The 107,681-nt window shown below is 72.3% G+C and carries 116 protein-coding genes, 1 tRNA gene, 1 pseudogene and 1 riboswitch (1 of these 119 running past the window's edge); of the genes and pseudogenes, 66 read left to right on the top strand and 52 right to left on the bottom strand.

The annotated features are described in order from the left end of the window. Positions 1–33 precede the first annotated feature (33 nt). From ACWEEU_RS02095 to ACWEEU_RS02050, 10 genes are all read right to left on the bottom strand, one after another. On the bottom strand, positions 34–459 hold the full coding sequence (locus tag ACWEEU_RS02095; protein ID WP_451727492.1) for an NUDIX hydrolase: 426 nt from the start codon (positions 457–459) through the stop codon (positions 34–36). 17 nt (positions 460–476) lie between these two features. Next, positions 477–1,520, bottom strand: a complete 1,044-nt coding sequence (locus ACWEEU_RS02090) for a CHAD domain-containing protein (protein WP_451727489.1) — start codon at positions 1,518–1,520, stop codon at positions 477–479. After that, entirely contained in the window at positions 1,501–3,798 is a 2,298-nt protein-coding gene (locus ACWEEU_RS02085; RefSeq protein WP_385742553.1) for an RNA degradosome polyphosphate kinase, read from the bottom strand. Before ACWEEU_RS02085 ends, ACWEEU_RS02090 begins: the two co-directional genes overlap by 20 nt. Positions 3,799–4,281: 483 nt before the next feature. Continuing rightward, a complete protein-coding gene (mshD, locus tag ACWEEU_RS02080) occupies positions 4,282–5,208 on the bottom strand; it encodes a mycothiol synthase (protein ID WP_451727486.1) in 927 nt (308 codons plus the stop codon). A 387-nt stretch (positions 5,209–5,595) separates the two neighbouring features. After that, the gene (locus ACWEEU_RS02075; RefSeq protein WP_385742631.1) at positions 5,596–6,993 is read right to left on the bottom strand and encodes a sensor histidine kinase; all 1,398 of its coding nucleotides are present in this window, start codon (positions 6,991–6,993) and stop codon (positions 5,596–5,598) included. Positions 6,994–7,043: 50 nt separating this feature from the next. Further along, complete coding sequence (locus ACWEEU_RS02070) at positions 7,044–7,778, bottom strand: response regulator transcription factor (protein ID WP_199586688.1); 735 nt, start codon at positions 7,776–7,778, stop codon at positions 7,044–7,046. A gap of 83 nt (positions 7,779–7,861) precedes the next feature. Beyond that, positions 7,862–8,095: a hypothetical protein gene (locus ACWEEU_RS02065; RefSeq protein ID WP_385742548.1), complete on the bottom strand. Its 234-nt coding sequence runs from the start codon at positions 8,093–8,095 to the stop codon at positions 7,862–7,864. Between the two features lie 68 nt (positions 8,096–8,163). Then, positions 8,164–9,228, bottom strand: coding sequence for a S1C family serine protease (locus tag ACWEEU_RS02060; protein ID WP_451727481.1), 1,065 nt, complete (start codon positions 9,226–9,228; stop codon positions 8,164–8,166). A gap of 152 nt (positions 9,229–9,380) precedes the next feature. Beyond that, positions 9,381–10,415, bottom strand: a complete 1,035-nt coding sequence (locus ACWEEU_RS02055; RefSeq protein ID WP_385742544.1) for a LacI family DNA-binding transcriptional regulator — start codon at positions 10,413–10,415, stop codon at positions 9,381–9,383. A 546-nt stretch (positions 10,416–10,961) separates the two neighbouring features. Then, positions 10,962–11,726 (bottom strand): response regulator transcription factor, encoded by a 765-nt coding sequence (locus tag ACWEEU_RS02050; protein WP_385742542.1) that lies wholly within the window; start codon positions 11,724–11,726, stop codon positions 10,962–10,964. Between the two features lie 171 nt (positions 11,727–11,897). Between ACWEEU_RS02050 and ACWEEU_RS02045 the strand changes: the two genes are divergently transcribed. Genes ACWEEU_RS02045 through ACWEEU_RS02035 form a run of 3 tightly spaced genes read left to right on the top strand, consistent with a single transcriptional unit; the run spans position 11,898 to position 14,241 of the window. Continuing rightward, on the top strand, positions 11,898–12,767 hold the full coding sequence (locus ACWEEU_RS02045; protein WP_451727476.1) for an alpha/beta hydrolase family protein: 870 nt from the start codon (positions 11,898–11,900) through the stop codon (positions 12,765–12,767). A gap of 54 nt (positions 12,768–12,821) precedes the next feature. Further along, entirely contained in the window at positions 12,822–13,076 is a 255-nt protein-coding gene (locus ACWEEU_RS02040) for a MoaD/ThiS family protein (RefSeq protein ID WP_451727473.1), read from the top strand. A 4-nt stretch (positions 13,077–13,080) separates the two neighbouring features. After that, positions 13,081–14,241, top strand: a complete 1,161-nt coding sequence (locus tag ACWEEU_RS02035; RefSeq protein WP_451727470.1) for a hypothetical protein — start codon at positions 13,081–13,083, stop codon at positions 14,239–14,241. 76 nt (positions 14,242–14,317) lie between these two features. Here the strand turns inward: ACWEEU_RS02035 and ACWEEU_RS02030 are convergent, their stop codons facing one another. Further along, positions 14,318–15,196, bottom strand: coding sequence for a hypothetical protein (locus tag ACWEEU_RS02030; protein WP_451727467.1), 879 nt, complete (start codon positions 15,194–15,196; stop codon positions 14,318–14,320). A 370-nt stretch (positions 15,197–15,566) separates the two neighbouring features. Here ACWEEU_RS02030 and ACWEEU_RS02025 point away from each other — a divergent pair, with 370 nt between their 5' ends. The 5 genes from ACWEEU_RS02025 to ACWEEU_RS02005 all read left to right on the top strand — a co-directional run bounded on the left by ACWEEU_RS02025 (position 15,567) and on the right by ACWEEU_RS02005 (position 18,314). Then, positions 15,567–16,304, top strand: a complete 738-nt coding sequence (locus ACWEEU_RS02025; protein ID WP_385742629.1) for an LmeA family phospholipid-binding protein — start codon at positions 15,567–15,569, stop codon at positions 16,302–16,304. Positions 16,305–16,545: 241 nt separating this feature from the next. Further along, positions 16,546–16,626 (top strand): Ms5788A family Cys-rich leader peptide, encoded by an 81-nt coding sequence (locus tag ACWEEU_RS02020; RefSeq protein ID WP_350751515.1) that lies wholly within the window; start codon positions 16,546–16,548, stop codon positions 16,624–16,626. Between the two features lie 128 nt (positions 16,627–16,754). Further along, the gene (locus ACWEEU_RS02015; protein WP_451727464.1) at positions 16,755–17,600 is read left to right on the top strand and encodes a sulfurtransferase; all 846 of its coding nucleotides are present in this window, start codon (positions 16,755–16,757) and stop codon (positions 17,598–17,600) included. A gap of 71 nt (positions 17,601–17,671) precedes the next feature. Continuing rightward, a complete protein-coding gene (locus tag ACWEEU_RS02010; RefSeq protein ID WP_031183962.1) occupies positions 17,672–17,959 on the top strand; it encodes a DUF1416 domain-containing protein in 288 nt (95 codons plus the stop codon). 88 nt (positions 17,960–18,047) lie between these two features. Next, the gene (locus ACWEEU_RS02005; RefSeq protein ID WP_385742531.1) at positions 18,048–18,314 is read left to right on the top strand and encodes a DUF3099 domain-containing protein; all 267 of its coding nucleotides are present in this window, start codon (positions 18,048–18,050) and stop codon (positions 18,312–18,314) included. 46 nt (positions 18,315–18,360) lie between these two features. Here ACWEEU_RS02005 and ACWEEU_RS02000 read toward each other — a convergent pair whose 3' ends face one another. Together ACWEEU_RS02000 and ACWEEU_RS01995 are read right to left on the bottom strand one after the other, a co-directional pair. Next, positions 18,361–18,744, bottom strand: coding sequence for a VOC family protein (locus ACWEEU_RS02000; RefSeq protein ID WP_451727460.1), 384 nt, complete (start codon positions 18,742–18,744; stop codon positions 18,361–18,363). Between the two features lie 24 nt (positions 18,745–18,768). Then, the gene (locus ACWEEU_RS01995) at positions 18,769–19,131 is read right to left on the bottom strand and encodes a DsrE family protein (protein ID WP_385742527.1); all 363 of its coding nucleotides are present in this window, start codon (positions 19,129–19,131) and stop codon (positions 18,769–18,771) included. Between the two features lie 536 nt (positions 19,132–19,667). Between ACWEEU_RS01995 and ACWEEU_RS01990 the strand changes: the two genes are divergently transcribed. From ACWEEU_RS01990 to ACWEEU_RS01975, 4 genes are all read left to right on the top strand, one after another. Further along, positions 19,668–20,243, top strand: a complete 576-nt coding sequence (locus ACWEEU_RS01990; protein WP_356099760.1) for an FABP family protein — start codon at positions 19,668–19,670, stop codon at positions 20,241–20,243. A gap of 72 nt (positions 20,244–20,315) precedes the next feature. Next, complete coding sequence (locus tag ACWEEU_RS01985; protein ID WP_385742524.1) at positions 20,316–20,753, top strand: Fur family transcriptional regulator; 438 nt, start codon at positions 20,316–20,318, stop codon at positions 20,751–20,753. A 10-nt stretch (positions 20,754–20,763) separates the two neighbouring features. Further along, on the top strand, positions 20,764–21,729 hold the full coding sequence (gene ygfZ / locus ACWEEU_RS01980) for a CAF17-like 4Fe-4S cluster assembly/insertion protein YgfZ (RefSeq protein WP_385742523.1): 966 nt from the start codon (positions 20,764–20,766) through the stop codon (positions 21,727–21,729). Next, positions 21,726–21,869 carry a hypothetical protein gene (locus tag ACWEEU_RS01975; protein ID WP_451727454.1) on the top strand — a complete coding sequence of 48 codons (144 nt, stop codon included), beginning with the start codon at positions 21,726–21,728 and terminating at the stop codon, positions 21,867–21,869. Before ygfZ ends, ACWEEU_RS01975 begins: the two co-directional genes overlap by 4 nt. Here ACWEEU_RS01975 and dtd read toward each other — a convergent pair. Beyond that, positions 21,866–22,291, bottom strand: coding sequence for a D-aminoacyl-tRNA deacylase (dtd, locus tag ACWEEU_RS01970; protein ID WP_385742522.1), 426 nt, complete (start codon positions 22,289–22,291; stop codon positions 21,866–21,868). The two genes, ACWEEU_RS01975 and dtd, sit on opposite strands and share 4 nt — an antisense overlap. Positions 22,292–22,450: 159 nt before the next feature. Between dtd and ACWEEU_RS01965 the strand changes: the two genes are divergently transcribed. From ACWEEU_RS01965 to ACWEEU_RS01935, 7 genes and pseudogenes are all read left to right on the top strand, one after another. Next, positions 22,451–23,044: an RsiG family protein gene (locus ACWEEU_RS01965; protein WP_451727450.1), complete on the top strand. Its 594-nt coding sequence runs from the start codon at positions 22,451–22,453 to the stop codon at positions 23,042–23,044. 73 nt (positions 23,045–23,117) lie between these two features. Further along, on the top strand, positions 23,118–24,359 hold the full coding sequence (locus tag ACWEEU_RS01960) for a GNAT family N-acetyltransferase (protein WP_385742518.1): 1,242 nt from the start codon (positions 23,118–23,120) through the stop codon (positions 24,357–24,359). A 419-nt stretch (positions 24,360–24,778) separates the two neighbouring features. Further along, positions 24,779–25,423, top strand: a pseudogene (locus tag ACWEEU_RS01955) (hypothetical protein); the annotation flags it as partial. Between the two features lie 130 nt (positions 25,424–25,553). Further along, on the top strand, positions 25,554–26,459 hold the full coding sequence (locus ACWEEU_RS01950) for a FadR/GntR family transcriptional regulator (RefSeq protein ID WP_451727447.1): 906 nt from the start codon (positions 25,554–25,556) through the stop codon (positions 26,457–26,459). A gap of 29 nt (positions 26,460–26,488) precedes the next feature. Further along, complete coding sequence (locus ACWEEU_RS01945) at positions 26,489–27,214, top strand: HAD family hydrolase (RefSeq protein WP_385742514.1); 726 nt, start codon at positions 26,489–26,491, stop codon at positions 27,212–27,214. Between the two features lie 250 nt (positions 27,215–27,464). After that, complete coding sequence (locus tag ACWEEU_RS01940) at positions 27,465–28,523, top strand: phosphotransferase family protein (protein WP_451727443.1); 1,059 nt, start codon at positions 27,465–27,467, stop codon at positions 28,521–28,523. Positions 28,524–28,538: 15 nt separating this feature from the next. After that, on the top strand, positions 28,539–29,030 hold the full coding sequence (locus ACWEEU_RS01935; protein ID WP_451727440.1) for an HAD domain-containing protein: 492 nt from the start codon (positions 28,539–28,541) through the stop codon (positions 29,028–29,030). Positions 29,031–29,043: 13 nt separating this feature from the next. On the opposite strand, the gene ACWEEU_RS01930 is transcribed toward ACWEEU_RS01935, so the two are convergent. Continuing rightward, positions 29,044–30,093, bottom strand: a complete 1,050-nt coding sequence (locus ACWEEU_RS01930) for an aldo/keto reductase (RefSeq protein ID WP_451727437.1) — start codon at positions 30,091–30,093, stop codon at positions 29,044–29,046. 96 nt (positions 30,094–30,189) lie between these two features. On the opposite strand from ACWEEU_RS01930, the gene ACWEEU_RS01925 reads away from it, so the two are divergent. Further along, entirely contained in the window at positions 30,190–30,798 is a 609-nt protein-coding gene (locus ACWEEU_RS01925; protein WP_385742506.1) for a TetR/AcrR family transcriptional regulator, read from the top strand. Positions 30,799–30,856: 58 nt separating this feature from the next. After that, positions 30,857–31,582, top strand: coding sequence for a class I SAM-dependent methyltransferase (locus ACWEEU_RS01920; RefSeq protein ID WP_451727433.1), 726 nt, complete (start codon positions 30,857–30,859; stop codon positions 31,580–31,582). A gap of 179 nt (positions 31,583–31,761) precedes the next feature. On the opposite strand, the gene ACWEEU_RS01915 is transcribed toward ACWEEU_RS01920, so the two are convergent. Continuing rightward, positions 31,762–32,103, bottom strand: coding sequence for a hypothetical protein (locus ACWEEU_RS01915; protein WP_385742502.1), 342 nt, complete (start codon positions 32,101–32,103; stop codon positions 31,762–31,764). 107 nt (positions 32,104–32,210) lie between these two features. Between ACWEEU_RS01915 and ACWEEU_RS01910 the strand changes: the two genes are divergently transcribed. The 3 genes from ACWEEU_RS01910 to ACWEEU_RS01900 all read left to right on the top strand — a co-directional run bounded on the left by ACWEEU_RS01910 (position 32,211) and on the right by ACWEEU_RS01900 (position 33,851). Further along, a complete protein-coding gene (locus ACWEEU_RS01910) occupies positions 32,211–32,699 on the top strand; it encodes a helix-turn-helix domain-containing protein (protein ID WP_451727430.1) in 489 nt (162 codons plus the stop codon). 80 nt (positions 32,700–32,779) lie between these two features. After that, positions 32,780–33,403, top strand: coding sequence for a hypothetical protein (locus ACWEEU_RS01905; RefSeq protein ID WP_451727427.1), 624 nt, complete (start codon positions 32,780–32,782; stop codon positions 33,401–33,403). 103 nt (positions 33,404–33,506) lie between these two features. Further along, the gene (locus tag ACWEEU_RS01900) at positions 33,507–33,851 is read left to right on the top strand and encodes a DUF2516 family protein (protein ID WP_385750265.1); all 345 of its coding nucleotides are present in this window, start codon (positions 33,507–33,509) and stop codon (positions 33,849–33,851) included. A gap of 267 nt (positions 33,852–34,118) precedes the next feature. On the opposite strand, the gene ACWEEU_RS01895 is transcribed toward ACWEEU_RS01900, so the two are convergent. The 3 genes from ACWEEU_RS01895 to ACWEEU_RS01885 form a co-directional block, all read right to left on the bottom strand. Then, the gene (locus ACWEEU_RS01895; protein ID WP_385750266.1) at positions 34,119–35,426 is read right to left on the bottom strand and encodes a PP2C family protein-serine/threonine phosphatase; all 1,308 of its coding nucleotides are present in this window, start codon (positions 35,424–35,426) and stop codon (positions 34,119–34,121) included. 298 nt (positions 35,427–35,724) lie between these two features. Continuing rightward, positions 35,725–36,852: an NlpC/P60 family protein gene (locus ACWEEU_RS01890; RefSeq protein WP_451727422.1), complete on the bottom strand. Its 1,128-nt coding sequence runs from the start codon at positions 36,850–36,852 to the stop codon at positions 35,725–35,727. Between the two features lie 248 nt (positions 36,853–37,100). Then, complete coding sequence (locus ACWEEU_RS01885) at positions 37,101–37,916, bottom strand: class I SAM-dependent methyltransferase (RefSeq protein ID WP_451727420.1); 816 nt, start codon at positions 37,914–37,916, stop codon at positions 37,101–37,103. A gap of 327 nt (positions 37,917–38,243) precedes the next feature. Here ACWEEU_RS01885 and mshA point away from each other — a divergent pair, with 327 nt between their 5' ends. Then, positions 38,244–39,581, top strand: a complete 1,338-nt coding sequence (gene mshA, locus ACWEEU_RS01880; protein ID WP_451727417.1) for a D-inositol-3-phosphate glycosyltransferase — start codon at positions 38,244–38,246, stop codon at positions 39,579–39,581. 242 nt (positions 39,582–39,823) lie between these two features. Continuing rightward, the gene (locus tag ACWEEU_RS01875; RefSeq protein WP_451727589.1) at positions 39,824–40,324 is read left to right on the top strand and encodes a YbjN domain-containing protein; all 501 of its coding nucleotides are present in this window, start codon (positions 39,824–39,826) and stop codon (positions 40,322–40,324) included. A 7-nt stretch (positions 40,325–40,331) separates the two neighbouring features. Here the strand turns inward: ACWEEU_RS01875 and ACWEEU_RS01870 are convergent, their stop codons facing one another. Then, positions 40,332–41,129 carry an AraC family transcriptional regulator gene (locus ACWEEU_RS01870; RefSeq protein ID WP_451727414.1) on the bottom strand — a complete coding sequence of 266 codons (798 nt, stop codon included), beginning with the start codon at positions 41,127–41,129 and terminating at the stop codon, positions 40,332–40,334. Between the two features lie 50 nt (positions 41,130–41,179). Here ACWEEU_RS01870 and ACWEEU_RS01865 point away from each other — a divergent pair, with 50 nt between their 5' ends. Next, a complete protein-coding gene (locus ACWEEU_RS01865; protein ID WP_385750272.1) occupies positions 41,180–41,626 on the top strand; it encodes a DUF2000 family protein in 447 nt (148 codons plus the stop codon). 57 nt (positions 41,627–41,683) lie between these two features. On the opposite strand, the gene ACWEEU_RS01860 is transcribed toward ACWEEU_RS01865, so the two are convergent. Continuing rightward, the gene (locus ACWEEU_RS01860; RefSeq protein ID WP_451727410.1) at positions 41,684–43,000 is read right to left on the bottom strand and encodes an MDR family MFS transporter; all 1,317 of its coding nucleotides are present in this window, start codon (positions 42,998–43,000) and stop codon (positions 41,684–41,686) included. A gap of 175 nt (positions 43,001–43,175) precedes the next feature. Between ACWEEU_RS01860 and ACWEEU_RS01855 the strand changes: the two genes are divergently transcribed. Together ACWEEU_RS01855 and ACWEEU_RS01850 are read left to right on the top strand one after the other, a co-directional pair. Then, positions 43,176–43,937 (top strand): phosphoglyceromutase, encoded by a 762-nt coding sequence (locus ACWEEU_RS01855; protein WP_385750275.1) that lies wholly within the window; start codon positions 43,176–43,178, stop codon positions 43,935–43,937. Between the two features lie 78 nt (positions 43,938–44,015). Further along, positions 44,016–44,501, top strand: a complete 486-nt coding sequence (locus ACWEEU_RS01850; RefSeq protein WP_451727407.1) for a DUF4265 domain-containing protein — start codon at positions 44,016–44,018, stop codon at positions 44,499–44,501. 132 nt (positions 44,502–44,633) lie between these two features. On the opposite strand, the gene ACWEEU_RS01845 is transcribed toward ACWEEU_RS01850, so the two are convergent. Both ACWEEU_RS01845 and phoU read right to left on the bottom strand, forming a co-directional pair. After that, positions 44,634–44,786, bottom strand: a complete 153-nt coding sequence (locus ACWEEU_RS01845; RefSeq protein ID WP_385750280.1) for a hypothetical protein — start codon at positions 44,784–44,786, stop codon at positions 44,634–44,636. 274 nt (positions 44,787–45,060) lie between these two features. Continuing rightward, positions 45,061–45,759, bottom strand: coding sequence for a phosphate signaling complex protein PhoU (phoU, locus tag ACWEEU_RS01840; RefSeq protein WP_451727403.1), 699 nt, complete (start codon positions 45,757–45,759; stop codon positions 45,061–45,063). A gap of 221 nt (positions 45,760–45,980) precedes the next feature. Between phoU and ACWEEU_RS01835 the strand changes: the two genes are divergently transcribed. Both ACWEEU_RS01835 and ACWEEU_RS01830 read left to right on the top strand, forming a co-directional pair. After that, complete coding sequence (locus ACWEEU_RS01835; protein WP_385750286.1) at positions 45,981–47,276, top strand: sensor histidine kinase; 1,296 nt, start codon at positions 45,981–45,983, stop codon at positions 47,274–47,276. Then, positions 47,273–47,953 carry a response regulator transcription factor gene (locus ACWEEU_RS01830; protein ID WP_018548425.1) on the top strand — a complete coding sequence of 227 codons (681 nt, stop codon included), beginning with the start codon at positions 47,273–47,275 and terminating at the stop codon, positions 47,951–47,953. The genes ACWEEU_RS01835 and ACWEEU_RS01830 overlap by 4 nt, the downstream gene beginning before the upstream one ends. Positions 47,954–48,062: 109 nt before the next feature. Here the strand turns inward: ACWEEU_RS01830 and ACWEEU_RS01825 are convergent, their stop codons facing one another. After that, positions 48,063–48,758: a DUF461 domain-containing protein gene (locus ACWEEU_RS01825; RefSeq protein WP_451727399.1), complete on the bottom strand. Its 696-nt coding sequence runs from the start codon at positions 48,756–48,758 to the stop codon at positions 48,063–48,065. 782 nt (positions 48,759–49,540) lie between these two features. Between ACWEEU_RS01825 and ACWEEU_RS01820 the strand changes: the two genes are divergently transcribed. The 7 genes from ACWEEU_RS01820 (at position 49,541) to ACWEEU_RS01790 (ending at position 56,378) form a co-directional block, all read left to right on the top strand. Further along, positions 49,541–50,023 (top strand): CarD family transcriptional regulator, encoded by a 483-nt coding sequence (locus tag ACWEEU_RS01820; protein ID WP_003953493.1) that lies wholly within the window; start codon positions 49,541–49,543, stop codon positions 50,021–50,023. A gap of 322 nt (positions 50,024–50,345) precedes the next feature. Continuing rightward, complete coding sequence (gene ispD / locus ACWEEU_RS01815) at positions 50,346–51,110, top strand: 2-C-methyl-D-erythritol 4-phosphate cytidylyltransferase (protein WP_385751270.1); 765 nt, start codon at positions 50,346–50,348, stop codon at positions 51,108–51,110. After that, on the top strand, positions 51,100–51,594 hold the full coding sequence (ispF, locus tag ACWEEU_RS01810; RefSeq protein ID WP_385751268.1) for a 2-C-methyl-D-erythritol 2,4-cyclodiphosphate synthase: 495 nt from the start codon (positions 51,100–51,102) through the stop codon (positions 51,592–51,594). Before ispD ends, ispF begins: the two co-directional genes overlap by 11 nt. A 96-nt stretch (positions 51,595–51,690) precedes the next feature. After that, positions 51,691–52,095 (top strand): PPOX class F420-dependent oxidoreductase, encoded by a 405-nt coding sequence (locus tag ACWEEU_RS01805; protein ID WP_385751266.1) that lies wholly within the window; start codon positions 51,691–51,693, stop codon positions 52,093–52,095. Between the two features lie 67 nt (positions 52,096–52,162). Next, on the top strand, positions 52,163–53,566 hold the full coding sequence (gene cysS, locus ACWEEU_RS01800) for a cysteine--tRNA ligase (protein WP_385751264.1): 1,404 nt from the start codon (positions 52,163–52,165) through the stop codon (positions 53,564–53,566). Between the two features lie 85 nt (positions 53,567–53,651). Continuing rightward, positions 53,652–54,593 (top strand): 23S rRNA (guanosine(2251)-2'-O)-methyltransferase RlmB, encoded by a 942-nt coding sequence (rlmB, locus tag ACWEEU_RS01795; protein WP_385742120.1) that lies wholly within the window; start codon positions 53,652–53,654, stop codon positions 54,591–54,593. 129 nt (positions 54,594–54,722) lie between these two features. Further along, positions 54,723–56,378, top strand: coding sequence for a DoxX family membrane protein (locus ACWEEU_RS01790; RefSeq protein WP_451727392.1), 1,656 nt, complete (start codon positions 54,723–54,725; stop codon positions 56,376–56,378). A 96-nt stretch (positions 56,379–56,474) separates the two neighbouring features. On the opposite strand, the gene ACWEEU_RS01785 is transcribed toward ACWEEU_RS01790, so the two are convergent. The 3 genes from ACWEEU_RS01785 to ACWEEU_RS01775 form a co-directional block, all read right to left on the bottom strand. Further along, positions 56,475–57,209 (bottom strand): nucleotidyltransferase family protein, encoded by a 735-nt coding sequence (locus tag ACWEEU_RS01785; protein ID WP_385742116.1) that lies wholly within the window; start codon positions 57,207–57,209, stop codon positions 56,475–56,477. A gap of 32 nt (positions 57,210–57,241) precedes the next feature. Continuing rightward, entirely contained in the window at positions 57,242–57,727 is a 486-nt protein-coding gene (locus tag ACWEEU_RS01780) for a hypothetical protein (RefSeq protein WP_385742114.1), read from the bottom strand. Between the two features lie 231 nt (positions 57,728–57,958). Continuing rightward, positions 57,959–59,098: an ABC transporter ATP-binding protein gene (locus ACWEEU_RS01775; RefSeq protein ID WP_385742112.1), complete on the bottom strand. Its 1,140-nt coding sequence runs from the start codon at positions 59,096–59,098 to the stop codon at positions 57,959–57,961. A gap of 217 nt (positions 59,099–59,315) precedes the next feature. Here ACWEEU_RS01775 and ACWEEU_RS01770 point away from each other — a divergent pair. From ACWEEU_RS01770 to ACWEEU_RS01760, 3 genes are all read left to right on the top strand, one after another. Next, positions 59,316–59,389 (top strand) — tRNA-Thr (locus ACWEEU_RS01770). Positions 59,390–59,466: 77 nt separating this feature from the next. Continuing rightward, positions 59,467–60,240 carry a glycosyltransferase family 2 protein gene (locus ACWEEU_RS01765; RefSeq protein ID WP_451727387.1) on the top strand — a complete coding sequence of 258 codons (774 nt, stop codon included), beginning with the start codon at positions 59,467–59,469 and terminating at the stop codon, positions 60,238–60,240. A gap of 46 nt (positions 60,241–60,286) precedes the next feature. Beyond that, a complete protein-coding gene (locus tag ACWEEU_RS01760) occupies positions 60,287–61,195 on the top strand; it encodes a helix-turn-helix domain-containing protein (RefSeq protein ID WP_451727384.1) in 909 nt (302 codons plus the stop codon). On the opposite strand, the gene ACWEEU_RS01755 is transcribed toward ACWEEU_RS01760, so the two are convergent. Further along, positions 61,100–61,468: a nuclear transport factor 2 family protein gene (locus ACWEEU_RS01755; protein ID WP_385742107.1), complete on the bottom strand. Its 369-nt coding sequence runs from the start codon at positions 61,466–61,468 to the stop codon at positions 61,100–61,102. The genes ACWEEU_RS01760 and ACWEEU_RS01755 overlap by 96 nt on opposite strands. Positions 61,469–61,613: 145 nt before the next feature. After that, positions 61,614–63,263: an FAD-dependent oxidoreductase gene (locus ACWEEU_RS01750; RefSeq protein WP_451727380.1), complete on the bottom strand. Its 1,650-nt coding sequence runs from the start codon at positions 63,261–63,263 to the stop codon at positions 61,614–61,616. A gap of 197 nt (positions 63,264–63,460) precedes the next feature. Between ACWEEU_RS01750 and ACWEEU_RS01745 the strand changes: the two genes are divergently transcribed. From ACWEEU_RS01745 to ACWEEU_RS01715, 7 genes are read left to right on the top strand one after another with little or no spacing between them, the layout of a single operon-like run. Continuing rightward, the gene (locus ACWEEU_RS01745) at positions 63,461–64,549 is read left to right on the top strand and encodes a SchA/CurD-like domain-containing protein (RefSeq protein WP_385742103.1); all 1,089 of its coding nucleotides are present in this window, start codon (positions 63,461–63,463) and stop codon (positions 64,547–64,549) included. Positions 64,550–64,606: 57 nt separating this feature from the next. Then, positions 64,607–65,065 carry a cupin domain-containing protein gene (locus tag ACWEEU_RS01740; protein ID WP_385742101.1) on the top strand — a complete coding sequence of 153 codons (459 nt, stop codon included), beginning with the start codon at positions 64,607–64,609 and terminating at the stop codon, positions 65,063–65,065. Continuing rightward, positions 65,062–66,321, top strand: a complete 1,260-nt coding sequence (locus tag ACWEEU_RS01735; protein ID WP_385742099.1) for a beta-ketoacyl-[acyl-carrier-protein] synthase family protein — start codon at positions 65,062–65,064, stop codon at positions 66,319–66,321. The genes ACWEEU_RS01740 and ACWEEU_RS01735 overlap by 4 nt, the downstream gene beginning before the upstream one ends. Positions 66,322–66,328: 7 nt before the next feature. Continuing rightward, on the top strand, positions 66,329–67,567 hold the full coding sequence (locus ACWEEU_RS01730) for a ketosynthase chain-length factor (protein ID WP_385742097.1): 1,239 nt from the start codon (positions 66,329–66,331) through the stop codon (positions 67,565–67,567). 23 nt (positions 67,568–67,590) lie between these two features. Continuing rightward, positions 67,591–67,848: a phosphopantetheine-binding protein gene (locus ACWEEU_RS01725; RefSeq protein WP_385742095.1), complete on the top strand. Its 258-nt coding sequence runs from the start codon at positions 67,591–67,593 to the stop codon at positions 67,846–67,848. A gap of 1 nt (position 67,849) precedes the next feature. Then, positions 67,850–68,329: an SRPBCC family protein gene (locus ACWEEU_RS01720; protein ID WP_385742093.1), complete on the top strand. Its 480-nt coding sequence runs from the start codon at positions 67,850–67,852 to the stop codon at positions 68,327–68,329. Between the two features lie 32 nt (positions 68,330–68,361). Continuing rightward, on the top strand, positions 68,362–68,685 hold the full coding sequence (locus ACWEEU_RS01715; protein WP_385742091.1) for a TcmI family type II polyketide cyclase: 324 nt from the start codon (positions 68,362–68,364) through the stop codon (positions 68,683–68,685). 126 nt (positions 68,686–68,811) lie between these two features. On the opposite strand, the gene ACWEEU_RS01710 is transcribed toward ACWEEU_RS01715, so the two are convergent. From ACWEEU_RS01710 to ACWEEU_RS01700, 3 genes are all read right to left on the bottom strand, one after another. Continuing rightward, positions 68,812–69,840, bottom strand: coding sequence for a methyltransferase (locus ACWEEU_RS01710; RefSeq protein WP_385744416.1), 1,029 nt, complete (start codon positions 69,838–69,840; stop codon positions 68,812–68,814). A 46-nt stretch (positions 69,841–69,886) separates the two neighbouring features. Further along, positions 69,887–70,957 (bottom strand): right-handed parallel beta-helix repeat-containing protein, encoded by a 1,071-nt coding sequence (locus tag ACWEEU_RS01705; RefSeq protein ID WP_451727369.1) that lies wholly within the window; start codon positions 70,955–70,957, stop codon positions 69,887–69,889. 132 nt (positions 70,958–71,089) lie between these two features. After that, complete coding sequence (locus ACWEEU_RS01700; RefSeq protein ID WP_451727366.1) at positions 71,090–71,953, bottom strand: aminoglycoside phosphotransferase family protein; 864 nt, start codon at positions 71,951–71,953, stop codon at positions 71,090–71,092. A 19-nt stretch (positions 71,954–71,972) separates the two neighbouring features. Between ACWEEU_RS01700 and ACWEEU_RS01695 the strand changes: the two genes are divergently transcribed. Beyond that, a complete protein-coding gene (locus tag ACWEEU_RS01695) occupies positions 71,973–72,629 on the top strand; it encodes a rhomboid-like protein (RefSeq protein ID WP_451727586.1) in 657 nt (218 codons plus the stop codon). A 43-nt stretch (positions 72,630–72,672) separates the two neighbouring features. Beyond that, positions 72,673–73,155 carry a GNAT family N-acetyltransferase gene (locus ACWEEU_RS01690; RefSeq protein WP_385744422.1) on the top strand — a complete coding sequence of 161 codons (483 nt, stop codon included), beginning with the start codon at positions 72,673–72,675 and terminating at the stop codon, positions 73,153–73,155. Here the strand turns inward: ACWEEU_RS01690 and ACWEEU_RS01685 are convergent. Further along, entirely contained in the window at positions 73,144–74,658 is a 1,515-nt protein-coding gene (locus tag ACWEEU_RS01685) for an MFS transporter (protein ID WP_451727362.1), read from the bottom strand. The genes ACWEEU_RS01690 and ACWEEU_RS01685 overlap by 12 nt on opposite strands. A 77-nt stretch (positions 74,659–74,735) precedes the next feature. Beyond that, positions 74,736–75,710: a zinc-binding dehydrogenase gene (locus tag ACWEEU_RS01680; RefSeq protein ID WP_451727359.1), complete on the bottom strand. Its 975-nt coding sequence runs from the start codon at positions 75,708–75,710 to the stop codon at positions 74,736–74,738. Positions 75,711–75,839: 129 nt separating this feature from the next. Between ACWEEU_RS01680 and ACWEEU_RS01675 the strand changes: the two genes are divergently transcribed. Further along, the gene (locus ACWEEU_RS01675) at positions 75,840–76,538 is read left to right on the top strand and encodes a pentapeptide repeat-containing protein (RefSeq protein ID WP_451727356.1); all 699 of its coding nucleotides are present in this window, start codon (positions 75,840–75,842) and stop codon (positions 76,536–76,538) included. 13 nt (positions 76,539–76,551) lie between these two features. On the opposite strand, the gene ACWEEU_RS01670 is transcribed toward ACWEEU_RS01675, so the two are convergent. Next, a complete protein-coding gene (locus tag ACWEEU_RS01670; RefSeq protein WP_385744431.1) occupies positions 76,552–77,052 on the bottom strand; it encodes a hypothetical protein in 501 nt (166 codons plus the stop codon). 137 nt (positions 77,053–77,189) lie between these two features. Then, entirely contained in the window at positions 77,190–77,765 is a 576-nt protein-coding gene (locus tag ACWEEU_RS01665; protein ID WP_385744433.1) for a TerD family protein, read from the bottom strand. Positions 77,766–77,951: 186 nt separating this feature from the next. Here ACWEEU_RS01665 and arfB point away from each other — a divergent pair, with 186 nt between their 5' ends. Continuing rightward, on the top strand, positions 77,952–78,380 hold the full coding sequence (gene arfB / locus ACWEEU_RS01660; protein WP_385744435.1) for an alternative ribosome rescue aminoacyl-tRNA hydrolase ArfB: 429 nt from the start codon (positions 77,952–77,954) through the stop codon (positions 78,378–78,380). Between the two features lie 114 nt (positions 78,381–78,494). On the opposite strand, the gene ACWEEU_RS01655 is transcribed toward arfB, so the two are convergent. Further along, positions 78,495–79,079 (bottom strand): flavin reductase family protein, encoded by a 585-nt coding sequence (locus tag ACWEEU_RS01655; protein ID WP_451727351.1) that lies wholly within the window; start codon positions 79,077–79,079, stop codon positions 78,495–78,497. A gap of 352 nt (positions 79,080–79,431) precedes the next feature. Here ACWEEU_RS01655 and cdgB point away from each other — a divergent pair, with 352 nt between their 5' ends. Both cdgB and ACWEEU_RS01645 read left to right on the top strand, forming a co-directional pair. Next, complete coding sequence (gene cdgB, locus ACWEEU_RS01650; RefSeq protein WP_385744438.1) at positions 79,432–81,087, top strand: diguanylate cyclase CdgB; 1,656 nt, start codon at positions 79,432–79,434, stop codon at positions 81,085–81,087. A 152-nt stretch (positions 81,088–81,239) separates the two neighbouring features. Then, the gene (locus ACWEEU_RS01645) at positions 81,240–82,151 is read left to right on the top strand and encodes a carbohydrate-binding protein (RefSeq protein ID WP_451727346.1); all 912 of its coding nucleotides are present in this window, start codon (positions 81,240–81,242) and stop codon (positions 82,149–82,151) included. Between the two features lie 42 nt (positions 82,152–82,193). On the opposite strand, the gene ACWEEU_RS01640 is transcribed toward ACWEEU_RS01645, so the two are convergent. The 4 genes from ACWEEU_RS01640 to ACWEEU_RS01625 all read right to left on the bottom strand — a co-directional run bounded on the left by ACWEEU_RS01640 (position 82,194) and on the right by ACWEEU_RS01625 (position 86,205). Continuing rightward, a complete protein-coding gene (locus ACWEEU_RS01640) occupies positions 82,194–82,478 on the bottom strand; it encodes a hypothetical protein (protein WP_451727343.1) in 285 nt (94 codons plus the stop codon). Positions 82,479–83,006: 528 nt separating this feature from the next. Next, the gene (locus ACWEEU_RS01635; RefSeq protein WP_451727340.1) at positions 83,007–83,936 is read right to left on the bottom strand and encodes a 1-phosphofructokinase family hexose kinase; all 930 of its coding nucleotides are present in this window, start codon (positions 83,934–83,936) and stop codon (positions 83,007–83,009) included. Positions 83,937–84,055: 119 nt separating this feature from the next. Beyond that, positions 84,056–85,225, bottom strand: coding sequence for an N-acetylglucosamine-6-phosphate deacetylase (nagA, locus tag ACWEEU_RS01630; protein ID WP_451727337.1), 1,170 nt, complete (start codon positions 85,223–85,225; stop codon positions 84,056–84,058). Next, a complete protein-coding gene (locus ACWEEU_RS01625; RefSeq protein WP_451727334.1) occupies positions 85,225–86,205 on the bottom strand; it encodes an ROK family protein in 981 nt (326 codons plus the stop codon). The genes nagA and ACWEEU_RS01625 overlap by 1 nt, the downstream gene beginning before the upstream one ends. Positions 86,206–86,262: 57 nt before the next feature. Between ACWEEU_RS01625 and ACWEEU_RS01620 the strand changes: the two genes are divergently transcribed. The 3 genes from ACWEEU_RS01620 (at position 86,263) to otsB (ending at position 89,063) form a co-directional block, all read left to right on the top strand. Continuing rightward, the gene (locus ACWEEU_RS01620; protein WP_451727331.1) at positions 86,263–87,591 is read left to right on the top strand and encodes an ABC transporter substrate-binding protein; all 1,329 of its coding nucleotides are present in this window, start codon (positions 86,263–86,265) and stop codon (positions 87,589–87,591) included. 93 nt (positions 87,592–87,684) lie between these two features. Continuing rightward, a complete protein-coding gene (locus ACWEEU_RS01615) occupies positions 87,685–87,909 on the top strand; it encodes a DUF3263 domain-containing protein (protein WP_385750428.1) in 225 nt (74 codons plus the stop codon). 290 nt (positions 87,910–88,199) lie between these two features. Continuing rightward, a complete protein-coding gene (gene otsB, locus ACWEEU_RS01610) occupies positions 88,200–89,063 on the top strand; it encodes a trehalose-phosphatase (RefSeq protein WP_451727326.1) in 864 nt (287 codons plus the stop codon). Between the two features lie 194 nt (positions 89,064–89,257). Here otsB and ACWEEU_RS01605 read toward each other — a convergent pair whose 3' ends face one another. After that, positions 89,258–90,676: an alpha,alpha-trehalose-phosphate synthase (UDP-forming) gene (locus ACWEEU_RS01605; RefSeq protein ID WP_451727323.1), complete on the bottom strand. Its 1,419-nt coding sequence runs from the start codon at positions 90,674–90,676 to the stop codon at positions 89,258–89,260. A 231-nt stretch (positions 90,677–90,907) separates the two neighbouring features. Then, entirely contained in the window at positions 90,908–91,852 is a 945-nt protein-coding gene (locus ACWEEU_RS01600; protein ID WP_385744689.1) for a glucosyl-3-phosphoglycerate synthase, read from the bottom strand. A 168-nt stretch (positions 91,853–92,020) separates the two neighbouring features. Next, a riboswitch (SAM riboswitch) is annotated at positions 92,021–92,176 on the top strand. A gap of 17 nt (positions 92,177–92,193) precedes the next feature. On the opposite strand from ACWEEU_RS01600, the gene thrC reads away from it, so the two are divergent. From thrC to groL, 4 genes are all read left to right on the top strand, one after another. Then, the gene (gene thrC / locus ACWEEU_RS01595; RefSeq protein ID WP_451727319.1) at positions 92,194–93,468 is read left to right on the top strand and encodes a threonine synthase; all 1,275 of its coding nucleotides are present in this window, start codon (positions 92,194–92,196) and stop codon (positions 93,466–93,468) included. Between the two features lie 178 nt (positions 93,469–93,646). Then, positions 93,647–93,922 carry a MoaD/ThiS family protein gene (locus ACWEEU_RS01590; RefSeq protein ID WP_385744685.1) on the top strand — a complete coding sequence of 92 codons (276 nt, stop codon included), beginning with the start codon at positions 93,647–93,649 and terminating at the stop codon, positions 93,920–93,922. Between the two features lie 431 nt (positions 93,923–94,353). Then, positions 94,354–94,557, top strand: a complete 204-nt coding sequence (locus tag ACWEEU_RS01585) for a cold-shock protein (RefSeq protein ID WP_004929928.1) — start codon at positions 94,354–94,356, stop codon at positions 94,555–94,557. A 342-nt stretch (positions 94,558–94,899) separates the two neighbouring features. Beyond that, positions 94,900–96,522 carry a chaperonin GroEL gene (gene groL, locus ACWEEU_RS01580; protein ID WP_018548368.1) on the top strand — a complete coding sequence of 541 codons (1,623 nt, stop codon included), beginning with the start codon at positions 94,900–94,902 and terminating at the stop codon, positions 96,520–96,522. Between the two features lie 12 nt (positions 96,523–96,534). Here the strand turns inward: groL and ACWEEU_RS01575 are convergent, their stop codons facing one another. Further along, positions 96,535–96,789 (bottom strand): hypothetical protein, encoded by a 255-nt coding sequence (locus ACWEEU_RS01575; protein WP_451727314.1) that lies wholly within the window; start codon positions 96,787–96,789, stop codon positions 96,535–96,537. Positions 96,790–97,211: 422 nt separating this feature from the next. Here ACWEEU_RS01575 and ACWEEU_RS01570 point away from each other — a divergent pair, with 422 nt between their 5' ends. Further along, entirely contained in the window at positions 97,212–98,339 is a 1,128-nt protein-coding gene (locus tag ACWEEU_RS01570; protein WP_451727311.1) for an NADH:flavin oxidoreductase, read from the top strand. Between the two features lie 226 nt (positions 98,340–98,565). Here the strand turns inward: ACWEEU_RS01570 and ACWEEU_RS01565 are convergent, their stop codons facing one another. Beyond that, positions 98,566–99,138 (bottom strand): hypothetical protein, encoded by a 573-nt coding sequence (locus tag ACWEEU_RS01565; RefSeq protein WP_385744680.1) that lies wholly within the window; start codon positions 99,136–99,138, stop codon positions 98,566–98,568. Between the two features lie 106 nt (positions 99,139–99,244). Between ACWEEU_RS01565 and ACWEEU_RS01560 the strand changes: the two genes are divergently transcribed. After that, a complete protein-coding gene (locus tag ACWEEU_RS01560) occupies positions 99,245–99,643 on the top strand; it encodes a VOC family protein (RefSeq protein WP_451727307.1) in 399 nt (132 codons plus the stop codon). 13 nt (positions 99,644–99,656) lie between these two features. Here the strand turns inward: ACWEEU_RS01560 and ACWEEU_RS01555 are convergent, their stop codons facing one another. The 4 genes from ACWEEU_RS01555 to ACWEEU_RS01540 all read right to left on the bottom strand — a co-directional run bounded on the left by ACWEEU_RS01555 (position 99,657) and on the right by ACWEEU_RS01540 (position 103,511). Then, entirely contained in the window at positions 99,657–99,893 is a 237-nt protein-coding gene (locus ACWEEU_RS01555) for a hypothetical protein (RefSeq protein ID WP_385744675.1), read from the bottom strand. Between the two features lie 93 nt (positions 99,894–99,986). After that, positions 99,987–101,372: a PTS transporter subunit EIIC gene (locus tag ACWEEU_RS01550; RefSeq protein WP_385744673.1), complete on the bottom strand. Its 1,386-nt coding sequence runs from the start codon at positions 101,370–101,372 to the stop codon at positions 99,987–99,989. A 249-nt stretch (positions 101,373–101,621) separates the two neighbouring features. Continuing rightward, a complete protein-coding gene (gene murQ, locus ACWEEU_RS01545; protein ID WP_385744671.1) occupies positions 101,622–102,542 on the bottom strand; it encodes an N-acetylmuramic acid 6-phosphate etherase in 921 nt (306 codons plus the stop codon). Between the two features lie 63 nt (positions 102,543–102,605). Beyond that, positions 102,606–103,511: a MurR/RpiR family transcriptional regulator gene (locus ACWEEU_RS01540; RefSeq protein ID WP_026249017.1), complete on the bottom strand. Its 906-nt coding sequence runs from the start codon at positions 103,509–103,511 to the stop codon at positions 102,606–102,608. Between the two features lie 277 nt (positions 103,512–103,788). Here ACWEEU_RS01540 and ACWEEU_RS01535 point away from each other — a divergent pair, with 277 nt between their 5' ends. Both ACWEEU_RS01535 and ACWEEU_RS01530 read left to right on the top strand, forming a co-directional pair. Then, the gene (locus tag ACWEEU_RS01535; RefSeq protein ID WP_385744693.1) at positions 103,789–104,184 is read left to right on the top strand and encodes a hypothetical protein; all 396 of its coding nucleotides are present in this window, start codon (positions 103,789–103,791) and stop codon (positions 104,182–104,184) included. 166 nt (positions 104,185–104,350) lie between these two features. Further along, entirely contained in the window at positions 104,351–104,626 is a 276-nt protein-coding gene (locus ACWEEU_RS01530; RefSeq protein ID WP_451727301.1) for a DUF4031 domain-containing protein, read from the top strand. Positions 104,627–104,684: 58 nt separating this feature from the next. Here ACWEEU_RS01530 and ACWEEU_RS01525 read toward each other — a convergent pair whose 3' ends face one another. After that, positions 104,685–105,788, bottom strand: a complete 1,104-nt coding sequence (locus ACWEEU_RS01525; protein ID WP_385744667.1) for a GNAT family N-acetyltransferase — start codon at positions 105,786–105,788, stop codon at positions 104,685–104,687. 27 nt (positions 105,789–105,815) lie between these two features. Continuing rightward, positions 105,816–106,460: an HD domain-containing protein gene (locus ACWEEU_RS01520; protein ID WP_451727298.1), complete on the bottom strand. Its 645-nt coding sequence runs from the start codon at positions 106,458–106,460 to the stop codon at positions 105,816–105,818. Between the two features lie 172 nt (positions 106,461–106,632). Between ACWEEU_RS01520 and ACWEEU_RS01515 the strand changes: the two genes are divergently transcribed. Further along, positions 106,633–107,364 carry a copper homeostasis protein CutC gene (locus tag ACWEEU_RS01515; RefSeq protein ID WP_451727295.1) on the top strand — a complete coding sequence of 244 codons (732 nt, stop codon included), beginning with the start codon at positions 106,633–106,635 and terminating at the stop codon, positions 107,362–107,364. 22 nt (positions 107,365–107,386) lie between these two features. On the opposite strand, the gene ACWEEU_RS01510 is transcribed toward ACWEEU_RS01515, so the two are convergent. After that, on the bottom strand, positions 107,387–107,681 hold the 3' end of the coding sequence (locus tag ACWEEU_RS01510) for an LppU/SCO3897 family protein (protein ID WP_451727292.1). It continues 434 nt past the right edge of the window; only the last 295 of its 729 coding nucleotides appear in the window; the start codon falls outside the window, past its right edge; it ends in the stop codon at positions 107,387–107,389.

Below are 107,681 nucleotides of genomic sequence, written 5' to 3'. Positions count from 1 at the left end.
TCGGCGCCGCCGCGGTGTCTCGGCGGCGTCGCCTCAGTGCCGTTCGAAGGCGCGGGCCAGGGTGTCCAGCAGCTCGCGGTCGCGGGGCTGGGTCAGCCGCTCGCGGGCGGCGGCGGGGGCGAGCCAGACGATCTCGTCCACCTCGGAGCCCGGGGTGAAGTGCCCGTGCAGTGCCTCGGCGGCCCAGTAGCGGACCTCTTTGGGGCGTCCGGCCACCGGATAGCGCAGGGTCGGCAGCTCGGTGCCCGGCTCGGCGGCGTACCCGGTCTCCTCGGCGACCTCGCGCAGCGCGGCCGCGAGCGCGTCCTCGCCCCGCTTGAGCTTGCCCTTGGGGTGGGACCAGTCGTCGTACTTCGGCCGGTGGACCAGGCAGACCTCCAGGGTGCCGGAGGGGCCGCGGCGCCAGAGCACGCAGCCCGCGGCGAGGACCGGCGGGGCGGCGGGCACGTCGTCGCTCATGGCGTCTCCTCGCTCCGTCACCGCGCCGGGACCGTCCGCCGCTGCCACGCCTGCTGGAAGGCGAAGCGGGCCGCCTCCACCTCGTGCCGCTGGTCGGCGTGGAGGACGCCGAGCGCGTAGGCCGTCGCGGGCGCGATCCGGGCCGTACGCGCCGCCTGCGCGGCCGCGACCGCCGCCTCCGCCGCGTCCCGGTGCCGGTTCAGGGCCTGTCCGGCCGCGCGCAGCCGGGGGTCCTCGGCCGAAGTGGCGGCGCCGTGGGGCACCTCGCGGGCGTAGCGGTGCAGCCGAAGCAGCAGACGGACCTGGTGCCAGGGGCCGTCCTGGGGGTGCGGGGCCGGGTCGGGGTTGAGTCCGTCGGCCAGGGCCTGCGCGTTGTACGGGTGCCCGGCGGTGACCAGGGGCAGCGCGGCGACCGCGCTGCCCAGCCGGTCCTCCGCGGCCGCCGCGTACGGGCCGAGGTCCGCCTCGGCCGCGCCGGGGGCGAGGGGGACGTCGCTGGCGAGTACGGCGATGCGGTCGGCCAGCGCGTGGAAGCGGGCGGAGCCGAGCGCCTCCAGGGCGGTGGAGTGGGCGCGGGCGCGGGCCAGGGTGAGCCTGCGGTCGAGCAGGGCGGCGGCGCGGGCGGCGCCGACGGTGAGGGGAGCGGCGGGGGGTGCCGCGGTGGTCGCTTTCGTGGGCGCGGGCACCGTGCCGGGTGCCGGGGTGGTCCCCGAGAGCCGGTGCAGGGCGAACAGCAGCCGGTCCAGGCGGGCCGCGCAGGCGTGTTCCAGGCCGAGGGTGCCCGAGACCCAGGCCAGTTCGGCCCGGGTCTCGTCGGCCCAGTCGGGCTCCAGGAGCCCGCGGAAGGTGTACAGGCCCGCGCTGACGCGGCGGGCCGAGCGGCGCAGCGCGCGCGCCGCCTCGGCCGACCCGTCCGAGCCCGAGGCGCCGTTCCCGGTCTCCCGGTGCAGGCGCAGGGCGCGGAGGAACTCCGTGGACCGGGCGCGCAGGTGGGCCGCGAGGGCCTCACCGGTCGCCTCCCCGGGCTCGGAGTCCGCCGGGTCAGGGTGTCGCGGTGCCACGCCGGCGCCTCCGGGCGTCTATGAGCATCTCCTGGATGTTGCGCAGGGGCTGGCCCTCGGCGTCGGTCGCGTGCCGGGTCCATTCGCCGTCGGGACCGAGGTGCCAGGAGGCGGTGGTGTCGGACATGCCGGTGTCGAGCAGCCGGTTCAGGGCCGCCCGGTGGCCGGGGTCGGTGACCCGGACCAGGGCCTCGATCCGGCGGTCGAGGTTGCGGTGCATCATGTCGGCGCTGCCGAACCACACCTCGGGCTCGCCGCCGTTGCCGAAGGCGAAGACGCGGGAGTGCTCCAGGAAGCGGCCGAGGATCGAACGGACCCGGACGTTCTCGGACAGGCCGGGGACGCCGGGGCGGATCGCGCAGATGCCGCGCACCCAGATGTCCACCGGCACGCCCGCCTGGGAGGCCCGGTAGCAGGCGTCGATGATCGCCTCGTCGACCATGGAGTTGACCTTGATCTTGACGAAGGCCGGGCGGCCCGCGCGGTGGTGCTGGATCTCCTTGTCGATCCGCGATATCAGTCCGTCCCGCAGGGACTTGGGGGCGACCAGCAGGCGGCGGTAGGTCTCGCGCCGGGAGTAGCCGGAGAGCCGGTTGAACAGGTCCGAGAGGTCCGCGCCGACCTGCGGGTCCGCGGTGAGCAGCCCGAGGTCCTCGTAGAGGCGGGCCGTCTTCGGGTGGTAGTTGCCGGTGCCGACGTGGCTGTAGCGGCGCAGGGTCTCGCCCTCCTGGCGGACCACGAGCGACAGCTTGCAGTGCGTCTTCAGCCCGACCAGGCCGTAGACGACGTGGCAGCCCGCCTCCTCCAGCTTGCGCGCCCACTTGATGTTGGCGTGCTCGTCGAAGCGGGCCTTGATCTCGACCAGGACGAGGACCTGCTTGCCGGACTCGGCGGCGTCGATCAGCGCGTCCACTATGGGCGAGTCGCCGGAGGTGCGGTACAGCGTCTGCTTGATCGCCAGCACGTCCGGGTCCTGCGCGGCCTGCTCCAGGAACGCCTGCACGGAGGTGGAGAAGGAGTCGTACGGGTGGTGCAGCAGCACGTCCCGCTGGCGCAGGGCGGCGAAGATGTCGGGCGCGGAGGCGGTCTCCACCTCGGAGAGGTCGCGGTGGGTGCCGGCGACGAACTTGCGGTACTTCAGCTCGGGGCGGTCGAGGCTGTGGATGCGGAAGAGACCGGTGAGGTCGAGCGGGCCGGGCAGCGGATAGACCTCGGCCTCGGAGATCTTCAGCTCGCGCACCAGGAGGTCGAGCACCTCGCGGTCGATGTCCTCCTCGACCTCCAGGCGCACCGGCGGCCCGAAGCGGCGCCGCATGAGTTCCTTCTCCAGGGCCTGGAGCAGGTTCTCCGCGTCGTCCTCCTCGACCTCCAGGTCCTCGTTGCGGGTGAGGCGGAAGGCGTGGTGCTCCAGCACCTCCATGCCCGGGAACAGCTCCTCCAGGTGCGCGCCGATCACGTCCTCGATGGGGACGTACCGGCCGGGGCTGCTCTCCAGGAAGCGGGACAGCAGCGGGGGCACCTTGACGCGGGCGAAGTGCTTGTGGCCGCTGACCGGGTTGCGTACGACGACGGCCAGGTTCAGCGAGAGGCCCGAGATGTACGGGAAGGGGTGCGCGGGGTCCACGGCGAGCGGGGTGAGCACCGGGAAGATCTGGTGCCGGAACAGCGTGAACAGGCGGGCCTGCTCCTTGTCGGTCAGCTCGCTCCAGCGGACCAGGTGGATGCCCTCCTCCGCGAGCGCGGGGGCGACGTCCTCGTGGTAGCAGGCGGCATGCCGCGCCATCAGCTCGCGGGAGCGGGCCCAGATCATCTCCAGCACCTCGCGGGGCTGGAGCCCGGAGGCGGAGCGGGTGGCGACGCCGGTGGCGATACGGCGCTTCAGACCGGCCACCCGGACCATGAAGAACTCGTCCAGGTTGCTGGCGAAGATCGCGAGGAAGTTGGCCCGCTCCAGGAGCGGGGTGTTCGGGTCCTCGGCCAGCTCCAGCACGCGCTCGTTGAACGCGAGCCAGCTGCGCTCCCGGTCCAGGAAGCGGCCCTGCGGGAGCGGTGCGCCGTCGGCCTCGGTCTCCTCGTAGGCGTCGAGATCGGCGTCGAGATCCGGGTCCAGGTCGGAGACGGCCGCAGCGACCGTGTGCGGGCGGTGCGCGGCGATGGAGCCCACGGGGGGCTGCGGCTGCGGCCGGCCGGGGACCTCGGACCCGAGGCCCGCGGTATCGGCGCCGAAGGCCGCGCTGGAGGAGGACTGGGCCGGTGCCTGGGCTTCTCGCTGACTCATGAACCCATTCTTCCGTGTCAGAGGCGTCACGGCAGCGTCGAATTTCGCGGAGGGAAGCCTGATGACCTTCCGCCCCGCCTCCCCCTCGGACTCCGCCGAAGCCCCACTGCCGACGTGCGCCATTCCCCGAGCCTCGCAAGCGCTTCTGAATGGGCGGTTACGGGGACATGACGTGGGGGACAGCGGAGGGCGGCTCCCGGGGGAACCACCCTCCTCCTCTGCCGCAGGCGGCCAGCCGGTGCGGCGGCGGAGCACCGCGAAAGTCGCGGCGGTGAGCAGCGCGGTCAGGAGCAGCAGCCGGGCGGTGGTGGTGAGCTGGAGGGGCCAGTAGGGGGAGGCGGGGTGGTACCCGAGAAGAACGTGACACCCCCGCGCGGCGCGTACAGCCGCTCGCACGCCGCCACCCTGTCCGCCGTGGTGATGTGGAAGAGGGGCGCCCGTCAAGCGTGGGCGCCCCTCAACTCATCGCGGATACAGCCTGCTTCACGTCTCCGTGCGGTACATCAGGTCCGTCTCGTGGGTCGTGAAGCCCAGGCGTTCGTAGACCGAGACCGCCGCCTTGTTGTCCGCGTCGACGTAGAGCATCGCGGTGGGCAGGCCCTGGGCGGCGAGGTGGCGGAGGCCGATCGTGGTGAGGGACTTGCCGAGGCCGCCGCCCTGGTGGCCGGGGCGGACGCCGAGGACGTAGACCTCGCCGAGACCCTCGTCGGGGTGGGGCTTGGTCCAGTGGAAGCCGATCAGCTCGCCGCCCTGCTCGGCGAGGAAGAAGCCGGCGGGGTCGAACCACGGCTCGGCCTCGCGGTCGGCCAGGTCGCGCTCGGTCAGCGAGCCCTGTTCGGGGTGGTGGGCGAAGGCTGCCGCGTTGACCGCGAGCCAGGCCGTCTCGTCCTGGCCGGGGACGAAGGCGCGGACCGTCACGCCCTCCGGCAGTACCGGATCGGGGAGTTCGAGTCCGGTCAACGGGCGGCGCATCTGCCGCAGTTCGCGGAACAGGGTCAGACCGAGCACCTGGGCGAGATGGCGGGCGGCCGGGTGGCCGCCGTGCGCCCACACCCGCAGCCGCTTGCCCGAGGCGCCGAGCAGCGCGGTGCCGAGCGCGCGGCCGTGGCCGTGGCCCCGGTGGGCGGGGTGGACGACCAGTTCGGCGGCCGGGGCCTCCACCGGGTCGGTGTCCTCGAGCTGTGCGTAGCCAACGAGTTCGCCGCCGTAGCTCAGCAGCAGATGCGAGACGCCCTCCCGCGCCCCGCCGCGCAACTGGAGCCGCCCCTGCTCGGACACCGGCTGCTGCCCGTCCACGGCGGCAGCCGCCGCGAGCAGATCGAGCACGGCCCGGGTCTGCTCCGGGGTGAGTTCGGCGTGGGTCTCGATGGAACGGCCGTGCACGGCCCGCTCGGAGGCGTCGCTGCTCATGCGTATGAGGGTACGGGGGTCGCGCCGCGGGGTGCGGGGGAACCGGGCGGGGTCGCGCCGCGGGGTGCGGGGAACGGGAAGGGAGTGTGCGGCGCCGCGTTCATGGGCCGGGTCTGAGCGGGGGCGCCCTGCGGCTCACGGCTGGGCGGGACGGCGGCGGCCCCGGCCGCGCGGTGTCGGGGCGTCTCGGACCGGCGGGCGGTCCGCCGACCGCGCGGCGTCACGGTGACCGGCGCCCTGAGGCGGCAGTCTCCCGCCGTATCGCGTCACGGTGGGAGCGGCGGTCCGGGGCCTCGCCCCGTCACGGCCGGGCGGCGTCACGGCGCCACCGCGCGACGACGGCCCGGTCGCCCGTCGTCGCGGGCGCCCCGCGCCCCGGCGGCAGCGTCACGCCGTGTCCGGTGGTGGCACCGGCGCCCCCGGTAGCCGTACCGTCACCAGGGTGCCGCCGCCCGGGGCGCGGGAGAGGGTGACCTCGCCGCCCGCCTGGCGGATGGTGCGGGCGACGATGGAGAGGCCGAGGCCGGAGCCGGGGAGGGCGCGGGCGCTGGGGGAGCGCCAGAAGCGGTCGAAGACGTGCGGGAGTTCCTCGGCCGCGATGCCGGGGCCGTGGTCGCGCACGGTCAGTGTGCCGTCGGTCAGCCGGACCTCGACCGTGCCGCCCTCGGGGCTGAACTTCACCGCGTTGTCGAGGATGTTGACCAGTGCCCGCTCCAGAGCCGAAGGCTCCGCGCGGACGTACCACGGCTCCAGGTCCGCGGTGATGGTCAGTTCGGGACCGCGCAGCCGGGCCCGGCGCAGCGCGGCCTCGGCCGTCTCCTGGAGGGAGACCACCTGGACGCGCTCGCCGTGCTGTCCCTCGGAGCGGGACAGCTCCTGCAAGTCGCCGATCAGTGCGCCGAGTTCGGTCATCTGTGCCTTGACGGAGGCGAGCAGCGCCTTGCGGTCCTCGGCGGGCAGCGGGCGTCCGGTCTCCTCGCTGCGGCTGAGCAGCTCGATGTTGGTGCGCAGGGAGGTGAGCGGGGTGCGCAGTTCGTGCCCGGCGTCGGCGATCAGCTGCTGCTGGAGGTCGCGGGAACTGGCCAGCGCGGTGGTCATGGAGTTGAAGGAGCGGGAGAGCCGGGCCACCTCGTCGTCGCTCTCGTCCACCACCGGGATGCGGATCGCGAGGTCCTCGGTGCGGGCCACGTGTTCGACCGCCTCGGTCAGCTTGTCCACGGGGCGCAGCCCCGCGCGGGCCACGGCGAGCCCCGCCGCCCCCGCCCCGACCACCCCGATGCCGGAGACCAGCAGCAGGATCAGCGCGAGGTCGTCCAGGGTGCGCTCGGTGTCCTTCAGGGAGATGCCCACCATGACGGCCACATCGGGGTAGGTCGCCACGCCGGGCCCGCCGCCCACCAGGACGGCGCCGGTCATCACCCGTACGTCGTTGCCCTTGGAGTCGGTGCCGTCGCGCACCCAGCGGGTGTGCGGGTCGTGATCGCGCGCGATCGCCAGGTCCCCGGCGGTCACCTTCACGGTGCCCTCGGAGTAGGGCGGGACGCAGGTCTTGCCGTCGGAGGTGATGATCTGGAGGTAGAGGTAGCTGGGCGGTCCTTCGCCGACGGTGTCGTTCGGGGACTGCGGGCAGGTCAGCAGCAGTGTGGCGACCTGGTCGGCGCTGAGCGGCCGGCCGAGGCTCGTGAGCCGGTGGTTCAGCTCGTCCTCCAGCTTGCGCTGGACGATGAACCAGCAGGTCACCGACACCGCCGCCACCGCGAACGCCACCGCCGCCGCGACCAGCATCGCGAGCCGCGCCCGGATCGGCAGCGCCTGGTAGCGGCGCACCAGCCTCCTCACTCGCCGCCGCCCTGTCGCAGTACGTACCCCACGCCCCGGACGGTGTGCACGAGCCGGGGCTCGCCGCCCGCCTCGGTCTTGCGGCGCAGGTACATCACGTAGACGTCGAGGGAGTTGGAGGAGGGCTCGAAGTCGAAGCCCCAGACCGCCTTCAGGATCTGCTCCCGGGTGAGGACCTGGCGCGGGTGGGCCATGAACATCTCCAGGAGCGTGAACTCCGTGCGGGTCAGTTCCACCGGCCGCCCGCCCCGGGTGACCTCCCGGGTCGCGAGGTCCATCCGCAGGTCCCCGAAGGTCAGCGCCTCGTCCTCCTGGGCCTCGGCGGACACGGTCGCCGCGTAGGTGCTGCGCCGCAGCAGGGCCCTGATGCGGGCGAACAGCTCGTCCAGCTCGAACGGCTTGACCAGGTAGTCGTCGGCCCCGGCGTCGAGGCCGGTGACCCGGTCGCCGACCGTGTCGCGGGCGGTGAGCATCAGTATCGGGGTGGTGTCCCCGGTGCCCCGGATGCGCCGGGCCGCCGTCAGACCGTCCATGCGGGGCATCTGGATGTCCAGCACCAGCAGGTCCGGGCGGCAGGCGGCGGCCTTCTCCAGCGCGTCCGCGCCGTCGACCGCGACCTCCGTGTCGTACCCCTCGAAGGCGAGGCTGCGCTGGAGTGCCTCGCGTACGGCCGGTTCGTCGTCGACGATCAGGATGCGCTGGGGGTCACGGTCGCCTTCGGCGGGGCTCATCGCTCGCGGTTCCTCGGGATGGTGTTGTCGGGTGGGGGCGTCTCAGCCTCGCACGTTTCGGGCTCCCGGCGTGGATGCCGGCGTCAGACGCCGGCCGGGGTCAGCCGGTTGAGGGCGGTCAGGCGGTTCAGCGGCACCTTGCGGCGGTGCGGGCGGGCGGCGGAGGTGCGCAGCCCCATGAGCTGGGGGGCCGGGCTGGGCAGCTCGGGGAGCCGGGGGGCCGGGGCGGGGGCGTGCAGTTCGCGCGCGACCTCCAGGGCCAGGGTGACGTCGGCGGGGCCGGTGACAGGGGTCTGGTGCGTGGTGTACGTGATCATGACGTGCTCCCTGCTGTTCGGTGGTGCGCTTGCCCAGGACCGTGCCGGAGGAATCCGGAAGGGGGGTCCTAGTCCGTCGAGCCCGCCCGCAGCTTGGCGAGGTCGGACTTGACGGTGTTCACCGGGATCGCGAAGCCGAGGCCGATGCTGCCCGCGTCCGAGGACGAGGACGCCTGCGAACCCGAGGAGTACATCGCGGAGTTGATGCCGATGACACGGCCGGAGGCGTCGAAGAGGGCGCCGCCGGAGTTGCCGGGGTTGAGTGAGGCGTCCGTCTGGATCGCCTTGTAGGTGGTGGTGGACGAGCCGGTGTCGCCGTTGAACTCACGGCCGCCGAACTGGAACGGCCAGTCGCCGTCCCCGTCCTGCTGCCCGCCCTGTCCCTGGCTCTGTTCCTCGTCGGTCGAGACGGTCACGTCACGGTTGAGGGCCGAGACGATGCCGCTGGTCACAGTGCCGCTCAGCCCCTCGGGGGAGCCGATGGCGACGACCGTGTCGCCGACGCGGACGCCGGAGGAGTCGCCGAGCGTGGCGGCCTGGAGACCGGAGGCGCCGGAGACCTTCAGGAGTGCCAGGTCCTTGGAGCTGTCGGTGCCGACCACGTCGGCGGTGTGACTCGTGCCGTCGCTGGTGCGGACCCTGACCGAGGAGGCGCCGGAGACCACGTGGTTGTTGGTCACGATCTCGCCGCCACTGGTGACGACGACGCCGGAGCCGATGGAGGAGCCGTCCTGGAGGGTGGCGTCCACCTGGACCACGCTGGGGCCGACGGCCGCCGCGACGGCTGCCACGGTGCCGGTGCCCTTCTTGCCCGCGGTCACCACGGGGGTGCCCGCCTGGGCGGCGGTGGAGCCGGAGTGGTTCGCCAGCTCCTGGAAGGCGTAGGCGGTGCCTCCGCCGACCGCGGCCGCGACCAGCGCGACCGCCGCGAGGAGCGGGATCGGGCCCCGCGTCCGCTTCCGCTCCGGAGCCGGACCCGGCGCGTAAGGCGGCGGGGACGGCCACGGGTCGGCAGCGGCGTGGGCGGCCGGCGGGGTGTGGGACCCGTAGGGGTCGCCGTACCCGTAGGGGCGGAGTCCCTCGGGGCTTTCGTACCCGTCGGCGCCGCTGCGGCGCGTGCTCTCGTCGGTCATACGAAGAGCATGTCCCGCGACCATGAGAGCATCCTGAGCCCACCCTGAGAACCCCGGCAGAAGCGGGGGCCCGCTTCATGAGAGGCCCGCTCAGCCGGGGATGAGAGCCCGATAAGAGTGCTGGTGGGGGCGGGCGGACAGCGGGGGAGCGGTCAGAGCTCCTGGCGCGCGCAGCCGCAGCTCTCGCGGATCTGGAGACGGGAGGGGAAGGTCTTCAGACGTTCGCGGCGCGAGCCGGCCAGCCGCAGCCCGTCGTCCAGGACCAGGTCGACGGCCATGCGGGCCATCGCGGGCCGGTCGGAGGCGACCGTGGTCAGCGGCGGGTCGGCGAGCGCCGCCTCCTTGATGTCGTCGAACCCGGCCACCGCCAGCTCGCCGGGCACGTCGAGCCGCAGCTCGCGCGCGGCGCGCAGCACGCCGATGGCCTGGTCGTCGGTGGAGCAGAAGATCGCGGGCGGACGCTCGGGTCCGGAGAGGATGCCGAGGGCCACGCGGTAGGCGTCGTAGCGGTTGTACGGCGCCTCGAACAGGCGGCCCTCGGTGGGCAGGCCCGCCTCATCCATGGCGCGCTTCCAGCCCTCGACGTGGTCGGAGACCGGGTCGCCGACGGCCGGGGTGTCGGCCGTGCCGCCCATGCAGGCCACGTACTCGTACCCGTGCTCCAGGAGGTGGCGCACGGCGAGCTGGGCGCCACCGAGGTCGTCCGTCACCACGGCCACGTCGTCGATGGCCTCGGGGCGCTCGTGCAGCAGGACCACGCGGGCGTCCCAGGCGTCGATCTCGGCCGCCGCCTGGTCGTTGAGCGCGTGGGAGACGAGGATCAGGCCGGAGACCCGCATACCGAGGAAGGCCCGCAGATAGTGGACCTCGCGCTCGGCGATGTAGTCGGTGTTGCCGACCAGGACCATCTTTCCGCGCTCGGAGGCGGCCTGTTCGACCGCGTGCGCCATCTCCCCGAAGAAGGGCTGGCGGGCGTCCGGGATGATCAGCCCTATGAGGTCGGTACGGCGCGAGGCCATCGCCTGGGCGACCCGGTCGGGCCGGTACCCCAGCTCCTTGATCGCCGCGAGAACACGCTCGCGCGTGGCCGGGGCGACCGGCCGGGGTCCGTTGTTGATGACATAACTGACGACGGCCGTCGAGGTCCCCGCCAGCCGTGCCACATCATCCCGAGTCACCTTCGCCACGCGCGGAGTCTACGCGGATTGACCCGCTCTGGGCAGGGCGAAAACGCGCTGGATACGCGGCGTCCGAAGGGGCGTGGTGCCGGGCCTGGACGTGCGGGGGGTCTACCCGGTGGGGGGCGGCTTCATGCATGGCCATGCGGGCGTGTGCATGAGGGCATCGCGTGGTGCCGCCGGCGGGAGCAGGGGGTGTGGGCGCGCGGGGGCACGAGGAGCCGGTCCGCCCGGGCGGGGGTGCGGGCACGCGGGAGCCATGGGCCGGCCTCGCACGGGCCGTGCGGCGGGACGCGCGCGTGGCCCCGGCTCGGCTCGCGCTCCGGCTCGCGCCGCCACCGGGAGACCGGGGATCACGGACCCGGACCGGCCCCGGGCGCGCGGTGACCGGCGAGGCGGCGCGCGGGGCGCATGGCCGCGTTCGCGGTCCCCTGCGCGCGGGCCCGCAAGGGATTCCGGGCCGGCCCGCAGGGGACCGCGCCCCGCTCGCGGTGCCGCTCACGCGCGGCGACCGGCGCGGCTCGCGGCCAGGGCGACGTGCGCCGTGCCGGGTGCTCAGGCGTCGGCCGGGATCTCCGCCGGGCTCTCCGCGTCGGCCGGCGCGCCGCGCTCCCGCTTGGCCTTGGTCTCCTCGGTGCCCCGCTCGCCCTTCTCCGGGGTCACGAAGCGGTAGCCCACGTTGCGCACGGTGCCGATCAGCGACTCGTGCTCGACGCCGAGCTTGGCCCGCAGCCGCCGTACGTGCACGTCCACGGTGCGGGTGCCGCCGAAGTAGTCGTAGCCCCAGACCTCCTGGAGCAGCTGGGCGCGGGTGAAGACGCGGCCTGGATGCTGCGCGAGGTACTTGAGCAGCTCGAACTCCTTGAAGGTCAGGTCCAGGACCCGGCCCTTGAGCTTGGCGGAGTACGTGGCCTCGTCCACGGAGAGGTCGCCGTTGCGGATCTCCATGGGGGAGTCGTCGTGGACGAGCTGCTGGCGGCCCATGGCGAGGCGGATACGCGCCTCGACCTCGGCGGGGCCCGCCGTGTCGAGCAGGACGTCGTCGATGCCCCAGTCGGCGGTGACGGCGGCGAGGCCGCCCTCGGTGACGACCAGGACGAGCGGACAGCCGGGGCCGGTGGAGCGCAGAAGCTGGCACAGGCTGCGCACCTGGGGCAGGTCGCGCCGGCCGTCGACGAGGATGACGTCGGCGCCCGGCGTGTCGACCAGGGCGGGGCCCTCCGCGGGGGCCACGCGCACGTTGTGCAGCAGCAGGCCGAGGGCGGGGAGCACCTCCGTCGACGGCTGAAGGGCGTTGGTCAGGAGCAGCAGAGAACTCATACGTCTGGTTCCTCCTCGGTCCCTGCGAGGACGTGTGCGGTGCGGCACTGCTCTGCGATCCCGGGGCCCCGTACACCCGGCGGTCTCCCGCTTCGTATACAACGCTACCGAAAGCACAAAAGGACCCGGGGGCTGCGCTGCCCGAGTCCTCTGCACAGCAGAATAGCCCACATGAGCAACCGTCCGGCAGGTCATGCGGCACGTTCCACCGTTCGTCCGAATTCCGAGACAGGCAGACGTGCCCCTATCCGGACGTTTCTGCGCACGACCGACGGAATTCCGATCGATTCCGTATACGAACCGGGCGCGGCCGTATACGAAATGCCCTCGGACGGCGGGCCGGCGGCGGAATCCACCGGACACGACGCCACCGACGTGGTCTTCGTCGTCGCCCACGGCTTCACCGGCGACGCCGACCGCCCGCACGTGCGCCGGATCGCGCGGGCGCTCGCCGCGTATGGCGCCGTCGTCACCTTCTCCTTCCGCGGTCACGGCGGCTCCGGGGGCCGCTCCACCGTCGGCGACAAGGAGGTCCTGGACCTCGCGGAGGCCGTGGCGTGGGCGCGCGGCTTCGGGCACGCGCGCGTGGTGACCGTCGGCTTCTCCATGGGCGGCTCGGTGGTGCTGCGGCACGCGGCCCTGAACCCCGGCACGGTGGACGCGGTGGTCTCGGTCAGCGCGCCCGCCCGCTGGTACTACCGGGGGACCGCCCCCATGCGCCGCCTGCACTGGATGGTCACCCGGCCCGCAGGCCGTCTGGTCGGGCGCTACGGCTTCCACACCCGCATCCACCACCGCGACTGGAGCCCGGTGCCGCTCTCCCCGGTCGAGGCGGCCGCCCGGATCGCCCCCGTCCCGCTGCTGGTCGTGCACGGCGACAGCGACGCCTACTTCCCGCTCGACCACCCCCGGATGCTCGCCGAGGCGGCCGGTGACCACGGCGAACTCTGGCTGGAGCCGGGCATGGGCCACGCCGAGCACGCGGCGGACGACGCCCTGCTCGCCCGGATCGGGGAGTGGGTCCGCGCCCGGACGCACTAGCCTGAGCATCACCGTCTTTGATTTTTCTTTCCTGACCGTCGATTGAGGAACGAGATGCCCAAGGTCACGGTGCGCTACTGGGCGGCCGCCAAGGCCGCGGCAGGCGTCGCCGACGAGCGGTACGACGCGGCCACCCTCGCCGAGGCGCTGACCGCCGTACGCGAGCGCCACCCCGGTGAGCTGGCGACCGTACTGCGCCGGTGCGCCTTCCTCGTCGACGGCGATCCCGTCGGGACGCGCGCGCATGAGACGGTACGGCTGGCCGAGGGCGGCACGGTCGAGGTGCTCCCGCCGTTCGCAGGAGGATGAGGCGTTGAGCAGCGATCAGTACGACCCCTACGCCGGGTACGACCCCGAGCAGACCCAGCAGTGGGAGGGGCACACCTGGGACACCCAGAACCACGCGCGGCTCCCCGACGCCGGGGCGGGATACCCGCAGCAGCAGCCGTACCAGGGGTACGAGCCCGCGCAGCAGCAGGCGTATCCGCAGCAGCAGCACCCGCAGCAGCAGCACCCGCAGCAGCAGCAACCGCAGCAGCAGTACCCGCAGCAGCAGTACCCGCAGGCGCAGGCTCCGCAGCAGCCGTACCAGCCGATGGCGACCGGGGTGCGCCCGCAGCCGATGCCCGAGCCGCAGCAGGCCGCGCAGGCTCCCCGGGCCGACGCCCCCGAGGCCGGCGCCGGTTACGGCCCCGCCACCCTCGCCGGCAACGCCCGCATCACCGACGCGCAGCGCGCCCGTCTGGAGGGCCGCTCCCCGATCATCGAGCCCGGGATGCAGCCCGCGCTGCTCACCGCCGTGCTCGGGGCGCTGCTCGCGGTCGCCGCGCCGCTCGGCTCGTACGCCCTGGTCGTGCCGCTGGTGGCGCTTCAGGCGGTGACGGCGGCGGGCTGGTTCCGGCTCAACGGCATGTGGCCCGCCCGCCAGGGCATCGCGCTGGCGTTCCTCGGCGGGCTCGTCGCGGACGTGGCGGTGCTGGCGGCCGGGCGGGACCACGCGCCCGCCGCGATCCTCGGCCCCCTCGGCGCCTGGGTCGTGCTCTCGCTGGTCCTCCAGCTGCGCTCGCACGCCTCGCCGGACGAGCGGATGTACGGCCTGATGGCGACCGTGGCCTCCTCGGCCCTCGCCATCCTCGCCACCGGCTACCTCGGCGCCACCGCCGACGCGGTCTCGGTCGGCGCGGCGGCCGTGGCGGTCGCCGCCGTGGTCCGGGCGCTGCCGCTGCCCACGCCGGTCTCCGTGGTGGTCTCCCTGCTCGCCGCCGCGGGCGCGGGTCTTGCCGTCGGCGGCATGAACGGTCTCGGCACCCATGGCGCCCTCCTCGGCGCCGCGGCCGCGGTCTGCGGTCTCATCGGCCACCGCGCGGCCAGCTACGACTACCCCTCCCGCTTCGTCCACCTCACGGCGGGCGTCGCCCTGCCGCTCGCGGCCGCCGGTCCGGTGGTCTGGGTGCTCGGGCGGGCGCTGGGCTGACCGGTGCCCGGGCGGGCGGTGCCCGGGCGGGTGGTGCCGCCCGGGACTGCTCCGCCCAGGACTGCTCCGCGGACGGTCAGTCGTCCGCGTCCGGCGGGAGGCCGTCGTCGAGCGTGATGCGGATCGTGCCGCCCCGGGCGACGGCCCGGCCGAGACCTGCCGCCAGGCGGTGGTACGCGGTCGTGGCCAGCGCCCACTCGGCGCCCACCTCGGCGGTGGTGCGGACGTTCCACAGCTCGATCAGGAGCGCGATGAGCGAGCGTCCCGACACCACGGTCCGCACCTGGCCGCCGTGGATGGCCTCGACGGCGGGCGGGACGCGGAAGTGCCCGTGCCCGACCGCGAGGGTGATCAGCCACTCCCAGGTGTCGCGGTGCGCGATCAGCTCGGCCGAGGCCACACCGGCGGCCTTCAGCAGCAGGACCCCGTGGGCGACCTGGGGGTCCTCGGGCGGGGCGGCGGACGGTTCCCGCGCGGTGTTCTCCTCGCCCCGGTACGCCGCCTCGATGGCGCTCTTGAGGTCGGCTCCGGGCCGGGGACCGGGCTCCGTGTTCTCCATGTGCTCTTCCCGCTGGTCTTCCTGCGTGTCGGTGCCGGGGTTCTCCCCGCGCTCGTCGGTGCCGGGCTCGTCCGGCTCCGCCTCGTACTCCGGGCCGCTCTCCTCGTCCGGCGCGGCGGCCCGCAGCGTCTCCAGACGTTCGAGCAGATGCCGGATCTCGCGCCGGGCCTCGCCGAGTTCGCCGGCCGTACGGTCCTGGAGCCGGTGTGTCCCGAGGGTCTCCTCGCGTATCTCCGTCACGCCGTTGCGGACGGACTCCTGTATCTCCACCCGGCTGCGCGCGACCTCACCGCGCAGCGCGGCCAGCCCGATTCGGGGGTCCTCGATGCTTTCGAGCTTTTTACGCGTCGCCTCCAGCTCGTTCATCGCCTCGCCGAATGCCCGTCTCCACCGCACGTCGCTCCTTGATCACCGCGTACCGACAACTGCTGCAATCTCCCCACGCGACCGGCGCACGACGCGGCTGTTTCCAGCCCTTCGGCGGCTGGGAACAGACGGTGCCGGGACCCGGCGTCTCCCGGGTCGGACCAGGTCAGGGGCGTGCCGTCCGGTTCCAGGACGGTTTCCGCAAGCCGGTCACGCATCGCGCGCCGCATCCCCTGCGGCGATTTCCGGACCGCGTTTCCGAAAAGGGACCGCGGGAACCACGCGAAATACCGCACTCTTCCGCCGCCCTGTCACAGGTGATCCACAATGCGCCTGGCGCGGGGTCGCGCGGGCTACGGTGAAGGGCGCCGGAAGCCGTTCGCCGACCCCTGGGGAAATGATGCGTGCCCTGCGAATAATCGTCGTTCTCGTCGTGATTCTGGGCGGACTGTTCGTGATCGCGGACCGGGTGGCGGTGCACTTCGCCGAGGGCGAGGTCGCGGACCGGGTGAAGGCGCGGGAGAACCTGCCGTCCACGCCGGACGTGGACATCAAGGGCTTCCCGTTCCTGACCCAGGTGGCCGGGGGCACGCTGGACGAGGTGGACCTGGGCATCCGCTCCTACCCGGTACCCACCGGCACCAAGGACGGCACGATCCGCATCGACGACCTCGAGGCCGACCTCAGGGACGTGAAGTTCTCCGGCGACTACTCCTCGGCCACCGCCGCGAGCGGCACCGGCTCCGCGACCATCGCCTACGACCAGCTCATGAAGGCAGCCAAGACCGAGCCGGCCGAGCTGGCGCCCGGCGTCACCGCCCAGGTCACCGGCCTCGGCAACGGCGGCGACGGCAAGATCAAGCTCTCGGTGAAGGTCGGCGTCCCCGCGCTCGGCATCAACCCGACCATCTCGGTGCTCAGCTCGGTCGACGTCAAGGGCGGCAAGGTCTCCCTGCACGCCGACGCGCTCCCGGCCATAGCGGGCGCCAACCTCGCCGACGGCGCCCTGCGGAAGGTCACCGACTTCCAGCAGGCCCTCGACCAGTTGCCCGGCGGGATCGCCCTGGACCGGGTGCGGGCCACTCCGGACGGCCTCCGCATCACGGTGAAGGGGACCGACCTCAAGCTGGCCGGATAGGGGAACGGGGAGCCTGGGTAGGAAGCCCCCGTCGGCGTCGGCGCGCTGTCCGACTGGCGAGACGCCGCCGTCCGTACCGTAGATATGACGAACGCCGTCGCGCGCGTCCCTGCCCGGAATCGGCTCCCGCCGGGCGCCCGGCGCTTCACCGCTCCTCCACGCTTCCGGCATGTGGACGATCGCGTCTCACCATCCGACACGGCGGTGACATGCCCGCCCGGACCTCCTTACGATCGACGGCATGAAGCGACAGGCGGATCTCACCAAGCGGCGGGCAGTTGACCTGTGCCGCGTTGCCGCCATGCTCTGTCGCCCCTTCTGAGCGGTAGTCCACGCACTTCCGCATCTCTCGGCCGCCCTGCTGGTAGGGCATCCGTGCGCCGTCGTACCCCGAGCGCGCGCACCCTTCTCACCGCACGCCCACCGTGACTGCCCCGGAGGAGAAAGAGCATGAGCCGCAGCGACGTACTGGTCGACGCCGACTGGGTGCAGGAGCACCTGGACGACCCGTCCATCGCCATCGTCGAGGTGGACGAGGACACGTCCGCGTACGACAAGAACCACATCAAGAACGCGATCCGCATCGACTGGACCAAGGACCTCCAGGACCCGGTCCGCCGCGACTTCATCGACCAGGAGGGCTTCGAGAAGCTCCTGTCGGAGAAGGGCATCGCCAACGACACCACGGTGATCCTCTACGGCGGCAACAACAACTGGTTCGCCTCGTACGCCTACTGGTACTTCAAGCTCTACGGCCACGACGACGTCAAGCTCCTCGACGGCGGCCGCAAGAAGTGGGAGCTGGACGCCCGCGAGCTGGTCGCCGGCGAAGAGGTGCCCGAGCGCGCCAAGACGGAGTACCAGGCCAAGCCGCAGAACCTCGCGCTGCGCGCCTTCCGCGACGACGTGGTGGCGGCCATCGGCTCGCAGAACCTCGTCGACGTGCGCTCGCCCGACGAGTTCTCCGGCAAGCTGCTCGCCCCGGCCCACCTGCCGCAGGAGCAGTCGCAGCGCCCGGGCCACGTGCCCAGCGCGCGCAACATCCCGTGGTCCAAGAACGCCAACGACGACGGCACCTTCAAGTCCGACGAGGAGCTGAAGGAGCTGTACGCGGCCGAGGACGTGGACCTCGCGAAGGACACGATCGCCTACTGCCGCATCGGTGAGCGCTCGGCGCTGACCTGGTTCGTGCTGCACGAGCTGCTCGGCGTGGAGAACGTCAAGAACTACGACGGTTCCTGGACCGAGTACGGCTCGCTGGTCGGCGTGCCGATCGAGCTGGGCGCGAACAAGTAGGTCCCCCGGGACACCGACAGACCAAGTCCGACCCGACCGGCCTTCCGGTCAGACCCCTTACGGAGAAAGACATGTGCGGAGCGAAGGCCGGCGGCCCGGACGCCTCGACGATCAAGCCCGGTGAGACCACGATCCAGGGGCAGGTGACGCGGGACGGCGAGCCGGTGACGGGCTACGTCCGCCTGCTGGACTCGACGGGCGAGTTCACCGCGGAGGTCCCCACCTCCGCCACGGGGCAGTTCCGCTTCTACGCGGCCGAGGGCACCTGGACCGTCCGCGCCCTGGTCCCCGGCGGCACCGCCGACCGCACGGTCGTCGCGCAGCCGGGCGGGCTCGCGGAGGTCGCGATCGCGGTCTGAGCGCCACCTGACGGCTTCGAGGGCCGCGCCCACCGGGTTGGACACCTGGGGCGCGGCCCTTCGGGCGTTCCGGTCCTACTCTGGACTCATGTACGCACGGCGGCGGCGCTGGTACTTCGTGATGATGGGAGTCTGCGTCGTCATCTTCGTCCTCGCCTGGGCGGTCGTCCGCATCTGGTCCGTCCCGGCGGCCGTCGGCATGTGCCTGTTCGCCATGGTGATCCCGCCGGTGGCCGCGATGGTCGCCAACCGGCGCGGCCCCGAGGACCGCTGGTGGGACGCACCCTCCGGCGACCCCCAGTCCGACGAGTGGTGGGACGAACTGGACGGCAAGAAGAAAGGGCCGAAGTCCTAGGCGGTGTCCGCGACCCGGGCCGGACCCGGTCTGGGGGGCGCCTGTCCTACGCGTCCTGGCCGTGGGCCGTGTCGATGACGCAGAAGCGGTTGCCCTCGGGGTCGGCGAGCACCACGAAGTCGGGGTCCTCGGGGTAGAGGTCCCAGTCGACGCGCTCCGCGCCGAGAGAGACCAACCGTGTCACCTCCGCCCGCTGTTCGGCGGCGTCGGCGGCGTAGAGGTCGAGGTGGACCCGCGGGTGGTCCTGCACCGGGGTGGTGCCGAGCCCGAGCGCGATGCCCGGGCCGGAGCCGCCGTCCGCCGGGACCAGGACCGTCCACTCCTCGGACACGGCACCGTCGCGCGGGACGTATCCCAGCGCGCTGCCCCAGAAGTCCGCGGCCCGCCGTACGTCGGCGGCCCCCATCACGATCGTCCCCAGCCTCAGCATGGGCCGATTCTGGCAGGGGAGTGATCAGTAGACGAGGGCCTGCGTGTCCTCCGCCATGATCTCCTGCACGAAGACCTGCGCGCCCGCGATGCGTACGCCCTCCAGCACGTCCTTCTCCGTGATGCCCCGGCGCGCGGCGCACTGCGTGCACAGGGTGACCCGGCCCGCCGCGAGCACCCCGTTCAGCAGCTCCTCCAGCGGGGCGGCGTGCGGCAGCTCGAACTCGGCGGCCCGCCCCGGCAGCGCGAACCACGCCGACTCCCCGGTGAGCCACACCGACACCTCGACCCCGCTGGCCACGGCCACGGCCGCCACGGTGAAGGCCTGGGAGCAGCGCTCGGGGGCGTCGGCCCCCGCGGTCACCTTGATCACGAGTTTCTTCGCCATGCCCGAATCGTAATCCGGTCGCCCGGCACGCCCATCGACATGCCCTGCGAGGCGCGGGCCCCGCCCGGGCCGGGACTACCCGGAGCCGGTGAAGCCTCCGCTGCCGCCGGGCAGTCCGGGCTGATGGGCGCCGCGAACGCGGATGGGCGCCGCGAACAAGGCGGGCGCGCACCCCCACCCGGGCGCCTGCCCGCTCCGGTACGCCGCGGTCGCCGCGGCACCCGCGCGATGATCACGCAGTCCCGTGAGGGCGTCGCCGGGGCCGTGCCGTTCCGGCAGACCCTGCCGCTCCAGAGCGAGCTGCTCGGCTGAGAACCCACCTCGCCAGGAGAGCCGGGGCCCGGCCGCGTAAGCTGGCCCCGGCTCTGTCGTACGCCTACTTCCGCTTCAAGGAGCACATTCCGTGGAGATCTTCTTCGAACTGCTGCTGGTCCTGGTCTGCGTCGGTGTTCTCGCCTTCGCCGGGCTGACCGTGAAGAAGCTGTACCAGGGCCAGCGCTGACCCACCGCAAGGAATCGACCAGGAACGGCCGCTCATGATCGAGATCCCGTCTGACCTGCACAAGGACCTCGTCCCCCTCGCCTTTCTGCTGGGCAACTGGGTGGGGGCCGGCGTCCACGACTTCCCCGGTTCGGAGAAGTGCAACTTCGGCCAGGAGGTGAGCTTCACCCACGACGGCCGGGACTTCCTGGAGTACCAGTCCCGCACCTGGGTCCTCGACAAGGAGGGCAACAAGGTGCGCCCGCTGGAGTCCGAGGCCGGCTTCTGGCGCATCGACTCCGACCGCAAGGTCACCGTCACGATGACCCGTGACGACGGTGTGGTCGAGATCTGGTACGGCGAGATGGCCGACAAGAAGCCCCAGATCGAGCTGGCCACCGACGCCGTGGCCCGTACCCCCGAGGCACCGCCGTACTCCGGCGGCAAGCGCCTCTACGGCTACGTCAAGAGCGACCTCATGTGGGTCGGCGAGAAGCAGACCCCCGAGGTCGAGCTGCGCCCCTACATGTCGGCCCAGCTCAAGAAGGCCGTCACCCCGGAAGAGGTCGAGCGCTGGGCCAAGGCCCTCCCGGACGACATGCCGGACGACGGCATCGCGTTCTTCAAGTAGGCCGCACGCACACGGTCGTACGGCGCCCCGTTCACCCGGGGCGCCCCGGCCCGCAGGCCCTAGACTTCCAGTGTGGTGAGCACCGACTGGAAGAGCGACCTCAGGCAGCGCGGCTACCGGCTGACGCCGCAACGGCAACTCGTGCTCGAAGCCGTGGACACCCTGGAGCACGCGACCCCGGACGACATCCTCGTCGAGGTCCGCAAGACCGCTTCGGGGGTCAACATCTCCACGGTGTACCGCACCCTGGAGCTGCTGGAGGAGCTGGGCCTGGTCAGCCATGCCCACCTCGGCCACGGGGCGCCCACATACCACCTCGCCGACCGTCATCACCATCTCCATCTGGTGTGCCGGGACTGCGAGAACGTGATCGAGGCGGACGTCGAGGTGGCCGCCGACTTCACCGCCAAGCTGCGGCAGCAGTTCGGGTTCGACACCGACATGAAGCACTTCGCGATCTTCGGCCGCTGCCGGGACTGCGCCCGGAAGACTCCGACCGCCGCGTCGTAGGCTGGCCCGTATGAAGAGCCCCCTGCTGTCCCTGCCCGGCGCCGTTGCCGCCGAGGGTGTGGACGAAGGCGTCGCCGCCCACTACGGCGACCTGTTCCGCGAGCAGCGCGCCCTCGCCGACGGTACCGGTTTCGTCGACCTCTCCCACCGGGGCGTCGTCACCGTCACCGGCGAGGACCGGCTGAGCTGGCTGCATCTGCTGCTCACGCAAGCCGTCAGCGACCTCCCCGTGGGCGAGGCCACCGAGGCGCTGATCCTCTCCGCCAACGGGCACATCGAGCACGCGCTGTACCTGGTGGACGACGGCACGACCGTCTGGGCGCACGTGGAGCCGGGAACCCAGGAGGCGCTGATCGCCTACCTGGAGTCGATGAAGTTCTTCTACCGCGTCGAGGTCGCCGACCGCACCGCCGACTACGCGGTGGTCCACCTCCCCGCCGGTTCCATCGCCGAGGTCCCCGAGGACGCGGTGGTCCGCGAGACCCCTTACGGGCGCGACCTCTTCCTGCCGCGCGCCGACCTGGAGGACTTCGCCGCCCGCTCAGGACCCGCCGCCGGCCTCCTCGCCCACGAGGCGCTCCGTGTCGAACAGCACCGCCCCCGCCTCGGCTTCGAGACCGACCACCGCACGATCCCGCACGAGCTGGGCTGGATCGGCACCGCCGTCCACCTCCAGAAGGGCTGCTACCGCGGCCAGGAAACCGTCGCCCGAGTCCAGAACCTCGGCAAGCCCCCCCGCCGCCTGGTCTTCCTCCACCTGGACGGCAGCGACGTCCACCTGCCGCCTCCCGGCACCGAACTCCGCCTGGCCTCCGACGGCCCCGAAGGCCGCAAACTCGGCACGGTGACCACCTCGGTACGCCACCACGAACTCGGCCCGGTGGCTCTGGCGTTGGTGAAGCGCAACACCCCGGTGGACGCGCCCCTCCTGGCCGGAGACACGGCAGCCTCCCAGGAGACGATCGTCGAGCCGTGACCAGCCGTAGCGCGGGCACCCGTGCCGCCGAGGCGGCACGGGTGGGCTCGGGGCACCCCCTGCTCGAAGAGCTCGGGGGCGGCACCCCGCAGGCGTGGCGAGCGAACTTCCTCGCTCGGTCACGGCCCGGCGGCGCCTAGATTTCGAGCAGCACCGTGAACGGCCCGTCGTTGGTGAGGGACACCCGCATCTGCGCTCCGAACCGCCCCGTGGCGACGGTGGCGCCAAGCGCCCGGAGCTGCGAGACCACCTCGTCCACCAACGGCTCCGCCACAGCCCCCGGCGCCGCCGCATTCCACGTGGGGCGCCGCCCCTTCCGCGCGTCCCCGTACAACGTGAACTGACTGATCACCAGCAACGGCGCGTCCACATCACTGCACGACTTCTCGTCGGACAGCATCCGAAGAGACCACAGCTTCCGGGCCAGCTGCGCCGCCTTCTCCTTGGTGTCCTCGTGGGTCACCCCCACGAGGACGCACAACCCCTCCCCGTCGAGAGAACCCACCGTCTCGCCGTCCACGACGACACTCGCCCCGTCCACCCGCTGCACCACCGCTCGCATCCCCCCATCATGCCTGGTGGAGAGAAATGCGCCGCCAGAGTGCCCCGGACCCGTCATTACCGCCCATCCAGGGCCGTTCGGGGGCAGTCGGTCACATAGCGGCCACGCGGGGTGGCACGATGCTTCCCACACGCCGGTCGAGGGGACGGTCACCACCACATGAGCACACCGAGCACCAGCGGCAGGCTGGAGACGCGCCGGCCGCCCGCGCAGCGCGCGGACAGTCCGCCCGGCCCGTCGCTTCCCGTGGAGCCGCCGGAGCACGACCTGACCCGGCTCAGCCTGCCGGAGCTGCGCGCCCTGTGGCGCGACGCCCAGCGCGACGAGGCGGACCTGAGTTACGTACGGCGTCTGCTGCAGGGCCGTATCGACATCCTGCGCGCGGAGTCTGCCCGGCGCGGCGGATCGTCCGTGCCCGCCCCGGCGGACGCCTCCGTGGTCGAGCGGCTCCCGGAGATCCTGACCGACGCCCCGGCCCGGCACCGCTCCTCCGCTCGCCATGTCACGCTCGGCACCCCGCACAGCGAGGAGTACGGGAAGCTGGCCGCCGAGATGCTCGGGGAGGTCGAGCTGTCCGACCTCACGGCCCGCACCGACGCCGAACTCGACGTCGCCATGGCCCGGTTGACCGGGTACGAGCAGGAGATCTCGCGCCGCCGCCAGCGCCTCCAGCACACGGCCGACGGATGCAGCGGCGAGATCGCGCGCCGCTACCGGGTGGGCGAGGCGCAGGTGGACGACCTGCTGGCCTGAGCAGTGCAGACCAGGCCGCGGCGGGCGGAAATGCGGGCGACATGCCACCGTTCCCGCGCCTACCGTGACCCTCATGATCGAGATCCGACCCGTCGAAGAGGGCGAGTTCGAAGAGTGGCAGCGCGCCATGTACACCGGCTTCCTGATGGGGCCTGCCCCCACTGCTGAGCAAATGGAGGCGCACAGAAGGCAGTTCGTGAACAGCCGCTCGCTCGGCGCCTTCGACGGAGGCCGCTGTGTGGGCACCTTCCGCTCCTTCTCGCAGGAGGTCACGGCGGTCGGCGGCGCGCCGGTCCGGTCGAACGCCGTCACCAACGTCACCGTCAGTCCCACCCACCGCCGCCGCGGACTGCTCACCGAGATGATGCGCCGCGACCTCGCGGCGGCCGAGGAGCGCGGCGACGCCCTCGCGACCCTGATCGCCGCCGAGTACCCGATCTACGGCCGCTACGGCTTCGGACCCGCGACCCACGCCACCGCCTGGAGCGTGGACGTCACCCGCTCCGGGCTCGACTCGCGCCCGCCCCTCCCGGCCGACGGCGCCCGGATCGACCTGGTGGACGGCGCCGAGGTGCGCAAGCTGGGCCCCGCCTTCTACGAGAGGCTGCGCCCCGCCCTGCCCGGCGCGCTGAACCGGAGCGAGGTGTGGTGGGAGGCCCGCACCGGCGCTCTCCGCTTCGCCCACGACTGGACCGAGCCGTACCACGCGGTGCTGCGCTCGGCCTCCGGCGAGGTCGAGGGCCTGGCGACGTACCGCTGCGAGGTCGACTCGCGCGACGGTGAGCAGCCCCAGTACGCCGTGGTCGTGGACGGGCTGCTCGGTGCCACCCCGGCGGCCGAGGCGGACCTGTGGCGGTTCCTGTGCTCGATCGACTGGGTGACCAGGGTGAAGTCCGGCCGCCGCTCCCCGGACGACGTGCTGCCCCACCTGCTGCCCGACCCGCGCGCGGCCCGGATCGAGCGGCACTCCGACTGGCTGTGGGTGCGCATCCTGGACGTCGTGCGGGCCCTGGAGGCGCGGACGTACGAGCGGACCGGCGCGCTCGTCCTCGACGTGCTGGACGAGGGCGGCCCGGCCGGGGGCCGTTACCGCCTGGAGGTGTCCCCCGAGGGCGCCTCCTGCACCCCTGCGCCCGGTGCGAGCGCCGATCTCACCCTGTCCGCCGCGGAGTTGGCGACCGTGTGGCTCGGTGACGGCTCACTGACGCGGCTCGCCGGACTCGGCGGCATCCGGGAAGAGCGAACGGGCGCCGCCCGGGAGGCCGACGCCCTGTTCCGTACGTCCGGGCGGCCGTGGTGCCCCGACATCTTCTGAGGTGGTCCCTTCTCCCGGTGACGGTGCCTGAACATCCGTAGCGAACGAACGGTGCGCGTGGGCGGGGCCGGGACCTGATCCCGACCCGCCACGCGCTCTTCGGTTGTGGCTGTGCGCTGCCGTGTTCTGTTGTGGCTGTGCGGATTCAGTTGTGACTGTGCACTCCGGTGGCCGTCCCCTGTCCGGACTCCCGGCTCCCCTCCGGAAGGGAGCCCGGCGGCCAACCACTGGAAACCTGGGCCATGTTGGCCGAGTTGGCTACCAACTCTCTCTTCTTATAGCCGCCTGGAAGCGGCTCATAACCACCTTTCGGTGAACTGCCGCAAGATGGCGGGAAGTTGTACCGTTTTATCGTGGACCCGGAACACACCTCGACCACTGGCCGGAAGAGGTCACGGCGGTCACAGCACGACGTGGCCACCGGGCCCGGCGCGTCTGCGCCTCCGCAGCCCACCGTGGCGGCCCTCGTGCCGCGCGTCACGGCAGCCTTCGCCGCCCCGCACGTCGAGATCGACGCGCTCTGTCTCACCTCCGTCTCCCTCACCCTGGCCGTCGGCGAGCCGCTGCGGCAGATCCACGCCGGGCGGCTCGAACCGGCCAAGATCGACGTACGGGTGCTGCTGCCCTCCCGGGACATCGACCTCGCCTTCCCCGCCCCGGCCGACGACCGCGCCGCCGGTCACGACGCCCCGGTGCTGCGCCGCCGCTGGCTGGCGCTGCGCAACGCCCAGGCGCAGGTGCTCCGCGAGAACCTGCTGGCCCTGCGCACCACACACGGCGTGGACGTCCATGTCCGCTTCCGCGCCCTGCCGTTCACCCCGCCCGTCCAGCTCTATCTGCTCGGCCGCTCCGAGGCGCTGTTCGCGTACTACACGCTCGCCCGGCTGGAGCGCGAGGTCGGTGACGAGCATCTGGTGGTGTACGACGCGGAGGGCACCCGGGCGATGCTGTTCGCCTTCGAGCGGGGGGCCGGGCCGCGCGACACGGCGTTCGTGGACCAGTCCCGCAAGTGGTTCGAGGCGCTGTGGGGGACGATCAGCTCGGAGCTGGTGCTGACGTCGTAGACCCGAGCCGGACGTCGCGGACCTGAGTCGTACCGGACCGCCCCGAGTTGGCAGCCAACTCCTCTGGCCATGGCTTCCACTTGGTTCCTTCTCGGAACAACTCCCGCAAGATGAAGGTAAGTTGTACCGTTTGGTCGTGACCCAGGAGAACGTGGCCGTGAACGGCGGGCGGCGTACCGCGCAGGAGATCGCCGACACCCTCCGGGAACGCATACGCAGCGGCGACCTCAGAGCGGGCCAACGCCTGCCCACTCAGGCGGAGTTGGCCGAGGAGTTCGGCGTGGAACGCGGGGCCGTGCGCCAGGCGCTGCGCGTCCTGCACGGCGCGGGGCTGCTCAGCGGTGTCAGCAAGGGCAGCCCGCCGAGGATCGCGGAGCCCGCTCCCGCCCTCGACGAGCCGCAGCCCACGATGGTGGGCCTCGCCCCGCGCCTGGCCGAGGCGTTCACCGCGCCGCACGTCCGCGTGGACGCGGTGTGCCTGACCGCGCAGAGCCTGACCCCGGCTCTCGGCGAGCCGCTGCGCCTGATCCACGAGGGCAAGGTCCGCCCCGAGCGCATCGACGTCCGCGTGCTGCTGCCCTCCCGGGACATCGACCTCGCCTTCCCGGTCTCGGCCGCCCCCCGCGCGCGGGACGAGGACCCCGCCCGCGACCGCGACGACGACCCGGTGCACCGGCGCTGGCTGGCCATACGCAACGCCCAGGGCCAGGTCCTCCAGTACAACCTGGAGGCCCTGCGTTCCACCCACGGCGTCGAGGTGAACGTGACCTTCCGCGCCCTGCCGTTCACCCCGCCCGCCAAGCTCTACCTGCTCAACGGCACCGAGGCGCTGTACGCGTACTACATGGTCACGCGCCGCGAGGAGCCCACCGACAGCGGCACCCTGGAGATGTACGACACGCTCGGCTCCGAGTCCCTGCTGTTCTCCTTCGACCAACGGGCGGGCCGACGGGACGCCGCGTTCGTGGAACAGTCGCAGAACTGGTTCGACGCCCTCTGGGAAACCATCGCATCGGACCTGACACTCTCCTGGTGACTTCTGAGACGACGACGCAGACTGAACCGGTGGCGACCGAATCGGCTGAGAAACCGACCGCGTACGAGATCGAGAAGCTACGGGAACTGATCGGCACCCGGATCGTCCTCTGGGACTTCGACGGGCCGATCTGCCGGCTGTTCGCCGGGCACACGGCGGAGAGTGTGGCCGTCGGGCTGGTGGACTGGCTGGCGGCGCGCGGGCTGACCGGCCTGCTCACCCCCGCCGAGCGGGGCACCCTGGACCCCCAGGTGGTGCTGCGCGCGGTGGACCGCGCCCATCCCGGCAGCGAGCTGGTGGCGGAGCTGGAACAACTCCTGACCGAGGAGGAGCTGCGGGCCGCCGCCTCCGCGATGCCCACCGCCTACGCCGACCCGCTGATCCGCACCTGGACGGCCGTGGGCTCCCGCCTCGCCATCACCACCAACAACTCCCCGCTCGTGGTCCACGCCTATCTGGCAGGACGGGGTCTGACCGGCTGTTTCGGCCCGCACGTCTACGGCCGCACCTCCGATCTGCACCGCCTCAAGCCCGACCCCGACTGCCTCGACCGCGCCCTGGAGGCCCTGGGCGCGGAGCCCTCCGCCGCCCTGATGATCGGTGACTCCCCGGCCGACGTCGCCGCCGCCCGAGCGGCGGGCGTCCGCTTCGTCGGCTACGCCCGCGACGAGCGCCGCGCCAAGCTCCTGGGCGACTCCGGCGCGCGCACGGTCCTGCCCTCCCTGGAACCCCTGCTGGTGGCGCTGCGCGGCTAGGGCCTGTCTGACACTTCTCGTCTGCCGCCCTCCGGGCGACGACGGGAATGGTCAGACAGGCCCTGGCGGACGCCCGGATTCCGTGGCCCTGCGGCCGCGCCGCTGGTACGTGTGTACGTCCGCTCGCCGGTCAGGGCGATCGGGTGCGGAGCGGCGCGGCCGTAACGGCCGCCACCCGGCCGGAAAACCGGTACCTTGCTGCCACTTCGCGCCCCCCGGGCAGGGCGCGCACGGCGAGAGATGCGGGCGCATGTCCCACGGAACGACTTCCCCCGCTCGGCAGCGCGCTGCCGAGATGAGCGGCGACGACAGCGTGATCGAAGGTCCGCTGCACGGCTATCACCACGAGACGTATGTGTTCCCCCTGCCGGGCGAGGCGGGCGAGGACAGGCCGGGGCGGTGGAAGTGCCGCGAGCCGAGGGAGGGGCTGCTCTGGTTCGACCGGCGCTGCTTCGCCTCGGAGGAGCGGCTGCTGGCGGCGCTCGACGGCAGGGTGCGGGGCGTACCGGAGATCGTGGAGGTCGGCGGGCTGCGGCTGATGCGGTTCGTGGAGGGCCGTACGCTCGGCTCGCTGCACGCCTCCGGCGGCCAGGTGCCCGAGCTGCTCGCCCGCCAGATCGTCCGGCTGTTCGGCAGGCTGGCCCGGGTCGATCCCTGGGGCCTCGCGGTCGAGCGGCGCTGCCAGGAACAGGACCGCCCGGCCGACGGCGACACCGACGGCTTCCTGGAACGTCTGGTCCACTTCACCGAACACCAGGTGTACCGGGCCAACCTCGACCGGTTCGGGGAGCTGTTCGCGGAGCTGGGCCTGGAGGAGGAGTCCTTCACCCATCTCCGCAAGCAGGTCTCGGGGCTGGCCCGCCGTCCCTTCCGGCTGCTCCACGCGGACCTGCACCGGGAGAACCTGATCGTCGATCCGGACGGCGTCCTCTGGGTCATCGACTGGGAGCTGGCGATGGTCGGCGACCCCCTCTACGACCTGGCGACCCACCTCCACCTCATGCGCTACCCGGCCCCGCAGGCGCGGGACATGGCCGAGCGGTGGAGCGCGGTGTCCGAGGCCGTACGGCCCGGTGCCACGCGCGGCTGGCGGCACGACCTGGAGCGGCTGCTCGCCTACAAGCGCGCGCAGTCCGTCTTCACCGACGTGATCCGCACGGCCCTCTCCCTGCCGCCCGCCCCGGTCCCGGTGACCGAGGCGGCCCGCAGGCTCGCCGCCGTCCTGGCCGAGGCCGCGGGTCCGCTCGGTCTCACCCCGCCGGACGCCCGGGCCGTCGCGGACGCGCTGCGGCGGTGGCGGCGGGGATAGGACATCCTGCCGGACATGCTGTTCTTCCTCGACGTCGACGGAACCCTCATCCCCTTCGGGGCGCCTGACGAGGCGTACCCGGTGTACGAGCGGGGCGTGGCCGGCCGGTTTGACGGGCATCCGCTGCTCTGGCGGGTCGACCCCGCCCTGGGCGCGCGGCTGACCGCGCTGGGCTGCGAGCTGGTGTGGGCCTCCACCTGGATGGACGAGGCCAACGAGGTCATCGCCCCCTGGCTGGGCCTGCCCCCGCTGCCGGTCGTCGAGTGGCCGGACGAGGACGAGCCGCCGGGGCTGCTCCACTGGAAGACACGGCCGCTCGTGGCGTGGGCGGCGGGACGCCCTTTCGTCTGGGTGGACGACGAGCTGACGGAAGCCGACCGCGCGTGGGTCGCCGTGCATCACCGGGGACCGGCGCTGCTGCACCGGGTGAACCATGTGTACGGGCTGGCGGAGGCGGACTTCCGGGCGCTCCGCGGGTGGCTGGGGGAGCGGGGGATCTCCGCTTGAGGCACCCCTGGGGTCAGGCCGCCGGGCGCTCCTCCGGGACGCGGCGGCGCAGCCGGGGGCGCTCCAGGGCGGGCGGGGCGTAGTCCATGTCGAGGCGGCCGACGTCCGTGCCGGGCGGGACGATCGCGTCGATACGGTCCAGGGTCTCGTCCGTGAGGACGGCCTTGGTGCCCGCGAGCAGGTCGTCGAGCTGCTCCATCGTGCGCGGGCCGATGATCGCGGAGGTGACGCCGGGGTGGGCGATCACGAAGGCGAGGGCGAGGTGGGTGAGGGAGAGTCCGGCCTCCTCGGCCACCGGGATCAGCCGCTCGGCCGTGTCCAGCCGCCGCTCGTCGGTGAGGTGCCGGAAGCCGAACTGCGCGCGATGCGTGTCGGCCTGCCGCCCCTTGCGGTAGCGGCCGGTGAGCAGGCCGCCCGCGAGCGGGCTGTAGATCAGCGTGCCCATGCCGTACCGTTCGCAGACGGGCAGCACCTCGCGCTCGATGCCCCGGTTGAGCAGGGAGTACGTCGGCTGCTCGGTGCGGAAACGCTGGAGCCCGCGCCGCTCGGCGACCCACTGCGCCTCGACGATGTCGGAGGCGGGGTAGCCGGAGGTGCCGATCGCGCGAATCTTGCCCGCGCGCACCAGGTCGGTCAGGACGGAGAGGGTCTCCTCGATGTCGGTGTCCGGGTCGGGCCGGTGGATCTGGAAGAGGTCCACGTGGTCCGTGCCGAGCCGCCGCAGCGAGTCGTCCAGCGCCCGGGTCAGCCAACGCCGTGACGCGCCCTGCGCGTTGGGGTCGGCGGGCACGTTCCCCGTCTCCGCCCCCATCGGCAGCCGTGCCTTGGTCGCCAGGACGACGGAGTCCCGGCGGCCCTTGAGCGCCTTGCCGACGATCTCCTCGGACTCGCCGCGCGAGTACATGTCAGCGGTGTCCACGAAGTTGATCCCCGCGTCCAGCGCCTTGTGGATCATCCGTACGGACGCGTCGTGATCCGGGTTGCCGACGGCGCCGAACATCATCGCGCCGAGACAGTACGGGCTGACCTTGATACCGGTGCGGCCCAGGGTGCGGTACTGCATGGCTCTCCTCCTCGCGCTAGGCTCATCAAAGCGGAACGGTGTTCCGCAATCGACAATACGGAACGTTGTTCCGCTTAGCAAGGGGAGTCAGGGAACGTGGGCATCCAGGACGGTCCGACCGGCCCTGCCGGCACCGAGCGGCGCCGCCGGGCCGACGCGCAGCGCAGCGTCGACACCCTGCTCGCCGCGGCAGCCGAGGTGTTCGCCGCCTTCGGCGTCGACGCGCCCGTACGGCAGATCACCGCGAAGGCGGGCGTGGGCGCGGGCACCCTCTACCGCCACTTCCCGCAGCGCGCCGACCTCATCGCCGCCGTCTTCCGTCACGAGGTCGACGCCTGCGCCGACGCGGCCCCCGCGCTGGCGGCCGCGCACGCGCCTCTCGACGCCCTCACCCTCTGGCTGCGCCGCTTCGCCGAATTCATCGCCACCAAGCGGGGGCTGAGTGCCGCCCTGCACTCCGGCGACCCCGCCTACGACAGCCTCCCCGCCTACTTCCGGCAACGCTTCGTGCCGGTCCTCTCCGACCTGCTCACCCGCGCCGCCGCCGCGGGCGCCATCCGCTCCGGCACCGACCCCGACGACCTCCTCCGCGCCGTCGCCAACCTCACCCTCCCGGTCCACGACGACACCGACGGCCACACCCACCGCATGATCGCCCTGCTGGTGGACGGGCTGCGGTACGGGGCGCCGGAGGGCCGGGGCTGAGCCGCCCCCGGCCGTCATTTCAAGTCGCCTGTCCCGAGACCGCGTTACGTTCTCCGCCATGGCCGACGAATGCTTCGCGCACCCCCGCCTCGCCGCGATTTACGACGCCCTCGATCCCGACCGGAGCGATCTCGACGCGTACGTGCGGATGGCGGAGGAGTTCGGGGCACGCCGGGTGGTGGACGTCGGTTGCGGGACCGGGGTGTTCGCGCTGCTGCTGGCCCGCCGGGGGGTGGAGGTGACCGGGGTCGATCCCGCCGGGGCGTCCGTCGCGGTGGCCCGGACGAAACCCGGTGCGGACGCGGTGCGTTGGATCTGCGGTGACGCCACCGCGCTGCCGCCGTCACGAGCCGACCTCGCGACGATGACGGCGAACGTCGCCCAGGCCGTTGCCGATCCGGGCGGCTGGTACGAGACCCTGCGCGGCGTCCACGCCGCCCTGCGTCCCGGCGGCCGGCTGGTCTTCGAGACCCGTGATCCGGCCCGGCAGGTGTGGCAGGAGTGGACCCGCGAGCACTCGTACGCCGTCACGGAGGTTCCCGGCGTGGGGGCGGTCGAGAGCTGGGTCGAACTCATCCGTGTGGACGGCCCGTTGGTGTCGTTCCGCTGGACGTACGTCTTCGCGGCGGACGGCGCCGTGCTGACTTCGGACTCCACCCTCCGCTTCCGTGGGCGGGCGGAGGTGGCGGCGGACCTGTCGGCGTGCGGGTACGCCCTGCAGGATGTCCGCGACGCCCCCGACCGCCCGGGCCGGGAGCTGGTCTTCGTGGCCCGGCGTCCGTAGCGCGCGCCGGGGCTTCCGGCCGGATTCCGCGCGGAGCGCCACTGCCTGCACCCTCGGCGGTGCCGCCCTCCCGCACCCCGGCACCGACCCGGCCTGGACGGCGTCCCCCTCTCCTCCCGGAAAAGGCGTACACGGAAGGCGACTTCAGCGCGGCGAGCGAGCGTCCGCTGCTGCTGACCTCACCCGACGACTTCCCGCACCGGCCCGCCCCTCTCGTCGCACAGCTCCAGCCGGAAGCTCACCCCGAACCAGGTGAGCAGTGCCGCGAGGGCGTCGAGTCCGTCCGGGTCGACGACACCGTTCAGCAGGGTCTCCCTCTTGCCGACGGGATCGAGCTCCACCTCGCACCAGTCCGTCCCGACCTCGTACCCCTCCCACGACGACGACCGGGACCGCCACCCGGCCCCGACGAACCGCGAGGCCACGGACGAGGTGGCGCGCCCCCGCAGGGTGCCGGACAGGTTGTTGCCGGCGTGGTGGAGGTGGGGCGCCAACTCCGGTCCGTCGTGGGAGATGTCCATGGCCCGGATCATGGATGTCCGCGGGGGCGGCCCGCCATCCCTGCCACCGGCACACTTTTGCTAGCGGATGCTTGCAATAGTTAGCAAGGGTGAGGCATGGTGGAGGCATGGCATCGCTCAACGTCGGCAATCTCGGTGAGTATCTGCGCGAGCAGCGGCGCAACGCTCAGCTCTCGCTGCGGCAGCTCGCCGATGCCGCCGGGGTGTCCAATCCGTACCTGAGCCAGATCGAGCGCGGGCTGCGCAAGCCGAGCGCGGAGGTGTTGCAGCAGGTCGCCAAGGCGCTGCGCATCTCCGCCGAGACGCTGTACGTCCGCGCCGGAATCCTCGACGCCGAACGGGACCGTAACGAGGTCGAGACGCGCGCCGTCCTCCTCGCCGATCCCTCGCTGAACGAGCGGCAGAAGCAGGTGCTGCTCCAGATCTACGAGTCCTTCCGCAAGGAGAACGGATTCGGGACCGGCGGTTCGGAGCAGGAGGCGACGGAGAAGGAGCGGCCCGGCAGCGCCGAGGACGACACGGGCGACACCACCGCACGCGGCACCCGCACGGCCGGCGGCAGCGATGCCGGTCCGCGGCGGACGGCCGGACAGTAGCCGGACCAGGGCTCCGGTCGCCGCACGCGGACCAGCACAACCTCAGCCGAACGCGAATCGAATCCGGGAGGACCCTCACCATGGCCATCACCGACGACCTGCGCAAGACCTTCAGCGACCCGACCCCGCTCTACTTCGCCGCCGGAACCGCCGATCTCGCTCTCCAGCAGGCCAAGAAGGTGCCCGCGCTGGTCGAGCAGCTCCGCTCCGAGGCCCCGGCCCGGATCGAGAAGGTGCGCGCCACCGACCCCAAGGAGGTCCAGGCCAAGGCCACCGCCCGCGCCAAGGAGGCGCAGGAGGGCCTGCAGTCCCGGATCAACCAGCTCCTCGGCACCCTCGACGTGGACATCAAGAAGCTCGGCGAGTCCGCCCAGGACTTCGCCCTGCGCGGTGTCGGCGTCGCCGCCGAGTACGCCGTCAAGGCCCGCGAGACCTACGAGAAGGTCGCCGAGCACGGCGAGCAGGCCGTGAAGACCTGGCGCGGTGACGCGGCCGAGGAGATCGAGGACCTCGCCATCGCCGTCGAGGGCGCGCCCGACCCGGCCCCGGCCCCCGCCGCGACCCCGCTCACGGCTCAGCCCACGCCGGTCACCACCCCCGAGTCGGCCGCCGCCGCGAAGAAGCCGGTCCCCCCGAAGAAGTCCCCGACGGTCGTCCGCAAGGCGCCGCCGACCGGGAAGAAGACCACGCCGCCCGCCAAGTGACACCGGCGGACACCACCGGGAACGGGCCGGGCACCTTCGGGGTGCCCGGCCCGTTCTCTGGGTACGGTGGCTGTACCGACGATTCGAACCGGGTGGTGGCACTGTGCTGATGACGGCGTTCGGTGACGTGATGTGGCTGATCTTCACCGCCATGCTCGTCCTGGCCGTGGTGGCCTTCGCCATGGCGCTGCTGTTCCGCGAGGACGCCTACCGTGCGGCCGACAAGCAGAACAAGGGCTTCTGGCTGATCATCCTCGGGGTCGCAGTCGCGGTGAACCTGCTCGTCCCGATGCTGTTCCTCCAGCTCGCCGGCCTGGTCGCCACGATCGTCTTCTTCGTGGACGTCCGCCCCGCCCTCGTCCGCGTCTCCGGCGGCCGCATGTGGAACCGCACCCGCCGCCGAGGCGGCGGCGACGGCCCGTACGGCCCGTTCAACGGCCGCCGCTGAGCCCTGCGGGGCTTCAGCGGGTCCAGGGGGCCGTGCCCCCTACCCGAGCCTGCCTCCAGGTCCCGGGCCGCGGGGCGCCGCCGACGGGCGGCCTCCCGCCGGGCACGTGCCACGGCCCGGAGACGATCGTTCCGGCCCCGCCGCCTCAAGGGCCTGACACCCGACACCGCTCAGCCGCCCGGCGGAGACCGGTTCCGGTCCGTCGCCCCGAGGCAAAACGCCCCCGCAGCCCTGCCCAGCCCCTGCCCGGTCCAGCCCAGGGGACCGTTACCGCTGGCGCTCCAGCAGCACGACCGCCACGTCGTCCGTGAGGTCGCCCCCGTTGAGGTCGCGGGCCTCGTTGACCGCCGCGCGCAGCAGTTCCTCGCCGCGCAGGCCCTCGGAGAGCTGGCGGTGGATCATGGCGGTCATGCCGTCCTGGCCGAGACGGTCGCCGTCGGTGCCGACACGGCCCTCGATCAGGCCGTCGGTGTAGAGCATCAGGCTCCACTCGGCACCCAGCTCGACCTGCATCCGAGGCCAGCGGGCGCCGGGCAGCAGCCCGAGCGCGGGACCGTTGTTCTCGTACGGCAGCAGGCGCGGTACGGGCGTGCCCGCGCCGGGGCGTACCAGCAGCGGGGACGGATGACCGGCCAGGCACAGGCCGGCCCGGCGGCCGTCCGGGGAGATGTCCACGGTGCAGAGGGTCGCGAAGATCTCCTCGTGGGCGCGCTCGTGGATCAGTACCTCCTGGAGGGTGTCCAGGAGCTGGTCCCCGCACAGCCCGGCCAGGGTCAGCGCCCGCCAGGCGATGCGCAGCTCCACGCCGAGCGCCGCCTCGTCCGGGCCGTGGCCGCAGACGTCGCCGATCATGGCGTGCACGGTCCCGTCGGGGGTGCGTACCGCGTCGTAGAAGTCGCCGCCGAGCAGCGCTCGGGAGCGGCCGGGGCGGTAGCGGGCGGCGAAGCGCAGCCCCGAGCCCTCGAGCAGCGGGGTCGGCAGCAGACCGCGCTCAAGGCGCCGGTTCTCCTGCGCGCGCAGCTTGCCCTCGGCCAGGCGCCGCTCGGCGGTGTCGGAGCGCTTGCGCTCGACGGCGTAGCGGATGGCGCGGTTGAGCAGCCTGCTGTCCAGCTCGTCGCGGAACAGATAGTCCTGGGCGCCCACGCGCACGGCCTCGGCACCGCGCTCGGCGTCGCCGGAGGCGGTCAGCGCGATCACCGCCTGCCGGGGGGCCAGCTCCAGCACCTGGCGCAGTACGGCCAGCTCGTCGGGGTCCTCGGGGCGGCCGGAGGCGGGCAGGGCGAGGTCCAGCAGGATGCAGTGGACGTCGTCGGTGAGCAGCCGTCCCGCCTCGGTGAGGTTGCGGGCGGTGCGCACGCGGATGGGCTTGCCGGAGGCGTCCAGCAGCTCGGGCACGATCGGCCCGGCCGGGTCGTCCTCGATCAGCAGCAGGGTGAGCGGTCCGGCGGTGGCGCCGTGGGGCGTGGTGTCGTGGCCGGCCTCCTGTTCGAGGGGGCCGCCGAACACGGTGGCGGCCCGCGCCTGACCACTTTCCACGGCCGGGATCGCCCTCTGCCGCGGTATGGGTACGGGCATCTTCCTGGGTTCCTTCGCTCCCCCCGAGGGTGGTGGTGTCGAGGGGTCTCGATCCACCGTCGGGTGACCATAGCGGTTGGGGCGGTTCCGGCGGAATGGTGTGAGCCGCGTCGCTCGGGTGCGGACGGTCGCCATGTGCCGTGCGGCGCAAGGGGGTTCGGGGTGCGCCGGGCGGCGCCGGGATGACGAAGCTCACTCGGCGGACGGGGTCCGGGGTGGAGTCGGTCACACAGGCGCGGGGGCGCCGGGGGTGGCACGGGTCACGCCGGGCGGTGTACGACGGCGCCCGGCGCGGCGGTCAGCCGTTCGGCCGTACGACGCCCAGGATCGGCATCGTCCCCGCGCCGGTCACCGTCACCGTGCGCCCGGGACGCGGCGCGTGGATGATCTTGCCGTCCCCGGCGTACATCGCGACGTGCGTGGCGTCGTCGAAGTAGATGATCAGGTCCCCGGGGCGCATGTCCTTCACCGCCACGTGGGGGAGCCGGCGCCACTGCTCCTGCGAGGTGCGCGGGATGGGACGGCCCGCCGCGGCCCACGCCTGCGAGGTGAGCCCGGAGCAGTCGAAGGAGTCGGGTCCCTCGGCGCCCCAGACGTACGGCTTGCCGAGCTGGGCGGTGGCGAACGCGACCGCCTTCCTTCCCTCGGCGGAGGTCTTGTCGCTGATGCCGTCGAGGACACCGGTGTCGACCCAGGCGGTCTGCGCCGCGTGGGCGGCCTTCCGCTCCAGCTCGGCCAGCCGCTCCTTCTCCTTCTTCTCCAGCCCCGACTCGACCAGTTCGGCGTCCGCGATCCGCTTCTTGATCTTCTTCTTCGCGGCGGCCTTGTCCTCGCGGTCGGCCTCCAGCTTCTTCATCCGGGCGGCGGCGTCGTCCGAGTCGGCCTGCAACTCCTTCTGGGTGCGGGCCATTTCGGTGAGCAGTTTCCTGGTCGCCCGCTCGCCGTTGAGGATCGTCGCCGCCGAGTCCGCGAACTGCTGCGGGTCGTCGCTGAGCAGGAACCGCGCCGTGGGCGGCAGTCCGCCGTTGCGGTACTGGGCGCGGGCGGCCGCGCCCGCCTGGTCCTTGAGCCGCTTCAGCTTCCGCCTGCCCTCCGCGATCCGCTCGTTGAGGTCGTCGACCCGCGCGGACTGCTTCTCGGCCTTCTCCTCGGCCGCGTTGTAGGCGTCGGTGGCGACGGCGGCCTCGTGGTACAGCCGGTCGAGCCGCTTGCGGATCTTCTGCAGGTCCTTGTCGGGGGCGGGCGTCGGCGTCGTGCTCGGCGCGGGGCTCCCGGGGAGCGTGGGCGAGGGCGAGCCGGACGCGGGCGGCGGCGCGGAGGGTTCGGACGGCACCGAGGCGAACGCCGTACCGGCACCTGCCAGCACGGTCACCGCGCAGACCACGGTCACGGCGGTGGCGAGCAGGCCGCGCTTGCCCGAACCCATACGTCCCCCCAAACTGATTTACCGTCAGTAACCTGTGCCGTCCGAGGGATCGTGCCACGAATGGGCCCGAAGTGACAGAGGTCGTACGAAGTCGTACTCCCGGTTGCCTCTTTCGGACCGCTGCGACACTCGCTCCTCCCGCACTTCCCCCCGGAGGGAGCCGTTACGACGATCTTCCGCGGGTGTGACGTACGGCGCACGGAGATCGTTCCCCCGTGGTTCCCGGGGCGTTGGGGCTCAGTACCCGCTCAGTAGCCGCGGGGCGCCAACGCGGCCCAGTCCACGGTGACTTCGCCCTGGCGCCAGCGCGCGGGACCGTCCGTCACGGGCCAGTCGGCCGTCAGGTCCCGCACCGTGCGCAGCCAGCGCTGGCGGGCGCCGTAGGAGGCGAAGGGCGCGGCGGCGGCCCACGCGCGGTCGAAGTCGCGCAGGAAGGCGTGCACCGGTTCGCCCGGCACGTTGCGGTGGATCAGCGCCTTCGGCAGCCGCTCGGCGAGGTCGGAGGGACGCTCAAGGGAGCCGAGCCGGGTCGCGAAGGTCACCGTGCGCGGGCCCTCGGGACCGAGCGCGACCCACACGTGCCGTCGCCCGACCTCGTCGCACGTCCCCTCGACCAGCAGCCCGCCGCGCGAGGCGCCGTCCGCCGGGGCGAGCCGCGCGCACAGTCGCTCCCACACGGCGGCGACCTGCTCCTCGTCGTACTGCCGCAGCACGTTCGCCGCGCGGATCAGCATCGGCCGCCCGGGCACCGGGATCTCGAACCCGCCGTGCCGGAAGGTCAGCCCCTCGCGCTCGTACGGCCGCGCGGCCGCGACCCGTTCGGGTTCGATCTCGACGCCGACCACCCGGGTGCCGGGTGCGGCGGTGCGCAGGCGGCCCAGCAGTTCCACGGCGGTCCAGGGCGCGGCGCCGTAGCCGAGGTCGACGGCCACCGGCGCGTCCGCGCGGCGCAGCTCGGCGCCGTGCGTGGCCGCGATCCAGCGGTCCATGCGGCGCAGCCGGTTGGGGTTGGTGGTGCCGCGCGTCACCGTGCCTACGGGTCGTGAGGTCGCGCGGTTCGCCATGGATACGAGGGTAAGCGGGGGCGGAGGGGCTTTGGCCGGGCGTGTGCCGGTGCGGGGCGCGTGGCCGGCCGGGAAGCGTGCTGGTGCGGACCGGCGTGCCGGTCCCGGAGGCGTGCCGGTCCCGGAGGCGCGCCGGGGGCCGGGCTCTTGGCGGTCTTGGACTCGCGCCGGGTCCGAACGGTTGAGCGAATCATGGTCATGATTGGGTAAAGCCGCTTGATCGGGCCGGTCATCGGAAATGGGCGGACACCCGTCGGGTGTTCACGTCCGGGAGGGCTGGGTCGGTCCTCCGGTCGTCATGGCCGCGCCCAGGAGGAGGAACGCCACGTGAGCCAGTACGTCAGCAGGCTCGGGCGTCGCTCCCCGGCGGCTCCGCCCCGGCTGAGGCTGCACCGCAGGCCGCGCCGGGTCGCCATGCTCTCCGTGCACACCTCGCCGCTCCACCAGCCCGGCACCGGCGACGCGGGCGGCATGAACGTCTACATCGTGGAGCTGGCCCAGCGCCTGGCCGCGATCAACATCGAGGTCGAGATCTTCACCCGGGCCACCTCCGGCGACCTCGCCCCCACCGTCCAGCTCGCCCCCGGCGTCCTGGTCCGGCACGTGGACGCGGGCCCCTACGAGGGCCTGGCCAAGGAGGACCTGCCCGCGCAGCTCTGCGCCTTCACCCACGGCGTCATGCAGGCGTGGGCCGGACACCGCCCCGGCCACTACGACCTCGTCCACTCCCACTACTGGCTCTCCGGGCACGTCGGCTGGCTCGCCGCCCAGCGCTGGGGCGTCCCGCTGGTCCACGCCATGCACACCATGGCCAAGGTCAAGAACGCCAGCCTGGCCGCGGGCGACACTCCCGAGCCCGCCGCGCGGGTGATCGGTGAGACCCAGATCGTGCACGCCGCCGGGCGGCTCATCGCCAACACCGCCGAGGAGGCCGCCGAACTCGTCCGGCACTACGAGGCCGACCCCGCCAAGGTCGCCGTCGTCCACCCCGGCGTGAACCTCGGCCGCTTCCGCGTCGCCGACGGCCGCGCCGCCGCCCGCGCCCGGCTCGGGCTGCCGCAGGACGCCCTGATCCCCCTCTTCGCCGGCCGGATACAGCCCCTCAAGGCCCCCGACGTGCTGCTCCGCGCCGTCGCCCATCTCCTGGACGAGCGCCCCGAGCTGCGGCAGAGGATCGTCGTGCCCGTCGTGGGCGGACCCAGCGGCAGCGGCCTCGCCAAGCCCGAGGGGCTGCAGAAGCTCGCCGCACGGCTGGGCATCGCGGACGTCGTACGGTTCCGGCCGCCGGTCGGACAGGAACAGCTCGCGGACTGGTTCCGGGCCGCGTCCGTCCTGGTCATGCCGTCCTACAGCGAGTCCTTCGGTCTCGTCGCCATCGAGGCGCAGGCCACCGGTACACCGGTGATCGCCGCCTCGGTCGGCGGCCTCCCGGTCGCCGTCCGCGACGGCGAGACCGGCTTCCTCGTCGACGGCCACGACCCGGCCGCCTACGCCCGCGTCCTGCGCCGCTTCGCCGACGACCCCACCCTCTCCGCCCGCATGGGCGCCGCCGCCGCCCGCCACGCCCTCGGCTTCGGCTGGGACGCCTCGGCGGCGGCCACGGCGGACGTGTACACGGCCGCGATGTCGACGCACCGGCGTCGCGTACGCTCGCCGCATGGGTGAGACGGGGGCCATGGGCGGTGCTCACCTGGGTGGCGCCCTCCTGGGGGAGGCCGGCCTGGGCGGTGCGCACATGGACGCGCCCACCATGGGTGGTCCGGGAGGCTTGGGCCGTTGCCCACATGGGGTCCGACGACATGGGCGAGGCGAACATGGGTAGCGGGGCGAACATGGGTGAAGCGCACACGGACAACGCGCACACGGACGACGCGCACATGGGCGAGGCGCACACGGACGACGCGCACATGGACGACACCAACAGGGCCGCGCGCGTGATCGAGGACGCCCTCAAGGAAGCCGAGCTGGAGTGGGAGAGCCCCGAGCCCGGGTCCTACGTCGTCAAGCTCCCCGGCACCCACAAGCTCTCCACCACCGTGTCGTTCCTCGTCGGCCGCCACACCCTCTCCGTGAACGCCTTCGTCATCCGGCACCCCGACGAGAACGAGGCAGGCGTCCACCGCTGGCTCCTGGAGCGCAACCTCAAGCTGTACGGCGTGAGTTACGCCGTCGACCGCCTCGGCGACGTCTACGTCACCGCCCGCCTCCCCCTCGCCGCCGTCACCCCCGACGAGATCGACCGCCTCCTCGGCCAGGTCCTCGAAGCGGCCGACGGCGCCTTCAACACCCTCCTGGAACTCGGCTTCGCCACCGCCATCCGCAAGGAACACGCCTGGCGCGTCTCCCGCGGCGAGTCCACTCGCAACCTGGACGCCTTCGCCCACCTGCTCCGCCGCGAAGAGAGCTGACGCGACGTCAGGCGCGACCGCCCCGGTAGCGCCCCGGAGTCACCCCCACCAACCGCTTGAAGTGCCGGGTGAGATGGGCCTGGTCGCAGAATCCGGTGGCCGTCGCGACCTCGCTCGGCGGCAGACCGTCGAGCAGAAGACGACGGGCGCGGCCCACGCGGCGGGAGGTCAGGTACTGGTGGGGCGGGATGCCGTAGGCGGTGCTGAACGTCCGCACCAGATGGGCGGGATGGGCGTGCAGGAGCCGACCGGCGTCCGCGAGGGTGAGGCGCCCGGCGACCTGCTCGTCCAGCAACTCCCGCAGCCGACGTGCCAGTACGGGATCAGGGCGCCCCGGCTGCCTTTCCCGCCGCCCGAGATGGTCCCGCAACAGCTCCCCGACCAGGGCGAGACGGCTCTCCGCCTCCAGTTCGTCCCCCGCCCGGAGCAGCGCCCCGTGCAGTCGCCCCACCCGCTCGCGCAGCACCGTGTCCACCAGGTCGGGGCCGTCGACGGCGGCACCGATCAACTCCTCGCCGAGCAGGCTCTCGTCGAGGTACAGCACCCGCTTGCGGAAGCCGTCCGGGGTCGCGGCGGCGCCGTTGTGCGGCACATGCGGGGGCAGCAGGGTGACCGTGTCGCGCGGGGTGCCGTGCTCGTGCCGCCCGAGGTCGTACCGCACCACGCCGTCGTCCACGATCAGCAGCGTCCAGGCGTCGTGGACGTGCATCGGATACGCGTACTCCGTGAAACGGGCGTGAAACACCTCCACGACACCCGGCACACGCGGGCGCCAGGCGGAGACGTCACGCTGATCGGCGGCCACGCATAAAACGTACAAGACGCCGCCCCGCCCCGGTCGGCAGTCTCGGCGACATGAACGAACAGCCCCTTCTCCCCGACGCCCCCGTCACCCGGTTCGACACCAAGATCGCCGTGCTGCTCCGGGACGACCTGGAGACCTGGCAGCGGCTCAACGTCACCGCGTTCCTGGTCAGCGGCCTGGGCAGCCAGGTCCCCGAGGTGGTGGGCGCGCCGTACGAAGACGCCGACGGTGTGGGTTACCTGCCCATGTTCCGGCAGCCCGTGATGGTCTTCGAGGGCTCCAAGGAGACCCTGTGTGCGGCCCACACACGTGCGCTCGCCCGCGCCCTGCCCCGCGCCCTCTTCACCGCCGACCTCTTCGCCACCGGCAACGACCACGACAACCGGGCAGCCGTACGGGCCGTACCCACGGCGGAACTCGACCTGGTCGGTCTCGCGGTGTACGGCCCGAGGAACGGGGTGGACAAGGTGGTGAAGGGGGCGCGGATGCACCCCTAGGGCCGGTCTGACACTTCTCGTCTGCCGCGCGACGCCATGCACGCACTCTCGGCGGAGTCAGGCGGTACGCAGCTCGGCGGGGGTGTCCGAGACCTCGGCACCGTCGTCCGCCGAGGCGGGTGCTGCCTGGACGGGGTCGGTCTGGGCGGCGGCCACCGTCTCCTCCTTCGGCAGCCCCCGCATCAGCACCCCGTACCCGAGCCCCGCCACCGTGCCGATCACCGCGCACCCGCCCCACAGCCACGCCGCACCGAAGCGGTCGATCACCGCGCCGGCGACCAGCGGGGCGACCAGGGCGGCGGCGGACCAGGACAGGCCGTAGACGCCCTGGTAGCGGCCGCGCCCGTGGACGGGGGAGAGGCGGACGACGAGGCTGGTCTGGGTCGGCGCGTTGACGATCTCGGCGAGGGTCCACACCACGACCGTCAGCGCGAACAGCCCGACCGACCCGGCGAAGGCGGTGAGCCCGAAGCCGTAGCCCGCGAGCAGCGAGGAGACGACGAGCAGCGTGCGGGCGTCGCGGTGCTCGATGAAGCGGGTGACCGGGATCTGCAGGACGACGATGAGGATGCCGTTCACGGCGATGGCCAGGCCGTAGTCCGCCGGGGAGAACCCGGCGCGCCCCATGGCCACCGGCAGTCCGACCGAACCCTGCTGGAAGATCAGCGCGATGAGGAAGGACAGTCCGACGACCGCCATGTACCGCCGGTCGCGCAGCACGGTGCCGAGACCGACCTGGTCCCCCGTCTCCTTGGCGGCGGGCGCCGGGCGGGACTCGGGCAGCTTGAGGAAGACGACGACCGCGCAGATCAGCGTCATGCCCGCCTCGATGAGGAATCCGGCGCGGTAGCTGTAGCGGGCGATGAAGCCGGCGCCCATGGAGGAGACGGCGAAACCGAGGTTGATCGCCCAGTAGTTGAGCGAGAAGGCGCGGACGCGGTCCTCGGGGCGCACGATGTCGGCCATCATGGCCTGCACGGCGGGACGCGAGGCGTTCGAGGCGGCGCCGACCAGGAAGGCGACGGCCGCGATGGCGACCGGGTCGCGCACGAAGCCGAGCAGGGCGACCGCGGCGGCGGTGGACAACTGCGCGACCAGCAGCGTCGGCCGCCTGCCGAACCGGTCCGCCATCACCCCGCCGCCCAGCGAGGAGACGACCCCGCCGAGTCCGTGCAGGGAGGCGACGAGACCGGCGTAGGAGGCGGAGTAGCCGCGGTCGAGCGTCAGATACAGCGCCATGAAGGTGGCGACGAACGCGCCGAGCCGGTTGATCAGGGTGCTGGTCCACAGCCACCAGAAGGCGCGGGGCATACCGGAGACGGAGGCGCGGACGGCCGATGCGAGACGGCCGACGGGCGCGGCGAGCGCGGACATGTGGACAAGACCCCCGGGTAAGTGGTGCTGGCGGTGAGCGCAACTTACTCTGGCAGCGTTGTCGGAGGCCACTCAATTAACAGATGCCGTCAACTGTGGGTGCGGCCGCGGGCGCCGTCGTCGGCGCCGTGGGCGGCCGGACCGGTCGTCCGGGAGGTGGATTACGCTCTGACCCATGGCCGACGCACCGTACAAGCTGATCCTCCTCCGCCACGGCGAGAGCGAGTGGAACGCGAAGAACCTGTTCACCGGCTGGGTGGACGTCAACCTCAACGAGAAGGGCGAGAAGGAGGCGGTCCGCGGCGGTGAGCTGCTGAAGGACGCCGGCCTGCTGCCCGACGTGGTCCACACGTCGCTCCAGAAGCGCGCGATCCGCACGGCCCAGCTCTCGCTGGAGGCCGCGGACCGCCACTGGATCCCGGTCCACCGCAGCTGGCGCCTGAACGAGCGGCACTACGGCGCGCTCCAGGGGAAGAACAAGGCGGAGACGCTGGCCGAGTTCGGCGAGGAGCAGTTCATGCTCTGGCGCCGCTCCTACGACACCCCGCCGCCGCCGCTCCCGCGCGACGCGGAGTACTCCCAGTTCAACGACGCCCGCTACGCGGACCTCCCCCCGGAGCTGCGCCCCCAGACGGAGTGCCTCAAGGACGTCGTCGTCCGTATGCTCCCCTACTGGTACGACAACATCGTCCCCGACCTCCTCGACGGCAACACCGTCCTGGTCGCCGCCCACGGCAACAGCCTCCGCGCCCTGGTCAAGCACCTGGACGGCATCTCCGACGAGGACATCGCGGGCCTGAACATCCCGACCGGCATCCCGCTCTACTACGAGCTCGACGCCGACTTCAAGCCGGTCACCCCCGGCGGCAAGTACCTGGACCCCGAGGCGGCGAAGGCCGCGATCGAGGCCGTGAAGAACCAGGGCAAGAAGAAGTAACGCCGCCCTCGGCTTTTCCGGAGGCCCCCTTTCTGCGGGAAGGGGGCCTTCAGTGTTTCCGGGTATGGAGAGGACAGCATGACCAACCCCGAAATCCCCTACGTGAAGGTCCACTTCCGGATGGAGGTCGAGGACGACTGGCCTCCGGTCTCCGTGGAGAGTCTGTGGGCCGTCGATCTGGGGGACGGCACCGTGCGGCTCGACAACGTGCCCTGGTTCGTGCGGGGTGTCGCCTGCGGGGACGTCGTGACCACCGCGGCCGACGAGGAGGGCGTGCGGTGGGGCGGTGCGGTGGTCCGGCATTCGGAGAACTGCACCGTGCGCCTGATCGTGCTGCGGGACGGCGGCTCGGGGGCGGCGCGGCAGAGCGTGCTCAACGCGTTCCGGGAGCTCGGTGTCGAGGGGGAGGGCATCGAGCGGTTCGGCATGGTCGCCCTGGACGTCCCGCCCACCGCCGACCTCGTCAGAGTGCGGCGGCTGCTTCGGCATGGCGTCGACAAGGAGTGGTGGGACATGGAGGAGGCCTGCGTCACCACGCGATGGCGGGCGGTCTCCGCAGGCTGACGCGGCACGGGACGGACCTCCGTAGCGCTCGCTCCGTTCTCCGGGCGGCGCAGCCGCATTCTCCTCGTCGTACAGGCAGATGAGGGGGCCCCGCCCCCAGAAGGCGCCGGCCCCCTCACCGCCCGTACACCCTCAGCCGCACTGGCAGGGCGCCCCCGACTGGCAGCCGCAGCCGCAGCCCGAGCCGCAGCCGCACGCCGCGATCAGGGGGAGGGAAAGGGGGCTGGCGGGCTGGTCGGTCCGCTCGGGCTGGGTGGGGTCGGGTTGGGTGGGGGATTCGGGCATGGGTCCTCCTCGACACGGGGGCCAGGTGGCCCCGACCGTTCCATGCCCAATTCCAGGGCCGTGCCTACGGGGTATCAACGGCGCATTCAGGGCGCATGGGGGCGTCCGCACGCCCCCGGACAAGTCCGGGCGCGGGCAGAGTGGTTCGGTGTGCCTCGCCCGTCCCGCACGCAACTCCCGTGGCACATGGGGGAGGTTCCGCACGGCTCGCCCGCCTTGCCGGCAAGCGTCGGCACATCGGTGACTCCCACCCCACCGGCAACCCCCGGCACCCTCAGCCCTGTTCCGTGCCGCCCACCGCCGGAGGCACCTCCTGCTGCTGCTGGAGTTCGTCCGCGTGCTCGCCCGTCACCAGGTAGACGACCCGCTTGGCGACGGCCACCGCGTGGTCCGCGTAGCGCTCGTAGTAGCGGCCGAGGAGGGTGACGTCGACCGCGGTCTCGATGCCGTGCTTCCAGCGGTCGTCGATCAGGTGCTGGAAGAGGGTGCGGTGGAGGAGGTCCATCTCGTCGTCGTCCTGCTCCAGCTGGAGGGCGAGGTCGACGTCCTTGGTGATGATGACCTCCGCCGCCTTCGCCATGAGCCGCTGCGCGAGCTGGCCCATCTCCAGGATGGTGGCGTGCAGGTACTGCGGGACCGCCCGGTCGGGGAAGCGCAGCCGGGCCAGCTTGGCCACGTGCTGGGCGAGGTCGCCCGAGCGCTCCAGATCGGCGGACATGCGCAGCGACGTCACGACGATGCGCAGATCGGTGGCCACCGGCTGCTGGCGGGCCAGCAGGGCTATGGCCCGGGCCTCCAGGTCGTGCTGGAGCTCGTCGACCTTCTGGTCGGCCTCGATCACGCTCTCGGCCAGCTTGAGATCGGCGTCCAGGATGGCGGTGGTGGCGCGCCCGATCGCCGAGCCGACCAGCCGGGCCATCTCCACCAGACCGTCGCCGATCGAGTCCAGTTCCTCGTGGTACGCGTCCCGCATCAGTTCCCTCTCCTACGTACAGTCCTACGTACGGCCGGGGCCCACCCGTGCGGACCCCGTGTCCACACCGCCCCACGCTCCCACGTTCCGCCCCGTACGCGTCCGTTTCCGCCACCCGGCGTGAACGCCCACTGGCCTGAAGGTGAACTCTGGGCGACGAGTGTCCGAGGTCGCACTCCGGTGGCTGTGGGCAGGTCGTACCCCGTGCCTAACCTGGTCACATGGACGTGAACGCGGCGGTCGCCGCAGCGGCGGCGATCGCCGGGGTGCTCACCGGCGTGATCGCCGTGCTGGCGTTCCGCTGGAGCGAGCGCGACCAGAAGCGGCCCACCCGGACCTCGCTGCACACCGACGCGGTGCTGCCGCCCGGCGTGGACACCGTGCTGTCGGTGCTGCGCTCCTCGGCGGTCGTACTGGACGAGGCGGACGCCGTGGTCAAGGCCAGCTCCGCCGCGTACGCCCTCGGTCTGGTCCGGGGCGGCAAGCTCGCGGTCGAGCCGATGCTCCAGATGGCCCGGGACACCCGGCGCGACGGCGAGATACGCCAGGTGGAGCTGGACCTGCCCCGGCGCGGCACCGGACGCGGCGAGGCCCTCGCGGTCTCGGCGCGCGTCGCCCCGCTGGGCTCCCGCCTGGTGCTGCTGCTGGTCGAGGACCTGACCGAGGCCCGCCGTATCGAGGCGGTACGACGCGACTTCGTGGCCAACGTGAGCCACGAGCTGAAGACCCCGACCGGCGCCCTCTCCCTGCTCTCCGAGGCCGTCATGGACGCCTCCGACGACCCCGAGGCCGTCCAGCGCTTCGCGGGCCGCATGCAGATCGAGGCGACCCGGCTGACCAACCTGGTCCAGGAGCTGATCGACCTCTCCCGGGTGCAGAACGACGACCCGCTGGAGGACGCCGAGCCGGTCCGCGTGGACGAGCTGGTCGCCGAGGCCGTGGACCGCTGCCGTCACCAGGCCGGTGCGAAGCAGATCACCATGGCCGCCGCGATCCAGGGCCCCGAGCGCCCCGCCTCCGAGGGCGGCGGCCGTCGCGCCGGCACCGAACTGCGCGTCTGGGGCAACCGTGGCCAGCTCGCCGCAGCGCTCGGCAACCTGGTCGAGAACGCCGTCAACTACTCCCCGGCCCGCACCCGCGTCGGCATAGCCGCCCGGCGGGTCGCCGCGCCCGGCGGCGACCTCATCGAGCTGGCCGTCACCGACCAGGGCATCGGCATCTCCGACAAGGACAAGGAGCGCATCTTCGAGCGCTTCTACCGCGTCGACCCGGCCCGCTCGCGCGCCACCGGAGGCACCGGCCTCGGGCTCGCGATCGTCAAGCACGTCGTCGCCTCGCACGGCGGCGAGGTCTCGGTCTGGAGCGCCGAGGGCCAGGGCTCCACCTTCACTCTGCGACTGCCGGAGGCGGGCGCCGCCCGCGCCCGCGCGGCACAGCTCCCCGGCCTCGACGACGAGGACGGGGCCGGCGACCCATCCCCTTACGAACCGCTTCCCGCCCCGGAGGTCCTTCCGTGACCCGAGTGCTCGTCGTCGAGGACGAGGAGTCCTTCTCCGACGCCCTGTCGTACATGCTCCGCAAGGAGGGCTTCGAGGTCGCCGTGGCGGCGACCGGCCCCGACGGACTGGAAGAGTTCGAGCGCAACGGCGCCGATCTCGTGCTCCTCGACCTGATGCTGCCGGGGCTGCCCGGCACGGAGGTGTGCCGTCAGTTGCGCGGCCGCTCCAACGTCCCGGTGATCATGGTGACCGCCAAGGACAGCGAGATCGACAAGGTCGTCGGCCTGGAGATAGGGGCCGACGACTACGTGACCAAGCCCTTCTCCTCGCGCGAGCTGGTCGCCCGCATCCGCGCGGTGCTGCGCCGGCGCGGCGAGCCGGAGGAGGTCACCCCGGCCGCGCTGGAGGCGGGACCGGTCCGTATGGACGTGGACCGCCATGTGGTGACCGTCGGCGGTGCCAAGGTCGATCTCCCGCTGAAGGAGTTCGACCTGCTGGAGATGCTGCTGCGCAACGCGGGCCGGGTGCTGACCCGGATGCAGCTCATCGACCGGGTGTGGGGCGCGGACTACGTGGGCGACACGAAGACCCTCGACGTCCACGTCAAGCGCCTGCGCGCCAAGATCGAGCCGGACCCGGGCGCGCCGCGCTTCCTGGTCACCGTGCGCGGGCTCGGCTACAAGTTCGAGCCGTAGGCCGTCCGGCCGCCCACCGCTGCAAACCGGTTCGGCGGACTGCCGGTGCAAGCGGTGAAGGGCGGCACCCCGGGGAACCGGGGTGCCGCCCTTCACCGTTCGCGGAGGCTCAGTGACCGGCGGCCGACTGCGAGGCGGAGTCGGACGGCGTCGCCTTCTCGCCGGCCTTGTGCGAGGCGCCCGCGGCGGGGGCGGATGCCTTGCCGTCCGCGGAGGCGCTGCTGCCCGGCTGCGGAGAGGCCGAGGAGGAGGCAGAGGAGGACGGCGACGCCGAGGTGGACGGCGCCGACGGGATCTCGCTCGGGCCCCACTTGGTGAAGTAGCTGGTGGCCGGGACCACGAAGGCGCGCAGGCTGACCGCGCCGGTCTTGCTGAAGGTGAAGGTGACCTTCTGGGCGTTGCCGTTGCGGACGATCTCGCTGCCGCTCGCGAGCATGGCGGAGGCGTTGCCCTTGCCGCCGAGGATCAGGGAGCCGTGCGGCGGGACGGTCAGGCTCTGGCCCTTGGCGGGCTTGAGCTCGACTTTCTCGTTCACACCCGGGACGGTGATCGACTGGAGGGTCTGGGCGTCCTTGCCCGAGTTGAAGAGCGTCGCGGAGATCGCGAGGGGGCCCGTGGCCTTGGGGTCGGGCTGCGTGATCACCAGGGCGTTCTGGACCTTGATGGTGCCCACGCTGGTCGCCGCGTTGTCGGGCTTGATCTCCAGGGTCTGGGCGTCGTTGCCGGCACCGCAGGCGGCGAGCATGGCCAGCGGGAGGGCGATGGCGGAGGCGGCGAGGGCGCCGCGTCGAAGGCTGCTGCTCACGGCGGCGGCAACTCCTTGAACGCACGGACGGCCTTCTTTGTAAAGCCGCCCTAAGTATCAGTCAGCGGGCTTAGGCTACCGAGCCGTTCCAGGACGACCGCACCCGACCCTCCCCAAGACCCTGCCGTCCCTCCGGGTGGGCGAGCGGAGAACCCGCCACGACACGCCGGTACGGCACACCGGACGACCGGTGCACACCTTGCGACACACCGCGTGACACGCCGCGCGAATTTCCGGTGAAGGAATGCGGTGCCCGGGATTTCCGCCGCCCGATTGACCCACGTGATTGAGCAGGATTGAGCCACCTGATTGAGCCACTCGATTGACCGGCCGCTATTGACGCGCCGTATTGCCGGTCCGCAATGAGCGTTCCGGGTGATCCTTCGGATCACGGGAGTGACCCATCCGTCTCTTCATCCGCTTCATCATCATCGGCAACATCCGTCACTGATCCACCGCCCGCCGGACCCCCTGTGATCAATTCCGGATTCGTCTCGTACCGGCCCCCGGTCATCGAACGAAGCACCGGAAGTCGTACGCTTGGCGGTAGGCAAACCGGGACATTCGTCCGCTCGGAGTGGGTCTGAGGAGCGTGTGACGTACGCGTTTCACGCCGCCCGCAGAGCCGCTCCGACCTGCGAATACCCGGTTCCGTAGGCGGCCCGCAGCACGTTCCGGTCGCTGTTGTCAAGCCCCGAGATATGCCCTGACCTGCGAAAACGCCATTCAGAAGACGCCGTATCCGTGTTACCCTGGATAGCCACGGAAGGGGTACCTGTCACATGACGTTCAAGGTTGGCGACACCGTGGTCTATCCCCATCACGGGGCCGCGCTGATCGAGGCCATCGAAACTCGCCAGATCAAAGGCGTGGACAAGACCTACTTGGTGCTGAAGGTCGCCCAGGGTGACCTGACGGTACGTGTGCCAGCGGACAATGCGGAGTTCGTCGGCGTGCGTGATGTGGTCGGTCAGGACGGGCTGGACCGGGTCTTCGAGGTGCTGCGCGCGCCGTATGCCGAGGAGCCCACGAACTGGTCGCGTCGTTACAAGGCAAATCTGGAGAAGCTCGCCTCCGGCGATGTCATCAAGGTCGCGGAAGTCGTGCGTGACCTGTGGCGTCGCGAGCGCGAGCGCGGACTCTCCGCCGGTGAGAAGCGGATGCTCGCCAAGGCCCGCCAGATCCTGGTGAGCGAGCTGGCTCTCGCGGAGAACACGAACGAGGACAAGGCCGAGGCGCTGCTCGACGAGGTACTCGCCTCCTGACGTCCGGCAGGCAGCCCCCTGTCTGCTTCCGACGCGCGCACTTTTGAGCCGCCGCTCACGAGTGGGCGCGCCAGGCACAGCCACGATGCCGCGGTGCCCGACGACACTGAACCTGTCGCGGGTGCCGCGGCGTTCTCGTACCCCGTCACCGCCACACCACGCACAGAACCTGTCGTACGACTCGGAGAACCCCCGATACTGGTGTGCCGGGTCCGGGTGACGGCTCGACCAGGGTCACGGAAGGGTCCGGTCAAGGCGTGCCGCCCGGCACTCCTCCAGGCCATACCCACCCAGGACGAGCACACAAACCTGACAGGAACCGATGTCTGACGAATCGCGTCCCGCGCCCGCCGAGTCCCCTTACGGGAGCCGTGTCGCCGCCGTGATCCCGGCTGCCGGGCGGGGCGTACGCCTCGGTCCGGGCGCCCCCAAGGCGCTGCGCGCGCTGAACGGCACGCCGATGCTGATCCACGCGATCCGCGCCCTGGCCGCCTCTCGGTCCGTCTCCCTGGTCGTCGTCGTGGCCCCGCCGGACGGCGCCGCCGAGGTGAAGTCCCTGCTCGACGACCACGCCCTGCCCGAGCGCACCGACTTCCTGGTCGTCCCCGGCGGGGAGAGCCGCCAGGAGTCCGTCCGGTTCGGCCTCGACGCGCTGCCGCCGGAGTACGACGTCGTCCTCGTGCACGACGCGGCCCGTCCGCTGGTCCCGGTGGACACCGTGGACGCGGTCGTGGAGGCGGTGCGCTCCGGCGCCCCGGCCGTGGTCCCGGCCCTGCCGCTGGCCGACACCGTCAAGGAGGTCGAGCCCGCCGCGGTCCCCGGCGAGCCCGAGCCCGTGCTCGGCACGCCCGAGCGGGCCCGGCTGCGCGCGGTGCAGACCCCGCAGGGCTTCGACCGGGCGACGCTGGTGCGCGCCCACGAAAGCGTCACCGAGGACGTGACCGACGACGCGAGCATGGTCGAGCGGCTCGGCGCGCGGGTCGTGACCGTGCCCGGCCACGAAGAGGCGTTCAAGGTCACCCGTCCCCTCGACCTCGTCCTCGCGGAGGCGGTCCTCAACCGCAGGAGGCTCAACGATGGCTTCTGAGATCCCGGCGCTGCCCCAGGTCGGCATCGGCACCGACATCCACGCCTTCGAGGAGGGCCGCGAGCTGTGGTGCGCGGGCCTGAAGTGGGAGAACGCCGGGCCCGGACTGGCCGGACACTCCGACGCGGATGTCGTCGCGCACGCCGCCTGCAACGCCCTGTTCTCCGCCGCCGGGCTAGGTGACCTCGGGCAGCACTTCGGCACCGGGCGCCCCGAGTGGGCCGGCGCCTCCGGGGTCGCGCTGCTCACCGAGGCGGCCCGGATCGTGCGCGCGGCCGGGTTCGCCGTCGGCAACGTCGCCGTCCAGGTCGTCGGGCCCCGCCCGAAGATCGGCAAGCGCCGGGAGGAGGCGCAGCAGATCCTGTCCGCCGCCGTCGGCGCGCCCGTCTCGGTCTCCGGTGCCACCACCGACGGGCTCGGCTTCCCCGGGCGGGAGGAAGGGTTGATGGCGGTCGCGACCGCCCTCGTCGTACGGGTGGGCTGACCACGCCCGAGCGCGTGGGCCGACGCTTTCGCCGTGCGGGTGAGCGGAGGGCGTGCGAGGGTACCCGCAGAGTCATCGCCGACCGAGGAGGTACCCATGTCCGCCGCCCTGTCCGACCGGCTCAAGGCCCTGCTGGACACCCCCGTCTTCATCGTCGTCGGAACCGTCCAGCCCGACGGCAGTCCCCAGCTGTCGCCGGTATGGGTGAAGCGGGACGGCGACGACGTGCTCTTCTCCACCACCGCGGACCGGCGCAAGAAGAAGAACCTGGACCGCGACCCGCACGTGTCCGTGGTGGTCATGGACCCCGAGCGTCCCTACGAGTACGCCGAGATCCGCGGCATCGCCGAGATGACCACCGAGGGCGGCCAGGAACTGATCGACGAGCTGTCGGAGAAGTACACCGGCAAGAAGTACGCGGACTTCAACCCGGCCTCCGCCCAGGACGCCGAGCGGGTCGTCGTCCGGATCACCCCGCGCAAGGTGGTCGGCAGCCTCTGACCGGGCCCCGGACACGACAAGGGCGGTACGGGGCATGGCACTGCCCCGCGCCCACTACCCTGGGGGGGTGACTATTCGCCTGTACGACACCAGCGCCCGGCAGATTCGCGACTTCACCCCGGTCAAGCCGGGCTGTGTCTCGATCTACCTGTGTGGCGCCACCGTGCAGGCGGCCCCCCACATCGGGCACATCCGCTCGGGCCTGAACTTCGACATCATGCGCCGCTGGTTCGCGTACCGCGGCTACGACGTGACGTTCATCCGCAACGTCACCGACATCGACGACAAGATCATCACCAAGGCCCACGAGCAGAACCGCCCCTGGTGGTCGATCGGCTACGAGAACGAGCGCGCCTTCAACGACGCGTACACCGCCCTCGGCTGCCTGCCGCCCAGCTACGAGCCCCGCGCCACCGGCCACATCACCGAGATGATCGAGATGATGGAGGGCCTGATCGAGCGCGGCCACGCCTACGCGGCGGACGGCAACGTCTACTTCGACGTGCGCTCGTTCCCCGACTACCTGGAGCTGTCCCGCCAGGAGCTGGACAACCTGCTCCAGCCCTCGGGCGACGGCGAGACCGGCAAGCGGGACCCGCGCGACTTCGCGATGTGGAAGGCGGCCAAGCCGGGCGAGCCGAGCTGGCCGACGCCGTGGGGTCCCGGCCGTCCCGGCTGGCACCTGGAGTGCTCGGCCATGGCGCACAAATACCTGGGCTCGGTCTTCGACATCCACGGCGGCGGTCTCGACCTGATCTTCCCGCACCACGAGAACGAGATCGCGCAGGCCAGGGCCTACGGCGACGAGTTCGCGCGGTACTGGGTGCACAACGCCTGGGTCACCATGGCGGGCGACAAGATGTCCAAGTCGCTCGGCAACAGCGTGCTGGTCTCCGAGATGGTCAAGCAGTGGCGCCCGATCGTGCTGCGCTACTACCTCGGCACCCCGCACTACCGCTCGATGATCGAGTACAGCGAGGAGTCGCTGCGCGAGGCCGAGACCGCGTTCGCGCGCATCGAGGGATTCGTGCAGCGCGTCCTGGAGAAGGCCGGGGGCACGGTCGAACCGGCCGCCGAGGTGCCGCCCGCCTTCGCCGAGGCGATGGACGACGACCTGGGTGTCCCGCAGGCGCTCGCCGTCGTGCACACCACGGTCCGCCAGGGCAACAGCGCGCTGGCCGCCGACGACAAGGAGGGCGCCGTCGCCCGCCTCGCCGAGGTCCGCGCCATGCTCGGCGTGCTCGGCCTCGACCCGCTGGACCCCCAGTGGGCCGGCGAGGGCGGCGAGCGCGGCGAGGACCTCCATGGCGTGGTGGACAGTCTGGTCAGGCTCGTCCTCGACCAGCGCGAGTCGGCCCGCGCCCGCAAGGACTGGGCCACCGCCGACGCCATCCGCGACCAGCTCGGCCAGTCCGGGCTCGTCGTCGAGGACAGCCCCCAGGGTCCGCGCTGGAGCCTCGGCGCCCGCTGACCCCTGCTTGATCGACTGTGCCGCCCGGCTCTCCGGGCGGCACACTGCATACATACGTACGAAAGCTCACGGAGACGGGTAACTCATGGCGAACAACCGCCGCATGTCCGGCAAGAAGGGTGCACAGGTCGGCAGCGGCGGCCAGCGGCGCCGCGGCCTCGAGGGCAAGGGCCCCACGCCCCCCGCCGAGATGCGCAAGGGCCACGTCAAGCAGCGCGCCGCGGCCGCCAAGGCCCGCCGCGCCCAGGGCGCCCGCCCGCAGCAGCGCCGGGGCGGCGGCAAGTCCACCTCCGAGCTGGTGGTCGGCCGCAACCCGGTGTTCGAGGCGCTGCGCGAGGGCGTGCCCGCCAACACGCTCTACGTCCAGCAGTTCATCGACAACGACGAGCGGGTCCGCGAGGCCATCCAGCTCGCCACCGAGCGCGGCAACATCCACCTGATGGAGGCCCCGCGTCCCGAGCTGGACCGGATGACCAACGGCCTGAACCACCAGGGCCTCGTCCTCCAGGTCCCGCCGTACGAGTACGCGCACCCCGAGGACCTCACCGCCGCCGCCTACGACAACGGTGAGGACCCGCTGATCGTCGCCCTCGACGGCGTCACCGACCCGCGCAACCTGGGCGCCGTGGTCCGCTCCGTCTCCGCCTTCGGCGGTCACGGCGTGGTCGTGCCCGAGCGCCGCTCGGCCGGGATGACCGCCGGTGCGTGGAAGACCTCCGCCGGTACGGCCGCCCGCACGCCGGTGGCCCGCGCCACCAACCTGACGCGCGTCCTGGAGCAGTACAAGAAGGCCGGGATCACGATCGTCGGCCTGGCCGCCGACGGCGAGGCCGAGCTGGGTGACGTGGAGGCGCTGGGCGGCCCGGTCGTCGTCGTGGTCGGCAGCGAGGGCAAGGGGCTGTCCCGCCTGGTCGGGGAGACCTGTGACGTCCGCGTGCGTATCCCGATGCCGGGTGGCGCGGAGTCCCTGAACGCCGGTGTCGCGGCCGGCATCGTGCTGTACGAGGCGTCCCGCCGCCGCTCCTGAACGCGTGTTCGCCGAATCACTCTGATGCGGTAATTCCGGGGTCCATCCGGAGTTCAGGACGACTTTGACGCGGCCCGGACACATCGGGCCGCGTCGGGGCAGTGTCCTAACTCCACATCACTCGGTTAGATGAGTGTGGACACCAGAACACCCCGCACACCCACGGGGGACCGCTCGTCGGGCTTCGACGACGTTCCCGCGCTGAGCATGGTGAAGGTGCCGAGCGATCCGGCGCAGGTCATCGTCAACCACGCCAGCTTCCGCGTGCAGTTGGGCGCGGCGGCCAGACGGAACCCGTCGCCCCGGATCGCCCGGCATCTGAGTACCGCTCAGACCCCGACCCACCTGTCGTCCGCGTCCGTGGGTACGGCGGGCCGGGCCGGCGCAGGCCGCCGCCGTCCCGTCGTCTGGACCGGCCGGTCCGCGCCCGACGACACCGGCGCCCACCGGCTGCTCCAGGCCGTCCGGGGCAGCAGCGTCCGCCACCCCGACGAACCGGCCGGGGCCACCCAGGTCATCCCGCGCGTCGGCACCGCACCCGGGGACGGCTACGACGACGGCTACGACCGCCTCGACGCCACCGTCGAGACCCCCGTCCTCGGCCACCAGCGCACCTCCTCCGACGACGGACCGCTGCTGCCCCCACTGCGCGGCGGAGGCGGCGCCTACGACGAACCGGCTTACGACAGCGGCGAGTTCGAGGCGTACGACGAGCCCGAGGCACCCCAAGGACCGCGCGCCGCCCGGCGCCACGGCGACGAGGCCGCCCGGCACGCCTACTACCCCGGGCGCCGGCTGAACCTCGGCGTCGTCCTGCTCCCGCTGCGCGTCTTCCTCGGCTTCATCTCCATCTACGCGGGCATGGGCAAGCTCTGCGACCCCGTCTACTTCGACGGCGGCGAGCGCGGCTCCATGGTCAAGTGGCTCAACACCCTGCACCCGTGGGACGTGGCCGAGCCGCTGCGCCAGTTCGCGCTGCACCACCCGGTGGGTTCGGGCCTGGTGATCGCCTTCCTCCAGGTGATCGTCGGCGTGCTGACGATCCTCGGCTGCTGGCAGCGGGTCGCGGCCGTGGTGGGCGCGCTGCTCTCCGCCGCGCTGATCGTCACGGTGAGCTGGAAGACCGTCCCCGCCTACGACGCGCCGGACATCATCTACCTCGCCGCCTGGTCGCCGCTGATCATCGCGGGCGCCCCCGTCTACTCCGTGGACGGCCGCCTCGCCGCCGGTGCCTGGCGCACGCTCGGCCCGCGCGCCGACATCTGGGACCTGCGCCGCTACGTGCTGCGCCGGGGCGCGCTGGTCACGGCCGTCACCATCGGTCTGACGCTGCTCGTGGGCTCGGTGCTCGGCGGAGCGGTGCGCGCCTCCAGCCGGGTGGTCGTCCCCGGCTCCGACGAGGCCCCGCGCAACAACCTGCCCGGTTCCTCGCTGCCCGAGGAGCCCGGCAAGCGGCACTCCGCCACCCCGTCCGCGACCGGCGCGCCCTCGGGCGGCGCCACGGCCGGGGCCAGCCCGTCGGCCGTCGCGCCCTCCGCCGGACGCACCGCCGGGGCGACCACGGCGGCGCCCAGCCAGACCCAGGGCACCACGGGGCAGGCACCGCCCAGCCGGACCGCGCCCTCCACCAGTGGCGGCGGCGCGCCGAGCACGTCGGCGGGCCCGACGAGCACGGGCGGCACGGCCACCGGCGGCACCGGCTCCGCGCCCTCGGGCGCCGACTCGGCGGCGGGCGGCACGTCCACCGGGGAACCGGGGCTCGTGGGCGGCCTGTTGGGCGGCTGAGCGGCTGTCAGGACGTGACGACAGGGCCCGTACCGTTTCTCGCGGTACGGGCCCTGTCGTGTGCCTGCGTGCGTCCGGCGCCCGGTGTGCGGGGGCTCAGGCGCCGTGCTGGGGGTCCAGTTCCTTGGCGGCCTCGTTGAGGTCCTTGACCGTGTCGATGGCCCGCCAGTAGGCGCCCTGCGGGATCGGGAACCCGGCGAGCCTGCGCTCGCGCGCCAGCCGGGGGAAGGTGGTCCGCTCGTGGTCGCCGCGCTCGGGCAGCAGCCCGTGGAACTCGGGGGAGAAGACGTAGACGCCCGCGTTGATCTCGACGGTGGAGGGGGGCGCCTCGATGAAGTCCGTGATGTGCCCGAAGCCGTCGGTCTTCACCGCGCCCCAGGGCAGGCGGGGCCGGGCGAGGGCGAGGGTGGCGACCGCGTCGCGCTCGGTGTGGAAGTCGGCCATGTCCCGCAGCGAGAAGCGGGTCCAGATGTCGCCGTTGGTGGCGTACCAGGGTCGGTCGGGGTGCGGGAGGTGCGCGGCGGCGTACTTCAGACCGCCGCCGCGGCCTAGCGGCTCCGTCTCGACGACCGTGCTGACGGACACCGGCAGGTCGGCCGTGGCCAGCCACTTCTCCAGGACGTCGGCGAGGTGGCCGCAGGAGACCACCACGTCGGTCACGCCCTCTTCGGCCAGCCAGGTGAGCTGGTGGCCGATGATCGGGGTGCCCGTGCCGGGGATCTCGACCATCGGCTTGGGCCGGTCGTCGGTGTAGGGGCGCAGCCGCGAGCCCTGGCCACCGGCCAGGACCACGGCTTGAGTGGGGCGCGACGCGGCGCTCGGGTGGGTCATGCCCCGAACTGTACGTGGCGCCCCGGCGGGGATCAGCCGCGTGCGGTCAGGACCCCGGAGGCGAAGGACGTGTCGCAGACCGGGCGGGCGTACGACTGGGCGCGGGAGGCGCCGTAGATGCGCACGGCGGCCTTGCCGAGGGCGCGGGCGATGTCGGAGCAGTGCGCGGCGAGCCCGGGACGGCCGTTGACCGCCTGCTGGAGGTGGGTGAGGACCACGCCGGGGTTCTTGTGCTGGAGTTCGCCCATCAGGCGGTCGCGCAGCGCGTCCTCGGGGGCGGCGGCCTCGTGCCGGGCCGGGCGGGCTGCGGGTGCCTTGTCGGAGACCTCCGCCGCGGAGACGTCCGACGCGGTGAGCACCGAGCTGGAGGGGCTTCCCGTCCAGTTGACCCGGGTGACCGCGAGGGTTCCGGAGAGCACCAGGACGACGGGCAGGACGAGGGCGAGCGTGCGGCCGGCCCGGCGGGCGGGTCCGCCCCGGTGGCCGCGGCGCGTCTGAGAGGTGGTGGAGTGCTTCACGCGAGTGAGGGTAGCGCCCGGTAATGATTTGGCGACATTTAGTCACCCTTATGGGGGATGAAGTGGTGGCTCTTTCTGGGTAGGGGGTTGACGCCGGGGCCCGGAATGGTCGCTGTGCCGGGGTTTTTCGGGCGCGGCGCAGGGTGGGCGGAAGCGGGGAGGGAGCGGAAACGGGAGAGGGGGCCCCGGAGGACCCCCTCTTGTCGTGCCGCTTCGCTCCGTGACGCCGCGTCAGTCGGAGAGGCGCTCGCCGGTGGAGCTGGAGAAGACGTGGATCTCGCCCGGGCGCGGGACGACGTGCAGGGTGGAGCCCTTCTCGGGCACCTGGCGGCCGTTCACGCGGACGACCAGGTCCTTGACCTCGCCGCCGACCTCGACGGCGCCGTAGACGTAACCGTCGGCGCCCAGCTCCTCGACGACGTTCACCGAGACGGCGAGACCGGCCGGGGCGTCGGCGGAGTCCTTGGACAGGGAGGTGGCCGCCTCGCCGCCGCCCAGCTCGACCACGTCGAAGTGCTCGGGGCGCACGCCGACCGTGACGGTGGTGTCGCCCTTGTCGGCGGCGGCGGACAGGGCCTCGCGGCTGACCGGCACCACGCTGTTGCCGAACTTCACGCCGCCGTCGGTGATCGGGACCTCGACCAGGTTCATGGCGGGGGAGCCGATGAAGCCGGCGACGAAGAGGTTGGCGGGGCGGTCGTACATGTTGCGCGGGGTGTCCACCTGCTGGAGCAGACCGTCCTTGAGCACGGCCACCCGGTCGCCCATGGTCATGGCCTCGACCTGGTCGTGGGTGACGTAGACGGTGGTGATGCCCAGGCGGCGCTGGAGGGAGGCGATCTGCGTACGGGTGGAGACGCGGAGCTTGGCGTCCAGGTTGGACAGCGGCTCGTCCATGAGGAAGACCTGCGGCTCGCGGACGATCGCGCGGCCCATCGCGACACGCTGGCGCTGACCGCCGGAGAGCGCCTTGGGCTTGCGGTCCAGGTACTCGGTGAGGTCGAGGATCTTGGCGGCCTCCTCGACCTTGGCCCGGATCTCCGCCTTGTTGACACCGGCGATCTTGAGCGCGAAGCCCATGTTGTCGGCCACCGTCATGTGCGGGTAGAGCGCGTAGTTCTGGAACACCATCGCGATGTCCCGGTCCTTGGGCGGCAGGTGCGTGACGTCGCGGTCGCCGATGCGGATGGCGCCGCCGTTGACGTCCTCGAGTCCCGCGAGCATCCGCAGCGAGGTGGACTTGCCGCAGCCGGACGGGCCGACCAGGACGAGGAACTCCCCGTCCTCGATCGCGATCTCGAGCGCGTCGACGGCGGGCTTGGTGGAACCCGGGTAGATCCGGGTCGCCTTGTCGAACGTGACAGTGGCCATGCTGGATGGGCCCCCTTCTACCGGCAGGAACGTGCCGGACGATCCGTTGTAGGAAGGTGGTTGGAGTAGTCCACCTGGGTGAACTGCCTCGGACCGTACCTGCCGCCCCGGCGTTCTGTCAGTACCCCGGTCCCCGGATCTTCCAGGGAATTCCCCGTGGCCCCGGGTCGCCACCTGGGTACACTTCACAGGCACGAGCGCCCCGAGCGCCCGTCCCGCCTCCTTAGCTCAGCTGGCCAGAGCAACGCACTTGTAATGCGTAGGTCGTCGGTTCGAATCCGACAGGGGGCTCTGGGAAGGCTCAGGACAGACGCACTCTGACCTGGGCCTTCGTGGTGTCCGAGGTCTTTCTGGCAAGGAGAAGCGCAGTGCCCCTGGTGTCGGTCGTGATGCCCGTGTACAACTCGGCGGCCACCCTCGGGGCGGCGGTCCGGTCGGTGCTCACGCAGACGCACGGCGACCTGGAGCTGCTGGTCACCGACGACAAGTCCACCGACGGCTCCATGGACCTGCTCATGGAGTTCGCCCGCCAGGACGAGCGGGTGCTGCCGCGATCGGCGCCCGAACAGGGCGGTGCCGGACGGGCGCGCAACCTCGCGATCGAGCGGGCCCGGGGGGACTACGTCGCCTTCCTCGACAGCGACGACATGTGGCTTCCGGAGAAGACCGAGCGGCAGATCGAGTTCGCCGCCGCGGGCGACGCGCCGTTGACGTTCACCTCCTACTACAAGATGGACGCCGACCACGACGGCGAGAGCACCGACTTCGTGCCCAACGGGCGGGTGGTTCGCGCGACGGAGCACGTGGACTACCGCGCGATGCTGGTGCGCGACCACATCGGCGCGCTCACCGCGATGTACGACCGCACCGTCCTGGGCACGAGGCTCATGCCGGAGATGCGGAAGCGCCAGGACTACGCCCTGTGGCTGTCGATCATGCGGGACGGCGCCGACGCCCGGGGACTCGCCGAGCCGCTCGCGGTGTACCGGTCCCACCAGGCGGGCTCGCTGTCCTCCAACAAGCTGTCGCTCGTGCCGTACAACTGGGAGCTGTACCGCGCACACGAAGGGCTGTCGGTCCCGCGGGCGACGCGGGCGCTGGCCGGGGCCGTGTGGCAGTCGCTGCGCAACTCGCGGATCTAGCGAGCGGAGCGAGGGCGTCCGCGTCCGGTCGGATACCGTCCCTGCCATGACGACCGGGACGGCGGCCGGGGTGGCCGGTGCGGGGCATGTCGGGAGTTTGCTGCGGGGGTGGCGCAGGATGCGGCGCTTCACGCAGCTGGAGCTGGCGCTCAAGGCGGACAGCTCGGCGCGGCACATCAGCTTCATCGAGACCGGGCGGTCCGTGCCGAGCCGGTCGATGGTGCTGCATCTCGCGGAGCAGCTGAGCGTGCCCGTGCGGGAGCGCAACGCCCTTCTCGTGGCGGCCGGTTACGCGCCCTCCTATCCCGAGACGCCGCTGTCCGCGCCCGCGATGGCGCCGGTGTGGACCGGGCTCGAACAACTGCTGACCGCCTACGAGCCGCATCCCGCGCTGGTGATGGACGGGATGTACGACGTGGTGGCGGCGAACGAGGGTGTCGGGATGCTGCTCGACGGGGTGGCCGCCCACCTGCTGCGGGCGCCCATGAACGCCATGCGCCTCACCCTGCACCCGGAGGGACTGGCACCGCGCATCCGGAACCTGGGCGAATGGCGGGCGCACCTGCTGGAGCGCATGGAGCGGCAGGCGACGCTGCGGGCCTCCGACGCGCTGCGCGAGCTGTACGAGGAGGTCGCGGCCTATCCGGTGCCGGGGGACGAGAGCCCCGCCCCCGCCTCCCATCCGTACGCGCTGCCGCTGCGGATCGAGGTGGGCGGCCGGGTGCTGTCGTTCCTCTCGACCGCCACCACCTTCAACACCCCCATGGACGTGACCGTCTCCGAGCTGGCGGTCGAGACGTTCCTGCCCGCCGACGCGGAGACGGCCGCCGTCCTCCGGGAGACGGCGCGGAGCGGCCGGTCAGGCGCCCGGGAGCCGGTCCAGGAAGCCGGTGACGCGGGAGATGCGGCCGTCCTCGGCGAGGGTGATCACGTCGAACCCGGCGGCCGGGGCTGACCCGTCGGCGGTGGAGACCAGGTCCCAGGTGAAGCGGACCAGGTCGTGGTGGGCGTCCGGCGTGCCGGTCCGCCGGAACTCGAAGCCGGGGAACTGCGCGTGGGCGCCGCTGATCGCCGCGGCGATGCCGTCGTGGCCCCGCACGTCGCACAGCGGGTCGGTGTAGGTGCCGTCCTCGGTGAAGGCCGCGGCGACCGCCTTGGCCAGGTCCTCGGGGGTGGCGGCGTTCCAGGCGGCGAAGTAGCGCTCGACAGCGTCCTCGTGGATGGTCACGGTGGCGTCCTCTCGTCTGCACGGACTGGCGGGAGCGGGCCGGGTGACGTCGCGTGGAGCGCGTCCCCCTGCCCGCTCCCACAGCCTGCCGCCGCCGTCGGCGGGGGTCGATTACCGCTGAGGTAATGACGCCGCCACCGCGGGATCAGTGCGTGCTCAGCAGCGTCCCCAGGACCTCGCGCAGGACCGCGTCCGGGTCCGGGGCGGCCGAGGACGTGCGCCAGGCCACGAAGCCGTCGGGGCGGATCAGGACCGCGCCGTCCGCGGTGGTGCCGTGGAGGTCGGCCCAGTCGGTGCCGACGGGGTCGGCCGGGTCGTAGGCGAGGTCGGCGTCCGGGCCCGGGCCGACGCGGTACGCCTCCAGGGGGAGGGAGTCCTCCGCGGCGACGCGGCGCGCGGCGGCGTACCAGCCCGCGTCGTCGGGGGCGTCGGTCAGCAGGACCAGCGAGCGCTCGTAGAGGTCGAGGGTGGACAGGCGGACGCCGCCGCGCCTGACCCAGAGATGGGGCGCGCGGGTGCCGGGGCTGCCGTCGAGGGTCAGGGTGTCGCCGACGACCGGGTGGGCGGGGTCGGCGTCGAGGACCGCGCCGCAGGGGTAGCGGTAGCCGAGGACGACGTTGAGGATGCCGCGCCGCTTCCCGCCGCCGACGCCCGGGGCGGGGGCGAAGCCGGGGTGGCTGTGCTCGACCGAGCGGGCGGAGGCGCGGGCGCTGGTCGCGAGGGCGACGGGGCGGCGCTCGGCGTCGTAGGAGTCCAGGAGGGTGGGGCTCGCCCAGCCGGAGAGGACGGCGGAGAGCTTCCAGGCCAGGTTGTGGGCGTCCTGGATGCCGGTGTTGGAGCCGAAGGCGCCGGTGGGGGACATCTCGTGCGCGGAGTCCCCGGCGAGGAAGACCCGGCCGGAGGAGTAGCGTTCCGCGACGCGTTCGGCGGCACGCCAGGAGGCCATCCCGGTGATCTTCACGTCGAGTTCCGGGACCCCGACGGCGCGCCGGATGTGGTCGCGCAGCCGCTCCTCGGTGAAGTCGTCCAGGGTCTCGCCGCGCTCGGGGTGCCAGGGCGCGTGGAAGACCCAGTTCTCCTTGTTGTCGACGGGGAGCAGCGCGCCGTCGGCTCCCGGGCTGGTGAGGTAGCAGCAGATGAAGCGGCGGTCGCCGACCACGTCGGCCAGCGCGTCGGAGCGGAAGGTCACGCTGACGTTGGAGAACAGCTCGCCGGGGCCGCTCTGCCCGATGCCGAGTGCCTCGCGCACCGGGCTGCGGGGGCCGTCGGCGGCGACGAGGTAGTCGGCGCGGACGGTGTAGTGCTCCCCGGTGCCCCGGTCGGTGACCGTCGCCGTCACCCCGTCGGAGTCCTGCGCGAAGGACTCCATCCGGTGGAAGTACCTGAGGTCGCCGCCGAGTTCGCGCGCGCTGTCCGCCAGGACGGGTTCGAGGTCGTTCTGGCTGCACAGGCACCACGTCGTGGGGCTGAACCGCGCGAGCCCGCCGCCCGGGTCGATGTTCCTGAAGAGCCACTCCCCGGCGTCACCCACAAGAGTGGGCGTCTGGAGGATGCCGTGGTTGTCGGCGAGCAGGGAGGCCGCTGCCTTGATGTCCGGCTCGACGCCCGCGGCCCGGAACAGCTCCATGGTGCGGACGTTGTTGCCGCGGCCGCGCGGGTGCTTCGAGGTGCCGGAGTGCCGCTCGACGAGCAGGTGCCGCACACCGAGACGGCCCAGGAACACGGACAGGGACAGGCCCACCAGCGAGCCGCCCACGATGAGGACGGGGACGTGGTGGTCGGCTTTTTGATGCATCGAAGCCTCCTGTGACGGGGGTGCGCGTATGAGGCGTACGTGACTTCTCATGCCCGGTGCCGCCCGCTCCGCCCGCCCAATCACCCACGTGGTTCATACGAGTCGCGGGCCGCTGCGGGTCGTCACAGGATCAAGGAACGCTGCCGTGCCCATCCGCGGCCGGCGCCGGCTAAGCCCGCGAAGGAGATGTGTGCAGGATGACCACGACGTCTGAACGGCCCTCAGGAACGCTGACCCGCGAGGTGTCGAAGCGAGTCTCCCAGTCCGTGTTCGACGGCTCGCCGCTGCGGGTCGTCCTGCTGGTCGACGTGTTCGACGGGGCGCAGCAGCAGTTCCTGGAGGCGTACGAGCTGCTCTGCGCGCAGGTCGCCAAGGTGCCCGGACACGTCAGCGACCAGCTCTGCCAGTCCATCGAGAACCCCTCGCAGTGGCTGATCACCAGCGAGTGGGAGAGCGCTCCCCCCTTCCTCACCTGGGTGAACAGCGAGGAGCACGTGGCGATGGTGGAGCCGCTGCACTCCTGCGTCCGTGACACCCGGTCGCTGCGCTTCCACATCGTCCGCGAGACGAACGGCGCGTCGGCGGCCGCCGAGGCCCCCGGCGGCCGCCGGCTCCAGGAGCGTCCGCGCATCGGCGACGGTGTCATCCGGCACGCGCTCACCTTCACGGTGAAGCCGGGCACGGAGGACAAGGTCCGCAAGATCCTCGCGGACTACGCCTCGCCCGAGGCCCGTGTGGACGACGGCACCCGGCTGCTGCGCACCTCGCTGTTCATGGAGGGCAACCGTGTCGTGCGCGCCATCGAGGTGCGCGGAGACCTGCTGGCGGCGCTGCGGCACGTGGCCCGGCAGCCGGAGATCCGCGCGGTCGAGCAGGCCATCAACCCCTACCTGGAGCAGGACCGCGACCTGGACGACCAGGAGTCGGCGCGGATGTTCTTCACCCGCGCGGCCCTGCCCGCCGTGCACCACGTGATGGCGGACGGCGCCGGCGCGGAGGGCACCCGGCTCGCCCTGCTCTACCCGGCCCGCTCCGGCGAGGGGATGCGGCTGGCGGAGCTGCTCTCGCAGAGCGACCAGGCCCTCGTCGACGACCCGCGGAGCGTGGTGCTGCGCAGCACGGTGTTCCAGCGTGACGACGTGGTGGTCCGTCTGGTGGACGTCAGCGGCGACGACCTCGACGCCCTGCCCCGTGACGCGGGTGCCGCCGCCGAGGTGCGCGCCCTGCTCGACGGCGAGGCCACCCGGATGGCCCTGGTCACCGACCGCCGTTCCCAGGGCGCCTGATCCGTGTCCTTCTCCCACCCCGAACAAGCCGACGCGGCACACCCCACGGAGGAAGCTGTGATCCAACCCCGTCCGAAGATCGTGAACCTGATGGACGCCGAGCCCAACACCCGGCGCGGCGGTGACCTGCGCGCCATGCTCACCCCGGCGACGGTCGGCTCGACCAGCGGTTTCATGGGCGTGGCCCTCATCCAGCCCGGCGACCGCATCGGCGAGCACTACCACCCGTACTCCGAGGAGTTCGTGTACGTGATCTGCGGCCGTCTGGAGGTGGACCTCGACGGCGAGGCGCACCCCCTGCTGCCGGAGCAGGGTCTGATGATCCCGATGAACATGCGGCACCGCTTCCGCAACGTGGGCGACGACGAGGCGCGCATCGTCTTCCACCTGGGCCCGCTGGCCCCGCGCCCGCAGCTCGGTCACGTCGACACCGAGGAGACGGACGTCATCGGCGCCGCCGCGGTGGTGACGGAGGCGGGCCGGGCCAAGGCCGGCCGGGAGCAGGTGCCCTCATGACCCGACGGGTGGCGGTCACGGGCATAGGCATCGTGGCCCCGGGCGGCATCGGCGCCCCGGCCTTCTGGGACCTGCTGTCGAGCGGCCGTACCGCGACGCGGGGCATCACCTTCTTCGACCCCTCCGGACTGCGCTCGCGCATAGCCGCCGAGTGCGACTTCGACCCGGCGGCGTACGGGCTCGACGCGGAGCAGGTCGAACGGGCGGACCGGTACATCCAGTTCGCCCTGGTGGCCGGCGACGAGGCGGTGCACGACTCGGGCCTGGACCTCGCGCGGGAGAACCCGTGGCGGATCGGGGTCTCGGTCGGCACCGCCGTCGGCGGCACCACCCGCCTGGAGAACGACTACGTCCTCGTCAGCAACGGCGGCGAACGCTGGGACGTGGACCACGAGCGGGCCCGCCCGCAGCTGCACCGGGCGTTCTCCCCGAGCACGGTCGCCTCCTCGGTGGCCGAGCGGTTCGGGGCCCGGGGTCCGGTGCAGACGGTGTCGACGGGCTGCACCTCGGGTCTGGACGCGGTGGGCTACGCCTTCCACACCGTGCAGGAGGGGCGGGCGGACATATGCATCGCCGGAGCCTCCGACTCGCCGATCTCGCCGATCACGATGGCGTGCTTCGACGCGATCAAGGCGACCTCCCCGAACAACGACGACCCGGCGCACGCCTCCCGCCCCTTCGACAACAACCGTGACGGGTTCGTCATGGGCGAGGGCGGCGCGGTCCTGGTCCTGGAGGAGCTGGAGCACGCCCGGGCCCGCGGCGCGCACGTGTACTGCGAACTGAGCGGCTACGCCACGTTCGGCAACGCGTATCACATGACCGGTCTGACGCCCGAGGGCCTGGAGATGGCCCGCGCGATCGAGACGGCCCTGGACCAGGCCCGGCTCGACCCCACGGCGATCGACTACGTGAACGCCCACGGCTCCGGCACCCGGCAGAACGACCGCCACGAGACGGCGGCGGTCAAGCGGGCGCTCGGACAGCACGCCTACGACACCCCGATGAGCTCCATCAAGTCGATGGTGGGGCACTCCCTCGGGGCGATCGGGGCCATCGAGGTGGTGGCGTGTGTGCTGGCTCTCGCCCGGCAGACCGTCCCGCCGACCGCGAACTACGAGACGCCCGACCCCGAGTGCGACCTGGACTACGTGCCGCGCGAGGCCCGCGAGCGGAAGCTGTCCGGCGTGCTGTCGGTGGGCAGCGGGTTCGGCGGTTTCCAGTCCGCGGTGATCCTGACCCGGCCGAGGGAGTGAGGACACGATGAGCGCACCTGAGGTCCGTCGGGCGGCCGTCACCGGCATCGGTGTGGTCGCGCCCAACGGCATCAGTACGGAGACCTTCTGGAAGTCCACCCAGGAGGGGCTCAGCCTCCTGGACCGGGTGACCCGGGAGGGCTGTGAGCACCTGCCGCTGAAGGTGGCGGGCGAGGTCCGCGAGTTCGACCCGTCGGTGGTCGAGGAGCGGTTCCTGGTGCAGACCGACCGCTTCACGCACTTCGCGATGGCGGCGGCGGACCGTGCCCTGGAGGACGCCCGGCTCGGCCAGGCCGACACCGACGAGGACCCGTACTCCATCGGCGTGGTCACCGCGGCCGGGTCCGGTGGCGGCGAGTTCGGCCAGCGCGAGCTCCAGCAGTTGTGGGGCAAGGGCAGCCGGTTCGTCGGGCCGTACCAGTCGATCGCCTGGTTCTACGCGGCCAGCACCGGCCAGATCTCCATCCGGCGCGGGTTCAAGGGGCCCTGCTCGGTGGTCGCCTCCGACGAGGCGGGCGGTCTGGACGCGCTGGCGCACGCGGCGCGTGCCGTGCGCCGGGGCACCGACCGGGTGGTGGCCGGTTCCACCGAGGCGCCGCTCGCGCCGTACTCGGTGGTCTGCCAGCTCGGGTACGAGGAGCTGAGCGCCGAGGCCGACCCGGCGCGCGCGTACCGGCCGTTCACCGAGGCGGCGTGCGGGTTCGTGCCTGCCGAGGGCGGCGCGATGCTCGTGATCGAGGCGGAGTCGGCCGCGCGGGAGCGCGGCGCGGACGTCCGGGCGATCGTCGCGGGTCACGCGGCGACCTTCACCGGTGCCTCCCGCTGGGAGGAGTCCCGGGCCGGGCTCGCCGAGGCGATCCGGCAGGCGCTGGCCGAGGCGGCGTGCGCCCCGGAGGAGATCGACGTGGTCTTCGCCGACGCCCTCGGGGTGCCGGAGGCGGACCGCGCCGAGGCGCTGGCCCTGGTGGACGCGCTCGGTGAGCACGGCCGCCGGGTGCCGGTGACGGCGCCCAAGACCGGCATCGGGCGGGGCTACTGCGCCGCGCCGGTGCTGGATGTGTCGGCCGCCGTGCTCGCGATGGAGCACGGCCTGATCCCGCCGACGCCGAACGTGTTCGACGTCTGCCACGACATCGACCTCGTGACCGGGCGGGCGCGGGTCACCGAGCCCCGCACGGCGCTGGTCCTCAGCCGGGGACTCATGGGGTCGAACTCGGCGCTCGTGCTGCGGCACGGCGCCGCGTAGGCGAACAGCAAAGGAGAAACGGCATGAACGCGCAGATCACCGAGGAAGAACTGGCCGCCCTCATGAAGAAGGCCGCCGGGATCACCGTCGCTCCGCAGGTGCTGCGGGAGCAGCCGGCGACCCCCTTCGAGACGCTCGGGCTCGACTCGCTCGGCCTGCTGGGCATCGTCGGCGAGCTGGAGAACCGGCACGGCACCCCGATGCCGCCCGACGCGGAGCGCTGCAAGACCCCCAAGCAGTTCCTCGACCTCGTCAACAGCGCACTACTGGCAGGAGCCTGAGATGGCAGGACACACCCAGAACGAGATCACGATCGCGGCCCCGCTCGACCTGGTCTGGGACATGACCAACGACCTGGAGAACTGGCCCAGCCTGTTCAGCGAGTACGCCGCCGTCGAGGTCATCGAGCGGGAGGGCCGCAAGACGACCTTCCGGCTGACCATGCACCCCGACGAGAACGGCACCGTCTGGAGCTGGGTCTCCGAGCGCGAGCCCGACCGCGACAACCTGGAGGTCCACGCCCGCCGCGTGGAGACCGGTCCCTTCGCCCACATGAACATCCACTGGCGGTACGAGGAAGTGCCCGCCGGTACGCGGATGGTGTGGACGCAGGACTTCGCGATGAAGCCGGAGGCTCCGGTCGACGACGACTGGATGACCGACAACATCAACAAGAACTCCAAGGTCCAGATGGCCCTCATCCGGGACAAGATCGAGAAGGCCGCCGCCGGTCACCGGTCCGCGCCGGCCCTGGCCGACTGAGCCCTCCCCGAGGCACGAGAGGACATGAGTCCATGCACCAGGGACTGATCGTGGCCCGGATGGCGCCGGGTTCCGCCCAGGACATCGCGAAGATCTTCGCGGAGTCCGACCGGGGCGAGCTGCCGCACCTCGTCGGAGTGCGGCGCCGGAGCCTGTTCCAGTTCGGCGATGTGTACATGCACCTCGTCGAGTCGGACACCGACCCCGCCCCCGCCATCGCCAAGGTGGCCGGGCACCCGGAGTTCCGCGGCATCAGCGAGCGCCTGTCGGCGTACGTGAGCGCCTACGACCCGGAGACCTGGCGCTCCCCGAAGGACGCCATGGCGCAGCGCTTCTACCTGTGGGAGCGCGACTAGCCTGCGCCGGTTCACACCGGACCGTCACCGGGGACCGCCCCGGACAGCAACCGGCCGCCGGGCCCGCAGCGTCGCGGGCCCGGCGGCCGGTTTTCCGGTGGGCGCCGGTCGGGTCGGTCGGCCAGGTCAGCCGACGACGTGGCACTCGAAGGCGTGCAGATACGGGTTGACGGGACGGATGTCGTCCACGGCCAGGCCCGCCGCGGTGAGGCGGCCGACCATGCTCTCGGTGGTGTGCTTGGCGCCGCCCACGTTGAGCAGGAGGAGCAGGTCCATGGCGGTGCTGAAGCGCATCGAGGGGGAGTCGTCGACGAGGTTCTCGATGACGATCACCCGGGTGCCCTTGCCGCCCGCCTTGACGACGTTGCCCAGGAGGCGGGCCGTGCTCTCGTCGTCCCACTCCAGGATGTTCTTGATGACGTAGACGTCGGCCTTGACCGGGACCGAGGCGCGCACGTCACCGGGCACGATCTCGGCGCGCCCCGCCAGGTCGCCGCCCTCGCGCAGCCGGGGCAGCGCGTTCTCGACCACGCGGGGCAGGTCGAGCAGGCTGCCGCGCATGGCCGGGTACTTGTCCAGGAGGCAGGCCACCACGTGGCCCTGGCCGCCGCCGAGGTCCGCCACCGAGGAGGCGCCGGACAGGTCGAGCAGGGCGGCGACCTCGCGGGCCGACTGCTCGCTGGAGCGGGTCATGGCCCGGTTGAAGACGTCCGCGGACTCGGGGGCGTCCTCGTTGAGGTAGGTGAAGAACTCCTTGCCGTAGAGGGACTCCACGACGTTGTTGCCGGTGCGCACGGCCTCGTCCAGCATGGGCCAGGCGTCCCAGGTCCACGGCTCGGTGCACCACAGGGCGATGGCGCGCAGGCTGTTGGGGTCGTCCTCGCGCAGCAGGCGGGACATCTCGGTGTGGGTGAAGGTGCCGTCCGGCTGCTCGGCGAAGACGCCGTAGCAGGACAGGGCCCGCAGCAGCCGGCGCAGCGGCTTGGGCTCGGTCTTCACCGCGGCCGCCAGGTCCTCGACTGCGGTCGGCCGGTCGGTGAGGGCGTCGGCGACGCCGAGCCGGGCGGCGGCCCGGACGGCGGCGGCGCAGGCCGCCCCGAACACCAGCTCGCGCAGGCGCATGGGGGGCGGTGGGGCAGTCTCAGCGGTCGTCATCTGCCGCCCTTTCTGGTTCCTCGGCTCTTCGCTGCTCTGCGTGCGGTCAGCACAGGCCCGCGGGCTTGGAGGCCCGGCAGGAGTTGCGCTCGAAGACGTTGTTGCTCTTGGCCGACTCGGTGTTCACGAGGTCGGCGGGGGCGTTGTCCTCCAGGGTGTTGCGGTCGACCCGGTTGTTCACGCCCTTGGCGCCGACCATGCTCTTGAACAGCACGATGCCGCCGGACAGCGGGGACGTGCCGCGGTTGCCCGCGACGTGGTTGCCGGTCACGCGGGTCTTCTCGGCGCCGGTGAGGACGATGCCCGAGCCCTGGATGACGGGGAGACGGGCGGTCTTCGCGCAGAACTTGTTGTTCTCCACGACCTCGTTGGAGGCGACGGTGAGGTTTCCGCCCTGCGGCTTGTTCTCGTCGCCGACGACGAAGACACCGCCGCAGTTGCCGGTGATGGTGTTGTCCGAGACGGTCAGGTTCCGCAGGCGGCGCACGGTGACGCCGATGCGGTTGTTCTCCAGGCGGTTGCGCTCGACGCGGGTGGCACCGGCGTCGTAGGCGCCGCCCTCCTCGTTGATGGTGTTGGCGAGGAAGAGGCCCGCGTCGCCGTTGCGGCGTGCCTGGTTCTCCCGCAGCAGGCTGTGCACCGACCGCTCGGTGGCGATGCCCCAGACCTTGTTGTCGACGGCCTGGACCCGGCGGACCGTCAGGGTGTCGGTCGCCATGCCGAACACCCCGGCGTGGCTGAACCCGGTGACCTTGAGGTCGGCGACGGTGACGCCCTCGACGTTCTTCTTCTTGGTGCCGAGCACGCAGATCCCGTCGCCGTGCCGGGCGCAGGTGTTGGCGGCCTTGCCGGTCTTGGTGGCGGCGGGCTTGACGACGGTACGCGCCCCGACGCCCCGCAGGGTCACCCAGGGCGTGTCGACGACGACGCTCTCGTGGTAGGTCCCGGCCAGCACCAGCACGGTGTCGCCGGGCCGCGCGGCGTTCACCGCCTTCTGGATCGAGTGGCCGGGGCGGACCACGAGGGTGTGGTGCGCCGCGGAGGCGGGCGCGGCGCCGAGACCGCCGCCGAGGAGGGCGGCGGCGCAGGCGAGATAGGCGAGGTGACATCTCTTCATATGGCGTACGGTATGACCCGATTATCCCGAAGGTCTGATATAGGCCGTCCGATGGCGTGTCAGGGGGCGCCCCCGAGGGGCCGGTGAAGAGGGACTGGGAGGGGTGGGACGGGTTCCGGGGCAGGCGGCGTGTCAGGGGTGGCGCAGGATCGCCCCGACCCCCAGGCGGGGGTCGGGATGGGGGCGCGGGGCGGCCGGGTCGGTGAGCTGCCACAGGCGGTTCTGGAGGACCCGGGCCAGGGTCCAGGCGCGGGCGCGCTCGCGGTCCACGCCGAGTGCGCCGGTCAGGGTGCCGAAACGGCGGAGGGTGTCGGCCGGGTCGTAGCGGTTGGCCAGAGCGGGGAGCAGCTCGAAGCCGGGGTCGCCGGCCAGGGGCTTGGGGTCGATGGCGAGCCAGGGGGCGCGGTCGCCGGCCAGGACGTTTCCGTAGTGCAGGTCCCAGCGGAGGAGGCGGTCGCCGGGTTCGGCCGCGACCTCGCGGAGGGCGGCGGCGCAGTCCGCTAGCAGTCGTCGTACGGCCGGGTCCGGTTCGGCGCGCAGGGCCCGGGGGGTGCGCTCCAGCATCCCGTGCGCGATATCACCCAGGTGGCGCAGTCCGGGCGGGGCGGGGCGTGCGGTCAGACGGGTGAGGAGGGCGGCGACGACGGTGACGGCCTCACGGGCGTCCGGAAGGGCCGTCAGGGGGCGCGCGGCGTCCAGGCGTTCGAGGAGGAGGGTGGCGGTCGGCGGGTCGTCGCGCAGGAGGCGTACGGCGCCGTCGCCGGACCAGGCGCGCAGCGCGGCGGCCTCACCCGCGCACTCGGCGTCCAGGTGCTGGACCTTCAGCGCGGCCGGCGTCCCGTCGGGCGCGATCACCGGTGTGACCAGCGACGCCGTGCCGTGACGGGCGGGTCCGTCGGCGCGCAGGTCCCAGTTCCGGAGGAACCGTGCCGTCCGGTCCGGCAGCTCCTCCCGCGCCCCGCCCTCGCCAGGCACCCCGGTCACCCGCACGACCATACTGGCCCGTGTGAGCCGGGTGAGTCGTGTGCGGCGTGGACTCGGGGTGATCGCGGACTATCTGCGGTCCGCCCCGGGCACCCATGTGTGGCTGACCATCCTTTTCTTCACCACGGTGGCGCTGCACCATATGTCGCCGGAGTTCGAGAAGGAGTTCCTCCGGCAGCGCTCCACCAACATCCACGAGCTGTCCCAGAACCCCGCACGGGTGCTCATCACCAGCGCGATGTGGATCGACAGCGGCCGCTGGCTGCCGTACGCCGCGCTGTACACCCTCTTCCACGCCCAGGCCGAGCGCTGGCTCGGCACCCTCCGCTGGCTCGTGGTGTGCGCCGCCGCCCATGTACTGGCCACGCTGATCAGCGAGCTGGCCCTGCTGATGGCGATCAACAACGGGCACGCCCCGCCCTCGGCGGTCAACACGCTCGACATCGGCGTCAGTTACGCCCTGGCCGGGGTCATGGCCGTCCTCACCTACCGGATCGCCCCGCCCTGGCGGTACGTCTATCTGGTCTTCCTCGCCGTCGTCTACGCCGTACCGCTCGTCACCGCCCGCACCTTCACCGACTTCGGCCACGTGCTGTCGGTCCTCATCGGCCTTGCCTGCTATCCGCTGGTCCGGGGCCGGGGCAGTGCGCTGAGCCCGCGCGGGAGCCTGACCGCCCTGCGGGAGTGAGGCATCCGGCGCCGCCCGGGCATCCGGCACTACCCTGCGCTCCATGATCCGTACCGCGACCCCCGACGACGTGCCCGCGATCCACCGCATGGTCCGCGAGCTGGCCACCTACGAGAAGGCCGCCGACGAGGCGCGGGCCACCGAGGAGCAACTGCGCGAGGCGCTGTTCGGCGAGCGCCCGGCCGTCTTCGCGCACCTCGCGGTGGACGACGCCACGGGCGAGCCCGCCGGGTTCGCGCTGTGGTTCCTGAACTTCTCCACCTGGCGCGGGGTCCACGGCATCTGCCTGGAGGACCTCTACGTCCGCCCCGAGGCCCGCGGCGGTGGCCACGGCCGCGCCCTGCTCACCGAGCTGGCCCGGATCTGCGCCGAGCGCGGCTACGCGCGCATGGAGTGGTCGGTGCTGAACTGGAACACCCCCGCGCTCGGCTTCTACGAGTCCCTCGGCGCGCGCCCGCAGGACGAGTGGACGGTCTACCGCCTCGCCGACGCCCCGCTCGCGGAGCTGGCCCGCTCAGCCCACTGATTCCCGGACCCGGGGCTTCGCCGCCGCGCCCCGCCCGGCCGGCCGTGCCGTCACCAGCAGGCCCGCGACCAGGGCCGCGAGGAGCATCACGCCCGCCGCCCACCAGATGGCGACCGTGTAGCCGTGCACCACGCCCACCGGGACGACGGCGGCCCGCTCGGCGGGGCTTCGCAGATGGGCCGCGATGTAGGCGGCGCTGCTGGTGGTGGCGATGGTGTTGAGCAGTGCCGTACCGATGGAGCCGCCGACCTGCTGGGCGGTGTTCACCGTCGCCGAGGTGACCCCGGCGTCCCTGGGGGCGACCCCGGCCGTGGCGGTGGCGAAGACCGGCATGAAGGTGAGGCCCATGCCGAGGCCCAGCAGGATCAGGGCGGGCAGGATGTCCGTGACGTAGGAGGAGTGGACGGTCATCCCCGTCAGCAGCATCAGGCCGACGGCGGCGAGCAGCAGCCCCGGGACCATCAGCAGGCGCGGCGCGACCCGGTTCAGCAGGCGGGCGGCGATCTGGGTGGAGCCGGTGATGATCGCGGCGGTCAGGGGCAGGAAGCCGAGGCCCGCGCGCACGGGCGAGTAGCCGAGGATGACCTGGAGGTAGTAGGTCATGAACAGGAACAGCCCGAACATGCCGATCACCGCGAGCATCATCGTCAGGAAGCAGCCCGCGCGGGTGCGGTCGCGGACGATGTGCAGCGGCAGCAGCGGGCTCGGGGCGCGGCTCTGCCACCACACGAACACCGCGAGCAGCGCGATCCCGGCCGCGAACAGGGCGAGCACCACCGGGTCGGTCCAGCCGCGCGGCTGGGCCTCGCTGAAGCCGTAGACGACGGCGACCAGACCGCCGCAGCCGAGGAGGACGCCGGGCACGTCGAGCCGGGACTCCCCGTGGCCCGGGCGGTCGTGCAGCAGGGCGAAGGCGCCGATCACCGCGAGGATCGCGATGGGCACGTTGACGTAGAGGCACCAGCGCCAGTTCAGATACTCGGTGAGCAGGCCGCCCAGGATGAACCCGATGGCGGAGCCGCTGCCCGCGAGGGCGCCGTAGATGCCGAATGCCTTGCCGCGTTCGCGCGGGTCGGTGAAGGTCGTCGTCAGCAGGGAGAGCGCGGAGGGCGCGAGGACGGCCGCGAAGACGCCCTGGAGGGCGCGGGCGCCGAACAGCATGGCCGGGGTGGTGGCCGCGCCGCCGAACGCGGAGGCGGCCGCGAAGCCGGTCAGCCCGATGACGAAGGTGCGTTTGCGGCCGACCAGGTCCGCGACGCGGCCGCCGAGGAGCAGCAGGCCGCCGAAGGCGAGGGTGTAGGCGGTGATGACCCACTGCCGGTTCCCGTCGGACATGTGCAGATCGTGCTGGGCGGAGGGGAGCGCGATGTTCACGATCGTCGCGTCCAGCACCACCATCAACTGGGCGAGGGCGATGACGACCAGACCCCACCAGCGGCGGGGGTCGACCGCCTCGGCCCTCGCGGGTATCGGTGTCGACTCACCCGTTCGGCCGCTGCTCATTGGGCCAGAAGACCATGGATCGGTGCATGTCGCATCTGCGTCGGCGGGCCCTGTGTCGCCCGCTCCCGAACGCCTTCTCATGGTTCGAGCACCACCTTTCCGACCGTGCCGCGCGTCTGGAGCGACCGGTGTGCGGCGGCCGCCTCGGAGAGCGGCAGACGGGTGACGGCCGGGCGCAGCCGCCCCCGCGCGGCCTCGGCGAGAGCCCGCTCCTCCAGGGCGCGCAGCCCGCCCGCGCGGCGCAGCATCTGCGGCCCGAGCACGGACTCGGAGACGCCCTCGGCGAAGTAACCCCGGGCCTCGTCTCCGATGCCCTCCGCCGACCAGCCGAAGACCAGGTGCCGGCCGCCGGGTCCCAGCAGGGCGACGCACGCGCGGGCGGCCTCGCCGCCGACCCCGTCGTAGACGAGCGTCGCGGGGCGTCCGGCGAGGAAGGCGCGGACCTCCTCCGGCCAGCCGGGCACGGTGTAGTCGACGGCGAGGTCGGCACCGCTCGCACGCACCCGGGCCGTCTTCTCCGGGCCGCCCGCGAGGCCGACGACGGTGGCTCCGGCGTTTGTCGCGTGCTGCACGAGCAGGGTGCCGATGCCGCCCGCCGCCGCCGGTACGACCACCACGTCCCTCGCCTCCGGCTCCGCGAACCCGGCGATCCCGAGCGCGGTGCGGCCGGTGCCGATCATCGCGACGGCCTCCGCGAAGTCCAGACGCGCCGGGATCTCGTGCGGGCGGTCCGCGTCGGTGACGGCGAGTTCCGCGTATCCGCCGGGTACGGGTCCGAGGTGGGCGACGACGCGCCTGCCGAGCCAGACCGGGTCCGTGCCCTCGCCCAGCGCGTCCACGACCCCCGCGACTTCGCGGCCGGGAACGGTCGGAAGCTCCGGCAGCGCGGGCAGCGGGCCGCGCCGTCCCTCGCGCAGGGCCGTGTCGAGGAGGTGCACCCCGGCGGCGGCGACGGCGATGCGCACCTGACCCGGACCGGGGAGGGGATCCTCGGTCTTCTCGTAGAGCAGGTTCCCGGGCGGTCCGAAGGCGTGGAGCCGGACGGCGTGCATGTGGTCCCCCTGGGGTGGTCGTCGTTCCCGTGGCTGCCGTGGGGGCCCACTCTTCAACCTCGACCGGACTTGAGGTCAAGGGCGGCCTGTCGGGGCGGTTTGTCAGTGGCCGGGTGCAGCATGAGGGCCATGGTGAGGAAAGCGGTGGGTGCGGGCGGTACGGGTACGGGGCGTACGGCGGTCAAGGGCGCGCGGCGGCCGGAGGTGCGGCTGCCTCCCCTGCGGCCGTGGGCGGAGCGGGACCTGGAGGCCGACGGGGACTACGACGGACTGGAGTTCCTGGAGGCGGATCTGTCCGGGCAGCGGGGGGCGGGGGCGCGTTTCATGGACTGCGCGCTGACCAACTGCGCGGTGGACGAGACGGCGCTCGGGCGGGCCCGCTTCCTGGACTCGGTGCTCACCGGGCTGCGGGGCGTGGGCACCCGTCTCGCGGAGGCCGTCTTCCGGGACGTGGAGCTGAGCGCGCCCCGGCTGGGCGGCGTCCAGTTGCACGGGGCGACGCTGGAGCGAGTCGTCGTGCGCGGCGGCAAGCTCGACTTCCTGAATCTGCGCGAGGCCCGGCTGAAGGACGTGGTGTTCGAGTCCTGTGTGCTGGTCGAGCCGGACTTCGCCGGGTCTCGCCTGGAACGCGTGGAGTTCGTGGACTGCGCGCTGAAGGGGGCGGACTTCGGGAACGCCGTGCTGAAGGACGTGGATCTGCGCGGTGCCGCTCCGCTGGAGGTCCAGCGGGGGCTCGACCGGCTGTCCGGCGCGGTGATCAGCACCGGCCAGCTCCTGGACCTGGCCCCGCTGCTCGCGGCCGAGCTGGGGATCAGGGTGGAGGGCTGAGCGGCAGGGGCGGTCAGGAGATCCGGGGATAGCGGGCCTGGAGGGTCCAGATCACCGGGTTCTCCGCCAGGTCCTCGTGCATGTCGGTGAGGTCCGCGATCACGTCGTGCAGGAAGTCGCGGGCCTCACGGCGCAGTTCGGCGTGGGAGAAGGTGATCGGCGGTTCCTCGGCGCGCATCCAGTCCGCCTCGATGTCCACCCAGCCGAAGCGGCGCTCGAAGAGCATGCGGTCCGTCGACTCGGTGAAGTCCAGCTCCGCCCGCTGCGGCCGGGACGCCCGGGAGCCCATCGGGTCCTGGTCGAGCTGCTCCACGATGTCGCACAGCGCCCACGCGAAGTCCAGCACCGGCACCCATCCCCAGGCTGTGGACACCTCCCGGTCGCTCTCGGTGTCGGCCAGATACACGTCCCCGCAGAACAGGTCGTGCCGCAACGCCCGTGCGTCCGCACGGCGGTAGTCGGTCTGGGGCGGATCCGGAAACCGGTTGGAGAGGGCATAGCCGATGTCGAGCACGTCGCAGATCGTCCCACGCCACGCGTCCCGCTCCGCTCAGCCGGTCCGCCCGGGCCCGCCCACGCCGACGCTCCTCCGGCAGACCCTCGCGGACCCCGGGACGCGCGCGGCGGCCGGGGTCCGTGAGCGGGTGTGCGTCAGACGTTGACGCCGAAGTCCTGGGCGATGCCGACCAGGCCGGAGGCGTAACCCTGGCCGACGGCGCGGAACTTCCACTCGGCGCCGTTGCGGTACAGCTCGCCGAAGACCATCGCCGTCTCGGTGGCCGCGTCCTCGGAGAGGTCGTAGCGGGCGATCTCGGCGCCGCCGGCCTGGTTGACGATGCGGATGTAGGCGTTGCGGACCTGGCCGAAGTTCTGGCCGCGGTTCTCCGCGTCGTAGATGGAGACCGGGAAGACGATCTTCTCGACGTCGCCCGGGAGCGCGGCGAGGTTGACGTTGATCGCCTCGTCGTCGCCCGCGCCCTCGCCCGTGCGGTTGTCACCGGTGTGGACGATGGAGCTGTCCGGGGTCTGCTTGTTGTTGAAGAAGACGAAGTGCTGGTCGGAGTAGACCTTGCCCTGGCCGTTGACCGCGATGGCGGAGGCGTCCAGGTCGAAGTCCGTGCCGGTGGTGGTGCGGACGTCCCAGCCGAGGCCCACGGTGACGGCGGTCAGGCCCGGAGCCTCCTTGGTGAGCGAGACGTTGCCACCCTTGGACAGGCTTACAGCCATGATTGGGAGTCCCTTCCCTTAATGCGTACTTGTCGGAGTACTTGTCGCTCCATCGGTCCCGACGAAGCTACGTCACCCGGAAGAACGCCGGGAGGGGTACCGGAGGTTCCTGCTCGCTTTACCTTTTTTACCGAGCTGAGGGAAAACGGGGTGACGCGGGACCGTGCGGGCAGGGACCATGGAGTCATGTCCGGGCCCTATCTCATCCGCGGCTCGGTCTCGCTTCCCGAGACCGAGCTGACGTGGCGTTTCTCGCGTTCCTCCGGGCCCGGCGGGCAGCACGTCAACACCAGCGACTCCCAGGCCGAGCTGCGCTTCGACCTCGCGCGCACCGAGGCGCTGCCCGAGGTGTGGAAGCAGCGCGCCCTTGAGCGGCTGGCCGGGCGCCTGGTGGACGGCGTCCTGGTCGTCCGCGCCTCCGAGCACCGCTCCCAGTGGCGCAACCGCGAGGCCGCGCTCGTGCGCCTGACCGCCCTTCTGGCCGAGGCGACGGCACCCCCGCCCAAGCCCCGCCGCGCCACCCGTATCCCACGGGGCATCAACGAACGCCGCCTCAGACAGAAGAAGCAGCGCTCGGACACCAAGCGGGGGCGCTCGGGTCGGGACTGGGGCTAGAAATCCGGCCACTTGGCGCCGTCCGTGCCCGCCACCGGGCCGGGGCGGATCGTCCCGGGCGAGACTCGTCACGCGGCGGCGCTTGGCACCGGCGCCCGTCCCGGTTCCCGGCCCTCAGCCCAGGTGCCGGTACCGCCCCCGGAAGTACAGCAGCGGCCCGCCTTCGACGCTCGGCACGTGGGCGGTCAGGACGCGGCCGATGACCAGGGTGTGGTCGCCCGCGAGGACCCGCTGTTCCGTACGGCACTCCAGGGTCGCCAGCGCGCCGGAGACCAGTGGGGCGCCCGTCGCCTCGCCCCGGGTGAGGTCGAGGTCGGCGAACAGGAGGCGGTCGCTGATGCGGCCCTTCATCGAGAAGCGCCCGGCGATCTGACGCTGGTGGTCGGCGAGGACCGAGACCGCCCAGAGGGGCTGTTCCTCCAGGAGGTCGTCCATGCGGCCGCCCGTGCGCAGGCTGACCAGCACGAGCGGGGGGTCGAGCGAGACCGACAGGAAGGCCGTGGCGGTCATGCCCACGTCCTCGGTGCCCGGCGCGTGCGGGTCGTCGGGGTCCAGCGGCGGCTCCTGCGCGGTCACCAGGACCACTCCGGCGGCCAGCCGGGACATCGCGGCCCGGAACTCGTCGTCGCTCACCCCCTCAGGATGCCCGGAAGCGGCCCGGGCGGCGGGGGACAGGGCGGAGGCGGAGGTGTTCAGCACGCCGGAAACGCTAATCCGCCGCCCCGGCCCGCCGCATCGGCCCTCCGCCCGAGAGGGGTCCTAGGACCCCGGCCGCACGCCCCTGAGCACCCGGACCCGGGCCCCGGACAACCGTGCCGACCCGCCCGCCTGCCGATTCGTACGGCATATGCGCATGTTCACTCACTTTGCGTTCAAGAACAGTGCCGGGAAAACGCAGAATCTCCACTCAATTGTTCACGTTCTGCTGTGACTTGAGTCACAAGGGGCAATAATTGTTGACCCTGTGTACCGAGTGGGGAGCGCGCTGTGATTCAGTGGCGAGAAGAAGCCTTGATGCGCGGCGAGGTCTCGGGGGAGGGGGAGGGCGAGCATGGAGACAGATTCGGAGCCGTACGTCCCGCTCACGTCCCTGCGTCAGTTGCATCAGGTCATGGCCGAGATGAACACGGCCCGCAGCCTGGCGGACACGCTGCAGATCGTCGCGGACGGCGCGGTCACCGCGCTGGGGTACGAGATGGCCTGCGTGAACCTGGTCCGCCCCGACGGCGATCTGGTCGTCGCCGCCTTCTCCGGCAACCCGGCGGCCGAGGCCCTGATCATGGGCCGGGTCGGCGCCCGGGAGTCCTGGGAGCGGCGGCTGCGCATGGGCGAGCTGTGGGGCGACCTCGTGTTCATCCCCCACCACGAGGGCTGGGTCCTCGACGAGGACGACGTACCGCAGTGGTACACCGAGGGCCCCCTCCCGCGGTTCGAGGAGGGGTGGCACCCCGGCGACCGGCTCTTCGCGCCGATGTACACGCCCGGCGTCCAGGGCGGGGCGCGGGGCGAGCTGATCGGCGTCATATCCGTCGACCGCCCGCACGGCGGCCGCCGGCCCGGCGCCTGGGGGCGCGAGGCGCTCCAGATGTACGCCTTCCAGGCCGCGATCGCCCTCAGCAACGCCCATCTGCGCGCCAACATGCAGCGCGCCCTGGTCCGCCTGGAGCGCGACCAGCAGGCACTTCGGGCCAGCGAGGAAAGCTTCCGCCAGGCCTTCGAGTACGCCCCCTCCGGCATGGCCGTCGCGGAGATGGACGGCGACCACCACCAGGGCCGCATCCTGCGCACCAACGACGCGCTGTGCCGGCTGCTCGGCCGCCCCGCCGCCGCGATGCGCCGCTACTCCTTCGCCGACCTCGTCCACCCCGAGGACGTCACCACCCTGCGCCGCACCTCCCCCGAGGGCGGCCGGGGCGAGCTGCGGCTCGCCCGCCGGGACGGCACGTACGTCTGGGTGTCGCTGCGCAACTCCGTCGTCGCGGACACCACCGACGGACCCCGTTTCCTGCTCACCCACGTCGAGGACATCGAGGAGCGCAAGCGCCGCGAGCTGCAGCTCGCCCACCGCGCCTCGCACGACTCGCTGACCGGGCTGCCGAACTCCGCCGAGCTGCGCGCGCGGCTGGCCGCCCGGCTGTGCCGCCGCCCGGCCCAGGCGGGCGGGCTCGACTCGCTCGACGCCGCCTACGGCCACCCGGGCGACGCGGACGCCGGGCACGGCTTCGACTTCGGCTCCGGCGTCGAGGCGTACGACGCCTTCGACCACCATGTGCACACCATCGCCCCCGAGGGCGGCCACGACGACGGTGCCAAGGGTCTCGCGGTCCTCTTCTGCGACCTGGACGGCTTCAAGTCGATCAACGACCGCTTCGGGCACAACGCGGGCGACGCGGTGCTGATCGAGGTCGCGCGGCGGCTGAGCAACGGCGTGCGGGACGGCGACACGGTCGCGCGGCTCGGCGGCGACGAGTTCGTGATCCTCGCCGACGGGCTCGGCCGGGCCGACGCGCAGGACCTCGCCGGACGGCTGCGGGGCGAGATCATCCAGCCGATCCGGGCCGAGGGACGGGCCGTGCGGGTGGGCGCCAGTTTCGGCATCGGCTGGGCGCACTGCGGGATGACGGCGGACGAGGTGTTGAAGTCAGCCGACGAGCGGATGTACGTAGAGAAACGATCTCGTCCCAAACAGCACCGGCGTGCCGGGTGATCCGCAGGTCAGTGGGTTGAGACGGGCCGACTCGCCCGATTTGGGGGCCTCGGGGGCCTCACCCGTTCGAGCGAATTCGGGTATGGGGGAAGGTAGGCTCGCCATGCCAACCCGTACCCCATCCGCCCGCACCTGCTTGAGGAGTACCAGGGATGACGCCCGGCGACAACGGCGCGAGCACGCCCGAGGAAGACGACCCGTTCGGCTACCTGTACGCCGACGGCCAGGCCAGAGGCGCCCAGCCGCCGTCCGGCGGTTACGGCTACCCGAACGCGGTCAGCCGGGTGCGCGCGGTCGGTGAGCGCCAGTACCCCCAGCAGCAGACCTACGGCCAGCAGGTCCCACCGCAGCAGGCCGCCTACGGCCAGCAGACGGTCCAGACCCCGCAGGCCGCCCCCGGTGCCGCCCCGACGGGCAGCCGGTCCCAGCAGAACGCCGGGCGGCGTGGTCCCAACACCAACGTCCTGCTGATCGCCGCGATCGCGGTGGTCGCCGTGGTCATCATCGGTATCAGCGTGGCGATGTTCAACGGAGACTCGGGTGACGACGCGGGTGGGGGTGCGAGCCCTGGCCCGACGCAGTCGCAGAGCACGGCCCCCAGCGCCAAGCCCTCCGCCAAGACGGGGGGCGGGCTGCCGAAGACCGACGCCGCCGACAGCTCTGGCATCCAGCTCGCAGGCGGTGCCGCCCCGGCCTCGGACATCAAGGGCGCGGAGGGGGCGGGTGGCACCTACGTCGGCGGTCTGAACCAGGTCGGCGCCTCGGCGACGTGGACGTTCGACGGCATTCCCAAGGACGGGAAATACACACTCAACGTGAAGTACGGGGTCCCCGGCAAGGACGCCAACATGACGCTTACGGTGAACGGCACGTCACAGGACCGTCCGCTCAACATGTCCAATTTCGCCAAGGCGCCCGAGGGCAACTGGGAACATGGCTGGACCCACACCTGGGCGAACATCATGCTGAAGCGCGGGACCAACACGATCAGCATCTCCTGCGGATCGGGCAACCAGTGTGAAGCCAATCTGGACACGATGTGGATAGAGGCGGGCTGGAAGTAGGCCGCCGCGCGGGCGGGGTGAATCCGGCCCCGCCCGGGGTTTCTACGCTGCGGCCTTCTTGTCAATCACTGTGATCCGCCCGCGCAGCTCGTCGTGGACCGCCCGGTCGCGGGTCGGCCTCGCGACCTCCACCAGCGCGTCTGTGAGCCCCGCCGTCCCCGCGAGCCGGTTGCGCAGCATCCCGCCGGTCGTGCCGCCGGCAACCCGGTGACCGTCACTTGTGGTCGCCTGCAATGACGGCAACCAGTGCAACGCCGTTCTGGACCAGTTCTCCATCACCAAGTAGAGGTCGACTTCGCGTGCCGCCGACGCTGTGAGATCACGCAAGATCCGCCAAGTACGACGGCCGCCAGAAGCTTTGGCTTCTGACGGCCGACGGACATTGCCAGGCGGTCGTTGCTATTGCTCAGATACGTCCGCCTTCGACGCAGAGGATGGCTACCCAGCCCGTCTTTCCGCCCCACGTCACCTTGACCCAGTCGTTACCGGACGGGCCTCCAGACCAGCACGTGTATGAGCCGCCGCCGTTGTCTCGCGTGCACGGGTTCGTGGTACAAGGCACTTTGGTGTTGGGATCGGTAATCGTCTGCACTACGGACGAAGAAGTGCTGGCGCTGCTTCGGATGTTGAAGCTGTGACCGCCAGTCATCCAGACGCCGGCCTGATCAGCCGACGCGGTGGAGCTAAAGGAGACGGCGAGTCCCATCGAGGCTATACCAAGCGCAGCGATTCGCTTTACGGCCAACGATTTGCGCATGTGGTTCTCCTTGCGAGTTACGGAACCATGATCGCTAGCGATCGTATGATTTAAGAGCTCGCGTGTATCGACGGATTTTGGCCATGATTGATTGATTTTCAAGCCGCGTCGGATTCCCGGGTCACCGTTACCCGGCCGGCCAGCTTCTCGTAAGCCGTGCGGTCGAAGGCGCCCGCCGTCTGCGTTCGTACGGCCGCCGCTGACAGGGCCACTGCGCGGGCCAGTCGGCCCGGCCAGGGGGCTCCCTCCACCAGGGCCGACAGCAGTCCCGCCACCGCCGCGTCGCCCGCGCCGGTGGGGTTGCCGCACAGGCGGGAGGGCGGGGTCGCCCGCCAGTGGCCCTCCGGGGTGGCGGCCAGGAGGCCGGCCGGGCCGAGGGAGGCGACCACGGCGTGGGCACCGCGGCGGCGGGCGTCGCGGGTGGCGCGCAAGGGCTCGTGGGAGCCGGTCAGTTCGGCCAGTTCGCCGGCGTTCGGCTTCACGATGTCGGGGCGGGCGGCGACGCCGCGGCGCAGGGGTTCGCCGCTGGTGTCCAGGAGGACCGGCACCCCGGCCGAGCGGGCCACGCGTATCAGGCCCGCGTACGCGCCCACCGGCACGCCCGGGGGCAGGCTGCCCGAGAGGGCGACCGCCGAGGCGCCGGTGAGCAGGGTGTCGTAGGAGCGCAGGAACGCGGCCCATTCGGCGGGGGATATCTGCGGTCCGGGCTCGTTCAACTGGGTCGTGTCGCCGGTGGTTTCGTCGACCACGGCGACCGTGCGGCGGGTCGGCCCCGCCACCGCCATCAGCGCGTCCGTGAGCCCCGCCGTCCCCGCGAGCCGCTCGCGCAGCACCCCGCCGGTCGCGCCGCCCGCGAACCCGGTGACCGTCACCTCGTGCCCGAGCGCGGCCAGCATCCGCGCCACGTTGACGCCCTTGCCGCCCGGCCGTTCCGCGACGTCGGAGACGCGGTGGGAGGCATGGGGGCGCAACGACCGTACGCGGTACGTGATGTCGAGAGCGGTGTTCAGCGTGACCGTGAGGATCACCCGGTCCGACCTCCCTCGAAAGTTGGCGCGGCTTCGGTTTCCGGGGCCCCGATCATGCCAAAGAGACGGCGGCCGGCCCACCTCGGGGACGGCCGCCGTCGAGTGAAGGGAGGTACGGATCAGGGCAGTTGGGGCGCGAGAACCCATTCGCCCCGGCGCATGACGCCCTTCACCGCGAACTCGGCGTCCAGCAGCACGAGATCGGCGTCCTTGCCGGGTTCGAGCGAGCCGATCCGGTCCGAAAGCCCGAGGAGGCGGGCCGGGTTGACGGACAGCGCCGTCACCACGTCGGTCACCGGCAGCCGGTCCACGGTCGCCGCACGCTTGAACGCGCGGTCCAGGGTCAGCGTCGAGCCCGCGATGGAGCCGCCCTCGACCAGCCGGGCCACGCCGTCCGCGACCTCGACCTCCAGGGGGCCGAGCAGATAGCGCCCGTCGCCCACGCCCGCCGCGTCCATCGCGTCGGTGATGAAGGCGACCCGGTCGGCGCCCGCGTGGTGGAAGGCCAACTGGAGCGCGGCCGGGTGCAGATGGACGCCGTCGTTGATCAGTTCGACGGTGATCCGCTCGTCTTCGAGCAGCGCGGTGATCGGGCCGGGGGCGCGGTGGCCGAGCGGAGGCATGGCGTTGAAGAGGTGGGTGGCGACGGTGGCGCCCGCGTCGATGGCCTCGACGGTCTGCTCGTAGCTCGCGTCGGTGTGGCCGACGGCCGCGATCACGCCCTGCTCCGCCAGCAGCCGTACGGAGTCCAGGCCGCCGGGGAGTTCGGTGGCGAGGGTGACCATGCGGGCGTGCCCGCGCGCGGCGTCGAGCAGCTTGCGGACCTCGGCCGGGTCGGGGTCGCGCAGCAGTGCCTCGGAGTGCGCGCCCTTGCGGCACGGGGAGATGAACGGGCCCTCGAAGTGGATGCCCGCGATCTCGCCCTGCTCGGCCAGCTCGCCGAGGAGACCGGCGCGGCGGGCCAGCAGGTCCAGGTCGTCGGTGACGGTGGAGGCGACCAGGGTGGTGGTGCCGTGCGCGCGGTGGGCGCGCACGGCGGTCAGCGCGTCCTCGGCGCTGCCCACCGCGAAGGAGGCGCCGCCGCCGCCGTGGTTGTGCAGGTCCACGAAGCCGGGGACCAGCCAGTGGCCGCTCGCGTCGACGACCTCGGCGTCCGCCGGGGCGGGAGGCGCCGCCTCGGCCGGGCCCGCGGCGGTGATCCGCGTGCCCTCCACGCTCACGTGGCCGTCGTCCACCACGCCGGTGGGCAGCACCACCCGTGCGCCGGTGAGTACCAAGCTGGGAGCCATCAGGCGGTTACCTCCGTGGGGTCGGTGCGGTCCGGGCCGGCGGGGCCCAGGAGATCGCGGGCGAGCAGTCCGGCGCCGAGGCACCCGGCGGTGTCGCCGAGTGCGGCCGGGACGATGGTCGGCGGGGTCTGGAAGGTGATCCGGCGCCCCACGGCCTCCCGCAGGGGACGGAACAGCGTCTCGCCCGCCTCCGCGAGCCCGCCGCCGATGATCAGGGTGCCCGGGTCGAGCAGGGTGAGCGCGGTGACGAGGCCGTCGGCGAGCGCGTCGACCGTGTCCTGCCAGACCCGTTCGGCGGCCGGGTCGCCGTTCGCGACGGCCTTCGCGCAGTCGGCCGCATCGACGTCGTCCTTGCCGGACACGCGCGCCCACGCCTCGCCGACGGCCGCTGCCGAGGCGTACCGCTCCAGGCAACCGCGCTGCCCGCAGGGGCAGTCGGCGCCGCCGGGGCGTACGACGATGTGGCCGATCTCACCGGCGAAGCCGTGGGCGCCCGCCTCGACCCCGCCGCCGATGCCGATGGCGCCGGCGATGCCGGTGCCGAGCGGCACGAACAGGAAGCGTCCCGCGCCCTTCCCTGCGCCGATCCGGCCCTCGGCGAGGCCGCCGGTGCGCACGTCGTGGCCGAGCGCGACGGGCACGCCGAGCCGCTCGGCGAGCAGGTCGCGCAGGGGGACGTCGCGCCAGCCGAGGTTGGCGGCGTAGACCGCGCGACCGCCGCGTTCGTCCACGATGCCGGGCACCGCGACCCCGGCCGCGACGGCGGGCCCGCCCAGGTGCGCGGCGCCGTGCGCGGCGAGGTCGGCGGCGAAGTCGAGGATCTCCGCGACCACCGCCTCGGGACCGCGCTCGCGGCCGGTCGCGCGACGCTCGCGGTGCAGGAGTACGGGGGCCGCGCCCGGGGCAGGTGCGCTGTCTGCGCCGAGGAGAGCGGCCTTCATCCAGGTGCCGCCCACGTCCAGGGCGATGACATGTCTCACCTGTCCAGTGTGACCCGGTGACCCATGAGAGGTCTAGTCCACTCACGTGGTGTAGACATGTGTTCACATAGCGAACAGTCGGTAGAGGGAATCGGGGTTTTGACGGTGCGTCGGCGTACGGCAGGAACGATCGCGGTGGTGTCCGCAATGGGCATGGCGGCGGTCCTCGGCGGCTGCGGGACCACGGGTTCCTCGCATGTGACCCTCAAGCTGGTCGCCGCCGACTACGGCGACTCCCCGGCCAACAGCTCCAAGAAGTACTGGGCCACGCTGGTCAGCGCGTACGAGAAGAAGCACCCGGACGTGAAGGTCGACGTCAGCGTCTACTCGTGGAACGACGTGGACGCCAAGGTCAAGCAGATGGTCGCCGCCGGGCACGCCCCCGACATGGCGCAGATCGGCGCCTACGCCGACTACGCGGCCAAGGGCAAGCTCTACTCGGCCTCCGACCTGCTCTCCATCCGCACCCAGGCCGACCTCGTCTCGCAGCTCTCCGACGCGGGCGAGTGGGACCACACGCCGTACGGAATGCCGTTCGCGGCCTCCACGCGCGTCCTCTTCTACAACAAGACGCTCTTCGAGAAGGCCGGCATCACCGACCCGCCCACCACCTGGGACGAGCTGGCCGCCGACGCCGAGGCACTCAAGGCCAAGGGCGTGAAGTACCCCTACGCGCTGCCGCTCGGGTCCGAGGAGGCGCAGGCGGAGACCATGCAGTGGCTGCTCAGCGGCGGTAGCAACTACACGGACGACATGGGCACGTACACCATCGACTCCACCCAGAACATCCGCACCTTCACCTGGCTCAAGGACGACCTGGTCGACAAGGGCCTGACCGGGCCGGTCGCCCCGGGGCGCCTGAACCGCGCCGCCGCGTTCTCCGCGTTCGCGAACGGCGAGGTCGGGATGCTCAACGGCCACCCCACGCTGATGCAGCAGGCCGAGTCCAAGGGCGTGAAGTTCGGCATGGTCCCGATGCCGACCCGCGACGGCGACCACCAGCCCTCGATGGGCGTCGCCGACTGGATGATGGGCTTCAAGCAGCACGGCCACGCCGACCAGATCGGCAGCTTCCTCGACTTCGTCTACAAGGAGAAGAACGTGCTCGCCTTCTCCCACGAGTACGGACTGCTGCCCGTCACCACCTCCGCCTCCGAGGCCATGAGCGAGTCCCAGGCCCCGCGCGACGAGGCACTGCACCCCTTCCTGGACCAGCTCCAGACCGCCGAGCAGTACCCCGTCGACAAGACCTCCTGGGCCGAGGTCAGCGCGGCCGTCAAGCAGCAGATCGGCCAGGCCGTCGCCCCCGACGGCAGCCCTTCGGGCGTCCTGACCCGGCTCCAGTCCACGGCGACGCTGGCGGACAGCCGGGTGGCCGCTCGCTGACCTCCTGTCCTGGGGCCTGTCTGACGATTCCCGTCGTCGCGCGGCAGACGAGAATTGTCAGACAGGCCCCAGGCGGGGGTTACGGTTGCCGACATGGAACTGGGCCCCCGCGAGCAGGCGATCCTCGCGCTGGAGCGCCGGGGCTTCGCGGGCCCCGGCGCCAAGGAACGCGCCATCCGCGAACAACTCGGCCTCACGCCCGTCCGCTACTACCAACTCCTCAACGCCCTCCTGGACGACGAGCGCGCCCTCGCCCACGACCCGGTGACGGTGAACAGGCTGCGCCGGGTGCGGGAGGCGAGACGTTCGGAACGCTGACGCCGCGCGGCTTCGAGGGGCGTGCGCGGGCGCGGTGGCCCGCGGGTCCGGGCCCGGGCGCGGGGATGTGAGCGCCTGCCCGGTCGCGGTGCCCCGAAGCCCGGCGGCCGGAGTGCCGGCCTCGCCCCGAACGCCGCGCCTGCCTCCGGCACCCGGCGCCGACTCCGAGCACCGGCACTCCCCGCGGTGGTCCCGCGTGCGTGCTTCCCGAGTGCCGCTCCCGGGTGCGACGCACCACGACTCCCCCCGGTGGAGGAGTGCGGAGGGCCCCTCGTGGATAGGGTCGTTTCATGGGTATCCCCGAGACGGACTCCGCCACCCCGAGGGACCTGCCGGTTCCGACGACCCCGGCCGGCCGGGACGGTCTGCGCGCGCTGGTGGAAGGCGCGCGCGGGGCTGTGATCGGTCTGGACTTCGACGGGACGCTGGCTCCCATCGTCGCCGACCCCGCGCAGGCGCGGGCCCACCCCGAGGCGGTGCCCGTGCTCGCGGAGCTGGCGCCGAAGGTGGCCTCCGTGGCCGTGATCACCGGGCGCCCCGCCGGGGTGGCCGTACGCAACGGCGGGTTCGCCGGAGTCGAGGGACTCGGGCATCTCGTCGTCCTCGGGCACTACGGCGCGGAGCGCTGGGACGCGGCCACCGGTGACGTCAGCGCCCCCGCGCCGCACCCCGGTATCGCCGCCGTCCGGGCCGAACTGCCGGGCGTGCTGGACCGGGCCGGGGCGTGGCCCGGGACCTGGATCGAGGAGAAGGGCCGCGCGGTCGCCGTGCACACGCGCCGCGCGGAGGACCCGGACGCCGCGTTCGAGGCGCTGCGCGCTCCGCTGACCGACCTCGCCACCCGGCACGGGCTGATCGTCGAACCCGGCCGCCTCGTCCTCGAACTCCGCCCGCCCGGCATGGACAAGGGCGTCGCCCTCCTCGACCACGTCCGCGCCCTGGGCGCCGACGCCGTCATGTACGCGGGCGACGACCTCGGCGACCTCCCCGCCTTCGCCGCCGTCGAGAAACTCCGCACCGGCGGCACCCCCGGTCTCCTGGTCTGCAGCGGCAGCACGGAGGTCCCGGAACTGGCCGAACGGGCGGACCTGGTGGTCGACGGCCCCCAGGGCGTGGTGGACCTCCTCCGCACCCTGGCCGCGCACATGGACTGAGGACGAGCCGCACGCCTCGGCGTGCTGCCGTCTTCCCGGGGGAGGAACGCGCGGACCCGACGCGCACCCGCCGCTCGGGAGCGCGCCACCGCCGACCCGGCCGCCGTGACAGCCCACCGGCACCCAGGGGTCCGGCACCCGGCCGGTGTCCCCGGTCGGGTGCCGGACCCCTGGGTGCCGAACGAACCCGGCGGTCAGCCCCGCAGCGCGTTCAACTGGTCCAGGAACCAGCGGGTCGGGGGCAGGGCCGTCGCCGCCGTCGCCAGGCGCTTGGAGCGTTCCGCGCGTTCGGCGGGCGGGAGGGTCAGGGCCTCGTGGAGGGCCTCCGCCGTGCCGACGATGTCGTACGGGTTGACCGTGATCGCGTCCTCGGCCAGTTCCTCGTAGGCGCCCGCCTCGCGGGAGAGGACCAGGGCCACGCCCTCGTCGGAGACGACCGGGACCTCCTTGGCGACGAGGTTCATGCCGTCGCGGATGGGGTTGACCAGGGCGACGTCGGCCAGCCGGTAGGCGGCCAGGGAGCGGGCGAAGTCGTCCTCGACGTGAAGGAGGACCGGGGTCCAGTCCGCCGTGCCGAACTCGGCGTTGATCTCCTCCGCGATGCGGCGCACCTCGTCCGTGTAGGCGCGGTACACGGCGAGGTCCTGCCGGGAGGGGTAGGCGAAGGCCACGTGCACGACCCGCCCGCGCCACTCCGGGTGGTCCACGAGGAGGCGGCGGTACGCCAGCAGACCGCGCGCGATGTTCTTCGACAGCTCGGTGCGGTCGACCCGGACGACCGTCCGGCGCCCCTCGCCGATCTCGTCGCGCAGCACCGCCATCCGCTCGTCCACGTCGGTGCGGTGCGCCCGTTCCCGCAGGAAGTCCGCGTCCGCGCCCAGCCCGTGCACGCCGATCTCCGTGCCGGACGGGATGCCCGGACCCAGCACGGCGTGACAGCACGCGATGAACGCGTCGGCCCACCGGTGGGTCAGGAACGCCGCCCGGTCCGCGCCCAGGATGCCGCTCAGCAGCTCGGCGGCGATGTCGTCGGGCAGCAGCCGGAAGTAGTCCGGCGGAGCCCACGGGGTGTGGGAGAAGTGGCCGATGCGCAGGTCGGGGCGGAGCTCGCGCAGCATCCGGGGGGCGAGCGCCAGGTGGTAGTCCTGGATCAGCACCGCCGCGTTCGGCGCCGCCTCCTCGGCCAGCGCCTCGGCGAACGCCCGGTTGTACTCCCGGTACGCCTCCCACTGCTGCCGGAACTCCGCGTCGAAGACCGGCTCCAGCGGGGTCTGGTACAGCATGTGGTGCACGAACCACAGCACGGAGTTGGCGATGCCGTTGTACGCCTCGGCGTGCGTCTGCGGGTCGATGTCCAGCATCCGCACCCGCTGTCCGCCGGTGTCCGCCGCCGGCAGCAGCCCGCCGTCCGCGCGCCGCACCGCCTCCCGGTCACCGTCCCCGAGCGCCGCGCACACCCACACCGCGTCGGTGTCCGGCCCGATCGCCGACAGTCCGGAAACCAGCCCGCCACCACCGCGCCGCGACGTCAGCGCCCCGTCCGGACCCACCGTGTACGACACCGGTCCGCGATTCGACGCGACCAGCACCTCAGCACCCTGCGTTGAAGCCATGGTCCTCAACCTAGCCCGGCACCGAAACCCTCAAACGTACGCGCGACCCGACACGGCGCCTCGTATACATCCCGCCTTTCACGGCGTAGGGCGCATCCGAGGCAGCCGACGGCGAGGACGCTCCACCGGGGGCCGTCCGCACCCGACGACACGAGCCGTACGGGCGGTGCGGGGAGGGGGGAGAGAGCGACGGCGACCGGCGCCGACGGCGAAGCCGAGGCGTCGCCCCCGTCAAGCCACCCGGCGAGCCGCGTACTCCGCGATCTCCGCCATCGGCGGCCGCTCCTCCGTGTCCACCGAGTACGTGCGGGGCTCGAACCCCGACACTCCCCGCTCGAACTGGGTCAGCGCGGGCCGCACCAGATGCCCCCGGGCAAGCCGCAACTGAGCCGTGCGGTAGATCGCCGCGGCCATGCGCCCAAGCGCCTGCCCGTCCTGGTGCCGGTGCTTGCGGACACCCACGTCGACCTGCGCCAGCGCGTCGAGCCCGACCAGGTGCAGGGAGTCCACCAGCATCCCCAGCTCCACCCCGTACCCCACGGGGAACGGCAGCTGCTCCAGCAGGGAGCGCCGGGCCGCGTACTCACCGCCCAGCGGCTGCACGAAACCGGCCAACTGCGGCCAGTGCATGTTGAGCAGCGGCCGCGCCATCAGCTCGGTGACCCGCCCGCCCTGCCCGGCGGCACCCCCCAGCGGACGGTCGTACATCGCCTTGACCAGGTCCACCTGCGGATCGGTGAGCAGCGGGCCGACGATGCCGAGGACGAAGTCCGAGGAGAACTCCTTCAGATCCGCGTCCACGAAGGCCACGATGTCGCCGCCGGTCGCGAGCAGCGACCGCCACAGCACCTCGCCCTTGCCGGGCACCGTGGGCAGCCGGGGCAGGATCGCGTCACGGTGCACGACCCGCGCGCCCGCGGCGGCGGCGACCTCGGAGGTGCGGTCGGTGGACCCGGAGTCCACCACGACTATCTCGTCCACCAGCGGTGCCTGCGTCACCAGGTCGTGGCGGATCACGGAGACGATGTCACCGACCGTCTCCTCCTCGTTCAGCGCGGGCAGCACCACGGACACCGTCTGCCCGGAGCGCTGCTTGGCGGCGAGGACGCGGTGCAGCGGGCGGTCGGCCACGGACCAGGAGCGGGTGGCCAGCCAGCGCTCGACTTCTTCCAGCATGGTCTGCGGCTCCTTCTCAGCGGGGACGTACGGTCACACGTGCCGGTGTCCATGAACCCGTCTCGCGGTTCGGACGACACCTTCAACTGTGCTGGCCTTCGGTTACAGTCTTGAACAACGCCGATGACCATCGCATGTCCGAGACGATCGGCGTCCACAACCGCATACAGCTCATCCAGAGGGGCAGAGGGACACGGCCCTGCGAAGCCCCGGCAACCCTCCAGCCGGTCTCGTGCGCGGACACACCGCGACCACGCGAGGCTCCCGGCTAGGGAAGGTGCCAAATCCGTCTCACGGCGAAGTGCGTCGTGAGGAAGATGAGGAGAAAGGGCCTCGCCTCCATGGCTGTGCAGACCATTGCCACCCCCGCTGTCGATCTCGGCCCCGCCGCCGCTCTGAGCTGCCGGGAGTGCGGGCACCGCGTGCCGCTCGGCCCGGTCTTCGCCTGCGAGGAGTGTTTCGGCCCGCTGGAGATCGCCTACGACTTCTCCGGCTACGACGCCGACAGCCTCCGCAAGCGCATCGAGTCCGGCCCCGCCAGCATCTGGCGCTACGCCCCGCTGCTGCCCGTCCCGGCCGACGTCGCCGACAAGCCGAACCTCAACCCCGGCTGGACCCGCCTGGTCAAGGCCGACAACCTCGCCCGTGAACTCGGCGTCACCGGCGGCCTGTTCGTCAAGGACGACTCCGGCAACCCCACCCACTCCTTCAAGGACCGCGTGGTCGCCCAGGCGCTGGAGGCCGCCCGTGCCTTCGGCTTCACCACGCTCTCCTGCTCCTCGACCGGCAACCTCGCCGGCGCGGTCGGCGCCGCGGCGGCCCGCGCGGGGCTGCGCTCCTGCGTGTTCATCCCGCACGACCTGGAGCAGGGCAAGGTCGTCATGGCCGCGGTCTACGGCGGTGAACTCGTCGGCATCGAGGGCAACTACGACGACGTGAACCGCTTCTGCTCCGAGCTGATCGGCGACCCGGCCGGCGAGGGCTGGGGCTTCGTCAACGTCAACCTGCGGCCGTACTACGCCGAGGGCTCCAAGACGCTGGCGTACGAGATCTGCGAGCAGCTCGGCTGGGAGCTGCCGGACCAGCTCGTGGTGCCGATCGCCTCCGGCTCCCAGCTCACGAAGATCGACAAGGGGCTCAAGGAGCTGATCCAGCTGGGCCTGGTCGAGGACAAGCCGTACAAGATCTTCGGCGCCCAGGCGGAGGGCTGCTCGCCGGTGTCGGCCGCGTACAAGGCGGGCCACGACGTCGTACGGCCCCAGAAGCCGGACACCATCGCCAAGTCGCTGGCCATCGGCAACCCGGCCGACGGGCCGTACGTCCTCGACATCGCCCGTCGCACGGGCGGCGCCGTGGAGGACGTGACGGACCCCCAGATCGTGGACGCCATCAAGCTCCTGGCCCGTACGGAGGGCATCTTCGCGGAGACGGCGGGCGGCGTGACGGTCGGCGTGACCCGCAAGCTGCTGGAGAACGGCGTACTGGACCCGACGCTCACCACCGTCGTCCTGAACACGGGTGACGGCCTGAAGACCCTGGACGCGGTGGCGGGTACCGGACTCACCGCGACCATTCGCCCGAGCCTCGAGTCGTTCCGAGGGGCCGGCCTCGCCTGACCCGCTCCTCGGAGTCCCGGGGAATCCGGCGGCCGCCCGACGGGGTCTCCCGTTTCGTGGCGGCCGCCCCTGGGGCGAATCCGAGCGGAGGTCTCACGCAAGGTGCCACAGGCCGCGGCCGCGGGCCCGGCAGCCACTACGCAAGCCCAGTTTTCATCGCGACCGGAGGTCGAATCGTATGAGCGTGACCGTGCGCATCCCCACCATCCTGCGTACCTACACCGGCGGGCAGGCGGAGGTCGCCGCCGAGGGGGCGACGCTCGCCGAGGTGATCGAGGACCTGGAGAAGCACCACACCGGCATCGCCGGGCGCGTCCTGGACGACGAGGGCAAGCTCCGCCGGTTCGTCAACGTGTACGTCAACGACGACGACGTGCGCTTCGAGGGCGGCCTCCAGACGCCGACCCCGGAGGGCGCCGGTGTGTCGATCATTCCGGCGGTCGCCGGCGGCTGAGAATTACCGGCAGTAACGCCGGTAACAAACTGTTCATCGAATGGCCCCCTCCGTAAGAGAAACGGAGGGGGCCATTCTGCGTGATTGAGCGCGATAGAGTTGGGGAACGCGCTCCCCGGCCGACAGGTCGGGAACCTTGGATTCATGCCGCACGCCCGACAAGAAGCAGCCAAAATGCACGGGTTATATGCGGCATTTATTGTTTTTATGGGGCCCGACTTGCCCTGAATTCAGCCGAATTCTCGCCAGATTCCGGACCGGTCTCGTCCAGATTTCTCGTCCGATTGACCTGTTGCAGACGGCAGTTGGACAGATACATTCAGCCGCGGTCGACGCGTTCCGGCGCACGCCCCCGACCCATGGGGGGTGAGGTCTGACCCGGGTCCGCGAAGGGTGGATCTGCGCAAGGGCCAGTAATAGGGGAGTTAGGCATGGCTCAGGGCACCGTCAAGTGGTTCAACGCGGAGAAGGGCTACGGCTTCATCGCGGTAGACGGTGGTGCGGACGTCTTCGTCCACTACAGCGCGATTCAGATGGACGGCTACCGCACCCTTGAGGAGGGCCAGCGGGTCGAGTTCGAGATCTCGCAGGGTCAGAAGGGCCCGCAGGCCGACATGGTTCGCCTCAGCGCCTGAACGTTTCTCGCACTGAACGTCTCATCGCGTCACACGTCCGTCTCACGTCTCACGTTCGAAGGGCCCGCACCCGGCACGGGGTGCGGGCCCTTCGTGCTGTCCGCGCCGCTCGGCGCGCCCCGCGCGCGTCCCCCGTCCGATCCCCCGAAGGCGCTTGCACTCGACCATGCCGAGTGCTAATCATTGCGTTAGCACTCTGAAGGTGAGAGTGACAACGAAGGACCGGGTCGGTGAGGCCCGCAGGCCGGGTGGGGCAAGGAACCACGAGGCCGGCGAGCCGTCCGTCGCGGGCGCGGGCGCGGTCCGAAGGAATCACCCCCAGTCCTGGAGGGACCACTTCACATGGCCAAGATCATCGCGTTCGACGAGGAGGCGCGGCGCGGCCTCGAGCGCGGCATGAACCAGCTCGCGGACGCCGTCAAGGTGACGCTCGGCCCCAAGGGCCGCAACGTCGTCCTCGAGAAGAAGTGGGGCGCCCCCACGATCACCAACGATGGTGTGTCCATCGCCAAGGAGATCGAGCTCGAGGACCCGTACGAGAAGATCGGCGCCGAGCTGGTCAAGGAAGTCGCCAAGAAGACGGACGACGTCGCCGGCGACGGTACGACCACCGCGACCGTGCTGGCCCAGGCCCTGGTCAAGGAGGGCCTGCGCAACGTAGCCGCCGGCGCCAACCCGATGGCCCTCAAGCGCGGTATCGAGAAGGCCGTCGAGGCCGTCTCCACCGCCCTGCTCGAGCAGGCCAAGGACGTGGAGACCAAGGAGCAGATCGCCTCCACCGCCTCCATCTCCGCCGCCGACACCCAGATCGGCGAGCTGATCGCCGAGGCCATGGACAAGGTCGGCAAGGAAGGCGTCATCACCGTCGAGGAGAGCAACACCTTCGGTCTGGAGCTCGAGCTCACCGAGGGTATGCGCTTCGACAAGGGCTACATCTCCGCCTACTTCGCGACCGACATGGAGCGCATGGAGGCGGTGCTCGAGGACCCGTACATCCTCATCGCCAACTCCAAGATCTCCTCGGTCAAGGACCTGCTCCCGCTCCTGGAGAAGGTCATGCAGTCGGGCAAGCCGCTGCTGATCATCGCCGAGGACGTCGAGGGCGAGGCCCTGTCGACCCTGGTCGTCAACAAGATCCGCGGCACCTTCAAGTCCGTCGCCGTCAAGGCCCCGGGCTTCGGCGACCGCCGCAAGGCCATGCTCGGCGACATCGCCATCCTCACGGGCGGCGAGGTCATCTCCGAGGAGGTCGGTCTCAAGCTCGAGAACGCGACGCTGGACCTCCTGGGCCGCGCCCGCAAGGTCGTCGTCACCAAGGACGAGACCACGATCGTCGACGGCGCCGGCTCCTCGGAGCAGGTGCAGGGCCGCGTGAACCAGATCCGCGCCGAGATCGAGAACAGCGACTCCGACTACGACCGCGAGAAGCTCCAGGAGCGCCTCGCGAAGCTCGCCGGTGGCGTGGCCGTCATCAAGGCCGGTGCCGCGACCGAGGTCGAGCTGAAGGAGCGCAAGCACCGCATCGAGGACGCCGTGCGCAACGCCAAGGCGGCCGTCGAGGAGGGCATCGTCGCCGGTGGTGGCGTGGCCCTGCTCCAGGCCGGCCAGGTCTTCGACAAGCTGGAGCTGTCGGGCGACGAGGCGACCGGTGCCAACGCGGTCAAGCTCGCGCTGGAGGCCCCGCTGAAGCAGATCGCCGTCAACGGTGGTCTCGAGGGCGGCGTCGTCGTGGAGAAGGTCCGCAACCTGCCCGTCGGCAACGGCCTGAACGCCGCGACCGGCGAGTACGTCGACATGATCGCCGAGGGCATCATCGACCCGGCGAAGGTCACGCGCTCCGCGCTGCAGAACGCGGCCTCCATCGCCGCGCTGTTCCTCACCACCGAGGCCGTCATCGCCGACAAGCCGGAGAAGGCCGCCGCGGCCGCTCCGGGCGGTATGCCGGGCGGTGACATGGACTTCTGATCCTCTTCTGGATCAACTGTCCTTTCCGAGGGCGGCACTTTCCTCCGGGGTTCCGGGGGAGGTGCCGCCCTCGGGCGTTTCCGGGCGCTGCGCGCGGCGGGCCCGGCTGCATCTGCGCCATGCGTCGCATCCGAAGGACAGGCTGCCGAGGACGTAGACCCAGGCCAGGTAATGTCCCCCCGGTATCAGCGAGATGCCGAACGCGCCGAGGGTCAGACACGCGAACGCCTCCGCGAGGCCCTTCAACAGGTTGGTGCTCGGTCTCATCGGTCCACCTCGGGGACGGAGGGGCGCTCGGGCCGGCCGTGCGGTGAGCCCGGTGCGCGGGGCGGTTTCCACGGGGCAGGTGTACCACGGGAGTTCGTCGCGCAGGAGGTCGTACTCCGAGTGGACGGCCGCGTCGGTGAGGTGACGGCCGGCTGTGGGGCGCGCGGGGTTCTCCCGGATGGTGAGCCACGCGTCCTTCCATGGAGCCGGACCGCGGGCGCGGGCGGACGCGAAGGGAAGGCGGCGCGGGCGTCGCGTCCGACGCGCCGGGGGTGCCGGGTGGCCGGGGTCACAAGGCGGCGTGGGGGAGGGTGGAATACGGGGTCGTGGGGGCGGGGTTGTTTCAGAGGGTGCACAATTGCGTGCGCACATACCGCTTGGTCAACACCGTAGCCCCACCGTACTCACGAGGAGCCCCCCAGGTGACCGTCACGACGCCCGCCGCCTCCCGCGCGGCCCAGCTCCTGTCCCGCCCGATCCAGCTCAACGGCCTCACCGTCCCGAACCGGATCGTGATGGCGCCCATGACCCGCATGTTCTCGCCGGGCGGCATCCCCGGTGAGAACGTGGTGTCGTACTACTCCCGCCGCGCCGCGAACGGTGTCGGCCTCATCGTCACCGAGGGCACCTACGTCGGTCACGACTCGGCCGGTCAGAGCGACAGCGTGCCGCGCTTCCACGGCGAGGAGCAGCTCGCGGGCTGGGCGAAGGTCGCGCAGGAGGTGCACGCGGCGGGCGGCACGATCGTCCCGCAGCTCTGGCACATCGGCATGGTCCGCCGCCAGGGCGAGCCGCCGTTCGCGGACGCTCCCGCCGTGGGCCCCTCCGGCGTCCACAAGGAGGGTGCCGAGCCCAAGGGCAAGGCCATGACGCAGTCCGACGTGGACGACGTCATCGCCGCGTTCGCGCAGGCCGCCGCCGACGCCGAGCGCATCGGCTTCGACGGTGTCGAGATCCATGGTGCCCACGGCTACCTCCTCGACCAGTTCCTGTGGGAGGGCACCAACCGCCGCACCGACGCCTACGGCGGCGACCCGGTCGCCCGTGCCCAGTTCTCCGCCGAGGTCGTCGCGGCCGTGCGCGAGCGCGTGTCGGCCGAGTTCCCGATCATCTTCCGCTACTCGCAGTGGAAGCAGCAGGACTACACGGCGCGTCTCGCCGAGACCCCGGAGGAGCTCGAGGCGATCCTGACGCCGCTGGCCGCCGCCGGCGTCGACGTCTTCCACGCCTCCACCCGTCGCTACTGGGAGCCCGAGTTCGAGGGCTCCGATCTCAACCTCGCGGGCTGGACCAAGAAGATCACCGGCAAGCCGGTCATCACCGTCGGCTCGGTCGGTCTGAACGGCGACTTCGTCAAGGCGTTCGAGGGCGAGGGCGCGCCGGTCAAGGGCATCGACGACCTCCTCGACGGCCTGGAGAGCGGCGAGTACGACATGGTCGCCATCGGCCGTGCGCTCCTCCAGGACCCGGAGTGGGCCGCGAAGGTCCTCGCGGGCCGGTTCGACGAGCTGAAGCCGTACGACGCCGCCGCGCTGCAGTCGCTGAGCTGAGGTTCGGCGCTTGGGCGCCGGGTGGGACGTGACGTCCTGCTCGGCGCCTTTGTCGTGTGTGGGCGGCGTCTATGTGGGGCGGTCATGCGTGGGGCGGTCATGCGTGGGGCGGTCATGCGTGGGGCGGTCATGCGTGGGGTGGGCCTGTGTGGGCCGGGGCTATGTGAGAGCCGGCGGCAGCCGACGTGTGGGCGGGCCACATGTTGGCCTCCCCCATAGGGCGCGGCTACATGTTCCCCATCGGCTCGACGTCCACATATGTGGGCGTGCCCCACACCCGCAGCACCTCGTAGTCGGTGAACTCGTGCACCAGGCGGTACGCCATCGCGGGGCGCGAGCCGCGTCGCTGGGCGGCCAGGTACGCCTCCGCCTCCGCCCGGTCCCGGCGCGGGGTGCCGCAGAGCTGCCACTCGCGGCCGTTCCACGCCTCCGGCAGCCAGCGCTGCTGCGGCTGCGGACGCTCGGCGCGGACGCCGTAGCGGGAGGGGGACTTCGCGGGGGCGTCCGTCGGACGGGAGGGCCCGCCGCCGTACTCCGCGCGCTGCGCCGACCGGCGCCGCGTCTCGCACAGCAGGCACAGGTCCGGGGCGCTCGTGTCCACCGGGCCCTGCGGGTGCTCCGGGCAGCGGGTGAGCGGCGCGCCCGCCTCCAGGCTCTCCTCCAGCAGGTCCAGCGCGCGGCGCAGATCGGTTTTGACCTCGTGCAGCCGGGCGTCCGGGGTGTCGGTGGTCAGCGACTCGCCGTGCTCCCCGACCAGCCGGAGGGCACGACCGAGCGCGGTGAGCTGGGCGTGATTCATGGATCCAGCTTCTCACCCGGGGCGGGCTCCCCGGGAAAGCGGCCGCAGCACCGAGAATGGGCGGCAGCTCCATGTGCCGAAGCCCCATGTGACCGGAGGGTTCCCCGTGAGGATCAACCTGGCCAGCGTCTTCGTCGACGACCAGGACAAGGCCCTGCGCTTCTACACCGAAGTGCTGGGGTTCGTGAAGAAGGCCGACGTCCCGGTCGGCGAGTACCGCTGGCTGACCGTCGTCTCGCCCGAGCAGCCCGACGGCACCGAGCTGATGCTGGAGCCCGACGCCCACCCCGCCGCCAAGGCGTACACCTCCGCGCTCGTCCAGGACGGCATCCCGGCCACGTCCTTCGCCGTGGACGACGTACGCGCCGAGTTCGAGCGCCTGCGCGCCCGCGGGGTGCGCTTCACGCAGGACCCGACGGAGATGGGGCCGGTCGTCATCGCCGTCCTGGACGACACGTGCGGCAACCTGATCCAGATCGCCGAGTACACGGGCGGCGCAGCGTAGGACCGGCTCCGTTTCACCTGCCGTGCTGGATGAGGCTGCCCTTCCCGCACGCCGGCGGCGCCTCGCCCAGCGGCAGCGGCGAGGCCGCCTTCAACACGGGCGCCACGGCCAGATCGGCCGCACACCCTGCGGTGTCGGTCGCGGTCCAACGGTCGCCGCTGTCGCTCCTGGCGGCGGCGGCCTGCGCGGGCGCGGCCAGCGCGGCGGCGGAGACGGTGAGAGCGGCGGTGGTGAGCAGGGCCTTCATCATGCCGGGGGAACGAGCGGGGACGCGGAGGTGTTACGCGGGTTCGCCCGGGAGGGGCGCGTATTCCCCCGGGGCCGCGGCGGCTCGTCTCCCCTCTCAGGCCGTCTCCCGCGCCCGCCCCGTCACCCGCCCCGCCTCCACCCCCGCGCCCCGGCGGAAGCCGAACGCCCACGTCGCCGCGAAGCCCACCGCGTAGCCCGTCAGGAGGCCGCCGCCGTAGACGGCGGCGGCGACGCCGGGGCCGCGGTTGCCGGTCAGCAGCGGGAACAGGGCCCAGCCCGAGGGGCCGATCGCCGTGGCGCCGACCTTGGTGCCGAGCATGGCGAAGAAGCCGACGAACGCGCCGCCCGCCGCGCCGCCCACACAGGCGGTGGCGAAGGGGCGGCCGAGGGGGAGGGAGACGCCGTAGATCAGGGGTTCGCCGACGCCGAGGAGGCCGGCGGGGAGGGCGGAGCGGATCGTGGTGCGCAGTCCGGTGTCGTGGCGCAGGCGGACGTACACCGCGAGGGCGCCGCCCACCTGGCCCGCGCCGGCCATGGCGAGGAGGGGGAGGAGGACGGTGTAGCCCTGCTGCTCGATGAGGGTGGTGTGGATGGGGATCAGGGCCTGGTGGAGGCCCAGCATCACCAGGGGGAGGAACAGCCCGCCGAGGAGCAGACCCGCGACGGCGCCGGTGGTGGTGAGCAGCCAGTTCGCGCCGGTGCCGAGGGCGGTGGCGACGACTCCGGCGGCGTACATCAGGCCGTACAGCGTGACCAGGCCCGCGACGAGGACGGTCACCGTGGGGGTGACGAGGACGTCCAGCGCGCCCGGCAGGCGGCCCCGGCACCACTTCTCCACCCTGGTGGCGAGCAGCGCGGCGGCCAGCGCGCCGAGGACTCCGCCCTGGCCGGGGGAGAGGTGGACGCCGAACGCGGTCACCTTCTCCACCCCCGGGTAGACGACCACCGCCGCCACCGCACCGCCCAGGATCGGCGTGCCGCCGAACTCCCTCGCCGCCTGGTAGCCGACGAACACCGCGATCAGCGCCATGAACCCGGAGGCGACGGCCGCCAGGGCGGGGGTGAGCCCCGGTAGCCAACCGGCGTTCACCAGAAGGCCGTTGAGCCCCGCGAGGACACCGCAGCCGATGAGGGCCGGGATCAGGGGGACGAAGACGTTCGCCACGCGTCGGAGGATCGCGGGTCCGGTCGGCTTCGCCGGGCCGGAGGCGGAGGAAGGCGCGGTCGCCCGCGTCAGCTTCTCCACCTCCGCCGTCACCCCCTCCACCACCCCGGGACCCAGCACCACCTGAAGCGCCGTACCCCCCTTCCCGATCACCCCCAGCACCCCGGGCAGCGCCCCCAGCGCGTCCCCGTCCACCGCCTCGGGGTCGGAGACGGTGAGCCGAAGGCGGGTCAGGCAGTGGGTCACGGCGGTGACGTTGGCGGGACCGCCGGTCAGGGAGAGGATCTCGGAGGCGAGGGCGGAGTCGTTGCGCACTCCCTGAGCGTGCGCGTCGGGGGTGCCCCGGGGCGGGCACGGCACGCGGCGCCGCCACCGGAGTCCTCCGGAAGGCGGGGGTGTCCAGGGCCGTGCGCGGGACGCGCGGAGACTTCGGCTTTCCGGCGGTGGCACACACAACTCCCCAAAGACACGAAAGCGGGTGTCGCCCGGCCGCCTTCAGATGCCTCGCGCCCGACCGCCGTACCCCTCGCGCACCCTCCCGCCGTCAGCCGTCGCGCGCCTGCCTCACCCCGCCCCCAATGCCTCCCGCAGTCGTCCCCCCGTCTCCTCCAGCAGCCGCGCCGCCGTGGTGCCGTCCACCCCCGCCAGCAGGATCAGGATCGCGTTCTTCACCTCGCCGTCCGCTTCCGCGAGGGCGCGTTCGATCTCCGCGTCCGGCGCGCCCGTCGCCTGGGCGACGATCCGGCGGGAGCGGGCGCGGAGCTTCGCGTTGGAGGCGCGGACGTCGACCATCAGGTTTCCGTAGGTCTTGCCCAGGCGGATCATGGTGATCGTCGAGATCATGTTGAGGACGAGTTTCTGGGCGGTGCCTGCCTTGAGGCGGGTGGAGCCGGTGAGCAGCTCGGGGCCGACGACCACCTCGATCCCGTGCTCGGCGGCGGCGGCGAGGGGGCTGGCCGCGTTGCAGGACAGGCCCACCGTGAGCGCGCCGAGCGCCCCCGCGTACTCCACCGCGCCGAGGGCGTACGGCGTACGCCCCGAGGCGGAGACGCCGAGCACCGCGTCCTCGGGGGTGAGTTTGAGGGCGTCGAGGTCGGCGCGGGCCAGTTCGGGGGAGTCCTCCGCGCCCTCGACCGAGACGACCAGCGCCTCGCGGCCGCCCGCGATGAGGCCGACGACCTGGCCGGGGGCGGCGTTGAAGGTGGGCGGGCACTCGGAGGCGTCGAGGACGCCGAGGCGTCCGGCGGTGCCCGCGCCCGCGTAGACCAGCCGGCCGCCGCGCGCCATGCGGTCGGCCACGGCGTCGATCGCGGCGGCGATCTCCGGCAGGCGCGCGGCCACCGCCGCCGGTACGCCCGCGTCCTCGCCGTTCATCAGGCGGGCGATGTCGAGGGTGGGCAGGACGTCGATGTCGGCCAGCTCGGGGCGGAACGCCTCGGTGGTCAGCGCGGCCAGCTCGGTCTGGAGACGGGGGGAATCGGTCATCGAGGTGCGGCTCTTTCCGGTGGGTTCCCAGGTCTTCCTGTAACGCCGATGGTCCGGGCGCGGTCAGCGCGGAGCACTCCGGTGGCGGTGGGCCAGGGCCTCGTACGACGCCGCGAGGGCGGGGGCCGCGCTGTCGTACGTCCGCTGCGCCACGCCCACGAACAGACAGTCCACGACGAGGAGTTGACTCGTCCGCGAGGACATCGCGGCGGGTCGCAGCTCGCTCTCGCGTGAGGTGGAGGTGGTCAGCACGTGGTCCGCGTACTGCGTCACGGGCGAGTCCGGGCGGCCGGTGATCGCGACGGTGGTCGCGCCGCGCTCGAACGCGACCCGCAGGGGTTCGATCACGTCGCCGGTCGAGCCCGAGTGGGTGATGGCGATCGCCACGTCGCCCGCGCGCAACTGGACCGCGTTCGTCACCGCGAGGTGCGGGTCGCCGGGCGCATGGGCCAGGAGACCGATCCGCAGCAGCTTCTGTGTGAGGTCCTGGGCGACGAGACCGGAGGCGCCTATGCCGTACACGTCCGTGCGCCGGGCGGTCGCGAGCGCGGTGACGGCGGCGCCGAGCTGCACGGTGTCGAGTCCGGCGGCCGTGTCCGCGAGGGTCTGCCGCTCCTCGTAGGCGAGCTTGGCGACCACGTCGGCGAGGGAGTCGTCCACCGCGATGTCGGTCGTGATGGCGGGGGCCTGCCCGGACTCCTGCCGGGCTGCGAGACCGGCGAGGGCGAGGCGCAGGTCGCGGTAGCCGGGGTAACCGAGCAGGCGGGCGGTGCGGACGACGGTGGCCTCGCTGGTACCGGTCAGCTCCGCGAGACCGGTGACCGTGAGCGCGGCGCAGCCGGCCGGGTCGCTCGCGACGGCCTCCGCGACGCGGTGCATGGAGCGGGTCATGGAGGGGCCGAGCGTCCGCACCTTGGCGGCGAGTGAGCCGCCCGGGCTGCCGAAAGTTTCCTTCACGTCCCGGGTCATCCCTGAAAGATATTTTCGGCTCGGCGGTGGGGTCAAGAGCGCGGACAATGGGAGCATGGCAGATCCCGCAGAACCCGCAGATTCCGCAGATACGTCGGAGCCGGTCGAGCCGGTCGAGCCGGTCGAGTCTGTTGAGCCGGTCGAGTCGGCCGGGGCGGCTGAGGCTGGTGAGGCGGCTGGGCTCGCCGATCCCGGTGTGACGGGTGAGCCCCATGAGGCGGGTGGGCTGGTCGAGCCCGCCGAGTCGCGTGCGGCGGCCGAGCCCGGCGCGTCCGCCATGGCCGACGGCTCCGGGTCCGTCGCCCCGCTGGAACAGGCCCTGCACGCCGCCCGCGCCCTCGTCCTCGCCGACCTCATGGCAAGCGAGGTCGCCCAGGCAGACGTGGTCTCGCTGGTGGAGGAGTCTCTCTCCCAGCGCCGCTGGTGGGTCGAACAGTGGCCGGAGGGCGCCGACTTCCTGGCCGGACTCGTCGCCCAGGACGTCCAGGACGCCCTGCTCGACCGGCAGGGCCGCTGGCCCCTGTGTCCCGCCTGCGGCTCGGGCGACCCCCACGCCCTGGACGTCGAGCCCGAACTGGGCCCCGACCCCCACTGGGTCTGCCACGAGGCGGGTATCGACGTGGCCCCGGTCGGTCACCTGGGGCACGCCCTGGGCGGGAACACGTCGGCGTGAGGGGCGGTACGGAGGCGTGCGAGAGCGGTCGTACGCCGGGGGCGCGCGCGAGCAGTCGCACCCCTCGGACCGCGGGCGACGCCGCGGGCAACCGGACGCGCCGGCGCGCAGGCGACCTGGCCGACGACCACCCGCCCCGGCTCGTAGGCGACCCCGCGAGGCGTCCGTGACCGTCTACATCGACCCGCCCACCTGGCCCGGACACGGCCGCATGTGGTCCCACCTGGTCAGCGACGCGTCGTACGACGAACTCCACGACTTCGCCGCCCGCCTCGGCGTCCCCCGCCGCGCCTTCGAGCGCGACCACTACGACATCCCCTCCCACCGCTACGCCGACGCGGTCGCCGCGGGCGCGGTGGAGGTCCGCAGCCGCGAGGTCGTACGGCTGCTGCTGGCCGCGGGGCTGCGGCGGCGCAAGGGGAGCGGGTCGCGGCTGCCGTGAGCGCGCCGGACAGGCCCTGGGGGGTGCCTGAGGAGCGCTCCCCAGGGGGAGACGCCTCCTAGCCCTCGTTGAGGTACAGCCGCAGATCCTCCGCCGTGCCGTGCCGCTCCCGTGCCTCCCGCTCCTCCTCCGGGGTCGCCGGGCGGAAACCGGCGCGGGTCAGGACGCGCTGGGAGGGGGTGTTCTCCGGTTCGACGGTGGCGATCACCGTACGGACGTCGTCGCGGGCCAGTGCCCAGGCGGTGAGGGCGCGGGCGGCCTCCGTGGCGTAGCCGTGGCCACGGGCGTCGGGGACGAGGTCGTAGCCGATCTCGACGCGGCCGTACGCGTCCGGCGAGCCGTGGAAGCCGATGCCGCCGAGGGCGCGTCCGTCCTCGGCGCGGACGAGCGCGAAGACGCCGAACTCGGGGCGGAGCAGGCCCGCTTCGTACGCCTTGACCAGGAAACCGGCCGCCTCGCGCGTCCCCTCGTACGGTCCGCCGCCGAGCCAGTCGAAGCCGCCGTCGCCGCCGAGGCGCAGGTCGCGGGCGGCGGCGGGGCGTACGCCGGTCAGGGTGAGGCGTTCGGCCGGGATGGCCAGGTTGTTGCACCAGCGCCACGCGGTGACCGGCGGGCGGCCGGGCAGTTCGCCCCGGCCGGTGGCCCACAGCAGGGTCGGCCAGGCGTCCGGACCGGGCTGGACGTGCGGGAAGATCCAGTTCAGGACCGCGTCCGCGAGGTCGTCGGCGGGCTCGTACGGCAGGCCGAGGCCCTGGGTGATGTCGTAGGTGTGCAGCAGGACCTCCGCGATGCCCATCGCGGCGAAGCCCTCGCGGTCGGCGCTGCCGAAGGGGTGCGGGTGGTACGCGCGGGCGTCGGGCGGCGCGGTCGTGACGGCGGCGGCGAGCAGGGCGCCGGTCGTCTCGATCACGTGCAGCAGCCCGGCGTTGTCCGTGCCGGGCTCCAGCGCCAGCTCGAAGGGGACGTAGTCGTCGCGCGCGCCCCCGGCCAGGTTGGCGGCGTAGGCCATGAGGTCGTCCGCGACGTGCATGGCGGTGGCGTGGCAGTCCCAGTCCAGGCCGCCCGCCGGCACGGTGCTCCAGTCGCGGTCCACCGCCGGGCGCAGGGCCGCCACGCATCCGGTGACCGCCTCGGTGACCCGTTCCCCGTTCATCAGTCGCATGGGGCGAACCCTAGGGGGCCGGGCGGGTCAGGGCGACAGCATTTCCAGCTCGCCGCCGAGGTTGTAGCGGGCGGTGGCCTCCCAGTGCTCCCGCCCGTACGGGGTGTGGAACAGCCCCGGCAGATCGAGCAGTTGGCGCAGCACGGCCGAACGTCCCTCGCGGAAGGCGTCGGAGGGGACGAAGTGGTACTCGTCACGGATCTCGGCGGTGTACGCGGCGTACGCGGACGGCGGCGCGGCCAGGATCGCCAGGTCGGCGTCGCACAGCACCTGCCCGTTGCGGTCGTCCCCGGCCGGGTCGTGGTCCACGGTGAGCCGCACCAGCCGGGCCACCTCGGCGGTCCCCTCCTCGCTCAACCCCGCCTCGGTCAGCGCCCGTTCGGCCAGCCGTGCCGACCGCTCCTCGTTCTCCGAGCGGTCCGGCAGATACACGGCGTCGTGGAACCAGGCGGCAAGCCGGACGAGGTCCGGGTCGTCGGCGTACTCCGCGAGGAGGTCCACGCGGTCGAGTACGGCGGTGAGGTGGTCGAGCGTGTGGTACTTCCGCTGGGGCTCCTGCCAGCGGGTGAGGAGGTTGTCGGCGTAGGGGGCGGGGTCGGGGGTGCCCTGGGGGGCGCGGGCGGCTTCGAGGGCGCGGGCGAAGCGGCTGCGGAGGGCGTCGAGGTCGGGCATGGGGCGATTCTCTCGCGGTGAGTCGTCGCGCGTCGGGAGGGGCGTTTCACACTGGGTGGCGGTGTCGAACACCCCCGGGGTCGGCGTGGTTACAGCGCGGTGTCCTTCCGACGTACCCTGAGATTGGACTAGACCTGTGCCCGGCTCAGGGGCCATCGACGGAAGGGGTCGCATGAGTGAGCGTGCAGTCCTGGAGGTGATCGCCCTCGATGTCGAGGACGCGGTGGCCGCTCAGGCCGGAGGCGCGGACCGGCTGGAGCTGGTCACGGAGATGGCGGCCGACGGGCTCACCCCGGCGCCCGCCGTCGTCGCCGCGATCCGGGACGCCGTCGGGATCGACCTGCGCGTGATGCTGCGGCTGACGGACGGCTTCGCGGCCGGGGACGTGGAGCACCTGGTCGAGGTGGCGGGCGAGCTGCGGGAGGCGGGCGCGGACCAGTTCGTGCTCGGCTTCCTGGACCCCGTGGGGGATGTGGACCTGGCCGCCGTGGAACGCGTCGTCGGCGCGCTCGACGGCAGCCGGTGGACCTTCCACCGCGCCATCGACCGCGCCGCCGACCGGGACACCCTGCGCACGGCCCTGTCGGGGCTGCCCGGACTCGACACCTACCTCACGGCAGGCGCCCCCGGAGGGGTCGACGACGGCATCGACACGCTGCTGGCCGAGGCCGCGCACACCGGCCGTCCCGGCTACGAACCCCGCATCATGGTCGGCGGCGGCCTCCGCCTCGACCACGTCCCCCGCCTGCGCGCCGCCGGCATCGACGCCTTCCACATCGGCGGCGCGGCCCGTCCGCAGGGCTGGCGGGGTCCGGTCCGCGCGGAGGCGGTGGCCCGCTGGCGGGCCGAGCTGGACGGGGAGCCGGAACGGGTCGGCACGGCCGTGAGCCGCGTCGGCGACTGACCCGCCGCTGTGCCGGCTCCGGCTACCGGTCCGCCGCGTCCAGTGGCCGGAGGCACAGCACTGTCACGCCGTCCGCGCTGTACTGCGGGTCCGCCAGATAGTCGCCCGGACCGCACTTGTCGTCCGACTGGTAGAGCACGCGGTACTGCGCCTCGGAGGAGTCGCAGGGCACCACGCCGAGGTCCTGGTCGGTGACCGTGCCGTCGTTGTGGACGCACGAACCCGCCGTCAGCGGCTGTGGCTCGCCCGAGTCCGTGACCGCGCCGACGATCGCCAGCAGCGGCACGGCGAGGACCAGCAGCGCCAGCAGGCCGAGC

It is taken from the genome of Streptomyces sp. NPDC005004 (assembly GCF_053600675.1).
Note: the sequence above shows the minus strand (reverse complement) of the source record. Positions and strands in the feature narration are given on the sequence as shown.

What these genes read in the sequence shown, in the direction of transcription:
- ACWEEU_RS02095 (WP_451727492.1), bottom strand. Translation starts at nt 459, where the DNA reads ATGAGCGACGACGTGCCCGCCGCCCCGCCGGTCCTCGCCGCGGGCTGC.
- ACWEEU_RS02085 (WP_385742553.1), bottom strand. Translation starts at nt 3,798, where the DNA reads ATGAGTCAGCGAGAAGCCCAGGCACCGGCCCAGTCCTCCTCCAGCGCG.
- mshD (WP_451727486.1), bottom strand. Translation starts at nt 5,208, where the DNA reads ATGAGCAGCGACGCCTCCGAGCGGGCCGTGCACGGCCGTTCCATCGAG.
- ACWEEU_RS02075 (WP_385742631.1), bottom strand. Translation starts at nt 6,993, where the DNA reads ATGCTGGTCGCGGCGGCGGTGGCGTTCGCGGTGGCGGCGGTGTCGGTG.
- ACWEEU_RS02070 (WP_199586688.1), bottom strand. Translation starts at nt 7,778, where the DNA reads ATGAGCCCCGCCGAAGGCGACCGTGACCCCCAGCGCATCCTGATCGTC.
- ACWEEU_RS02065 (WP_385742548.1), bottom strand. Translation starts at nt 8,095, where the DNA reads ATGATCACGTACACCACGCACCAGACCCCTGTCACCGGCCCCGCCGAC.
- ACWEEU_RS02060 (WP_451727481.1), bottom strand. Translation starts at nt 9,228, where the DNA reads ATGACCGACGAGAGCACGCGCCGCAGCGGCGCCGACGGGTACGAAAGC.
- ACWEEU_RS02050 (WP_385742542.1), bottom strand. Translation starts at nt 11,726, where the DNA reads ATGAGTTCTCTGCTGCTCCTGACCAACGCCCTTCAGCCGTCGACGGAG.
- ACWEEU_RS02045 (WP_451727476.1), top strand. Translation starts at nt 11,898, where the DNA reads ATGAGCAACCGTCCGGCAGGTCATGCGGCACGTTCCACCGTTCGTCCG.
- ACWEEU_RS02040 (WP_451727473.1), top strand. Translation starts at nt 12,822, where the DNA reads ATGCCCAAGGTCACGGTGCGCTACTGGGCGGCCGCCAAGGCCGCGGCA.
- ACWEEU_RS02025 (WP_385742629.1), top strand. Translation starts at nt 15,567, where the DNA reads ATGCGTGCCCTGCGAATAATCGTCGTTCTCGTCGTGATTCTGGGCGGA.
- ACWEEU_RS02020 (WP_350751515.1), top strand. Translation starts at nt 16,546, where the DNA reads ATGAAGCGACAGGCGGATCTCACCAAGCGGCGGGCAGTTGACCTGTGC.
- ACWEEU_RS02015 (WP_451727464.1), top strand. Translation starts at nt 16,755, where the DNA reads ATGAGCCGCAGCGACGTACTGGTCGACGCCGACTGGGTGCAGGAGCAC.
- ACWEEU_RS02010 (WP_031183962.1), top strand. Translation starts at nt 17,672, where the DNA reads ATGTGCGGAGCGAAGGCCGGCGGCCCGGACGCCTCGACGATCAAGCCC.
- ACWEEU_RS02005 (WP_385742531.1), top strand. Translation starts at nt 18,048, where the DNA reads ATGTACGCACGGCGGCGGCGCTGGTACTTCGTGATGATGGGAGTCTGC.
- ACWEEU_RS02000 (WP_451727460.1), bottom strand. Translation starts at nt 18,744, where the DNA reads ATGCTGAGGCTGGGGACGATCGTGATGGGGGCCGCCGACGTACGGCGG.
- ACWEEU_RS01995 (WP_385742527.1), bottom strand. Translation starts at nt 19,131, where the DNA reads ATGGCGAAGAAACTCGTGATCAAGGTGACCGCGGGGGCCGACGCCCCC.
- ACWEEU_RS01990 (WP_356099760.1), top strand. Translation starts at nt 19,668, where the DNA reads ATGATCGAGATCCCGTCTGACCTGCACAAGGACCTCGTCCCCCTCGCC.
- ygfZ (WP_385742523.1), top strand. Translation starts at nt 20,764, where the DNA reads ATGAAGAGCCCCCTGCTGTCCCTGCCCGGCGCCGTTGCCGCCGAGGGT.
- dtd (WP_385742522.1), bottom strand. Translation starts at nt 22,291, where the DNA reads ATGCGAGCGGTGGTGCAGCGGGTGGACGGGGCGAGTGTCGTCGTGGAC.
- ACWEEU_RS01965 (WP_451727450.1), top strand. Translation starts at nt 22,451, where the DNA reads ATGAGCACACCGAGCACCAGCGGCAGGCTGGAGACGCGCCGGCCGCCC.
- ACWEEU_RS01960 (WP_385742518.1), top strand. Translation starts at nt 23,118, where the DNA reads ATGATCGAGATCCGACCCGTCGAAGAGGGCGAGTTCGAAGAGTGGCAG.
- ACWEEU_RS01940 (WP_451727443.1), top strand. Translation starts at nt 27,465, where the DNA reads ATGTCCCACGGAACGACTTCCCCCGCTCGGCAGCGCGCTGCCGAGATG.
- ACWEEU_RS01935 (WP_451727440.1), top strand. Translation starts at nt 28,539, where the DNA reads ATGCTGTTCTTCCTCGACGTCGACGGAACCCTCATCCCCTTCGGGGCG.
- ACWEEU_RS01930 (WP_451727437.1), bottom strand. Translation starts at nt 30,093, where the DNA reads ATGCAGTACCGCACCCTGGGCCGCACCGGTATCAAGGTCAGCCCGTAC.
- ACWEEU_RS01920 (WP_451727433.1), top strand. Translation starts at nt 30,857, where the DNA reads ATGGCCGACGAATGCTTCGCGCACCCCCGCCTCGCCGCGATTTACGAC.
- ACWEEU_RS01915 (WP_385742502.1), bottom strand. Translation starts at nt 32,103, where the DNA reads ATGGACATCTCCCACGACGGACCGGAGTTGGCGCCCCACCTCCACCAC.
- ACWEEU_RS01910 (WP_451727430.1), top strand. Translation starts at nt 32,211, where the DNA reads ATGGCATCGCTCAACGTCGGCAATCTCGGTGAGTATCTGCGCGAGCAG.
- ACWEEU_RS01905 (WP_451727427.1), top strand. Translation starts at nt 32,780, where the DNA reads ATGGCCATCACCGACGACCTGCGCAAGACCTTCAGCGACCCGACCCCG.
- ACWEEU_RS01895 (WP_385750266.1), bottom strand. Translation starts at nt 35,426, where the DNA reads ATGCCCGTACCCATACCGCGGCAGAGGGCGATCCCGGCCGTGGAAAGT.
- ACWEEU_RS01890 (WP_451727422.1), bottom strand. Translation starts at nt 36,852, where the DNA reads ATGGGTTCGGGCAAGCGCGGCCTGCTCGCCACCGCCGTGACCGTGGTC.
- ACWEEU_RS01885 (WP_451727420.1), bottom strand. Translation starts at nt 37,916, where the DNA reads ATGGCGAACCGCGCGACCTCACGACCCGTAGGCACGGTGACGCGCGGC.
- ACWEEU_RS01875 (WP_451727589.1), top strand. Translation starts at nt 39,824, where the DNA reads ATGGACGACACCAACAGGGCCGCGCGCGTGATCGAGGACGCCCTCAAG.
- ACWEEU_RS01865 (WP_385750272.1), top strand. Translation starts at nt 41,180, where the DNA reads ATGAACGAACAGCCCCTTCTCCCCGACGCCCCCGTCACCCGGTTCGAC.
- ACWEEU_RS01860 (WP_451727410.1), bottom strand. Translation starts at nt 43,000, where the DNA reads ATGTCCGCGCTCGCCGCGCCCGTCGGCCGTCTCGCATCGGCCGTCCGC.
- ACWEEU_RS01855 (WP_385750275.1), top strand. Translation starts at nt 43,176, where the DNA reads ATGGCCGACGCACCGTACAAGCTGATCCTCCTCCGCCACGGCGAGAGC.
- ACWEEU_RS01850 (WP_451727407.1), top strand. Translation starts at nt 44,016, where the DNA reads ATGACCAACCCCGAAATCCCCTACGTGAAGGTCCACTTCCGGATGGAG.
- ACWEEU_RS01845 (WP_385750280.1), bottom strand. Translation starts at nt 44,786, where the DNA reads ATGCCCGAATCCCCCACCCAACCCGACCCCACCCAGCCCGAGCGGACC.
- phoU (WP_451727403.1), bottom strand. Translation starts at nt 45,759, where the DNA reads ATGCGGGACGCGTACCACGAGGAACTGGACTCGATCGGCGACGGTCTG.
- ACWEEU_RS01835 (WP_385750286.1), top strand. Translation starts at nt 45,981, where the DNA reads ATGGACGTGAACGCGGCGGTCGCCGCAGCGGCGGCGATCGCCGGGGTG.
- ACWEEU_RS01820 (WP_003953493.1), top strand. Translation starts at nt 49,541, where the DNA reads ATGACGTTCAAGGTTGGCGACACCGTGGTCTATCCCCATCACGGGGCC.
- ispD (WP_385751270.1), top strand. Translation starts at nt 50,346, where the DNA reads ATGTCTGACGAATCGCGTCCCGCGCCCGCCGAGTCCCCTTACGGGAGC.
- ispF (WP_385751268.1), top strand. Translation starts at nt 51,100, where the DNA reads ATGGCTTCTGAGATCCCGGCGCTGCCCCAGGTCGGCATCGGCACCGAC.
- ACWEEU_RS01805 (WP_385751266.1), top strand. Translation starts at nt 51,691, where the DNA reads ATGTCCGCCGCCCTGTCCGACCGGCTCAAGGCCCTGCTGGACACCCCC.
- rlmB (WP_385742120.1), top strand. Translation starts at nt 53,652, where the DNA reads ATGGCGAACAACCGCCGCATGTCCGGCAAGAAGGGTGCACAGGTCGGC.
- ACWEEU_RS01790 (WP_451727392.1), top strand. Translation starts at nt 54,723, where the DNA reads ATGAGTGTGGACACCAGAACACCCCGCACACCCACGGGGGACCGCTCG.
- ACWEEU_RS01785 (WP_385742116.1), bottom strand. Translation starts at nt 57,209, where the DNA reads ATGACCCACCCGAGCGCCGCGTCGCGCCCCACTCAAGCCGTGGTCCTG.
- ACWEEU_RS01775 (WP_385742112.1), bottom strand. Translation starts at nt 59,098, where the DNA reads ATGGCCACTGTCACGTTCGACAAGGCGACCCGGATCTACCCGGGTTCC.
- ACWEEU_RS01760 (WP_451727384.1), top strand. Translation starts at nt 60,287, where the DNA reads ATGACGACCGGGACGGCGGCCGGGGTGGCCGGTGCGGGGCATGTCGGG.
- ACWEEU_RS01750 (WP_451727380.1), bottom strand. Translation starts at nt 63,263, where the DNA reads ATGCATCAAAAAGCCGACCACCACGTCCCCGTCCTCATCGTGGGCGGC.
- ACWEEU_RS01745 (WP_385742103.1), top strand. Translation starts at nt 63,461, where the DNA reads ATGACCACGACGTCTGAACGGCCCTCAGGAACGCTGACCCGCGAGGTG.
- ACWEEU_RS01735 (WP_385742099.1), top strand. Translation starts at nt 65,062, where the DNA reads ATGACCCGACGGGTGGCGGTCACGGGCATAGGCATCGTGGCCCCGGGC.
- ACWEEU_RS01730 (WP_385742097.1), top strand. Translation starts at nt 66,329, where the DNA reads ATGAGCGCACCTGAGGTCCGTCGGGCGGCCGTCACCGGCATCGGTGTG.
- ACWEEU_RS01725 (WP_385742095.1), top strand. Translation starts at nt 67,591, where the DNA reads ATGAACGCGCAGATCACCGAGGAAGAACTGGCCGCCCTCATGAAGAAG.
- ACWEEU_RS01720 (WP_385742093.1), top strand. Translation starts at nt 67,850, where the DNA reads ATGGCAGGACACACCCAGAACGAGATCACGATCGCGGCCCCGCTCGAC.
- ACWEEU_RS01715 (WP_385742091.1), top strand. Translation starts at nt 68,362, where the DNA reads ATGCACCAGGGACTGATCGTGGCCCGGATGGCGCCGGGTTCCGCCCAG.
- ACWEEU_RS01710 (WP_385744416.1), bottom strand. Translation starts at nt 69,840, where the DNA reads ATGACGACCGCTGAGACTGCCCCACCGCCCCCCATGCGCCTGCGCGAG.
- ACWEEU_RS01705 (WP_451727369.1), bottom strand. Translation starts at nt 70,957, where the DNA reads ATGAAGAGATGTCACCTCGCCTATCTCGCCTGCGCCGCCGCCCTCCTC.
- ACWEEU_RS01700 (WP_451727366.1), bottom strand. Translation starts at nt 71,953, where the DNA reads ATGGTCGTGCGGGTGACCGGGGTGCCTGGCGAGGGCGGGGCGCGGGAG.
- ACWEEU_RS01690 (WP_385744422.1), top strand. Translation starts at nt 72,673, where the DNA reads ATGATCCGTACCGCGACCCCCGACGACGTGCCCGCGATCCACCGCATG.
- ACWEEU_RS01685 (WP_451727362.1), bottom strand. Translation starts at nt 74,658, where the DNA reads ATGAGCAGCGGCCGAACGGGTGAGTCGACACCGATACCCGCGAGGGCC.
- ACWEEU_RS01680 (WP_451727359.1), bottom strand. Translation starts at nt 75,710, where the DNA reads ATGCACGCCGTCCGGCTCCACGCCTTCGGACCGCCCGGGAACCTGCTC.
- ACWEEU_RS01675 (WP_451727356.1), top strand. Translation starts at nt 75,840, where the DNA reads ATGGTGAGGAAAGCGGTGGGTGCGGGCGGTACGGGTACGGGGCGTACG.
- ACWEEU_RS01665 (WP_385744433.1), bottom strand. Translation starts at nt 77,765, where the DNA reads ATGGCTGTAAGCCTGTCCAAGGGTGGCAACGTCTCGCTCACCAAGGAG.
- arfB (WP_385744435.1), top strand. Translation starts at nt 77,952, where the DNA reads ATGTCCGGGCCCTATCTCATCCGCGGCTCGGTCTCGCTTCCCGAGACC.
- cdgB (WP_385744438.1), top strand. Translation starts at nt 79,432, where the DNA reads ATGGAGACAGATTCGGAGCCGTACGTCCCGCTCACGTCCCTGCGTCAG.
- ACWEEU_RS01645 (WP_451727346.1), top strand. Translation starts at nt 81,240, where the DNA reads ATGACGCCCGGCGACAACGGCGCGAGCACGCCCGAGGAAGACGACCCG.
- nagA (WP_451727337.1), bottom strand. Translation starts at nt 85,225, where the DNA reads ATGGCTCCCAGCTTGGTACTCACCGGCGCACGGGTGGTGCTGCCCACC.
- ACWEEU_RS01620 (WP_451727331.1), top strand. Translation starts at nt 86,263, where the DNA reads ATGTGTTCACATAGCGAACAGTCGGTAGAGGGAATCGGGGTTTTGACG.
- ACWEEU_RS01615 (WP_385750428.1), top strand. Translation starts at nt 87,685, where the DNA reads ATGGAACTGGGCCCCCGCGAGCAGGCGATCCTCGCGCTGGAGCGCCGG.
- otsB (WP_451727326.1), top strand. Translation starts at nt 88,200, where the DNA reads ATGGGTATCCCCGAGACGGACTCCGCCACCCCGAGGGACCTGCCGGTT.
- ACWEEU_RS01605 (WP_451727323.1), bottom strand. Translation starts at nt 90,676, where the DNA reads ATGGCTTCAACGCAGGGTGCTGAGGTGCTGGTCGCGTCGAATCGCGGA.
- ACWEEU_RS01600 (WP_385744689.1), bottom strand. Translation starts at nt 91,852, where the DNA reads ATGCTGGAAGAAGTCGAGCGCTGGCTGGCCACCCGCTCCTGGTCCGTG.
- thrC (WP_451727319.1), top strand. Translation starts at nt 92,194, where the DNA reads ATGGCTGTGCAGACCATTGCCACCCCCGCTGTCGATCTCGGCCCCGCC.
- ACWEEU_RS01590 (WP_385744685.1), top strand. Translation starts at nt 93,647, where the DNA reads ATGAGCGTGACCGTGCGCATCCCCACCATCCTGCGTACCTACACCGGC.
- ACWEEU_RS01585 (WP_004929928.1), top strand. Translation starts at nt 94,354, where the DNA reads ATGGCTCAGGGCACCGTCAAGTGGTTCAACGCGGAGAAGGGCTACGGC.
- groL (WP_018548368.1), top strand. Translation starts at nt 94,900, where the DNA reads ATGGCCAAGATCATCGCGTTCGACGAGGAGGCGCGGCGCGGCCTCGAG.
- ACWEEU_RS01575 (WP_451727314.1), bottom strand. Translation starts at nt 96,789, where the DNA reads ATGAGACCGAGCACCAACCTGTTGAAGGGCCTCGCGGAGGCGTTCGCG.
- ACWEEU_RS01565 (WP_385744680.1), bottom strand. Translation starts at nt 99,138, where the DNA reads ATGAATCACGCCCAGCTCACCGCGCTCGGTCGTGCCCTCCGGCTGGTC.
- ACWEEU_RS01555 (WP_385744675.1), bottom strand. Translation starts at nt 99,893, where the DNA reads ATGATGAAGGCCCTGCTCACCACCGCCGCTCTCACCGTCTCCGCCGCC.
- murQ (WP_385744671.1), bottom strand. Translation starts at nt 102,542, where the DNA reads ATGACCGATTCCCCCCGTCTCCAGACCGAGCTGGCCGCGCTGACCACC.
- ACWEEU_RS01540 (WP_026249017.1), bottom strand. Translation starts at nt 103,511, where the DNA reads ATGACCCGGGACGTGAAGGAAACTTTCGGCAGCCCGGGCGGCTCACTC.
- ACWEEU_RS01535 (WP_385744693.1), top strand. Translation starts at nt 103,789, where the DNA reads ATGGCCGACGGCTCCGGGTCCGTCGCCCCGCTGGAACAGGCCCTGCAC.
- ACWEEU_RS01525 (WP_385744667.1), bottom strand. Translation starts at nt 105,788, where the DNA reads ATGCGACTGATGAACGGGGAACGGGTCACCGAGGCGGTCACCGGATGC.
- ACWEEU_RS01520 (WP_451727298.1), bottom strand. Translation starts at nt 106,460, where the DNA reads ATGCCCGACCTCGACGCCCTCCGCAGCCGCTTCGCCCGCGCCCTCGAA.
- ACWEEU_RS01515 (WP_451727295.1), top strand. Translation starts at nt 106,633, where the DNA reads ATGAGTGAGCGTGCAGTCCTGGAGGTGATCGCCCTCGATGTCGAGGAC.